This is a genomic window from Microbacterium sp. Y-01, from assembly GCF_003856715.1.
Classification (GTDB): Bacteria; Actinomycetota; Actinomycetes; order Actinomycetales; family Microbacteriaceae; genus Microbacterium; species Microbacterium algeriense.
The window spans coordinates 852,230-965,124 of record NZ_CP024170.1 but is presented as its reverse complement, the minus strand read 5'-3'; the positions used below and the strand labels follow the sequence as shown (position 1 = coordinate 965,124).

The window sequence follows — 112,895 nt, the reverse complement described above, 5'->3', positions numbered from 1 at the left end:
TCGCTGCCCGCGTCCCACTGTGCTCATCACTTCTCCTCTTCGAGATCGTGCCGCAGAACGGGCTTCCATGCTTGTTCGTGCGGTTTTAAGCCATGTTATGCAGTGATATGCGGGTCGTCAAGGCGAACTTTCCGCGAATGACTGGACCACACTCCGCAGAACCATGCGACCGGGGCCCGCAACGAACGCGATTCCTGCCGTTTCCTGCTGAAATGTGCTGGGTTCCTGTCTCGTCTGTGCTAGAGATGTGTGCATGGCAGCAGCAGAGACACCTCAGCGACGACGCCTCCCGGCCGGCCGCAAGGCGGACCTCGCCGCGTATGTCGAGCAGGCGGGTGAGGTCACCGTCGGCGATCTCGCGGAGCACTTCGGCGTATCGATCGACACCATCCGGCGAGACCTCGACCAGCTCGACCGCGAGGGCGTCGTGATCCGCACCCATGGTGGCGCCGTGAACGCCGTGAGCGGCCAGCTCAAGGACCGGGCGCTCGACGTTCGTCTGCGGATGCAGACCGAGGAGAAGGAGAAGATCGCCCGGCTCGCCGCGGCGCTCATCGACGACGGCTCGGTGGTGATGCTCAACGCGGGCACCACGACACTCGCGCTCGCCCGCGCCCTCCGCAATCACAAGGATCTGACCATCGCGACGAACAACCTCCGGATTCCGGCGGAGATCGCTCCGACGGCGTTCCGTGACCTGTACGTGTTCGGTGGAGCGGTGCGCGCCATCACTCAGGCGACCACCGGCCCCGTGGCGTTCACGATGACGCCGGGCGGTCCCGAGGTCGACATCCGCTGCGATCTCGCCCTGATCGCGGTCGGGGCCGTCGACGAAGGCGGCTATTCGACGTCGAACCTGGGCGACGCGGCCATGATGTCCGAGATGATCCACCGGGCGGAGCGCACCGCGATCCTGGCGGACTCCTCGAAACTCGGGCGCCGCCTGTTCGCGCAGGTGGCCCCGCTCGAACGGGCGGACGTGCTCGTGACCGATGCGGAGCCGCCCGCCGCGCTGGCGAGTGCTCTCGCGCAGGCGGACGTCGACGTGATCACACCGTAATCCCGCGCACGTCGCCGATCGATCAGGAATCGAGAAGCGCATCCGACCCGCACGCTCGTAGCGTCGTGGACATGAACACCACGATCGATTCCCTCACCCTCGACGTCCCCGACGTGGACGCCGCCCGCTCCTTCTACACGGAGGCGTTCGATCTCGGCGACCGCCTCCGATTCCGCACCGCGGATGCCGCGACCGCGGGCTTCCGCGGCTACACGCTGTCGCTCGTCGTATCGCAGCCCGCGAACGTGCGGGCCCTCGTCGACGCGGCCGTCGGCGCGGGTGCCACCGTGATCAAGCCCGTGGCGAAGTCCCTCTGGGGCGTCGGCGGCACGGTCCAGGCGCCGGACGGCGCGATCTGGAAGATCGCCACCTCGGCCAAGAAGGACTCGACTCCCCCCAGCCGCGCGGTCGACGAGATCGTGCTCCTGCTCGGCGCCGACGACGTGCTCGCCTCGAAGACCTTCTACGCCGAGCGCGGCATCCCGGTCGGGAAGAGCTTCGGCCGCAGCTACGTGCAGTTCGACACGGGAGCGAGCCCGATCGGGCTCGGGCTGTATCGGCACGCGTCGCTCGCGAAGGACGCGGGCGTCCCGGCCGAAGGTTCCGGATCGCACCGCATCACGATCAACGGCGTCCTCGGCGCGGCCGTGGACCCCGACGGTTTCGTCTGGGCTCCCGTCGCCGTCACCGCCTGACCAGGAGACGGAACGACGGAGGCCGCCGGGAGCGATCCCGGCGGCCTCCGCACGTGTCATCCGACGCTCAGGTCAGAACCAGCCGCTGATGAGATCCCACAGCCAGTCGATGATCGTGCCGATGATTCCGCCGGCGCGGTTGACCGTCACCGTCGCGGTTGCCGCATCGCCGTCGGCCTGCACCGCAGCCACCGTGTACTTGCCCGGCTGGGCGTTCTTCGGCACCGTGACCTGCGTGCTGAACGTGCCGTCGGCCTTCACCTGGACCGTGCCCACCTGCGCGGCACTGCCCTTCTTCGGACGCAGCTCGATCGTCACGGTCTCGCCCGGAACGTAGCCCTCACCGGTCACCTGGAGCTTCTTGCCCGCGGCGACCTTGGACGAGCCGAGGTCGATGGTGCCCGCGAACTCGGCTTCGCCGGCGATCGTGAAGGGCACCTGCACCGTGGTTCCGGTGCCGGCGACCGCCACGGTCAGGACCTGCTCGCCGAAGACTCCCGACGGAACCGTGAAGGTCAGGCTGGCGCGCCCGCCTTCGTCGGTGGTGTCGACGACCGCCGGGTCGACCGCGCCCTGAGCGAGCACGGTGTCCCCCAGCGACAGCGAGACCGCACCCGGTGCCGGCTCTCCCGCGCTGAACGCGAGCGAGGACAGCGCCACCGTGACCTGGTCACCGGCGCTGTAGCCGTCGGCGTCGGCCGGGCTGACCGCCACGCCGACCGCGCGCTGGGCGTAGTCGGGGCTCGCGGTCTTGTTGGCGTCGAACCAGTCGACCATGGACTGCAGGTCGATCTTGCCCGTGTCGCGCTTGCCCTCGATCCCCTTGAAGGTGGCGAAGTTGTCGCCGCCGCCCGCGAGGAACGAGTTCGCCGCCACCGTGTACGTACCCGCCGCGTCGAGCGGAGACCCGTTCACGGTGATGGACGTGATCCGGGATCCCTGAGCGGCCGTCGGGTCGTACGTGTAGACCAGGCCCTCGGACACCCCGAGCTTGAGGAACGGCCGCGCCGAACCCGCCGGCTGCCACTGCTCCTCCAGCACGCTCTTGAGCTGCGCGCCCGTGAGCGTCATCGTCACGAGCGTGTTGGCGAACGGCTGGACCGTCGCCGCCTCGCGGTAGGTGACGTTCCCGTCCGGGTCCGTCGCACCGCTCGACGCGTAGGTGAGGTTCGCGCGAATGCCTCCGGGGTTCATGAACGCGATGTCGGCGCCCGTAGACCACTTCTGCACATCGGCGACGAAGTTGCCGATCGTGGACTCGCCTCCACGGTTCTCCGACCCGTTCGACTGGCGCGCGCGGTTGAAGTCGGCCGTGATGTCTCCGACCTTGATCGCGCCGAGCACGTCGGCCTCGGCCTTGGCCTGATCGACGATCGCCTGCACCTCGGGCACCGCCGGGTACAGCGGCTTGCCGGCGGCGGTGAGGGGCTTGATCTCGTTGGTGATCGAGATCAGCTCCTTCGTCTTCGGGTCGACCTGGAGGTTCATCAGACCCAGGTTCTCGCCGTACTGCCCCGCGGAGACGACCGGGCGGCCGTCGATCACGTGGTTGTAGGCGAGGTGGGTGTGAGCCGACACGATCGCGTCCACGTCATCGTCCACGCCGTACACGATCTCCCCCAGCGGAGAGTCGGGGGTGATGGCGGAGAGTGCCGTGCTCTCGGCACCCTCGTGCACGAGCAGGATGACCACGTCCGCCTCGCCGTTGGACGCGTCGCCGTCGCGCAGGTCGTCGGCCACCGCATTCACGGAGTCGGCGATGCTGCGGACCTCGAGGTCCTTGATGCCCTCGGGAGAGACGAGCGAGTCGAGGTCTTCGGTCACGGCTCCGACGAACCCGACGCGGACGCCGTCGAGCTCCTTCACCCAGGCCGGTGCGAGCGCGGGCTCTCCGGTCTCGGTGACGAACACGTTCGACGAGATGTACTCCCAGTCCGCGCGGTCCTGCACGCGATCGCGCAGATCCTCCCAGCCCTGGTCGAACTCGTGGTTGCCCGCAGCGCTCACGTCCAGACCGGCCGCGTTGAGCGCGTCGATCGTCGGGTTGTCATCGTTGATGAACGAGGTGAACGTCGACGCCCCGATCAGGTCGCCGGCGCCGGCGAAGATCGTGTTCGGGTTCGCCTCGCGGAACTGCTTGACCGCACCGGCCAGCACTGCTGCGCCCGCAGCAGCGCCGTCCGCCTCGATCCGGCCGTGGAAGTCGTTGACCGTCACGACGTCGATGCTCACCGGCGGGATGTCCGAGGAGACGCCGACGATGATCGGGTCGTGGTCGCTCGAGCGGTAGGGCGTTCCCTCCTCCGTGGCGCCGAACGCGTAGCCGCGGTCGCTCCACTCCGGGGAGTTGATGCCCCACACGCCCGCGCCCGTGATGGACGAGGCGAGGGACGGCGACGCGATCACGTGGTCGAGCGAGCCGAGCTCGCCGTCGAACGTGTACGTGTACTGGCCGTCCGTCTTGTCCGCGACGAGGTCGCTCCACCCGTTCGAGGTGAACACGTCGATGGGGTCTTCCTTGCCGTAGGCGTTGAAGTCGCCGATCAGCAGCATGTCGCCGCTGCCGGTCGTCTCCTCCAGCTGCGCGGTGAAGGCGAGGATCGCGTTCGCCTGCTTGACGCGGTCGGCGTTGAAGAAACCCTGCCCGTCGGCGGGCTCGGCGCCGGCGCCCTCGGGCGGCGACTTCGACTTCAGGTGATTCGCCACGACCGTGACCACGCGACCGTCGATGTCGAACGCCTGAGCGATCGGCTCGCGGGCGTTTCCCCACACGGACTCGTCGATGACCGTGGCGCTGTCGCCGACCGTCGTGACCGCGTCCTTCTTGTAGATGATCGCGTTGGTGATGTAGTCGGTGGTGGCCGCGTTGTTCAGCGCGGCAGGGGTGGGCACATAAGCCCACACATCGCTGCCCGCGTCGGCGTTGAGTCCCGCGACGAGGTCCTTGAGGGCCGTGTCGATGGGCTTGCCCAGCTTGACCGAGTTCTCGATCTCCATGAGGGAGACGATCTCGGCGTCCAAGCCGTTGATCGCCGCCACGATCTTGGACTTCTGGATCGCGAACTGCGCCGCGTTCGCGGCTCCGCGTGCGTTGGAGTTCTCGCTCTTCAGCGTCGTGAAGTAGTTGTAGACGTTGAAGGACGCGACCTGGACGTCACCGCCGACCGCGGGGGCGGAGTCGGTGCGCGGGTTCGTCGCCGTGAATCCGACCTTGAGGTCGGCAGCCGACGAGTCGTCGATCGGCACGACCGGCTGCAGACGCCAGTCGTTGAAGCCCCACTGCAGCACGTAGCCGTTGTCGCCGAAGTCGACGGTGTCGCCGTTTCGGACGACCGTGTCCTTCGTGAAGTAGGGCTGCTCGCCGGGGTGTCCGCTGTTGGACACCTGGATCGACCAGCCGTCGTCGAGGAGGATGCGGTTGGCCCGGTTGGCCGCGGCGATCGCGGCGGCCTCGGCACCAGGGCGCGTCGTCTCCGTGCTCTTGACGGCGAGCTCGTCACCGGCGTTCAGCCAGAGCGTGCCGAAGTTGAACAGCTGGTGGCTGGATGCCAGGCGGTACGTCCCTTCCGGAGCGACGTACATGTTCTCGTACTGCTCGCGGTCGGCGCCCTGCACCGTGGTGGGCAGCGGGGTGACGGCGGGAACCCCGACGCCGGCGGTGACGACCGACACGTCGGCTGCCGCGGCGGGGTTGAGCTGCGTCTGGCCGAAGTACTCGCTCACCGAACCCGTGACCGAGACCAGATCGCCGATCGCGAGGTCTGGGTTCAGAGCGTTGAGGAAGACGAACACGCCGTCCGAGGCCCCCGGAGTCGCGTCCGTCGCACCGCCGGAGCCCTGCGTCTGGATGACGATGCCCTTGTAGCCGCCGGTGCGATAGTCGGCGGTGACGACACCCTCGACCTGCACGGTCTGGCCGTTCAGCGGCGAGACGTCGGTGGTTCCCTGGACCTCGGCGATGGTGGCCTTCGTCGGCTCTCCGCCGGGGTCGGTGCCGGGATCGGTGCCGCCGGAGTTCTGCGGGGTGATGGTCGCGGAGAGCGTGAAGTCCGCGCTGTTGTCGTCCGTGTCGACGCCGTCGGTCCGGTTGAGGGACTTCACGTCCGTGTTGCCGGTCGGGGGCGTCGCGGCCTTGGTCTCGAACGTGTTCGAGGTGCCGTACCCGAGGAGGTCGACGACGCCGTCCGCACCCACGACCGAGCCGGGGGTGAGGGTGACGGCCGCGGTGCCCTCGACGAGCGCCAGGGTCCCGTTCGTGCCGCTCGGCGTCAGAGTGGTGACGGCGTCCGGTGCCGGGAGGTCCGCGCCGTTCGTGCCGTTGCTGTTGCCCTGGACGAGGTAGTACCCGCCGGCGGGGATGACCCCGGTGAGCGGAGCGACGCCGTTGAACGCACCGGAGCCGGTCGCCGAACGGTACTGCAGCGACATGCCGTCGAGCGTGACCGGAGCCGAGGTCGGGTTGTACAGCTCGACGAACTTGTTCTTGAACGCCGCGCCGGCGCTGCCTCCGGAGAGGTAGGCCTCGTTGATCACCACCCCCGTCCCGGCGGTGTCGGCGACAGCGGGTGCGGCGGCGAGCGAGCCGAGGCTCAGGGCGGCCACGCAGGTCACGGCGAGAGCGCCGATGCGCCCCCGACTTCTACGGTTCGAGGCGGGAACCATGCGGTTCTCGCCGTCTGGAGCGGACATCATCGGTGCTGTCTCCTCGATCGGGTTCGACGCTTCTCAGGACTGACACGGCACACAGGAGGAACTCCCAGCGTGCTCACATGGTGCGAGCATACGGAGCGGTTCGGACATCCTCAACGGAGTTTTCCGATTCGTCATCCAGCGCTCACCGGATGGCCCGAACGACCCCTGACGAAGGTCGCTAAGCGCGTGGTCAGCCGCGCAGGTGCGCACGTCGAAGCGCGCGGATGCGCGGATCGATCAGGCGGCGTCGGTCGCTGCCGCGTCCTCGAACTCCTCGACCTCGCGCTCCCAGGCATCCTTCGCCAGGCGGTACCAGAGGTAGAACGCGAAGCCGGCGAAGATGGCCCACTCGACCGCGTAGAAGACGTTGAGCCAGTTCACCGGGGACATCTCCTCCGGCGCCGGCGAGGAGATGTCGACCAGGCCCGCCGAGGCGGTGGTCGCGGCCAGGTAGGGGCGGTACACGTCGAGCTGCTCGGTGTCGTGCCACCGGCTCAGGAGCGCGGCCGGGGACATGCGGTCCAGCTGGTACGGATCCGACCGCGGAGGCACGCGGGGACCCTCGTCGGAGATGATGCGGCCGGTGACAGCGACCTCGGAGCCGTCCGCGCCCGCTTCGAGCTCCTCCACCGCGGCATCCGCGGTCGCGCGATCGGGAGCCCAGCCGAGGGCGACGGCGATGGAGACGCCCTCATCGACCCGCAGCTGACCCGTCACCCAGTAGCCCTGCACGTCGTCGTTGAAGCGACTCCCCACGATGATGAAGTCTCCGGGGATCCACGATCCGGAGGTCTCGACGCGCTGCCCGACGAGCGGTTCCGGAAGGTACTCCGCCGGCTCGAGCACATCCGAGAGCTCCTGCACCTGCTCGGTGGCACCGGGCGCGGGCGGATCGGTCTCGATCGCGCGTTCCAGCTGCCACTGACCGAGCCAGGCGAAGACGCCGGCCACCAGGAGGCAGAGCAGGAGCATCCCGATCCAGCGTCCCCGGAGCATGACCTCGCGGAGAGTCGGGGGGAAGAGTGCAGGAGTGGTCACGGTGGAGCGCAGGACCCTCAGGCCTCGTAGGGCGCGAGCACGACCTCGACCCGCTGGAACTCCTTGAGGTCGGAGTATCCGGTGGTCGCCATCGACTTGCGCAGCGCGCCGATGAGGTTCGCCGTGCCGTCGGCGACGGGCGCCGGTCCGTACAGGATCTCCTCGAGCGTGCCGATGCCGCCCACCTCGACGCGGTGCCCGCGCGGGAGCTTCGGGTGGTGCGCCTCAGGCCCCCAGTGGAAGCCGCGTCCCGGTGCATCGGTGGCGCGGGCGAGTGCGACGCCGAGCATGACGGCGTCCGCACCCATGGCGAGCGCCTTGACGATGTCGCCGGACGTGCCGACGCCGCCGTCGGCGATCACGTGCACGTAGCGCCCACCGGACTCGTCGAGGTAGTCGCGGCGCGCGGCGGCGACATCGGAGACCGCGGTCGCCATCGGCGCATGGATGCCGAGCGTCGCCCGTGTCGTCGAGGCCGCTCCCCCGCCGAAGCCGACGAGCACGCCCGCCGCACCCGTGCGCATCAGGTGGAGGGCTGCGGTGTAGGTCGCCGCGCCGCCCACGATGACGGGAACGTCGAGGTCGTAGATGAACTTCTTGAGGTTGAGGGGCTCGGCGACGCTCGAGACGTGCTCGGCCGAGACCGTGGTGCCGCGGATCACGAAGAGGTCGACGCCCGCGGCGGCGACCGTGTCGTAGTACTCCTGCGTGCGCTGCGGGGTCAGGGAGCCGGCGACCGTGACCCCGGCCTCGCGGATCTCGGCGAGGCGGCGGGTGATCAGCTCGGGCTTGATCGGCTCGGAGTAGAGCTCCTGCATCCGCACGGTCGCCTTGCCCTCGTCGAGACCGGCGATCTCCGCGAGCAGCGGCTCGGGGTTCTCGTATCGCGTCCACAGCCCCTCGAGGTCGAGCACGCCGAGACCGCCCAGCTGACCGAGCATGATGGCCGTCTGCGGGCTCACGACGGAGTCCATCGGCGCCCCGAGCACGGGGATCTCGAAGCCGAAGGCGTCGATCGTCCACGCGGTCGACACGTCCTCCGGGTTGCGCGTGCGCCGGGACGGCACCACCGCGATGTCATCGAACGTGTACGCGCGACGCGCGCGCTTTCCTCGGCCGAGCTCGATCTCCATGGTCACCCCTCCAGCCTACCCGGCGGCTGCGCACCCCCGTGCTGGGAGACTGGATCCGAGAGCGGAGGCAGCATGAGGACCGAGACCGTGGACATCATCGTGGTCGGGGGCGGCGTGATGGGGCTGGCGACGGCATGGGAGCTGACGCGCCGCGGCCGCAGGCCCGTCGTGCTGGAGCGGTTCGCCCGCGGCCATCATGAGGGCGCATCGCACGGGGCGACCAGGAACTTCAACAACGCCTACGTCGAGGAGCACTACCTCGATCTGCTCATGCGCGCCCGCGCCGGATGGGAGGCCATCGGGGAGGTCGACGGCGCACCCCTCCTGCGCCTGCACGGACTCGTCACCCACGGCGACCTCGACATCGCGTCGATCCATGCGGGGCTCGCGGCGCGCCGCATCCCCTCTGCCGTCCTCTCGCCCGGCGAGGCTGCGCGGCGCTGGCCGGGGATGCGCTTCGCCGGCGACGTCCTGTGGTCGTCGGACGCCGGGGTCGTGCGCGCCGCCGACGCGCTGCGCGCATTCGAGCGGCGGATCGCGACGGGCGGAGGCGACGTGCGGTGGAGCACTCCGGTCGCGCACATCGGCGAGGATCCCGACGGCGTGGTGGTGGACCTGGGCGAGGGACGCCTGCTGCGTGCCGGGACGGCCGTCGTCACCGCCGGGGCTTGGACGCAGAAGCTCCTCGGACGCTTCGGCCTCCCGCAGCTCACCGTCACGGAGGAGACCCCCGCGCACTTCCGCCCGCGCATCGATGCACCATGGCCGTCGTTCAACCACCACGTCGACCCGGCGCGGTTCCCCGCCACCGTGTACGGGATGCCGACGCCGGGCGAAGGCGTGAAGGCCGGCTTCCACCGGGTCGGCGACGAGGTGGACCCCGATGCCCGCCCTCATGTGGCGACGCGGCAGCGGGCACTCGCCGAGTACGTCCGCGAGTGGCTCCCGGGCCTCGACCCCGAGACCGCCGTGCCGATCAGCTGCACCTACACCTCGACCCACGACGGCGCGTTCGTGCTCGACCGTCGTGGTCGGGTGGTGGTGGGCGCGGGCTTCTCGGGGCACGGCTTCAAGTTCGCGCCGGGCGTCGGCGGGGTCCTGGCCGATCTCGCGACCGACCCGGACGCGCGCGCCGCGGCCCCCTTCCGCCTGCCCTGATCGTCCTCGGAGCTCAGCGCGCTCTGGCCACCCGTCTCTCGTCCCACACCGGCTCGTCCGACTCGTAGACCTCGCCGTCCGCGCCGAACACGAGGAACCGGTCGAAGGACCGGGCGAACCACCGATCGTGCGTGACCGCGAGCACCGTCCCCTCGAAGCGGGCGAGCGCCAGCTCCAGCGCCTCGGCGGACTCCAGATCGAGGTTGTCGGTCGGCTCGTCCAGCAGCAGCAGCGTCGCGCCGGAGAGCTCCAGCAGCAGCACCTGGAACCGCGCCTGCTGGCCACCGGAGAGGGAGTCGAAGCTCTGCTGAGCCTGTCGGACGAGTCCGTAGCGGTCCAGCGCCGAGCTCGCCGCGTCCCGGGGCATCCCGGCGCGACGGTCATCGCCCCGGTGCAGGATCTCCAGCAGCGTGCGCCCGACGAACTCCGGATGCGCGTGCGTCTGCGCGAACAGTCCAGGTACGACGCGGGCTCCGAGCGTGGCCGGCCCGGTGTGCTCGACCGGGTCGAGCTGCTCCCCCGTCGACGTGACGTGGCCGAGCGACGGATCGGGATCGCTCCCGCCCCGCGCCAGCAGGCGGAGGAAATGCGACTTCCCCGACCCGTTCGAGCCGAGCACGGCCACCCGGTCGCCGTACCAGACCTCCGCGTCGAACGGACGCATGAGACCGGTCAGCTCGAGTCGGCGGGCGACGACCGCCCGCTTGCCGGTGCGGGCTCCGCGCAGGCGCATGTCGAAGTCCTGTGCCGGCGGCCGCTCCTCCGGCGGCCCGACCTCCTCGAACTTGCGCAGCCGCGTCTGGGCCGCCTGGTACCGCGATGCGAAGCCGTCATTGGCGGCCGCCTTCACCTTGAGGTTCGCGACGAGGGTGCGCAGCTTCTCGTGCTGCTCATCCCACCGGCGCCGCAGCTCGTCGAGCCGGTCCATCCGGTCGGCCCTCGCCTGCTGATAGGTCGCGAAACCGCCGCCGTGCACCCAGGCCGTCGATCCGGCGCCGCCGGGTTCCAGCGTGATGAGCCGGTCGACGGCGCGGGCGAGGAGCTCCCGGTCGTGCGAGACGAGCAGCACGGTCTTCGGGGTCTGGCGCAGCTGCTCTTCGAGCCAGCGCTTGGTGGGCACGTCGAGATAGTTGTCGGGCTCGTCGAGCAGCAGCACCTCGTCGGGCCCGCGCAGCAGGGCCTCGAGCGCGAGACGCTTCTGCTCGCCACCGGAGAGGGTGGTGAGCTCGCGGTACCGGGCGCGCTCGTAGGGCACTCCGAGCGCCGCGACCGTGCACTGGTCCCAGACCGTCTCGTGCTCGTAGCCGCCGGCGTCCGCATACTCGGCGATCGCCGAGGCGTAGGCCATCTGCGTGTCGTGCTCATCGCGTTCGATCAGCGTGTTCTCTGCCGCCTCGAGAGCTTCGGCGGCCTGGCGGATACGCGCGGGCGCCACGCGCACCAGGAGCTGCTGCACGGTCTCGCCGGCGCCGCCGTGACCGACGAACTGATCCATGACCCCGAGACCGCCGTCGATCGTCACGACGCCGTCGTCCGCAGCCTGGTCACCGCGGATGATGCGCAGGAGAGTGGTCTTGCCGGCACCGTTCGGGCCGATCAGCGCACTCGTCGAGCCCGCCCCGACCCGGAAGGTCGCCTCGTCCAGAAGCGGTCTGCCGTCGGGAAGCGTCAGAGAGACAGTGGAGACATCGATATAGCCCACGGTGCGTGGCCGTCCTTCCGCCCGCGCATGCCGAGCCGATCAGGCTATCAGCATCCGAAGGCCGTTCACCAACAGAGCTGCTCGATGCGCTCCGCCGGCGGCGCGGGGAGGTGCGGTTCAGTCCGTGCGGGTCACGCTCAGCGCCTCGGTCCGCGGGGCGGTGGGGATGACGAAGCGGAACTCCGTGCCCACCCCCTCCTGACTCGTGACGTCCATCGTCCCGCCGTGCGCCAGCACGATGGCGCGGGTGATCGTGAGTCCCAGCCCGACGCCGGGGACGGCATTCCTGGTGGCCGTGGACGCCCGGAAGAAGCGGGTGAACAGCATCCCCTGCTCGTCTTCCGGGATCCCGACGCCGGTGTCGGCGATCGAGAACTCCACGGCTCCATCGACCGGGCGCACCCGAGCGGTGACCGTGCCGCCACGGGCCGTGAACTTGATCGCGTTGGACAGCAGGTTGTCGATCGCCTGCCCCACGCGACCGGGGTCCACGACGACGGGAAGGGCCCCGTCTGGCACCTCGGCCACCAGCTCGATCCCCTCGCGCTGCGCGTGCGGACCCGCCGACTGCACGGCCGAGCGCACCAGGTGCGCGACGTCCGCCTCCTCGCGGTCGAGCGGGAAGCGCCCGGACTCGACCTGCGCCGTGAACAGCAGGTCGCCGACGAGGTTGAGCAGCCGTTGCGCGTTGCGCTCGATGATCCCGACGAACTCCTGCTGATCCTCGGTGAGCGGCTGACCCGGATCGTTCTGGAGCAGATCGAGGAACCCGATGATCGCGCTGAGCGGGGTGCGCAGCTCGTGGGAGATCATCCCGACGAACTCGTCCTTCATCCGGGCGACCTCGACGGCGCGCGTCTCGTCGGTGAGCACGAACAGGTAGCCCTGCTGCGCGCCCGCTCCGTCCTTGTGCGGACTGACCGTCACCCGGGCGGGGACGGTGGTCCCGCCGGCGGTCGTCACCTCGACATCGCCGTCGACGGGGAGTCCGGCATCGGCCTGCGCGAACAGCGCCTTGATCCCGGGGGAGAGCTCGGCGAAGCCCGTCGGCATCTCGTCGGCCGTGTGCGCGGGCTCCGTGCCCTCGGCCGCCAGCATCGAGAGGACCGCGGCGGAGAAGAAGCGGTCGATGCGCACACCGTCTCGGGCCTCCTCGGCCGACATCCCCAGCAGACGCACCGCACCGGGATTCCACGCCGTGATCGTGCCGCTGCAATCGGTGGCGACCACCGCCTGCGCGGTGATCGACGACCACAGGCTCTCGAACGAGTCGAGCAGCTCCCGATACTGCCGCTCCTTGTCGCGCAGCTGGACGATCATCGCCACGTTCTCCGAGAGCGCCTTCGTGCGCGCGGCCACCAGTTCCTCGGCCTGCTCGACGCGGACGCGCTGCTGCCGGGAGAGCTCGTTGATGACCGCGGCGAGCGCGGCGAACACGAGCGGACCGACGACGCCACGCAGCCACTCGGCGGAACTCCGGGGCGGGTCCGCGAGGTAGGGCATCAGCAGCGCGAAGGAGGTGAGACCGCCGACGACGAAGACCCAGCGGATCCCGGGCGCTGCCGCTATCCACACGACGGGCAGCAGCACGAGCGACCCGAAGACCGATGCGGCGCCCCCGGTGCCGGCGCGGAAGAGGCCCAACCCCACGATGTCGATCATCGGCACGAGCAGCACGGCCCAGCCGTCGTAGACGTGGCGGGCGCTGAGGATCGCCGCCTGCACCGTGGCGGCGAGCACCACGGCCAGTCCGATCAGCGCCACACCCAGGTGCGTGAACGGCAGCTGGGGCACCGTCCACGTTAGCAGCGCGGCGATCACGGCGGCTGTCAACGTCGGCGCCTGCTTGATCAGCGGGCTCGGGTTGTCGACCAGCCGGTACCAGCGGTTCTCCGCGCGCTCCAGCGGTGTGGCCCTCATCGGGGCACCCGCTCCACGATGGCGTGCAGGTCTGCTCCGGTGATGGGTTTGGGCAGCGCCGCGTCCGCTGGCGGGTAGTCCGCCGCGTCGAGCACCGAGCTGATCACGAGGAAGCAGGCCGGGAAGCGCTCCTGCACGAGCCGTGCGCATGCCTGTCCGGATATCCCGGGAAGGAGCAGGTCGAGCACGGCCAGAGCGGGGTCGATGTCGGAGAACGCCGCGATGGCCGACTCCGCATCGCGGGCGACGAACACGTCGAACCCCTCACGGTCCAGGTAGCGACGCAGCAGCGCCGCCTGATCGGGAGCGTCCTCGACGACCAGGGCCAACGGCCTCCCGGTCATCGAAGGAGCAGCTCTCGCACGATGACGATGACGACGACGACGGCGAGGGAGAGGAGGGCCTGCGGGACGAGGCGGCGTTCGCGGCGCGCATCCGCGGCGATCTCCTCCACTTCGGATTCGTGTGACGGGGCTGCGGTCATGAGTCGACGCGTCCGATCTTCTCGGTCTTGATCCAGGAGGCGTCGGCGCGACGCCACTCTTTGATGTACGAGTCCACGGTGATCGCGCAGAGCAGCGATCCGTACCCGCAGATGTAGAGCAGCAGCCCGGCGAAGAACCGTCCGCCGGGAAGGGGCTCCACCGCCCTGGCGAACCAGATCCCGAGCATCGAGATCGGCCCCCACAGGTAGAAGATCACCGCCCAGGTGATGCGCGCCTGATCCGTCACCGGCAGCCCGAGCGCGAGCAGAGCCGACTCGAACAGCCAGGGGAAGATCGCGATGGCCATCAGGATCAGGGCACCGAGACCGGGGAACATGATGGCCTCGCGCCAGGACTGCCTGCCGATGCGGGGATCCAGTTGCACGGAGTAGAGCATCGAGAAGATGTAGATGCACGCCGCGGCGATCCACATGAAGCGGAACACGAACTCGGCGATGTCGCTGTGCAGGAGCAGCAGGGCGAGCATTCCCGCGGCGGCAAGCAGCATGAACGCCGGGAGCAGGAGGATCGTGAACCACGCGAGGCCGAACGAGAAGCTGCCCAGGTTGTGATCAGGACTCGGACGGAACCAGAGCTTCTTGTAGATCGAGGTCAGCTGCACGTTGCCTCGAGCCCATCGCAGTCGCTGCTTCCACAGGCTGTCGATCGTCCGCGGCTCCTCGGCCAGCACCACCGCGTGCGGCTCGAACACCATCCGGCGCCCGTGCAGCTGCCCCTCGAAGGTCGTCATCGTGTCCTCGGCGAGAGTACCGGTCGGGATGCGTCCGCCGATGGCCTCCAGATTCGCCCGGGAGTGCAGCTGCGCGCCACCGGCCAGGCACGCGATCGCGCCGCCGACGTTCTGCACACGACGTGCGGACAGCTGCCCGATCACGTACTCGATCGCGATGAACCGCGTGAGGTAGTTGCGGTCGCGACTGCCCTCGGCGATGTAGGCCGTCACGGCCCCGACCTTCTCGTCGGCGAGGTGCCTGCTGAGCTTGCGGAGCGAATCCCGCGCGAAGATCACGTCGGCGTCCATGATGAGCACGGCCTCGGTCCAGGGGTCGGCGAGGACGACGTCGAGCCCGTGGTTGAGGGTGTGCGCCTTGCCCTCGCCGCCCTTCTCGCGACGCAGGTGCACGACGCGGCCGGGGTGGGCCGCCGACTTCGCGGCGACGACGGCGGGGGTGTCGTCGGTCGAGGCGTCGTCCACGACGAAGATCCGCAGGCGCTCGGCAGGGTACTCCAGCTGCAGCAGCCGCTCGATCGCCGGGCCGATCACCGCGCCTTCGTTCCAGGCGGGGATGATGACGGCCACGTTCGGGTGGTACGGGGCCGCCTTACCGTAGTGGTTGCGGAAGGCGTGCAGCGGCAGCGCGAGGAATTGCAGCCCGGTGTTCACCACGGGAAGCGTGCCGACGAGGACGCACAGCAGGAGGATGACGACCAGGACCGTCTGCAGCCAGGTGAGATCGGTCATGCGGAGGGCTCCAGGGCGTCGAGGATCGGGATGATGCGCGCGTAGCGGCCGACGTCGTCGGCTACGTGGCTGTCCGTGGAGGCGACGATCTCGGCGCCGGCCAGACGCAGGGCGCGCAGGAGCTCCGTTCCCGGGCAGCCCCACTTCTCGTTGACCTCGACGAGGGTGTCGGTCTCGGCCGCGGTGCGCGCCCACGCCTGGACCCGTTCCGCCCCCAGGTCGTCTTCGGCGAGGCCGATCTTGGGCAGGAGCGAGAAGCAGTGCGCGAGCTGGTTGCCCGGGTGTCGTCGCATCGCGGCGATCAGAGCGCCCACGAACTGATCGAGCACATCGTCGACCGCCCAGCCGCCGGCCATCCGCTCTCGGACGGCGGAGGGGCCGAGCGGACCGTCGGCGCCGGGGAACTGGTGATCCGCGATGAGGATCCGGTCGATGCCCTGCGGCAGCGCCGGGATGTCGAGCGCGCCGGTCGCGTCGAGGATCTTCGCCTCCACGCCGGTCAGCACCGTGAGCCCTTCCGGGCGGTCGAGGTCGCGGACCGCCGCGAGGTACTCGGGCACCCAGGTCGTGCTCTGACGCACATGGTCGACCAGACGCACCGTGGTCAGGCCCGCCGCCGTCGCCGCGGCCACGTTCTCCGCGAGCGTCGAGACGGCGTCGTCCGAGAACGTCGAATGGACGTGATGATCGCCGCGGAGGATCCCGTGGCTCACAGCTCCTCCTGGTGGCCGGCATGGTCCGAGACGAGCACCTCGTCGACCTCGACGATGATGTCCTCGAGGAATCGCACGGAGGCGACCTCGCGGAACGGCACGCTGACGGGGATCTCGCGGCCCAGGAACAGGTCGGCGACGAGCGAGGGGATGTCCACGCCGGCCGCGATGGTCAGCGGGAGCGCGCCGGGGAACCGCGGATTGACCTCGAGCAGCACGGCACGGCCTGCCCGATCGCGCCGCAGCTGCACATTCGCGACCCCGACGAGTCCGATGGCCCTGGCGATCGACGCGGCGGTCTCCTCGAGCTCATGGTCGCGGAGCGTGCGGCCGGCGATGGCGACACCCGAGTCGACCCGCGCTCTCGTGCGCGGCACGGCGGCGACGACGTTCCCCGTCGCGTCGGCGATCACGTCGACCGAGTACTCCTCCCCCGGGAGGAAGTCCTGCACGATGAGCCCTTCATCCGTGGGCAGCGCGAGCAGGGCGTCCCGGTCGGGGACGAGGCGCACGCCACGGCTGCCGGCACCCTGGCGTGGCTTGGCGAACACCGGGAACTCCCAGTCGATCGCCTCCGCGTCCGCTCCGGCGAGGACCGTGCGCGGTGTCCGGCCGGTCGGCGCGCATCGCTCGGAGAGGGCGAGCTTGTCGAGGGCGGTGTTCAGGGTGTCCGCGGACGGTGCGGCCAGCACGGCGGGTGCCAGCTCGTCGCGGCGGTCGGCCAGGGCGATCAGCTCGACGTCGACGGTCGAGATCACGAGGTCGAGCCGATCGTCCTCGACGAGTCGGGCGATCGTGGGCACGAAGTCCTCGTCCCGCCCTGGCGGCACCAGGCGGCGCTGCTCCGTCGGGACGAGGTAGATCCCGCTCGCCCACCCGTCCATGTCTGCCGCGAAGACGGTCAGGTCGGAGCGACGGAGGAGGGATCGGATCACGGCGACGCCCGCCGGTCCGCCGGCCCCGGTCACCAGTACGCGCTTGGTCATCAGCTCTCCCGTCGGGTCAGTTCGTGCGCGCCGACGAACTCGGCCGTCTCGCGCACCACTTCAAGCGGCTCCACCGCGATGCCGCCGCCGAAGCGCGACCAGTAGCGTGCCGTCGCCGTGACGAAATCCGGCTCGAGGTAGTCGCGTCTGGCCGTCTGCGAGCTGAACCGCTCGAGCAGCCGGAGCTTCTCGTCGAGGTACTGATCGATCCGGACGAACCGGGTCGGGCGGTAGTCGATCGTCGCCGAGGGACTCTGGTAGCACGCGACCGTCCCCACGCGGCGTGTCGCGACGATGGTCGCCTCGCTCACGGCTCGGTGGTCCTGGTGGCGGTCGTGGCTCGAGTGCGTGTAGACGATCGTGGGCTGGATCTCCTGCACGACCTCCTCGATCAGGCGCACGGTGGATCCCCCGCCCGAGATCTCGGTGTCGATGAGGTCCTTGAGGAAGAGACGCGCACCGAGCATCTCGGCGGAGGCCAGCGACTCGTCCTGACGGCTGTCCGCATCACCGCCGCGCGCGCCGCGCGACAGCGTGAGGATGGTGATCTCGTCGCCGGCCTTGGCGTGGGCGGCGAGCAGCCCGCCGACGCCGATCTCCACGTCGTCGGGGTGCGCGCCGATCGCGAGCACCCGCTCCGGGGTCCTCGCCTCGTCCCGGCGACGCCGCCCCTCGGCGACCAGCCGCGTGACCGCTTCGACGAGCTTGGCGTTGTCGAGCGGTTTCGTCAGGAACTCATCCGCCTGCGCCCGCAGCGCCGACACCGCGTACTCGACGGACACATGAGCGGTCATCACGATCACCGGCACGGTCGGGACGGTCCGGCGCAGCTCGGCGAGCAGCTCCAGTCCGTTCAGACCCGGCATCTCGATGTCGGTAACCACCACGTCGGGCCGGGACGCGGCCACGCGCTCGACCGCGACCTGACCGTCTTCCGCGACGTCGACGACGCAGCCGGCCCTCCGCTGGAGGACGGTCTTCACGAGCAGGGCGACATCGGGATCGTCGTCGACGACGAGAATCCGAGGAGCATCCTCAGGCATGTATGCAGCTCTCCTTGGGGAGATTCCCTGCCGATAGGGAGCGGCATCGCCGTCTCGGCGCCTTCACTCACCGGGACCGCTGGGAAAGTCGAGCGGGGTATGTCGATTCTGGCATAGGGAGGCGTCGCCGCCGCGATCCGCCGCTCAGACGCCGGCGCGCGCCGCGCGCTTCTCCTGCTGATAGACCCTGATCGCCTCGTAGCGCTCCGCGGATCGGGCTCGCCTCTTCGCCGCCTCCTCGTCGCGGTTCTTGGGCGGGGCGGATGTCACGAGCTCATCCAGGAGCCGACGGACGACCTCGGCGATGTCGTCGACCGCGCGGTCGAAGACCTCCCGGTTGGCGCGGGACGGCGCGGTGCTCCCGGAGATCTTGCGGACGAACTGCAGCGCGGCATCGTGGCACTCCTCCTCCGTCGCGGCGGGTTCGAGGTTGTTCAGCGGGACGATGTTTCGACACATACCGGCACGCTACGCCGCGGCTCCGACGGTGGGAAGACCTGCGGGGGCTCCGGTCGATCGGGGTGGTGCGCGCACGGCGACCCCTCTACGCTCGGGGCTACCGGAGCGGCCGCCGTGCCGCGATGCCCCACTCCTCAGCGACAGGACAGCCCATGACGAACCCCCCGTTCCCCGACTCCCCGACTCCGGACTCCCCCACGCCGGATTCCACGACGCCGAGCGCACCCCCGCCGGCTCCGCCCGCCTCCTCGGTCCCGCCGTCCTCGCCTCCGCAGGAATCGGCCCCGCCGTACTCGCCTCCCGGAGCCGCACCCTACGGCCAGCCGACCCCGACGCCGCCGGGTCGCGTGCTGTCGATCGTCGGACTGGTGCTCGCGGTCGTCGCAGCACCGATCGGCCTGGTGATCAGCATCGTCGCCGCCGTGAAGCTCGGCAGGGCCGGTCAGCCCAAGGGGCTCGCGATCGCCGGGATCATCGTGGGCGCGATCATCACGATCTTCTGGATCATCGCGATCATCTTCTTCGTCGCGGTGTTCGCCAACATCTTCGGCACGTGCGCCGAGCTCGGCCCCGGAGTGTGGAACATCGACGGCGTCACCTACCGGTGCGGCTGACATCGCTTCGGGCAGACATGCAGGGAGGGACCGGATGCGAGCATCCGGTCCCTCCCTCGCTGCGTGCGACTACTTCTTGTAGTTCGGGGCCTCGACGACGATCTGCACGTCGTGCGGGTGCGACTCCTTGAGTCCTGCCGAGGTGATGCGCACGAACTTGCCGCGCGTCTTGAGCTCCTCGATGGTGCGCGCTCCGACGTAGAACATCGACTGACGCAGACCGCCGACGAGCTGATAGGCCACGGCCGAGAGCGGGCCACGGTACGGCACCTGCCCCTCGATGCCCTCGGGGATCAGCTTGTCGTCGCTGGGGACATCCGCCTGGAAGTAGCGGTCCTTCGAGTACGAGGTCTGCTTGCCGCGCGTCTGCATCGCGCCGAGCGAGCCCATCCCCCGGTACTGCTTGAACTGCTTGCCGGACTGGAAGACGATCTCGCCCGGGGACTCGTCGGTTCCGGCCAGCAGGGAGCCGAGCATCACGGCGTCAGCGCCGGCGACGAGCGCCTTGGCGATGTCGCCGGAGTACTGCAGACCGCCGTCGGCGATCACCGGGACGCCGGCGGGGCGTGCGGCGAGCGAGGCCTCGTAGACCGCGGTCACCTGGGGGACGCCGACACCCGCGACGACGCGCGTGGTGCAGATGGAGCCGGGGCCGACGCCGACCTTGACCGCGTCGACTCCGGCGTCGATCAGGGCCTGCGCACCCTCACGGGTCGCGACGTTGCCGCCGATGATGTCGATGTGCTCGAACGAGGCGTCGGCCTTGAGTCGCTTGACGAGGTCGATCACGCCCTGCGACTGGCCGTTGGCCGTGTCGACGACGAGCACGTCCACTCCGGCGTCGCGCAGCGCCTCGGCCCGCTCCCAGGCGTCGCCGAAGAATCCGATCGCGGCGCCGACGCGCAGGCGGCCCTGGTCGTCCTTGGTGGCGAGGGGGTACTTCTCGCTCTTGTCGAAGTCCTTGATGGTGATGAGGCCGGCCAGCTTGCCGTCCTCATCGATGAGCGGGAGCTTCTCGACGCGGTGCTTCGCGAACAGGGCGATGACCTCGCCGGCTGCCACACCCACGGGAGCGGTGACGAGGTTCTCGCTCGTCATGACGTCCTTGACGAACGTGGTCTGGCGCTCGAAGCCCGAGACGAAGCGCATGTCGCGGTTGGTGATGATGCCGACCAGCTTGCCCTCGTCGTCGACCACCGGCAGACCCGAGATGCGGTACTTCGCGCACAGCGCGTCGACCTCCTCGACGGTCGCGTCCTGCGTCGTCGTGATCGGGTCGGTGATCATGCCCGACTCGCTGCGCTTGACCCGGTCGACGTGCGCGGCCTGGTCGGCGATCGACAGGTTGCGGTGCAGGATGCCGATGCCGCCCTCGCGCGCCATCGCGATCGCCATACGCGACTCGGTGACCGTGTCCATCGCGCTCGACAGCAGCGGAGTGGCGACCGAGATCCGACGCGTGATCCTCGAGGACGTGTCGGCCTCGCTCGGGATCACATCGGTGTGCCCGGGGAGCAGCAGCACGTCGTCATACGTCAGTCCAACGAAGCCGAAGGGGTCGTGCTGGTCCATGGATTGTCCTCCTGCGGGCGCGATCTGGGGGCGAGGGTGTACCAATTCTAAGCGTGAGGAGGCTGAGGAAATTCCCGGCGCGGGCTGGGGTCGCACGCCGGACGAGGGCGCGACGCGGCGAGCTTCCGCACCGTCGTGATGGGATCGTTCTCACCGTGAGCAGATCGTGCCTTGGTCGAAACAGAGCCGACACATTACGCTCATACCGTCGTACATCAAGGCCGATGCACAACTCCGTCATGGCCTGTGTACTGGGCTGGAGGTTCTGTGCGTCCGACGATCTCGGCGAATCGAAGCGGAAAGCGGTGGGTCATCATCCTGCTGGCGTCGCTCCTCGCCATCGCTTTCCTCTGGCTGCAGCCCCCGTCGTCGGCCTCCGCCGAAGAGACCGACGACGGCCAGGAGATCACAGACTTCTACTTCGCCGGCGTCATCACCTTCGACGACGCTCCCGTCGAGGGCGTGGTCATGACGATCGAGGGCAACGGCTTCGAGGGAGAGACCGAGACCGACGCCGACGGCAAGTGGCGACTGTACGTTCCCGAAAAGGAGACGTACACGCTCACCGTCGACGAGGACACCCTCCCCGACGGCGTGATCGTCGACGCCGCCCAGCTCCCCGAGGGAACACAGCCGATCGCGGGCACGACCGCCTCGTTCGAAGTCGAGTTCGGCTTGACGGGCACCAAGATCATGAACCTCTTCCTCGGCGAGGGAGAGCGCATGACCACATCCTTCTTCGATCAGCTCGCATCGCGTCTCGTCGGCGGGCTCAACTTCGGGCTCCTGCTGGCCCTGGCCTCGATGGGCGCCGCGCTCATCTACGGCACGACGCGCCTGTCGAACTTCGCGCACGCCGAGATGGTCACCTGGGGCGGTCTGGTCGCTCTCGTGACGACGTCGTTCTGGCACCTCCCGCTGTGGCTCGGCATCGTCGCCGCCGTGGTCGGCGGCGGTCTGTTCGGCTGGGCTCTGGACGCCGGCATCTGGCGCCCGCTGCGACGCCGGGGCCTCGGAGTCGTCCAACTGATGATCGTCAGCATCGGCCTCTCGCTCGCTCTGCGCTACGCCTTCCAGTACATGATCGGCGGCGGGACCCGCCAGCTCCCGGGCGCGAGCCCCGAGCCGTTCCGATTCGGGCCGATCTCGCTGTCGTACATCGACCTGATCGGCATGGGCGTGAGCATCGTGGTGATCATCGGGGTCGCGTTCTTCCTCACGCGCACCCGCATCGGCAAGGCCACCCGCGCCATCTCCGACAACCCGCAGCTGGCCGCCGCTTCCGGCATCGACGTCGACAGGGTGGTCCGCTACGTGTGGATCCTGGCCGGCACGCTGGCCGCGATCTCCGGCATCCTGTGGGCATACTTCCGCCCCGGCGTGAAGTGGGACATGGGCATGCAGATGCTGCTGCTCATCTTCGCCGCGATCACGCTCGGCGGCCTGGGCACCGCGTTCGGCGCCCTCGTCGGCTCGCTCATCGTCGGCATCGCGGTCGAGGTCTCGACTCTGTGGATCCCGTCCGACCTCAAGTACGCGAGCGCGCTCGTCGTGCTCATCGTGATCCTCCTGGTGCGGCCGCAGGGCCTGCTCGGACGCAAGGAAAGGTTGGGCTGACCGTGGACTTCGGAAGCATCCTCTCGAACACTGCCGTCTACCTGATCAGCCCGGTCACGATCGCCTATGCGCTGGCGGCGACCGGTCTGGCGGTGCACTTCGGCTACGCGGGACTCCTCAACTTCGGCATGGCCGCGTTCATGGCCATCGGCGGCTACGGCTACGCCATCTCGGTGCTGACCTTCGGGCTGCCCTGGTGGGTCGGCATGCTCATCGGCCTTCTGGGCGGCGCGCTCTTCGCGGTGATCCTCGGCATCCCGACGCTGCGGCTGCGCGCCGACTACCTCGCGATCGCCACCATCGCGGCCGGTGAGATCGTGCGACTGCTGTTCACCACGCAGATCTTCGACGAGTACACCAACTCGGCCGACGGACTCGCGCAGTTCAACGGCGGATTCCGCGACGCCAACCCGTTCCCCACCGGGACCTACGGGTTCGGTCCGTGGACTCTCAGCGCGAACGACCTGTGGAACCGCGTGTTCGGCATCATCCTCCTCGCCATCGCGATCCTCCTCGTGTGGTCGCTGATGCGCAGCCCGTGGGGCCGGGTGCTCAAGGGCATCCGCGAAGACGAGGATGCCGTGCGCTCGCTCGGCAAGAACGTCTTCGCCTACAAGATGCAGGCGCTCGTGGTCGGCGGCATCATCGGCGCGGCCGGCGGAATCGTGTTCGTCCTCCCGTCCGCCGTCGTCCCCGGCAGCTACACGACCTCGCTCACGTTCTTCCTGTGGACCGTGCTGCTGCTCGGAGGAGCGGCGACGGTCTTCGGGCCGACGCTGGGCGCGATCCTGTTCTGGGTCGTGTTCGCCTTCATGGCGAACCTGCTCCCCGCCCTGGCGAAGGCGGGCATCCTGCCGATGTCCGACAGCCAGGCCTCGACGCTCGTGTTCATCTTCGTCGGCATCGCCCTGATGCTGCTCGTGATCTTCCGTCCTCAGGGCATCCTCGGAGACAAGAGGGAGATGACCTTTGTCCACTGAACCCACCCCCGACGAGAACGTCGAGGCGGCGCCCACGACCGGGAGCATCCGTCGCCCCAAGACCACGGGGCTCGCGAAGGGTCCGGCCGCACCGGGCGTCCCGAAGGTCGATCCGATCCTCGTGGCCGACGGCGTGCAGCGTCACTTCGGCGGTCTGACCGCCGTCGACGTCGACCACGTCGAGATTCCTCGCGGCGCCATCACCGCCCTGATCGGGCCGAACGGAGCCGGCAAGACCACCCTGTTCAACCTGCTCTGCGGGTTCGACAAGCCCAACAGCGGCACCTGGTCGTTCGATGGGACGAACCTCGCCGGTGTCCCCTCGTTCAAGGTGGCGCGCATGGGGCAGGTGCGTACGTTCCAGCTGACCAAGTCGCTGTCGCTGCTCACGGTGCTCGAGAACATGAAGCTCGGTGCTCCCGGCCAGCGCGGCGAGGGATTCTGGTCGAGCCTCTTCCCGTTCCTGTGGCGCGCCCAGGACCGGGAGATCGAGGGGAAGGCGCGCGAGCTGCTCGCCCGCTTCAAGCTCGACGCCAAGGAGAAGGACTTCGCCGCCTCGCTCTCCGGAGGACAGCGCAAGCTGCTCGAGATGGCGAGGGCCCTCATGAGCGACCCGACCCTGGTGATGCTCGATGAGCCGATGGCAGGCGTCAACCCCGCGCTCACCCAGTCGCTCCTGGACCACATCCTCGATCTCAAGGAACTCGGGATGACGGTGCTGTTCGTCGAGCACGACATGCACATGGTCCGCCACATCGCCGACTGGGTCGTCGTGATGGCCGAGGGCCGTATCGTCGCGGAGGGACCGCCGGACGAGGTCATGGAGGACCCCGCGGTGGTCGACGCCTACCTCGGCGCTCACCAGGACCTCGACCTCGGTGCCGTCACCGGTCGCATCCCCGTGATCGAGAGCGACGCCGCGGCCCGGCTCCGCGAGCAGATCGAAGCAGAGGCCGAGGCGGAGCTCGAAGCGACGAGCACCGCCGATCCGGATCAGAAGGGCAACGCATGAGCGCCGAGAACCCCGCATCATCGTCCGCCGACGATGTCGTCGTCGAACTCAAGGACGTGCACGCCGGCTACCTGCCCGGGGTGAACATCCTCAACGGCGCCAACCTCATCGCACGCCAGGGCGAGCTGATCGGCATCATCGGTCCCAACGGTGCGGGGAAGTCGACGCTGTTGAAGTCGATCTTCGGCATGGTGAACGTCCGCAGCGGTGACATCACCGTGAACGGCGAGAGCATCGTCGGACTGAAGGCCGACAAGCTCGTCAAGCGCGGGGTCGCTTTCGTGCCTCAGACGAACAACGTCTTCCCGTCGCTGTCGATCGAGGAGAACCTGCAGATGGGGCTCTACCAGAACCCCAAGATCTACGCGGAGCGTCTCGAGTTCGTCACCGGCATCTTCGCCGAGCTGGGCAAGCGCCTCAAACAGCGCGCCGGTTCGCTCTCCGGTGGCGAGCGCCAGATGGTGGCGATGTCGCGGGCGCTCATGATGGATCCCTCGGTGCTGCTCCTCGACGAGCCCTCGGCCGGCCTCTCCCCCGTCCGTCAGGACGACGCGTTCATCCGCGTCTCCGACATCAACAAGGCGGGTGTCACGACGATCATGGTCGAGCAGAACGCGCGGCGCTGCCTGCAGATCTGCGACCGCGGGTACGTGCTCGATCAGGGCAAGGACGCGTATGAGGGCACCGGACGCGATCTGCTGAACGATCCCAAGGTCATCGGCCTCTACCTCGGCACGCTGGGCACGGACGCCGCCTGACGCGGCTGACCGGACGCTTCGACAGACACGATTGGGTCCCTGAGCCTGTCGAAGGGCCGGGCAGGATTGGGTCCCTGCGCCTGTCGAAGGGCCGGGCAGGATCGGGTCCCTGAGCTTGTCGAAGGGGCCGGACACGAAGAAGGCCCCGGATTCCGCATCCGGGGCCTTCTTCGTCGATCAGTTGGTGCGGGTGATCAGGTTGTCCGCGCCGTACACGTACGTGCCGATCGAGGCACCCTGCGGGTCGCCGTTCTCGTCGAACGTGATCTCGCCGGAGTAGCCGTCGTAGTCGGCGGTGCCTCCGTCGTTGATGATCTTCGCGCACTCGGCGAAGCTGGTGCACTTCTCGCCGTCACCGGAGCCGCCGGAGACCTCGGCCATCTTGGCCGCGATGTCCGCGCCCTCGGTCGATCCTGCGGCGAGAGAGGCGAGCGCGACGAGGACGACGGCGTCGTAGGCCTCGGCCGCGTAGGTGAAGTCGTTGACCTCGGGGTTGCCCTCACCCGTCCAGAACGTCTGCAGACGGTCGGTGAAGTCGTCCTCGAGCGCCGGTCCGGGCTTGGTGCCCTGGGCGCCCTCGAGCGAGAACGGGAAGTTGGTGTCGGGCGACGAGCCGTAGTCCGACAGGTTGCCGTCCACCAGGTAGAACTTGTCCGGCGAGATGCCGGCGTTGACCAGCAGCGGGGCGATGGTCTTGAACTGGTCGAACGACACGATCGCGACGGCGTCGGGGTTCTGCGCCTTGATGGTCTCGACCTGCGCGTCGAACTGACCGTCACCGACGTTGTACGACGCGTCGGCGACGACCTCGCCGCCAGCGCCCTCGAACGTCGACTTGATGTTGTCGAACAGACCCGTGCCGTAGGCGTCGTTCTGGTAGATGACGCCCAGCGTCTTGTGTCCGTCTTCGGCGATCAGGTTGCCGAGCACCTCGCCCTGCAGCAGGTCGCTGGGCGCGGTGCGGAAGTAGAGGCCGTTGTCGTCCCAGTCGGTGAAGTCGGGGCCGGTGTTCGAGGCGGAGATCTGCAGGATGCCTGCGGAGACGTTGCCGTCGAGGATCAGACGGGAGACGCCCGATGCCGCCGCGCCGACGATGGCGCTCACGCCAGCACTCTGGAGCTTGGTGATCGAGGTCTCGTACGCCTTCGTGTCGGTGTCGCCCTCGTCTTCCGCTGTCAGCTCGATCGTGACGCCGGCGTCGGCGTCGTTGACCTCCTTGACCGCGAGTCCGACGCCGGACTCCATCGGCGGGCCGAGGAACGACAGCGATCCGGTCTGCGGCAGCAGCGAACCCAGCTTGAGGGTGAGGTCGGCGGACGATCCGCCACCGTCCGACGGCTCGTCCGATGGCGTGCTGCTGCAACCTGCGATGACCATCGCCGAGGCGCTCAGCAGCGCGACTCCAGCGAGGATCTTGGCGCTGCGCGAGCGCGTGAATGCGGTCATGATGCTCCCTTGCGTGACTGGCCGTGGATTGTGACCACGGTCGGGTGCTCTAACACTAGGACCGAAAGGTCTCGCGTAGGGGTCACCGATGTTTCGGTGCGTTAACGATCCGACACCGGGTTCGTGGCGGGCTGAGCCGCCGGTTCAGACGAGTTCCGGCTGCGCGCTCCTCCGGCCCCGGCGTGCGGCCAGGAGCAGGTCGACGACGAAGACGCCGATCGCGATCCACACGATGATGAAGCCCGCCCATCTCTCCGGCGGCATCGGCTCGTGCAGCACGGCCACGCCGATGAGGAACTGCATGACGGGCGTGATGAACTGGATCATCCCGATCACGGTGAGGTTGATGCGCCGGGTCCCTGCGGCGAACAGCAGCAGCGGCACGGCCGTGGCGACGCCGGCGAAGGCGAGGAGCAGGGCGTGCGGCCATCCGTTCGCGCCCATCGTGATGCCGGTCGTCTGGGCGACGAGGACGAGCTGGACCACGGCGATCGGGATGAGCCAGAAGGACTCCAGAGTCAGACCGCTCACGGCGTCGACCGCCGGGCCGATCTTCTTCTTGATGAGTCCGTAGACGCCGAAGGACGCTGTCAGCGACAGTGCGATCCACGGGAACTGCCGGTAGGCGACGACGATCACGATGACGGCGACCGCCGCGATGGCGATGGCGGCCCACTGCAGCCGCCGGATGCGCTCCTTCAGCACGAAGACGCCCAGCAGCACGGTCGTGATCGGGTTGATGAAGTAGCCCAGGCTCGTCTCAACGACGTTGCCGCTGAGCGTCCCGATCAGGAACACCTGCCAGTTGACGTAGATCAGCAGACCGGCCAGCGCCGTCCAGCCCAGCAGCCTCGGCTGCCGCAGGATCACGCCGAACGCCGCCCAGCCGCGCGTGACCGTGAGCAGCAGCACGCAGAAGACGAACGACAGCAGCACCCGCCATGCGACCACCTCCCACGGACCGGTCGGGACGAGGAGCAGGAAGTAGAGAGGGAGCACACCCCAGAGCAGGTAGGCGGCTCCGGCATACGCGACGCCCGCGGTCTGCGTGGCGCGGGGAGACTCGAGGGGCACCGCACAACCCTATGCCCGAGTGGAGGTCCGCAAATCCCCGCGACGGGCTGGCCGGGAGAAGTTGGCAGGAAAGGGATGCCCGGTGGCGGAACGCGGAAGGGGGCCCGGATGCCATACGCATCCGGGCCCCCTTCGAGGACCTCGACCCGCCCCTCAGAGGAGACGGGAATCAGGTTCCGCAGATCAGCGGACGACGACCGCCAGGACGTCGCGAGCCGACAGGACGAGGAACTCGTCTGCGCCGAACTTCACCTCGGTGCCGCCGTACTTGCTGTAGAGCACGCGGTCGCCGACGGCGACGTCGAGCGGAACACGGTTGCCGTTGTCGTCGATGCGGCCGGGGCCGACCGCCACGACCTCGCCCTCCTGGGGCTTCTCCTTGGCGGTGTCGGGGATGACCAGGCCACTGGCGGTGGTCTGCTCGGCCTCGACCTGCTTGATGACGATGCGGTCCTCGAGCGGCTTGATGGAAACCGACACGGTCTACCTCTTCTTTCTTGACGCTGACACGAAAGACTTGTTCGCACTCTCAACCCGAGAGTGCTAATGCCAGTGTAGGCGGTCGGCTGGCACTCATGCAATGCGAGTGCCAGCGCACCGCGCAGGTCGGCTCCGCGCCGGGGAATTAGGCTGAGGATGTGGAGATGTCCGAGCTGCGCGCGCTGCTGACCCCCGTGGGCCTGGAACTGCTCGACAGCCTGGGGCCGATCGAGGCCGTCGCCGAGGTCGCACGCGCCGTCTCCCGACTGCGCGCCGACGGACACTCCCCCGACCTCGTCTCGGCCGTCGTCGGGCAGGCGCATCTGCGCGCGAAGGCCACCGCCAAGTTCGGCCCCTTCGCCGCGCGCATGCTCTTCACCCGCGCCGGCCTCGAGCAGGCGACGAGGCTCGCCGTGGCCGCGCGCCACGCGCAGCGCATCCGCCAGGCGGGCTTCACGGGCGTCGCCGACCTCGGCTGCGGCATCGGAGGCGACGCGCTCGCCTTCGCCGGCGCCGGCCTGGACGTGCTCGCCGTCGACGCCGACGAGGTCACCTCCGCCATCGCGGCCTACAACCTCGCGCCCTTCGGTGCCGCCGCGCAAGTGCGTCACGCCACCGCCGAAGAGGCACTCCCCGAAGCGGAGGCCTCGGGGGCACGCGCCATCTGGATGGACCCGGCTCGGCGCACGTCCGGCCACAGCGAGACCCGACGGGTGTCCTCCGACGGCTACTCGCCCTCCCTGGACTGGGCGTTCGACGTCGCAGCACGCGTGCCGACCGGGATCAAGCTCGGCCCAGGACACGACCGCGACGCGCTGCCCGCCGACGCCGAGGCGCAGTGGGTGAGCGCCGACGGCAGCGTGGTGGAGCTCGTCGTGTGGAGCGGAGCGCTCGCACGGGAAGGCGTCCGCCGCGCGGCGCTGGTGATCCGCGGTGACCGCTCGCACGAGATGACCGCTCCCGCGGACACCGTCGACGAGCCGGTACGGGAGCTGGGGGCGTTCCTGCACGAACCGGACGGCGCCGTCATCCGCGCCCGGCTGATCGGCGACGTGGCCCGCAGCCTCGACGCCGGAATGCTCGACCGGCACATCGCCTATCTGACCTCCGATGCCGCGGTGACCAGTCCATTCGTGCAGTCGTTCCGTGTGCGCGAGACGATGGCGGCGAATCCCAAGGCCATCAGCGCCGCGCTCAAGGCGCACGGGATCGGCCGTCTCGAGATCAAGAAGCGCGGCGTCGACATCGACCCCGCCGCGTTCCGCAGGAAGCTGGCCCTCCGAGGCGACCAGGAGGCGACGCTGATCCTCGCCCGCATCGGCGACCAGCGCCGCGCGATCCTCGCCGACCGCATCCCCTCCTGACCCCCCTCCCCCCTCCCCCCCTCCTCCTTCCGCCGAGTGCACGGGATGTCGCCGAATGCACGGGATCCTCGCGCGGCGAAGCCGTGCACTCGACGCGAAGCCGTGCACTCGACGACGGAGGAGGGGGGGAGGGAGGAGGGAGGGGGGGAGGGGGATGGGTCAGCGGTCGGGGGTGGAGACCTCGATGGGGTCGCCGGGAGGGGCCTGCACCACGACGGAGGCGGGGGGACCCGGAGGCGGGGCGGTGATGGTGAGGTAGGGAGTCTGCTGAGTCGTGAACTTCAGCTCGAGCACCGCCGCTTGGTCCGGATCGGTGTCCAGCACCTCGGTGCGGAGCCCGTTCGACACCGCCGTCTCCAGCGGCTCGCACTCCATCAGCCCCGCGTCGGCCGCATCCACGACGAGGCACCGCAGTGTGGACCCCTGCTCCGAGACCCGGTCGGCCACCCAGACCGGTGCGCCACGGAACGTGCCGACGATGGAGACCCCGAGCTGATAGCCCTGCGCGACGAGCGACTCCGCTCTGGCGAGCTCCTCCCCCTCGAACTGCCAGGAGAGCGTCGAGGTCGACGTCCACCGCTGGATGCCGACCATCGGCTCCCCCGTCGTGGACAGGAGCATCGTGGCGTAGAGGACGCCGCCCTCTTCGGCCTCGTCTCCGGGTGGCAGGGAGAGCGACGCGGTCAGACCGCGCTCGATCTCGTCGGAGGGCAGGCAGTCGGTCTGCGACTGCTCGTCGAGGTCCAGGATCAGGCAGTGGATGTCGCCGCCGTCCTGGGTGGCGTACCAGGCGAGCGCACCATCCCTCTCCGCGATCGCCCGCACGGATCCCTGGTCGAACGCGTCGGCAGACAGCTCCGCGCGTCGCTGCTGCTGATCCTCGGTCAGCGGGATGCCGTCGACCCGCGGGGCGAACAGCGCCCAGCCGGCACCCGTGCCCGCGGCGAGCAGCAGCGCCGCTGTGACGACTGCGGCCGCGTGCCGTCGCAGCGACCGCACCGGTGTCCCGGACTGCTCGTCGACGGAGGGTGCGCCCGGCTCGGCTTCGCGGAGGGGACCGGCGGCATCCGCACCGCCACCCGACGACCGTTCCTCCGCGACGGTCGACTGCGGCTCGGAGGTCGGTTCCGGCAGCGCCGGGGATGACGCGTCCTCCACCGGAGGGGTCGTCGATCGTCCGGCCTGCTCGAGCTCGCGAAGCCGCCGCGCCTCGATGTCGGTCAGGGCGCCGCCGTGCGGGCCGTACGCCTTCCGCTGCAGCGCACGGAGCTCTTCGGGCTCAGTCCCCGCCGGCACCGACGACGCCTTCCTCCCGCGTGATGACGAGATACGTCGGCCCCCGGTTCGACCGCATCTCGAGATGTGTCACGCCGCCGGTCTCGGCGTCGACGACGTTGAGGACGAGGCTCGAGGACTCCTCCTGCATCGTCTCCGGATCGGCGCAGGTCACGGGATCGTCCGGCGCGGAGCCGCCGTAGATCAGACACGGATTCTGCGTCTCGGTCTGGATCCCCGACCACACCGGCACGTCGTCGTCGTAGCCGACCACCCACAGCGAGTTCGCGTCGAAGCCGTCGTCGACCAGGCGCTCCGCGATCAGCGCCTCCTCGTCGTTCGCGTAGGTGATGCCGCTGATCCCGGTTTCGTAGTCGTACGCGCTCACGGCGACAGCGGGCTCGCCCGCCGCGGTCAGCAGCATCTGCACGGCGACCTGGCGCTGCCGGTCGTCGTCGGCGTCGACGGTGATCGAGCCGTAGATGCCCGTGGTGGCCACCGTCTCGGTCCGGTCGCAGCTCGGCTGGGTGACATCTCCCGTGCTCAGGATCAGGCACGTGCGGGATCGCTCGTCCTTGGTCGCGGTCCAGACCACCGTGCCCTCTTCGACGGCGACCGCGCGCACCGATCCGGAGTCGTAGTCGCCGCTGGCGAGCAGGTCGTTCTGCCACTCCTGCTGTTCGGCGGTCAGTGCGACCGGCGCTGGAGCGGACACCGCCGATGCCACCCATCCGATCCCCACGCCGGCGAGGAGCGATGCCGCAGCGATGAGCGCGGCCGGGCGCCAATGGCGCCGCAGCAGGGCCCGTGCGCTGCTGCGGGACGCCGTGTCAGGGAGCCCCGGGTCCGGAGCGATCGGCTGTCCACGGGAATCGGCCTGCTTCTCGGCGAGCGGAGCGGCATGACCCGCACCGGCCTCCCCCGTCTCCGCAGCCGTGATGCGCTCGGAGCCGACGGGCCCGCGCAGGGTCGCATCCGCGGCGTCCGTCGTCTCGGGCGGCCGGGAGAAGCGCCGCTCCTCGAGTTCGCGCAGTCGCTCCGCTTCCGCCGCCGTGAGACCGGCGTCTCGCCCGTAGGCCCGCTCCTGCAGCGAACGCAGCTCCTCGAGGTCGTCCGGGCTCAGCACGGCTCAGCCCAACTTCTCGAACTGCATTCCGGCCCAGACCAGCCAGCCCAGACTGTAGACGGTCGCGCACAGTCCGAGGACCAGCGCCCAGCGCGCGATCGCCCTGCTCTCGACGGGCCGCCGCAGCGACATGATCGCCGCGATCACCGCGACGACCGCGACCGGGATGCCCCAGCCGACGAAGAACGAGGCGCCGAGCGCGACGATGGCAGCGAGCAGAGCCCAGGGCGCGAGCCGCGTCTCGTCGACGTCGATGGTTCCGGTCGTCGGCTCCCACTCCGCCTCTTCGGGCGCATCGATGTCGGGGCCGCTCACCACGACCGGCTCGATGCCGACCGGACCGGTGGGCAGCTTCGTGTAGCCGTCGCGTGGTGCTCCTGGCAGTCGTGCGGACCGGGCGGGGTGCTCGACCTCCTCGCTGGGCTGCTCGATCCGAGCAGGCGGAGAGGACGGGCCGCGGGGACCGGAGATGTCGCTCATGCCGGAACCGCCTCGGCGATCTGGATCTCGGTCACGGGAAGGGTCGAATCCGCCCCGAACGCGAGCGTCGACGGATGCCGTCCGGAGGAGATGAGCTCGGCGGCGAGAGCCGCGATCATCGCGCCGTTGTCGGTGCACAGCGACAGCGGAGGGATGCGCACGGTCACGCCTGCTGCCTCGGCCCGCGAGAGTGCGACCTCCCGCAGCCGCCGGTTGGCGATCACCCCGCCGCCGAGGAGCAGCCGGGGAACGCCGAGGTCCGCGCACGCGGCGAGCGCTTTCGTCACGAGCACGTCGACGACCGCTTCACGGAAGCTCGCGGCGACATCGGCGAGCGGCACCTCGACGCCGTCCGCCTCGCAGCGCTCCACCCACCGCGCGACAGCCGTCTTCAAGCCCGAGAAGGAGAAGTCGTAGCGATGCGCGGCCAGATCGGACGCGCGGGACAGGCCCCGGGGGAAGCGGATCGCGTCGGGGTCGCCGTCGACGGCGGCGCGGTCGATCTCCGGCCCGCCGGGATAAGGGAGCGACAGCAGCCGTGCCACCTTGTCGAAGGCCTCCCCGGCGGCGTCGTCCATCGTCTCGCCGAGCAGCTCGACATCGGTGGTGAGGTCGCGGACATGCAGCAGCGAGGTGTGCCCTCCGGAGACGAGCAGCGCGATGGTCGGGTACTCCAGGGGGGCGGAGTCGGCGGTGAGGATGTCGGCGGCGATGTGCCCGACCAGGTGGTTGACCGCGTACAGCGGCTTGTCGAGCGAGACGGCGAGGCCCTTCGCGGCGCCGACTCCCACCATCAGGGCACCGGCGAGTCCCGGACCGCTCGTGACGGCGACGGCGTCGAGCTCGTGCAGCCCCACCCCGGCTTCCGCGAGCGCGGCGTCGATGGCCGGCTGCAGCGCTTCGAGGTGTGCGCGCGCCGCGACCTCCGGCACGACGCCGCCGTACCTGGCGTGCTCGTCCATGCTCGAGGCGATCGTGTTCGACAGCAGCGTCCGTCCGCGGACGATGCCGATGCCGGTCTCGTCGCAGCTCGTCTCGATGCCGAGCACCAGGGGTCCGCTCATGCCTTCGCCTCCTCGACGGTCTCGGCGGAGGCCGCGTGGCGCGGCAGCTCCCGGCGCATCACGATCGCATCCACGTCATCGGGCTGGTAGTAGCGGGGCCGACGGCCGATCTCCCGGAACCCCTCGGCGATGTACAGCCCTTCCGCGACGGGGTTGTCCGCCCGGACCTCCAGGAAGACCTCCCTGGCGCCCCGCTCGGTCGCAGCGGCCAGCAGCGCACGCAGGAGGGCACGACCCCTGCCCTGGCCGCGATGCTCGGCGAGGAGCGCGATGGTCTGGATGTCGGCGTCCGCGCTGCCGCGGAGCGCACGCACCCCGCCGTAGCCGATGACCGCGCCGTCCTGATCGTCGACGAGGTACCGGCCGTGCGGACTCGACAACTCCGCCGCCATGGTCTCACGGCTCCACGCATCCGTGGGGAAGGATCGGTTCTCGATCGCCATGATCGCGTCGAGGTCTGCCGGTGTCGCGTCGCGCAGCGTCATGTCCCCACCTTCTTCGGCGCACCGGGCAGGGTCACGTTGGGGTGTCGCATGTAGAGCGGCTCCTCCCCCGCGAGGGTGCGGCCGGCGGCCAGAGCGCGCGCACCCACCCTCGCCAGGTCGAGCGCGGAGAGCGCGGCCACGTCGACGCGGTGGATGCCGTCGAGGTGCGCATCGGCGTCCGCCGCCTTGACCAGGACGGTGTCGGCGACGATCTGCGGGATCCCGTCCTCATCCACGCCGTCGAAGACCGTGATCGCGACCTCGCGGCGGCGGGCGTCGGTCACGATCGCGAACGGCTGCGTCTCGGTCTGGAGGGCGGTGAGCGCCGCCGCGAGATGACTCGGGACGGGGATCACCGGGATGCCCCGGCCCAGGGCGAACGCCCTCGCCGCGGCGATGCCGATGCGCAGACCCGTGAACGGTCCCGGTCCCATGCCGGCGACGACGTGCGTGATCTCCCCGTCACCCGCCTCCCGCAGAGCTTCGACGAGGAGGTCGCCGATGACCTCGGCATGGCCGAGAGGGTCGGCGGCTGCGGCCTCGGCGCGTCGGGCACCGTCCGCATCGGCGAGGGCGACAGCCGTGCCCAGTGAGGTGTCGACGGCAAGGATCACGACTCCAGATTAGTCGCCGTTCTCCCGGGAGGGCGGTGGGCGAACCGCGGACCGCACCCGCGAGAGCCCCTCTCAGCCGAGGGGAGCCCGCAGCGGGTAGTCCTGGTCCTCGAGGATGACCTGCGACGCCGCTCCCGTGGTGCGGTTGACGATCACCGGAGCCAGCAGGTTCACGCTCACGCCCTCCGACGACGGGTGCGCGACCACCAGGATCAGCGCGTCGTCCGGCGAGCCGAGCGCGAGGCCGTCCGCCTGCTCGTCGGTGAGGATGGGGGCGTACTCGTCCAACACCGTGCGCGGGTCGACGAGGTAGAGCCGCAGGTCGGCGTCCCGGGCCGCTCGCATCGCGAACAGGCCGTCCGCGCCGTCGACCGGCGCGAGGTCGAAGTCGACGTGCGGCGCGAGTCCGGGCGGAGGGGCGAGGAAGGTCAGTGCCGCGCTCATCGCAGGAAGTCCATGAGCGACGGCTGCAGGACGCGCGCGTTGACGGCGAGCGCGGAGCGGTACACGAGCTCCTGGGCTTGCAGGCGGACGAGCACCTCGACCGAATCGACGTCCTCCACCGCCGTCCGGCGGGATTCGAGGGACACGGAATTCTGCACTGCCGCCTCCTTGGCGCGTTCGATCTGAGACTGCCGGGTGCCCACGGAGCCCTGCACGCCGAGCATGGCCGTGCGGCGGGTGTCGATCTCCGCCAGCCGGGGGCCCACGTTGGCTCCCGAACGCAGGTCGGCGACGATCCGATCGACCAGCGCGAACACGGAGTCGTCGCCGGTGCCGAAGACGGCGGCGCCGTCGGTGTCGACACGGACGGAGGCCGCGTCGGACACGCGCCGCGTGACCTCTGCTCCCGGCACCCCGCTGTGGCTGTAGTCGGCGGCGAAGGCGGCCGTGTCCGAGGTGCCGGCGAACACCGAGCGCCCGAGGAGCCGGGTGTTGGCCTGGGCGAAGAGCTCCTTGCGGATGCCCTCGAGCTCCACCGCCAGCGCCTCCTTGGCCGTCGCGTCGAGGGCTCCGTCGTTCGCCCCCTGCGCGGTGAGGTCGCGCACGCGGCTGAGCAGGGAGGTGCTGGCGGTGATGGCGGAGTCGGCGGCGGTGACCCAGGCGAGTCCGTCGTCGATGTTCCGCGCATACTGCTCGTTGCGGCGCTGTTCGGCATGCAGCGCCATCGCGGTCGCGGCCGCCGCCGGGTCGTCGGAGGGCGCTGCGAAGGCCCGCTGGGAGGTGGCCTGCTCCTGCAGACGGGCGAGCTCGGAGAGATTGGACTGCAGCTGGCGCATGGCCGTCTGGGTCATGGACGAGGACGTCACACGAGAGATCACGATGCTCCTTCGATCAGCGTCCGACGACGCCCGTGCGGTTGATGAGGACGTCGAGGGCCTCGTCGACGGCCGTCATGACTCTCGCCGCGGCCTGATAGGCGGTCTGATAGGTGAGGAGGTTGATGGTCTCCTCGTCGCCGTCGACGGCGGCCACCGACTGCTGCGCTCCCGCTGCGGCGACCGCGGCGGAGTCGGACACCTTGGCGCGCTGCACGTCGGCGGCGGTCGCGACCCCGAAGCGGGTGACGTGGTCGGACCAGAGCGCGTCCGGGGAGTCCGCTCGGCGGCCGATCTGCGAGATGAGGTCGGCGTTGGTCGCGTCCTTGGCGCCCGCGCCGGGCGCGGCGAGCGCGAGGTCGGACGCGGAGGTGACGGCCACGCGCAGTCCGAGGGCCGCGGATCCGGTGGCGGGCAGGGTGAAGAAGTCGCCGCCGGGCAGCCCCGAGGCGGTGACGCCCGCGCGGTGCTGGGCGTTCAGCGCGTCGGCCAGTGCGGTCGCCACCGCATCGTACGTCGCGGCGAGTCCGGCGAGCATCCCGCCCTCCGACGCCGGCGCGAGCACGGAGAGCGCGCCCCCCAGCTCGCCGCCGTCGATGGACACCGGCAGGTCGGGCGCGGAGTCCCAGGCGAGGCTGAAGCGTTGTCCGGCGTCGATGGCGGCCGGTCCCGTGAGCACGAGATGGCGCGCGTCGGAGCCGGAGACGAGGGCGTTGCCGCCCAGACGGACGGTCATCGTCCCGTCGCTCTCGACCGTGGACGCGGCTCCGGACATCCGGGCGACGCCCTGCGCGAGGAGGTCGCGCTGGTCCATGAGCTCGTTCGCGGAGCGTCCGGAGGCGAGCGCGTCGCGGATCTCGCCGTTGAGCACCGCGATCTGATCGGCGGCGGCGTTGACCTGCGATACCGTGCGCTCGGCCCCGGCGCGTGCCTCGCTCCACTGCGTCGCCACGGTGCGGTAGCCGCCTGCGATGTGGGAGGCCAGCTCCTTCGCCGATTCCAGCACGCTGGCCGCGGCTGCCCCGGAATCAGGGGTGTTCGCGAGGTCCTGCCATCCCGACCAGAACTTGGACAGGCGGGTGGCCAGTCCGTTCTCGGTCGGTTCGGCGAGCGACGCCTCGATCGCCGTGGCGGTCACGGCCCGCGCCGACCAGAATCCGGACGCGCCGAGCGTGTCCCGCACGCGCGCGTCGAGCAGGGCGTCGCCGAGCCGGGCGACACCGTCGATCGAGACGCCGTGGCCGGGGACGGCTCCGACGCTGAAGCGCCCGGACTGCGCGACGGCGGCGACCGCCGAAGTCAGCACGCGCTGCCGCGAGTACCCCTCTGTCTTCTGGTTCGCGATGTTCTGCCCGACGACGTCCATGCCGCGGCGCGCTGCCGCGAGTCCGCTGGCGGCGGTGGTCAATCCACTGAAGGTCGACATGAATCCCTCTCGGTCACATCTCGGTGTCGACGATGCGCGCTGCGTCGTCGCGGGCGCGGTCGCCGGTGGTCGTGTACTCGCCGGTGTCGTGTCCGAGCGCGGCGATGGTCTCCTGGGTGGCGCGGAGCACGCCGGCGAGCTGTTCGGCGTTCGCATCACGCATCTGCTCGACCTCCGCGGCGAGGCGGGTGAGCGCGCGCATGTGATCCGCGAAGACCTCCTGCCACGCCCCCTCGGGCGCGTGCTCGATCAGCTCGCGGATCGTCGCGGCCTCGGGAGCCCCCCACTCCTCGGCGACGGCGGCGACCTCCACGGTCCTCGAAAGCGCTGCCCCCCGCAGCCGATCGAGAACCTGATCGATCTCCCGTGCGGCAAACTGGATCCATTGGGATCGCCCCGCGGCGAGCAGAAGCTGCTGCTCGTCGAGCTTGAAGAGCAGCATCTCGAGCAGTTCGCGCTCGCGCCACAGCTGAATCGATAGTTCGTTGGCTCCCATGATCCCCTTTTCCCCAGTGATCGCCCCGCCTGACGACGCGGCCAAAGGTCACTATCGGCCAGCGCGTCTCTAACGTTACTATGTGGAACGGCGATGGATAGTTCTCCCCATGTACAAATCACGACAAGTGTGATATGCGCATCTATTCATCTCCTTGGATCTTTTGGAGTGCATCCAGAGAGGTGGATCATCCCCCATGCCGTCGCGCGCTGAGCGCAATGCGCTCATCGAGAGCAACCTCCCCCTGGTCGGATACCTCGCCGCCGAGACCCACGCCCGTGCCACCCACATCCCCCGCGACGAACTCGCCGCCGTCGGAGCGCTCGCGCTCGTGACGGCCGCCGAGGCCTTCGACGCGGACCTCGGCGTCCCCTTCGGCGCCTACGCCCGCCGACGCATCCTCGGTGCGTTCGCCGATGAGATGCGCTCGATGGACTGGGCCTCCCGCGGCATCCGCAAGCGCATCAAGGAGACGGTCGCCGTGCGCGAGACGCTCACCTCCGCGCTCGGCAGGACCGCGACCGCCGCCGAGGTCGCCACGGCGATGGGCGTGGCGAAGGAGGTCGTCGTGGAAGCGCTCGGCGATGCCGCACGCACCGTGACGACGATCGAGGACCCCTCCGCCCGCGACGTGACCGCGGACGTCCCCCTGCCCGAGGAGTCGGCGCTCGTCGGCGAGCGGCGCGAGGTGCTCGAGCAGGCCGTCCTCGCGCTCCCGGAGCGCATGCGCCGCATCGTGCAGGCCGTCTACTTCGACGAGCGCCCGGTCAAGGAGATCGCCGAGGAGCTGGGCGTGACCCACTCGGCGGTGTCGCAGCAGCGATCCGAGGCCATCCGGCTGCTGCGGGACGCGCTGGACAGGTACTTCGCCGAAGGATCCGCACCGGTCACCACGACACGCGTCTCCGCCGGTGCACGCGATGCCTACTTCTCGAGGATCGCCGATGCCGCGAGCGCGCGCATCGCCGACGTCTTCCGAGACCCCGCACCGGCCTGACCCGATCCGCTCGCCCCTAACGGGCGCGACACCTCCGCCGATAGGTGAGGACGGGAGACCACGGATGGTCCCCCGTTCCACAACATTCACGGAGGAAACCCTCATGGGTATGCAGATCAACACCAACGTGTCGGCGCTCAACGCCTACCGCAACCTGTCCAACACGCAGAACGACCTGTCGAAGTCGCTCGAGAAGCTCTCGAGCGGTCTGCGCATCAACCGTGCAGCGGACGACGCGGCCGGTCTGGCGATCTCCGAGGGCCTGCGCTCGCAGGTCAACGGCCTGAACGTCGCCGCCCGCAACGCCCAGGACGGCATCTCGGTCATCCAGACCGCGGAAGGCGCCCTGACCGAGGTCCACTCGATCCTGCAGCGCGTTCGCGACCTGACCAACCAGGGTGCGAACGACTCGAACAACGCGAAGTCGCGCGACGCGATCCAGAAGGAGATCAACACCCTCGGTGACGAGCTCACCCGGATCGCCGACAGCACGAACTTCAACGGCATCAAGCTGCTCTCGGGCGGCACGACGCTGACGTTCCAGGTCGGTGCGGGCGCCGTCGCCGCCGAGGACCAGATCTCGGTCGCCCTGACCGACTTCGACACCCTCGGTGCCGACATCAAGACGCTCGCGGCGACCATGACCGACGCGGCGAGCTACGGTGCGGCCCTGGCCGGAATCGACACGCAGATCCAGGCGGTCTCGACCGCACGTGCCGGCTACGGTGCGCTGCAGAACCGCTTCGAGTCGACCATCAACAGCCTCAACGTGTCGGCGGAGAACCTCTCGGCCGCCGAGAGCCGCATCCGCGACACCGACATGGCGTCCGAGATGGTCAAGTTCACGTCGGCGAACATCCTGTCGCAGGCGGGAACGGCGATGCTCGCCCAGGCCAACCAGGCCAACCAGGGCGTGCTGCAGCTGCTGCGCTGAACCACCTCGTGAGGTCCGGGCGGCGGTCTCCGCCGTCGCCCGGGCCCCATCCGCCCCCGAACCGGAAAGGCGCCCATGTCGCTCTCCCTCGACGGCCTCGTCTCCGGCCTGAAGACCACAGAGGTCATCAAGGCGCTGATGGACGTGCACGCCATCCCCCGGTCGCTGCTCAAGGCGAAGATGGATGACAAGAACAGCATCGTCTCGCAGCTGCAGACGCTGAACACGTCGATCCAGAACCTCGCCACCGCGGCCGAGAAGGCAGCATCGCGCGACGGGCTGGCACGGTTCACGACCTCCTCGTCCTCGCCCACCGTCACGGTCGCGACGCGCACGGGCGCCGCCCCCCTCTCGGCCGACATCGTCGTCGACCGCGTGGCGAAGAACCACACCATCGTCTCGGCCGCCTCCGCCGGATGGCCGGTCGACCCGCCCGTCCTCACGCTGGAGAATGCGAAGGGCGAGCGCGTGCAGGTCACGGCCGACTCCGCCTCGATGCAGGACGTCGCACAGGCCATCAACGACTCCGGCGCCGGCATCATCGCCACGGCCGTTCCCGCCGGGGTGGACGCCGACGGCAAGGCGATGCACCGCCTGCAGCTGCGTGCCGCCGACCCTGGTCAGCAAGGCCAGTTCCGCGCTTACCGCGGCGACATCGCCGCCGTCGAGGCCGGCACGGCCGCGGACATCGCCGCCGAGCCGGGCGCGGCCGTCATCGCGGTCGGCACCGACGCGCAGGTCCGGCTGTGGGCGGGCACCAGCGCCGAACAGGTCATCACGTCGTCGAGCAAGACGTTCACCGATCTGTTCGACGGTGTGGATGTGACCGTGACGACGGCGTCGGCCGACCCCGTCACGATCGGCGTCTCCGTCGACTCTGAGGCCAGGACGAAGGCCTCCGGCGAGTTCATCGCCCTCATCAAGGACATCCTGACCCGCATCGACAACGGCTCGAAGGCGACCGTCGCGGCAGGTCAGGGACAGAAGACGACGCTCGGCGTGTTCACCGGCGACAGCACGGTGCGCGGACTGCGGACCGCCCTCGCCGACGCCGTGCAGCACCCCGTGGACGGCGTCTCCCCCTCCTCCATCGGCATCTCGACCGACATGTACGGCGTGCTGAGCTTCGACGAGGAGAAGTTCGCCGAGGCGCTGGCGAAGGATCCGGACGCGGTCGCCGGACTCTTCTCGGGCATCGCCTCGCGCGTGCAGGACACCGCGAAGGTCTACTCCGACAAGTACGACGGGCTGCTGACCTCCCGCATCACGGGTCAGGAGAGCGAGGTGAAGAGCCTCGGCGAGCAGATGGAGCGCTGGGACGTGCGCCTCGCACAGCGGAAGGCGAGCCTCGAGCGCACCTATGCGCGACTGGAGGTCATGCTGTCGCAGATGCAGTCGCAGTCGTCGTACCTGGCGTCGCAGATCGCCTCGCTGCCCGGCTCGAGCTCGGGATCGGGGAAGTGAGCATGAACGCCGCTCTGCGTGCCCAGCAGCGCTACCGCGAGGACGCCGTGCTGTCCGCACCGCCGGAGCGCCTCGTCACGATGCTCTACGATCGCCTGCTGCTCGACATCGAGCGCGGAGAGAAGGCGCAGCGCGCCGAGGACTGGGCCGAGGCCAACACGCAGCTCCAGCATGCCCAGGCGATCATCTCGGAGCTCTCCTCGTCTCTCACGGACGACTGGAACGGCAGCGCCGGCCTGCGCTCGCTGTATGTCTTCCTGTCCCAGACGCTCATCGGCGCGAACATCGGCCGTGACCCGGAGCGCACCCGCGCGTGCCACGAGATCATCGCGCCCCTGCGGGACGCGTGGCACGAGGCGGCCCGAACGGTGGCCGAGGCGCGCGCGTGAGCACGGACGAATGGACCGCGCTGCTCGATCGGCTCGAGGAGGATGCGAGGCGAGTGCTCGCCGCCGCACCGGGCGCGGCCGAGATCGTGGACCTCGCGCCCTGGACCCCGCCGTCGACGCCGCTGCCTCCCGGCATGGTCGACCGCGCGCGAGCGGTGATCGAGCTTCAGCGCTCTGCGATGGACCGTGCGCGGGGAGATCTCGACGACGTTCGTCAGCACCTCGGCGCCCTGACCCGGATCCCCGGCACGCGATCGGCCGACGCACCCGCGTACCTCGACGTCGACGGCTGAGACGCCCCCGCTAACATCCTCCGCGAACCTGCCGATAGAACACGAAGAGCAGGGATGGCTCGCAAGACTCGGCCATGGATCGGCCACACCAGCCACACACGGGGAGCCGGTTCGTGTTCGATTCTGTGACCATCAACGCGCTGACGAGTGCGCTCGACGGACTCGCGCTGCGTCAGCGCGCGATCTCGGACAACATCGCCAACATCAACACCCCGGACTATCACGCCAAGCGCGTGCGGTTCGAGGAGGCCCTCGCCCGCTCGGTCGACGCGGGAGACGGCCGGGTCGCCGCCACGGTCGGCACCTCGCTCGAGCCGACGCGCTTGAACGGCAACAACGTCAACCTCGACACCGAGACCCTCTCCAGCATCGACACGATGCTGCGCTATCAGTTCGCGACGCAGGCCGTGAACGGATCGTTCTCGTCGATGCGCACCGCGATGAGGACGTCATGACCTTCGACGCGATCGGCATCGCCGGCACCGGCCTGACCGTGCACCGCAAGTGGCTCGACGCCATCAGCGACAACATCGCCAACATCAACACCGCGAGCCGCACCGATGACGCCGCGTTCCGCGCGAGGTACATCCTGGCGCAGACGAGCGACCAGTCGCCCGGCGTCTACGTCGCCGGGACCGCGCAGGGCAGCGCGGAGGGGCGGCTCGTGCACCAGCCGGACCATCCGCTCGCCGATGCGGACGGCTACGTGCGCTACCCGGACATCGACCTGGGCGACCAGATGAGTCAGCTCATCCTCGCGCAGCGCGGCTACCAGGCCAGCGCGGCGATCGTCGACCGTGCCCGCAACTCCTACGAAGCGGCCCTGCAGATCGGACGCAGCTGATGACACCTCTCTCCGGCATCGAGGGCATCTCCTCCTCGTTCACGCTCGCACCGCCCGCCGCGCCGGCGAAGGCGACGGACGACACCGCCTTCGCGAACAGCGTCACCGGCGCGATCGACGAGCTGCGTTCGCTGCAGTCGGAATCCGACGCGCTCAAGGTCTCCGCTGTGACCGGCGACCTCGATGACATCCACTCCGCCATGATCGCCTCCTCCCGCGCGGCGGTCACGCTCGAACTCGTCGCCGCCGTCCGCAACAAGGGCGTCGACGCGTTCAACGAGATCATGCGGATGCAAGCCTGATGCCGCAGGCCGTCACGAACGTGTTCCAGCGCATCGGGCGCGTGATCGCGGGCTTCACGCTCGCGCAGCGCACGATCGCGATCATCGGCGTCGCCGTGCTCGCTCTCGGCATCGTCGCGCTGTCGAGCTGGCTCAGCCGCCCGACGTACACACCGCTGTTCTCCGGCATGAGCGCCTCCGACGCGAACGCCGTCGTCGAGCAGCTGCGATCCTCCGCGGTGCCCTACGAGCTGGCGGACGGCGGAGCGACCGTGCTGGTGCCGGAGAAGGACGTGTACGACCAGCGCCTCGCGGCCGCGTCCGCCGGCCTGCCCAGCGCCAGCTCCGGCGGATACTCGCTGCTGGACGACATGGGCGTGACGACCTCCGAGTTCCAGCAGTCCGTGACATACAAGCGCGCCATCGAGGGCGAGCTCGCCGCCACGATCTCCTCGATCGAAGGCGTCACGGCGGCGTCGGTGCAGCTCGCGATCCCCGAGGAGAGCGTCTTCGTCTCCGAGACCGTCGACGCCACCGCCTCGGTGTTCGTCGAGACCTCGGGGAGCTCGACCCTGTCGGCCAAGCAGGTCGAGGCGATCGTGCACCTGACCTCGGCGGCGGTCAGCGGCATGAAGCCCGAGAACGTCGCCGTCGTCGATCAGAGCGGCCGGACCCTGTCCGCCGTCGGCGTCGGCTCCACCGGAGGCATCGACCAGCAGGCCGGCGACTACGAGGCGCGCGTGACCGCGAGCGTGCAGCAGCTGCTCGACACCGTGGTCGGCGTCGGCAACGCGACCGTGACCGTGGTCGCCGACATCGACCGCTCGGTCAACGAACGCGTCGAGGAGACCTACACGCCCGCCGAGGGCGCCCCGCCGCTGTCGGAGCAGACCCGCAGCGAGACCCAGAACGGCTCGAGCACGAACGCCGGCGTGCTCGGGCCCGACAACATCGCCGTCCCCTCGGCCGACGGCGACGGCACGTTCGAGTCGACCGAGGAGTCGAAGACCAACGCGGTGAACAAGAGCACGCAGAGCACCTCGACCCCCGCGGGATCGGTGCTGCGCCAGTCGGTGTCGGTGGCCGTCGATGCGGAGGCAGCGGGCAACCTCAGCACGGCGCAGCTGAGCGATCTGGTGGAGACGGCGGCCGGCATCGACGCCGACCGCGGCGATGCCATCACGGTCGAGCTCGTGAACTTCAGCCAGACCGACACCGAGGCGGCCCAGGCTGCGCTCCAGGCCGCGAAGGACGCTGAGGCCGCCGAGCGCCAGGCCGTGCTGTTGAACACGATCATCATCGCCGCGGCGATCGCCATCCCCCTGCTGGCGGCTCTCATCGCACTCATCCTCCGCGCCCGGCGCCGCAGCAGCCCCGACAGCGAGTTCGACCAGCTGTTCGGCGAGCGCCCGCCCGCGATCTCGACGCTCAGCGCCGGCGCGCCGACGGCCGCGATCGACCAGGCGCCGACGACCCCGCTCGCCTTCCTGGAGACGACACCCGATCCGGAGCCGGAGCCCGACCCGGAGCCCGCGCAGGTCAGCCTCGAGCGCCGCCGCGCCGAGATCGACTCGCTCACCCGGCAGGACCCGAAGCGGACCGCCGAGCTGCTGCGGACCCTCATCGACGACAGGCAGCCGGTATGACCGGGCTGACCGATCGGCAGACGGCCGCCGTCGTGCTGATGAACCTCGATCGCGCGCAGGCGATCGAGGTCATGAAGCACCTCTCGGAGGCGGAGGCGGAGGCCGTCGCCGCCGAGATCATCGACCTGCAGAACCTCGACGCGGCGACCACCGCCGAGGCCCTCGGCCAGTTCCACCGCATCGCCTCGGGGCACCTGCCGCCGGCACGCGGAGGACGCGACATCGCCGCCGGCCTGCTGGAGGCGACCTTCGGCGCGGAACGGGCAGCCGCCGTGCTGGGCAGGGTCGGCTCCGCATCCCTGAACTCGTCCTTCGAGTTCCTCGGATCCGCCGACCCGGCACAGCTGGCGACCCTGCTCGACGGCGAGCTTCCGCAGACCGTCGCCCTGGTGCTCGCGCACCTGCCGACCGACAAGGCGGCCGCCGTGCTGGCCGCGCTCCCCGATCCGACCCGCACGGATGTCGCGCACGGGATCGCGACGATGGGCACGGCTTCGCAGGAGGCCATCGCGATCGTCGCCGACGTGCTCAAGTCCCGAACGGGCACGTTCGCCGCGCGGGACACCCCCGAGGTGCTCGGCGGAGTGGAACCGCTCGTGGAGATGATCGCCCGGTCCGGTGCGACCGTCGAGAAGGCCCTGCTGGCGAGCATCGAAGACCGCGACAGCGCCCTCGCGGAGGACATCCGCTCGCGCATGTTCACGTTCGCCGACATCGTCAAGCTCGACGACCGCGACACCCAGCGCGTTCTGCGCGGCATGGACATCCGCTCGCTCGCGCTCGCGCTCAAGGGCGCGCACCAGCCGATCGTGGACCTCATCCGCCGCAACGTCTCCGAGCGCAACAGGGAGAACCTCGACGAGGAGGCCCGCACCCTCGGACCCGTGCGCGTGTCGCAGGTCGAGGAGGCCAGGGCCGAGATCGTGCGCACGATCCGCGCGCTCGAAGCGGCAGGCGACATCACGGTGCAGCGGGCGGACGAGGACGAGTATGTCTACTGAGTCCTTCTCCCCCGTGCTGTTCCCGCGTCTGGACGGACGCGAGAGCGGCGCGGAGCACGCGCGGGCGCGCATGCGCGGGTACGCGGACGGGCACGCGGAGGGCTTCCGCGCCGGAGTCGAGGAGGCCGCCGCCGCGCAACGGGCCGCCGCGGAGGAGCGCGCCGCCCGCGATGCCGCAGCGGCGCGCGAGGTCGACGCGGCGATCACCGCCCTGCACGCGGCAGCCCGCTCGCTCGCCGTGCGGGAGCGGGAGCTGACCGAGGCCGCGGAGGAGCAGGTGCTGCGGTGCGCCGTCGAGCTCGCCGAGCAGATCGTCCTGGGCGAGCTCTCGGACAGCGGCGCCGCGGCGGCCGCAGCCGCTCGGCGGGCCCTCGCCTCCGCGGAGCCGGCCGAGATCCGCGAGGTGCGCCTGCATCCCGACGACCTCCGCACGATCCAGGACGCAGGCACCGAGCTGACGGAGTTCGTGCTCATCGCCGATGACGCCCTCGACCGCGGCGACGCCATCGCGACCCTGGACCACGGCCACATCGACGCCCGGATCGGCCGCGCCTTCGAACGCGCTCGTTCCGCCCTCGCCGAGGCGCGCGCGTGAGCGCCTGGTCCGCGGTGCTCGACGCCGCCCGACCGGAGCGCGTGGGCGAGGTCGCGCAGGTGCGCGGACTGAGCGTGCAGGTGCGCGGTCTGGACGGGGCCGTCGGCGACGTGGTGACCCTCGACGACGTGGATGCGGAGGTCGTCGCGATCAGCGAGAGCGGCCTGCGGTGCATGCCGCTCGGACCGGTCGCCGGCCTCACCGTCGGCGCGCCGGTGCGCGGTCGAGGTGGTCCGCTGCGGGTGCCGACCGGCCGGGCCCTGCTCGGACGGGTGCTCGACGGCCTCGGTCGGCCGATCGACGGGAAGGGCCCGCTCACCGGTGCCGTCGCGGTGAGTCTCGACCACGCTCCGCCGTCGATCATGGGACGCGACCGGATCGACTCGCCGCTCCCCCTCGGAGTGCGGGCGCTCGACACCCTCGTCAGCGTCGGTCGGGGGCAGCGGGTCGGTCTCTTCGCCGGCTCCGGCGTCGGCAAGTCCTCGCTGCTGTCGATGATCGCGCGGGGAACGGAGGCGGAGGTCACCGTGATCGCCCTCGTCGGCGAGCGCGGCCGCGAGGTCCGGGAGTTCATCGAGGACGACCTCGGGCCGGACGGGCTCGCGCGCTCGGTGGTCGTCGTCTCGACCTCCGATCAGCCCGCGATGGCGCGCATCCGCGCCGCCTACACCGCGACGAGGATCGCCGAGGCCTTCCGCGACGACGGCGCGCACGCGATCCTCATGATGGACTCGCTCACCCGCGTCGCGATGGCGCAGCGCGAGATCGGCCTGTCGGCGGGCGAGCCGCCGGCCACGCGGGGCTATCCGCCCTCGACGTTCTCGCTGCTCGCCGGCCTGCTCGAACGCGCCGGCACCGACGAGCGCGGATCGATCACCGGCATCTACACGGTGCTCGTCGACGGCGACGACCACAACGAGCCCATCGCCGACACCGTGCGCTCGATCCTCGACGGCCACGTCGTGCTCGACCGCGCGCTCGCGCTGTCCGGCCACCACCCCGCGATCGACGTCCTCGGCTCCGTCTCCCGCGTTGCCGGCAAGATCACCGCCCCCGAACGCCGCAGCCGCGCCGCCACGCTCCGCGCCGTGCTCGCCGCGAGACGTCGCGCGAACGACCTCATCGACATCGGCGCGTACCAGGCGGGAGCCGATGCGCGCATCGACGCCGCGATCCTGCACGAGAGGGAGATCAGCGCGTTCCTCACCCAGCCCCTCGACGAGACGAGCCCCATCGAGGAATCGTGGCGTCGGCTCGAGGGCCTCGTCTCGTCGTTCGGAGGACTCCCATGACGCGATCCTTCTCCCTGGCAGGACTGCTGCGCGTCCGCGAGATCCAGGAGCGTGCGGCGGCGCAGCGCCTGTCGCGCGCGGTGATCGACGCCCAGCACACGGAGGCCCGAGACCGCTCGCTCCGCGCGCACCTCGCCGGTGCGGGCAGCGAAGCCGTCGACGTCCGGTCGCTCGCCGCGCTCGCCGCCGCCCGCGTCGCCGGCCGCACTCTGCTCGCCGATCTGACCGCGCTCTCCGAGCTGCAGGAGCAGACGGTCGACCACGCCAGAGCCGAGCATGCCGAGGCGCGGCGGGCGATGCGCGGGCTCGACAGGCTCGCCGAGGCCCATGCCGCTCGGATGCGCGCCGCAGAACTCCACGCCGAGCAGTCCGAACTCGACGAGATCGGCTCGCGCACCAGCACGGAGGGCCGCTCATGACCGCTCTCGGCATCGTCGACCTGCTCGACGCGCGCCTCCACCGGGCCGCGGCCGCCGGCTCGTCCCGGCAAGCCACGCCCGGTGCCACGGCGTTCGCCGAGGTGATCCAGGACGCCACGCGCGCCTCCGAGCACCGGGCCGACGTCGACGCCGGGGATGCAGCGCCGGAGGATGCGCCCCTCGACCCGGCGGGTCTGCCGACGACGGGTCTGCCGACGACGATGCTCAGCGCGACAGCCCCCACTCCCCTTCCGGCCGGCGAACCGGTGCCGGCGACATCCGGAGAAGCGGCGCCGACGACACCCTCCGTCGTGGCGAACCCGACGGCCGACGGCTCGGAGTCCGCCGACGCCTCCCTCCCGCTCCCGGCAGCGACCGGCGACCGGGCGGGCCTGGCCGGGTCCGCGCTCTCCGCATCCGCGGCAGCTCCCGTGGCCGCCGCGGAAGCGCCTCCCGCCCCGGGCACCGCCGAAGACAGTGCCGGCGATCGCGCGACCGCCCTCTGGACCACCGCCGTCCCCGTGGCCGGCGCGGCCGCCGCCCCCGCCGGCAGCGTCTCCTCTGCTTCCGATGCGGCGTCCGGCGATGCCGCCGCGCCCCACCCCGGCTCCGCTTCTCGCGACGCCGCCCGCTCCGACTCCGCGGCGAGCCCGCGCATCAGCCCTGCGGCGCCCTCGACGATCGGCGCACCGACCTCGACGGGGCCGACGGCTGCGACCACGGCCCTGGCCGCGGCGCCGGACGCTGGGGCCGCCCACGGCGATGCCGTGGCAGCACCGGCGCAGTCGGGCCAGGGATCCGCCCTCGCGGCGAGCGGTTCCCCGTCCGCCCCTGCCCCCGACGCACTCGTGTCGACGCCGCCGGTCGTCACCGCCGCCTCCGCCCCGAGCGCCGCTCCTGCCGCGATGCCGTCCGCCGTCGCCGCCCCTCGGGCCGTACTGCTGCCCCAGCTCACGGCTCCCGTGGTCTCGCTCGCGCAGGCCGCGGACGGCGAGCACAGCCTCACCCTCACGGTGTCGCCGGAGAACCTGGGCCCCGTCACGGTGCGCGCGCACATCTCCGGCGGCGCGATCCACATCGAGCTGCACGCTCCGAACGACCTCGGGCGGGACGCGCTGCGCGCGATCCTCGGCGACCTGCGACGGGACCTCGCCGCCGCGGCCCCGCACGCTTCCCTCGGACTCGCCACCTCCGGCGACGGACCCGGTCCCTCGTCGCAGCACCCCGGCGCCGGCAACGGCTCCCCGAACGGCACGGCCCCCGGTGCGGGCAGCGGACAGCACGGAGGCGGAGCACCCACGGGCCGCGCCCCCTCCGATCCCCGCCCCGCAGCGGAGGGCCGTCCGGCCGCTCCCGACCCGGCATCCCCCGCACCCCTCGACGCGCCGCCCGGCGGCATCGACATCTTCGCCTGATCCGAGAGGACCCCCATGACCACGGTCGACCCCATCTCCGGCACGATCCCCGGCACCGTGCCCGGCACCGTGCCCACCTCCGGAATGCAGACGGGCAGCACGACCCCGGCCACCGAGCGGAAGAAGACGCTCGACTCCGAGGTGTTCCTGAAGCTGCTCGTGACGCAGCTCACCAACCAGGACCCCAGCTCGCCCATGAACACGAACGAGATGATCTCGCAGACCACGCAGCTGGCGTCCATGGAGCAGCTCACCGCGCTGTCCGCGACCTCGACCGAGAGCTTCGCGCTCAGCATGCGCCAGACCGCTGCGGCGCTCATCGGCCACGAGGCGCAGTACGTCGACGCCGACGGCGCGACGCAGAAGGGCATCGTCACCTCGGTCTCCTACGCCGGCGCCGTCCCCCTCGTGACCATCGGCGAGAAATCCATCCCGCTCGATGCCGTGTCCGGCATCAACCTCGTCTCCCGTCCGCAGTCCTGACCAGTCCCTTCCAGAAAGGCATCACCATGCTCCGCTCTCTGTTCGCCGGAATCTCGGGTCTGCGTTCGCACCAGACCATGCTCGACGTCACCGGCAACAACATCGCCAACGTCAACACCACCGGTTTCAAGGCCTCGGCCGTGCAGTTCCAGGACTCGCTCTCGCAGCTCCTGCGCAACTCGATGATGCCGCAGCAGGCCGTGGGCGGTCAGAACCCCGCCCAGGTCGGTCTCGGCGTGCAGGTCGCCGGGATCAGCACCAACTTCGCCTCCGGAGCGCCCCAGCCCACCGGCGTGCCGACCGACCTCATGATCGCCGGCGACGGCTTCTTCGTCGTCCGCTCCGGCGGGGAGACGCTGTACACCCGCAACGGCGGGTTCTCCTTCGACGCGAGCGGCAAGCTCGTGTCTGCCGACGGCGCGCTCGTCCAGGGATGGACGGCCCAGGGCGGCACGATCGTCCCCGGCCAGGGCATCGGCGACATCACCCTGCCCGTCGGCGCCCTCAGCCCCGCGGCCGCGACGACCACCGCGCGCGTGACCGGCAACCTGCCCTCGGGGGCGGCCGTCGGCGACACGCTCGTACGGGACGTCAAGACGTACGACGCGGAGGGCACGGCGACCTCGCTGCGCCTGACGTTCACGCGCACCGCGACCGGATGGGATGTGACCGACCCGGCCGGAACGCGCACCTCGCTCGCCTTCACCGACGGCAAGCAGGCGGGCCCCTCCTCGATCGTCTCCGGCGGCATCACGGTCGACCTCTCCGCTGTCACCGGATTCGCCGACGTCAGCGACGTCGCCATCAAGGAGCAGAACGGCAAGCCGGCCGGCACGCTGAGCTCGTACGCCCTCACCAACGACGGCAGCCTCGTCGGCACGTTCAGCAACGGCGACACCGAGGTGCTCGCCCGCGTCGCGCTCGCCGGCTTCGTCAACCCCGGCGGTCTGGAGAAGGCCGGCTCGTCGCAGTACCGTCCGAGCGGCAACTCCGGGCAGCCCACGCTCGGTCAGGCCGGAGCGGACGGACTGGGCGGCATCATCAGCGGCGCGCTCGAGATGTCGAACGTCGACCTGTCGCAGGAGTTCACGAACCTGATCGTCGCCCAGCGCGGCTTCCAGGCGAACGCCCGCATCATCACGACCAGCGACGAGGTGCTCCAGGAGCTGACGAACCTCAAGCGCTGAGGCTGATCCGCGCAGGGCCCGTCGGGATCCCCGGCGGGCCCTGTCGCCGGAGTGGCCGCTAACGCGCGAAGCCGTCCGGCCGACAGTCCCCTTCGACAGCCCAGGATGGGCCGTCAGTCCGCGATCCCCGGAACGCGGACGGAATTTCCAGGATGGAGCCCATGATCGTCCTCACGCGCCTGAACCGCACCCGGTTCGCGGTGAACCCCGACCTGATCGAACGTGTCCAGGCCACGCCCGACACGACGCTCATCATGGTCGACGGCGCCACGTTCGTCGTCACGGAGTCGATGGACGACGTCATCGCGCAGATCACCGGGTTCCGGGCCGGCGTGCTGGCCGCCGCCGCGACGCTGATCGCCACCGGCGAGGCGGACACCGTCCGCGACTCCGAGGCGGGGTTCTGATGGACCCGTCACTGATCCTCGGCCTGATCCTCGCCTTCGGCGCCCTCGTCGCCATGATCAACATCGAGGGCGCGACCGTCGGCTCCCTGCTGCTGCCCGCCCCCATGGTGCTGGTGTTCGGCGCGACGATCGCCGTCGGGCTCGCGAGCGGGACCCTGCGCGACGCGCTGCACGCTCTCAAGTCCCTGCCCCGGGCATTCCGCGGCGAGCGCCGCACCGCCCAGAGCATGATCGACACGGTCGTCGGCTACGCGGAGAAGGCACGCGCGGAGGGCCTGCTCGCGCTGGAGCAGGGCCTGGAGGACGAGAAGGATCCATTCCTGCGTCAGGCCCTGCAGAGCATCGCCGACGGCACGGATGCGGAGGATCTGCGCACGCTGCTCGAGGACGAGCTCACCTCGACCGCGGCCCGCAACCGCACCGCCTCGCGGTTCTACATGACCCTCGGCGGCTTCGCCCCGACGGTCGGCATCATCGGCACGGTCGTCTCCCTGACGCACGTGCTGGAGAAGCTCGACAAGCCCGACACGCTCGGGCCCATGATCGCCGCGGCTTTCGTGGCGACGCTGTGGGGTCTGCTGTCGGCCAACTTCATCTGGCTGCCGATCGGCGGCCGGCTGCAGCGGCTCGGCGAGCTCGAACTGGAGCGCATGACCGTGCTCATGGAGGGCATGCTCGCGATCCAGGCCGGCGCTCCGCCGCAGTTCGTCGGCGAGCGTCTGCGCGCCCTCGTCTCCGACCGCTCCTCGACCCGTGCCAAGGGCCGCTCCCGCACCCCGGCCGCCGAGGAGACGGAGCAGGGCTCATGAGCGTGCGCTCCCGGCGTCGGGTCCCGCAGGAGGAGCACAGCGGACCCGACGAGCGCTGGATGGCGTCGTACCTCGACATGGTGACCGTGCTGATGTGCATGTTCATCGTGCTGTTCGCCATGTCCACGGTCGACCAGGAGAAGTTCGAGGCCCTCAGCGCCTCGCTCGCGACCGGCTTCGGCCAGGAGCCCTCCGACGACATCGACGCCACCACCGGGGTCGTCGTGCCGCCGGAGCTCGTCGACGACGAGGGCGAGGACTTCGCCGACCTCGATCTGGCCGCCGCGCAGACCGAGTTCACCGAGCTCTCCGCCCTGCGCGAGCGTCTGCGCCAGGTGCTCGCCGACAACGGGCTCGAAGCCGACGTCACCTTCACGATCGACGAGCGGGGACTCACGATCGGACTGGTCAGCGCCGAGACGTTCTTCACCACCAACAGCGCCTCGCTCAGCCCCACCGCGATCGCCGTGCTCGACGCCCTCGGCTCCGTGCTGGTCACCACCCCCAACGAGATCTCGGTCGAGGGCCATGCGGACGTGCGCGGTTCGGTGGCGCCCTACCCGACCAACTGGGAGCTCTCGGCCGGCCGCTCGACACAGGTGCTGCGCCATCTCGTCGACGCCTCCGGCATCCCGCCGACGCACCTGAAGTCGGTGGGTTTCGGCGACACCCGTCCGGTCGCCGCGGGCGACAGCTCCGAGGCCCTGGCCCAGAACAGGCGGGTCGACATCGTGGTCCTGTCCGACGCGAAAGAGGAGGTGCGAGCGCTCATCCCCCAGGCGCAGGCGGCGCAGCCGTCTTCCTGACTCTCCCTCTTCCGTCTAACGCACGCCGATCACCGCCCGATAGTCGGGTTCGTGGTGATCGAGGACAGCGTGCGCTCCGAAGCGCGCTCGGGGACGGCGACGAAGACCGCCGATGTCGAGGTGTACGACTTCGGCCGTTCGGCGACCCTGTCGCGCGAGCACACCCGGGCGCTGGAGCTCGCGTTCGAGACGTTCTCCCGGCAGTGGTCCGCACAGCTGTCCGCGAAGATCCACGTGCGCGCCACCATCGCGGTCGAGCACGTCGGGATGCTGACGTACGGCGAGTATGCGCAGTCGCTGCCGACCACCACCACGATGATCGTGTGCGCCCTGCCCGACTCCGAGGAACGCCTCATCGTGCAGCTGCCGACCTCGGCAGCCACCTCCTGGATCGTGCAGATGGTCGGCGGTCGCGCCACCGCCACCGCCGCCTCGGAGGACCGCACGTTCACGCCGATCGAGCAGGCCCTGATCCGCTCGCTGGTCGACGACGCGATCGATCACCTGACGGGGGCCCTGGACGGTCTCCTCCCCGCCGGCGTGACCATGAGCGGGATCCAGTACAGTTCCCAGTTCGCGCAGGTCGCCGCCGCCGGTGAACCCGTCATCGTGGCGCGGTTCTCCATGCGCCTGGCCGGTCGGACCGTGCCGCTCAGCGTGATGCTCCCCGCGTCGATCCTGGCGGGCTTCACGGTGCGCCCCTCGGACAGCGAGCGGTCTGCCGCCCCCTCTCTCGTCCGGCGTCAGGTCGAGGTGGCACCGGTCGAGCTGTCCCTGCGGCTCGCCCCCCGGTCCGTCCTGCCCCGCGAGGTGCTCGACCTCTCCGTGGGCGACGTCCTCACCTTCCCGCACTCCGCCGACCGCCCCCTGGTGCTCGCCGTCGGCGATCAGACCGTGGCGACAGCCGCGGTCGGCAGCTCCGGCGCGCGGCTCGCGTGCGTCGTCGCCACCATCGTCCCCGATCCCGCCTTCGCCGAGGAGCCCGCGTGACCAGCACCACCACCTACGAATCCGCCGTCGCCGCCGCCTTCGCGGCCCGGCTCCCGACGGCCGCTCCCGTGACCGCTCGACCCTCCCAGGTGTCCGGCGACACGGGAGAGGCCCTGATCGTGCCGTTCGTCGGCGAGGCGAGTGCCCGGCTCGCGGTGCAGCTGTTCGACGCCGACGCCCTGATCGACGGGCTCGCGTCCGCCCCGCTCGCCGAACGGCTGCGTGACGCGCTCGAATCCGCGACGAGCGCCCTGGGCTCCGGAGCGCTCGGCGACGCCCACCTCGGCGACGCCTCCACGCTCTTCGCCGATCCGCTGGCGCAGCTGTTCGACCTGCAGGACGACACCGACCGCACGATCGGACGCCTGGCCGTCATCGTCACGCGCGCGCCGGAGGCCACCGCGAACTCCTCCCGGCGGCTGCACCGCATCGCCGGTGTCGAGATGGAGCTGACGGTCGAGATCGGACGCACCAGGATGGCCGTGCGCGACGTGCTCGACCTCGAGCCGGGCCGCGTCGTCGAGCTCGACCGCTCGGCGGGCGCTCCGGCCGACATCAAGCTCAACGGCCGGATCATCGCGCACGGCGAGGTCGTCGTCGTCGACCAGGACTACGCGGTGCGGATCACTCGCATCCTCGAGAACGTCGAGGCCTGACCCTGGACGAGCTCCTGCTCGGCCTGCGGGTCGTGCTCTCGCTCGCCGCAGTGCTCGGGGCGCTGTGGTTCCTGCAGCGCCGCGTCGCGCGCACGCAGGCGCGTCGTCGCGACAGCGAGGCGATCACGGTGCTCGGACGGCAGGGGGTCGGCCCGAAGGCACAGGTCGTCATGATCCAGACGGAGGACGCCCGCTACGTCCTCGGGGTGACGGAACACGGCGTGAGCGTCGTCGATCGGCTCCCCCTGAAGCCGCCGACCGCGCACCACGACACCGCGCTCCCGGTGTGGTCGGGGACCTCCTCCGCGACCTCGGATGCCGCGGAGTTCGATCGCATCCTCGCCGCGACCGCGCTGACCGAGACGGCGGGCGCGGCGCCCACGGCCACCGCATCCGGCGAGCAGATGCTGCGGCGGCGCGTGCGGCACCGCAACGACCCGCTGCGCGGCTCCATCCTCTCCCCCGAAACCTGGCGGCAGACCGCCGAGGCCATCCGGCGCACCCGATGAGCGTCGCGCGGGGGGTCGTCGACCGGCGAGCGCTGCGACGGTTCATGCTGATCCTGGTCGGCGTGCTCGCCCTCGTCGTCGTGCTGACCCTCGTCACGGGCACCGCCGCCCACGCCCAGGTCCCCCCGGACGATCAGGGCGAGGGTGTGACCATCGACATCAACGGGGCCGACGGCGGCCCGTCCGGGTCGATCCTCACCCTGTTGGGGATCACCCTGCTGTCGGTTGCGCCCGCGCTGCTGCTGATGATGTCGTCGTTCACGAAGATCTTCGTGGTGCTGGCCATGACGAGGAACGCGCTCTCGCTGCCGACCATCCCACCGAACCAGGTGCTCGCGGGGCTGTCGCTCTTCCTGTCGCTGTTCATCATGTGGCCGGTGCTGACCGAGATCAACACGGTCGCCGTGCAGCCGTACATCGACGGCAGCCTCACGTTCGCGCAGGCCATCGACGTCGGCCAGCTCCCGCTGCAGGAGTGGATGCTGCGCTTCACGCGCGAGGAGGACCTCGCCCTGATGACGCGGATGGCGGACCAGCCCAACCCCGAGGACCCGTCCAGCGTCCCGATGTACACGCTCATCCCCGCATTCATGATCTCGGAGCTGCGGGCGGCCTTCATCATCGGCTTCGTCATCTTCGTCCCGTTCCTCGTGATCGACCTGGTCGTGGCCGCGGCGCTGATGTCGATGGGCATGATGATGCTCCCGCCGGTGATGATCTCCCTGCCGTTCAAGATCCTGCTGTTCATCCTGGTCGACGGGTGGGGACTCATCATCCGCGCCCTCCTGGAGAGTTACGGAGGGGTCGGATGAGCCCGGAAGCCGTCCTCGACATCGGGACCCAGGGGCTCCTCGTCGCAGCCAAGCTCGCGGCGCCCGTGCTGGTCACCGCTCTCGTTGTCGGCTTCGCGATCTCGCTGCTGCAGTCGATCACGCAGGTGCAGGAGGTGACGCTGTCGTTCGTGCCCAAGATCGTCGCGGTCGGCATCGCCCTGCTCATCGCCGGCAACTGGATGATCGCCGAGATGATCGCGTTCACGAACGAGATGTTCGCACGCATCCCCACCCTGCTGAGCGGATGACCCCGTGTACATCCCCATCGACTTCGCGTGGCTGGAGGCGACCATGCTCGCCGCGGTCCGCATCACGGCGTTCATCATGATCGCCCCGCCCTTCTCGTACGGGGCCATCCCGGCCAGGGTGAAGGCGACGCTCGCGATCGGCCTCTCCCTCGCGGTCGGCACCGCCGTCTCCCCCGGGTACGAGAGCCTCGACACGGGTCCGTTCCTCGGAGCGCTCGTGCTGCAGCTGATCACGGGCGCCCTGCTGGGCTTCCTCGTGCTGCTGTGCTTCTCCGCGCTCCAGGCCGCCGGCAGCCTGATCGACGTCTTCGGCGGATTCCAGCTCGCTCAGGCCTTCGATCCGCACTCGCTCGTCAACGGCGCGCAGTTCACGCGCCTGTTCCACCTGACGGCGCTCACGCTCCTGTTCGCCTCCGGCGGGTATCAGCTGATCCTGGCCGGGCTGGCGCGGAGCTTCGAGGCCGTCCCCGTCGACGGGGTGTTCTCCGTCGCGGGTCCCGCCGAGCTGCTCGTCGACGGGGTGTCGCAGATGGTGCTCGCGGCCGTGCAGATCGCCGGTCCCCTCGTTCTCGTCCTGTTCCTCGCCGACGTCGGCCTCGGACTCATCACCCGCGTGGCCCCCGCGCTGAACGCGTTCGCGATGGGCTTCCCCGTGAAGATCCTCCTGACGCTGCTGCTGGCCGGCGCGGTGTACGCCGTGCTGCCCGGCATCGTCGACTCCCTCGCCTCGCAGGCGCTGCGGATGATGCAGGGGGTGACACCGTGAGCGGCACCGACAGCGGCGAGCGCAGCGAGAAGGCGACGGACAAGCACCTGCGGGAGGCCAGGCAGAAGGGACGCATCGCACGCAGCCAGGATCTGACCGCCTGGCTCGGCATCGGCGCCGCGGCCATCACGACACCGGCGGCCATCGCCCTGGGTGCCTCCGCCGGCACGGAGCAGCTGCTGACGCTCACGTCCCTGACCCTGGCGCCCACCCCGCAGGCCGCGCTCGGCGCCCTCGCGCTCGGCCTCGGTTCCGTCCTCCCGACGCTCGCGGTGATGCTGGCGGCCGTGGCCGCCGTCACCCTGATCGGCGCGGTGATCCAGGGCGGGGTGCACCTGCGCAAGCTGAGCGGCCGTTTCGAGCAGTTCAACATCGTCACGGGGCTGCGCCGCGTGTTCGGGATGCAGGCGCTGTGGGAGGGCGCGAAGGCGCTGCTGAAGACCGCGGCGATCGGGATCGCGCTGTGGCTGGTCATCGCCGGTCTGATGCCTGTGCTCACCGCGAGCGGTGCGCACTCGATCACGCGACTGCTCGGCACCGCGACCGAGGGCACGACCGCCCTGCTCCAGACCGCGATCGCCGTCGGACTCGGTCTCGCCGCGATCGACATGTTCGTGGTCATGCGGCGCAACCGCAAGCACACCCGCATGACCAAGCGCGAGATCCGCGACGAGAACAAGAACTCCGAGGGCGACCCGCTCATCCGCCAGCAGCGGCGCTCGCGTCAGCTCGCCGTCAGCCGCAACCGGATGATCGCCGCGGTCGCCGGCTCCGATGTCGTCCTCGTCAACCCGACGCACGTCGCCGTCGCGCTGCGGTACGAGGCCGGTCGCTCCGCGCCGAAGGTCGTCGCCAAGGGCAGCGGCGTGATCGCCGAACGCATCCGCGACGAGGCGGCGCGTGCCGGTGTCCCGATGGTGCGCGAGATCACCCTCGCCCGCGCCCTGCACGCCGCGTGCGAGCTGGGGCAGGAGATCCCCGAAGACCTGTACAACGCCGTCGCGCGGGTGCTGGTGTTCGTCGACGCGCTGCGTCGGCGCGGCGCCGCGCGCGGCATCCACTCCCTTCCCTACCGGAGGACCGCATGAGACAGCTGTTCGTCAAGCTCATGGTGCCCATCGGGGTCGTCGGCATCATCATGCTGCTCGTCGTCCCGGTACCGCCGTTCCTGCTCGACATCCTCATCATCCTGAACATCATGTTCGCGCTGGTGATCCTGCTCACGTCGATGTTCGTGAAGAAGCCGCTGGACTTCTCGGTGTTCCCCTCGCTGCTGCTGGTGGCCACGCTGTTCCGACTCGGCCTCAACGTCGCGTCCACCCGCCTCGTGCTCGGCGAGGCGTATGCCGGGCAGGTCATCGAGGCGTTCGGCGCGATCGCGGTGGGCGGATCCCTCATCATCGGCGCCGTCGTCTTCCTGATCCTCGTCGTGATCCAGTTCGTGGTCGTGACGAAGGGCGCGGAGCGCGTCGCCGAGGTGGGCGCCCGGTTCACCCTCGACGCCATGCCGGGCAAGCAGATGGCGATCGACGCCGACCTCAACGCCGGACTCATCACCGATGCGGAGGCCCGCGAGCGGCGTGCGGAGGTCGCCGCCGAGGCCGACTTCTACGGCGCGATGGACGGCGCCTCCAAGTTCGTCAAGGGCGACGCGATCGCCGGACTCGTGATCATCATCATCAACCTCGTCGGCGGCATCGCGATCGGTCTCGTCCAGCACGGGATGTCGATCGACGAGGCCGTCAGCACCTACAGCCTCCTGACCATCGGCGACGGGCTGGTCACGCAGATCCCCGCTCTGCTGATGGCCGTGTCCACCGGCATGATCGTGACCCGTTCCACCGCCGAGGCGGAGATGGGGACGGCAGCCTCGGCGCAGCTCGGCCAATCCCGCAACGCGCTCATCATCGCCGGGTGCGCTGCCATCGTCATGTCGCTGATCCCGCACATGCCGATGCTGCCGTTCGTGGCCATCGGCGCGGTGCTGCTCCTGATCGCCCAGCGCATCAAGGCCACGCAGAAGCGCGAGGAGGCGACAGCGGCGAGGACCGCGGATCCGGTGCCGGCCGATCAGCCGGAGGAGCTGATCGAGAAGATGCGCGTGCACCCGCTGGAGATCCTGCTCGCGCCCGATATCGTCGACCTCGTCACGGGCGGACCGGACGACCTGCTGGCCCGGGTCAAGGCGCTGCGGCGCCGGATCGCCCTGGACCTGGGTCTGATCACGCCACCCGTGCGGACCCGCGACAGCATCGAGCTCGCCCAGTCCGCGTACGTCATCCGCATCGCCGGCGTGGAGACCGGCAGGGGCACGGCGCCTGTGGGGTCGGTGCTCGCGCTCGGGCAGGGGCTGGACGCGCTTCCCGGCACCGCCACGCTCGATCCCGTGTTCGGCCTCGAGGGCAAGTGGATCCCGATGGAGATGCGCCACAGCGCGGAGTTCGCCGGAGCCACGGTGATCGATCGGGCCAGCGTCATCATCACGCATCTGAGCAGCGTGATCCACGCCCACGCCGCCCGCCTGCTCAGCCGCGAGGATGTGCGCCAGCTCACGGATGCGCTCAAGCAGGCCTCTCCGGCGGCGGTCGAGGAGCTCACTCCTGCACTGCTGTCGCTCGCCGAGATCCAGCGCGTGCTGCAGGGCCTGCTCGCCGAGCGCGTCCCGATCAACGACCTGAGTCGCATCTACGAGGCGCTGGCCCTGCGCGCCAGGACCTCCACGGACCCCGAGGGATTGATCGAGGCGGCCAGGGCCGCACTCGGGCCGGCGATCGCCGCGCGATTCGCCGACGGCGGGACACTGCGCGTGGTCATGATCAATCCGCTGCTGGAGCAGGCGATGCTCGAGAGCCTGCGCCCCGGAGACGACGGCACGCAGATCGTCTTCGACCCGCAGCGCATGGAAGCGGTCGTGGAGTCCGTCAAGCAGGCGGTCTCCGCGGTGCGGGACGGCGGGGAGCCGGTCCTGGTGTGCGCGCCCTCGTTGCGCCCGGCGGTGCGACGTCTGGTCTCGGCGCAGACCGACGGCCTGCCGGTGCTCTCCTACACCGAGGCGACCGCCGCCTCGCTCACGATCGAGACCGTCGGCGTCGTCCGCGACGCACCGTCTCCCGCGGTCGGCGCGGTCCCTGCGGCACTAGGCTGAACGAATGCTGGTGTTGACGAGGCGAATCGGTGAGAGCGTGCGCATCGACGGCGACATCGAGGTCACGCTGCTCGAGATCAAGGGCGACAGCGTGCGGATCGGCGTCAAAGCACCCCGCGAGACGCGCATCCAGCGCACGGAGATCGTCGAGGCCGTCGTCGCCGAGAACGTCTCCGCGGCCGCCGAGACCGGTGCCGGCGCGGAGAGCGCCATCGCCGCAGCGCTCGCTCGCGGCCGGGAGTCCCGCACGTCCTGACCCCGCGACGTCAGAGGCGGCGTCAGACTCCGGACAGGTCCATCGACGTGGCGCGCTTCCACTGGTCGCCGCCGGCCGCACGTGCACGGGCGCACGCCTGCGCGGCGGCCGCGACGAGCGCGTCGTAGTCGTAGCCGACGACCGATGCGGTGGCCCAACCGATGCTCGCGGACGATCGGATCCCGGTGATCGTCTCGTCCCGCTCCATCACGGCGATCCGACCGAGGATCGCGCGCAGGTGGTGCCGCACCGACTCGTCACCGCCGCGGAGCAGGACGATCGCACGACCGTCCTCGACCCGCTCCGCATCCGCCGATGCCGGAAGCGCCTCCTCGATGTCGTCGTGGAACCGGTCGACGAGGCGCGCGAACGCCGCCCCGGTGGACGCCTCCCGGAGGTCGACGGGGTCGTCGAGCCGGATGTCCAGCACGGACCACGCCTGATCGTGCTGCGCCTCGGCCTTGCGGAGCCGTCGACGAGCCCGTTCAGCCGCGTCGTCGTGAGCCGGGCCGGCCGCTCGCGCCTCCGTCCGCACCAGCAGCACGAGCGTGAACGCCGCGCACGTGCTCACCACGAGCGTCCCGACCGCGTTCATGCCCCGGAGGGCGCTGAGCTGTTCGTCGGACCCGATCCGACCGGAGACGAGCGCGGACGCGGCGCTCACGATCGCCACCACCACGAAGCCCGAGGAGGCGAGCGCCAGCGGCAGCACGATGTCGCGGACGGTGGGCCGGTCGCGCAGCAGCTCGTACGCGACGAGGCCGGCGAACGCGGAGCTGGCGAGGAAGGCGAGGTGGAAGGACGGCAGATACCAGCGGGTGTCCGCCGTGGCCGCCAGGAGCGCGGGCACGGCCACCAGGAACGCGACGACCGGCCACCAGGACGCCCGGCGACCGAAGTGCAGGCGCAGCCCCACCCAGACCAGAGGCTCGAAGCAGAGCATGAGCGCCGACGCGATCGACCGCAGCATCTGCTCCTGCGTCTGCTGGCCGGCCAGCCACAGGTAGGCCCCCAGCACGCCGAGTCCGAAGGCGGCGCCCCAGATCACGGTGGCCCTGCTCGGTCTCGCCAGGGTGCCGAGTCCGACGACGAGGGCGGTGAGCACGGTGACCACGGCCACCATGCTCGTGGTGATGTCGACGCTGACGGGCACGAGCGGCGTCATGCCTGGACCTCCTTGACTCGGCGCTGGGGGAACCGCAGCGTCACGCGGGTGCCGACGCCGAGCTCGCTGGCGACATCGATGATGCCCTCGTGCGCGACGACGATCTCTCGGGCGATGCCCATTCCGAGCCCGGTGCCTCCGATGCCGGCCCGCACCGCGCTCTCCGTGCGGAAGTACGGCTCGAACACGCGCGACAGGTCGTCCGGCCCCATTCCCGCCCCGTTGTCGGAGATCGCGAGCTCGGCCTGCCCGTCGGCTGCCGCGCCGAGACTGACCTCGATGCGCCCTCCCGCGGGGGTGTACTTGACGGCGTTGCTGAGCAGGTTGTCGAGCACCTGCCGCAGACGAAACGCGTCACCGTAGATGACCAGACCGTCCGCCCCCTCGACCGTGAGCTCCTGTCGGTTCCCGGAGATGAGCGGGGCGTACGACGCCGCCGACGCCTCCACGACCTCGCGCAGATCGACCGGCTCGAACGGCTCCTGCGCCGTGCCGCCGTTCTGGTCGAGGATGCTGGTGACGAGGTCCTGCATGCGGTCGCCCGCGTTGGCGATGATCTCGAGCTGCGCTGGCACCCGCCCCGGCAGGTCGTCGCGCTCGCGGAGCAGGTCCACGTGACCGATGATCGCCGTCAGCGGGTTGCGCAGCTCGTGGGAGACGACCGCGGTGAGGGCGCGCCGCTCCTCCTCGGCCTCGAGGAGGGCGGTGACGTCATCGATCACGACCAGGGTGATGCGGTCGCCCTCGCGCGCGCTGGCCATGGGCTGCGTGCTGACCTCCAGGGCACGCCAGCGCCCCTCGCCGTCGAACAGCCACACCCGCTCGGACTGCAGGCTCTCGCCGCGAGCGGCACGCGAGAGCGTCGTCTGCTCCGGCGGCACGGCCGTCCCCTTCCTGGCGTCGTACTCGACGGCGGCCGAGGGCAGCGCCGCTCCGAAGCGATCACGACCGTACAGAGCGCGGTAGGCGTCGTTCATCTGGAGGATGCGCCCCTCCGCCGTGACCACGACCAGCGCCACCCCGAGGGCGTCGACGACCTGCGTGACGCGGTGCTGGTTCGTCTCGGCCCGTTCCGCGGCGCGGTTCACCTGCTCCGAACGACGCTGCAGGAGCCGTCGGGCGGCTCGGGAGCGCTGAGCGCCGATCCGCACGGTCACACCGAGGAAACCCAGCGTGATCACCAGGGTGAGCAGGCGCAGCAGCACGTCCGCCGGTGTGCCGTTCTGATCCGCGAACACGACGAGCGTTCCGCTGATGAACACGATCCCGCCGAGCACCCAGGGCAGGGTGAAGTACGTCGCCAGCCACACGACGGGGAACACCCAGAGGAAGCCGAGGCGAAGATCCGGCGCATTGGTGGTGAAGCCCACCGCCAGCGCATCGAGCAGGGGGATCGCGGCCGCAGCGGTCCGCGGAAGCCGGTGCCACGGCACCGCCAGCGTGCCCAGCGTGGTGACCATGATGAGGGCGATGCCGGCCACCACGAGCGGGTTGGCGAAGGTCTGCGGCTTGAACGCCGTGATCATGACGACGATCGCGACGATGCTACCCGTGAACACCAACTGCCAGCGCCAGATCGACACGGTGCGGATCATGTGTCGCCCGCCCTCCGGTCGATCCTCAGCATTCCCGCAAGATTACTCAAAGATCGGGCCCGCGCGCTCTTCGGGGGCCTTCACCGCCATAGCATTCTGAGTGGGGCCGACACTGCGACTGGGGATACTCGCAGAAGCTGGGGCCGCGAGTGGGGATTCGCAGGCAACCGGGGCCGCGGCTGGGGAGCCGCGGTCCCGCCCCGGTCAGCTCGGTTCGTCTGCGGTCGGCGTGAGACGGTAGCCGACGCCACGGACGGTCTCGATGTAGCGCGGCTGCGCCGACCGGTCTCCGAGCTTGCGGCGCAGATTGGCGATGTGCGTCTCGATCGCGCGCTTGTCCGGTTCGCTCACGTAGTCGTTCGCGCCGACCGGCGAACCGCGGAGACCGCGCGCCAGCTCCGCTTTGCTGCACACCCTCTGCTTCGCCTCGAGGAGGGCCGCGAGCAGGTCGAACTCGGTGGGTGTGAGGTCGACCCGCTTCTGCGCGACCAGCACCAGGCGCGTGTCGAGGTCGAGACTGAGGTCCCGATGGACTCTGCCCCGCCAGGTCAGCACGGTCGCCCCGTCCGTCGCCGTCGGCGCCTCCACCTCTGCGGCGGGGCGTGCCGGCGCGGAGGTCCGGGCGTCCGGGAGACGCGGACGCCGCAGCAGCGCCTCGATGCGGGCTCGCAGCTCCCGCGGGCGGAACGGCTTGACGAGGTACTCGTCCGCCCCGGAGGTGAGACCGAGGACCACATCCGATTCCTCGGCGAGGGCGGAGAGCATGATGACGAACGTGTCGCTGATCCGGCGGATGCGCCGGGCGACCTCGAAGCCGTCGATGCCGGGAAGGTTGATGTCGAGTGTCGTGATGATCGGGCGGTGGGCTGTGATCGCCGCAAGCCCCTCCGGGCCGGAGCCGGCGAGGTGCACCTCGAACCCCGCCGCGAGGAACACCTCCTCCAGCAGCGAACGCACGCCGGCGTCGTCCTCGATGATCACCGCGACCAGGGGGCGGGGACGGGGGCGCTCACGAGATCCGCTCGTTCGCGATCGTCACGATCCGGGGGGCGTCCGCGTCGAGTTCGGACGGGTCGTCGTCCGTGACTCCGACCGGGCGTTCGAGCTCGATGTCCCACCACGAGTCCGCCAGCTCCTCCGCCATGCCTCGCCCCCATTCGATCACGACGACCGACCGCTCGAGGTCGAGGTCGAGGTCGTCCAGCTCCGCCGCGGAGCCGAGCCGGTACGCGTCGACGTGCACCAGCGGCGCGCGGCCGACGAGGGACGGGTGGGTGCGGGCGATCACGAACGTCGGGCTCTGCACGGGTCCGCGCACACCGAGTCCTTCCGCGAGGCCGCGGGTGAAGGTCGTCTTCCCCGCGCCGAGGGGTCCGGTGAGGATGAGCAGGTCTCCGGGCTCCAGCTGCTCGCCGATCCGGAAGCCGAGCTGCTCCATCGCCTCCGCGGTCGCGACCTCCCGGCGACCGAGGAATGCCGGGTCGACGCTCATGACGTCCGCCGCGGCACGCGCGGTCCGATGCGCGTGACGATCTCGTAGTCGATGGTGCCGGCGGCAGTCGCCCAGTCCGCGGCCGAGGGCACTCCCAGCGTCGGGTCCCCGAACAGCACCACCTCGTCGCCGATGGAGACGGGGGCGTCGCCGACGTCGACGACGAACTGGTCCATCGCGATCCGCCCGACGTTGGCATACCGCCGCCCGCCGATCGACACGGGGAGCCGCCCGGAGGCGTTCCGGGGGATCCCGTCGGCGTACCCGAGGGGAACCAGCGCCAGCGTCGTGTCGCGCTCCGTGCGGTGGTCGTAGCCGTAGGAGACGCCCGTCCCCGCGGGCACCCTCCGGACGGCCGCGACGGCACCGCGGAGCGTCATCGCCGGTCGCAGGCCCAGGTCGGACGAGGTGCGGTCTTCGAACGGCGACAGTCCGTAGAGGCCGATGCCGATCCGGACGGCGTCGAGGCGCATCTCCGGCAGGTCGATCGCGGCCGCCGTGGCCGCGATGTGGCGGATCTCCGGACGGATTCCGAACGTGGCGGCGGTCGCCACCGCTTCGTCGAACTTCGCCAGCGCCGCACGGTCGTCCTCCGCGGAGGTGTTCGAGAGGTGGCTGAACAGGCCGACGACGCGGAGACGTCCGATGCGCTCGAGTCGCGCGGCCTCGGCCAGCACACGACCCCAGTCCTCCGGGGCGAGGCCGTTCCGCGAGAGCCCGGTCTCGAATTTGAGGTGCACGGCGACGGGACGATCGACGGAGGCCGCCGCCGCAGCCGCCGCGAGCTGGTCGAAGGAGGAGATCCCGACCTCGATGTCCTGCGCTGCCGCCTGTTCGAACCGTTCCCCCGGCGCATGCAGCCAGGCCATGATGGGCGCGTGCACGCCCTGGCGGCGCAGTTCCAGCGCCTCGGGGATCTCGGCCACCCCGAGTCGCGTCGCACCGCCGGAGAGCGCCGCCACCGCGGCAGCCGCCGCGCCGTGACCGTAGGCGTTCGCCTTCACGACGGCGATGACCTCGACGCCGGTGAGCCGACGGAAGTGGCGCACGTTGTCGGCGATGGCATCGAGGTCGATGGTCGCCTCGCGGAACGGGACGGTCACAGGGGGTCTCCTTCGGCGACGACGAACGCAGCGGCCAGGCCGGCATCGTGGGTGAGGGTCAGGTGCAGCGTGCGGATCCCGCGCTCTTCGACGACCGCGGCCGTCGATCCGGACAGCACGAAGTGCGGTCGACCCGAGGCTTCGGAGGCGATCTCGATCTCGATCCAGTGCACTCCGTCGGAGCCGCCCAGCGCCTTGATCAGCGCTTCCTTGGCGGCGTAGCGTGCCGCGAGCGAGGGAAGACGCAGCTCGCGTTCCGCCGGGGCGAAGAGCCGCTCGCGCAGGCGAGGAGTCCTGGCCATCGTGCGCTCGAACCGCGGGATGTCCACGAGGTCGATGCCGGTGCCGATGATCACCCGCCCAGCCTACCCGCGGCCCCTTCTCCCCCGCCCGTGCCCCCGCCCGCGCGCGCCCGCCCTTCGTCCGCGGGGAGCGCGCGCGGAGCGCGGTTACTCGACCGTGACGGACTTCGCGAGGTTGCGCGGCTGATCGACGTCGAGGCCCTTCGCCGTGGCGAGCGCCATCGCGAAGATCTGCAGCGGCACGACCGCGAGCAGCGGCTCGAACATCGCGCCGGCGAGCGGGATGTGGATGACCTCGTCGGCGAACGGCAGCACGGCGGCGTCTCCGACCTCGGCGATCACGATCACGCGGGCACCGCGTGCGCGGATCTCCTGGATGTTGGAGACGACCTTGGAGTGCACCAGTGCGGAGTGGCGCGGCGACGGGACCAGCACGAACACCGGCTGGCCCGGCTCGATCAGGGCGATCGGTCCGTGCTTGAGCTCGCCCGCGGCGAAGCCCTCGGCGTGGATGTAGGAGATCTCCTTGAGCTTGAGCGCACCCTCGAGCGCGATCGGGTAGCCGACGTGACGGCCGAGGAACAGCACGGACCGGGTGTCCGCCATCCATCCAGCGAGCTGCGTCACGTGCTCCTGCTCACCCTCGAGCACCGACGCGATCTTCTCCGGAAGCGCGGCGAGTTCGGCCACGTCGACCGACGCATCGGCGACGGCACCGCGCACACGGCCCATGTGGAGGCCGAGCAGCAGCAGCGCGGTGATCTGCGCCGAGAAGGCCTTCGTCGATGCGACGGCGACCTCGGGTCCGGCGTGCGTGTAGACCACGGCGTCCGATTCGCGCGGGATGGTCGCGCCCTGGGTGTTGCAGATCGAGAGGGTGCGCGCGCCGCGCTCCCTGGCGTACTTCACGGCCATGAGCGTGTCCATGGTCTCGCCGGACTGGCTGATCGACACGACGAGGGTGTCGGCGCCGATCACCGGGTCGCGGTAGCGGAACTCGTGCGCGAGCTCGACATCCACCGCGACACGCGCCCACTGCTCGATGGCGTACTTGCCGACCAGGGCTGCATACGACGCGGTGCCGCACGCGGTGATGATCACGCGGTTGATGCCGAGGAACAGCTCATCGAGGCCGTCCAGCTCGGGGATGACCACCTGGCCGTCCTGGATGCGTCCGCGGATCGTGTTGGCGACGGCCTCGGGCTGCTCGGCGACCTCCTTGGCCATGAAGCTCGACCAGCCGCCCTTCTCTGCGGCGGCGGCATCCCAGGACACGTCGAACGGCTCGGGCTGGACCGGCGTGCCGGCGAAGTCGACGACCGTGACCGCGTCGGGAGTGATCGAGACGATCTGGTCCTGACCGATCGCGAGCGCCTTGCGGGTGTGCTCGATGAAGGCGGCGACGTCGGAGCCGAGGAAGTTCTCCCCTTCGCCGAGGCCGATCACGAGCGGGGAGTTGCGGCGCGCGCCGACGACGAGTCCTGGGTGGTCCTGGTGCATGGCGAGCAGGGTGAATGCCCCCTCGAGGCGGTTCACGACCGAGCGGAACGCGAGCTCGAGGTCGCCTCCGTTGCCGGCGTACTCGCGACCGAGCAGGGCCGCGGCGACCTCGGTGTCGGTCTCGCTGCGGAACACGACGCCGTCGGCGAGCAGCTCCTCGCGCAGCGCCGAGAAGTTCTCGATGATGCCGTTGTGGATGAGGGCGAGCTTGTCGTCGTCGGCGAGGTGCGGGTGCGCGTTGACGTCGGTGGGGCCGCCGTGGGTCGCCCAGCGGGTGTGGCCGATGCCGGTGGAGCCGTCGGGGAGGGGGGCGTCGGCGAGGGAGTCGCGCAGCACGGCGAGCTTTCCGGCTTTCTTCCGCATGCCGAGCGAGCCGTCGCCGTCGATGACCGCGACGCCCGCGGAGTCGTATCCGCGGTATTCGAGGCGGGCGAGCCCCGCGAGAAGGATGTCCTGGCTGGGGCGCGGGCCCACGTATCCGACGATTCCACACATGGGAACAAGAGTAAGACGGGATTTTTGCGAGTCGTCCGTACATTCACCCCGGCCGGACGGTCAGAGCTTGCGGAGCAGCACGCTCTCGACGTCGTGGTCCGGCCCCTTGCGCAGGACGAGCCGTGCACGATGCCGTGTCGGCATCACGTTCTCGACGAGGTTGGGCATGTTGATCTCGTTCCAGTACCCGAGGGCCGTGGTGATCGCCTCCTCATCCGTCAGGTGGGCGAACACGTTGAAGTACGACGACGGGTTGCTGAAGGCCGCCTGGCGGAGAGCGAGGAATCGGTCGACGTACCACTTCTCGATGTGGGCGGTCTCGGCATCCACGAAGATCGAGAAGTCGAACAGGTCGCTCACGGCGACGTCGTTCGGCGCGGGCGGCGGCTGCAGGACGTTCAGCCCCTCGACGATCACGACGTCGGGGCGACGCACGACGACGTTCGCATCGGGGACGATGTCATAGCGCATGTGGGAGTAGAACGGCGCACGCACCTCGGTCGCGCCGCTCTTGACCTCGGTGAGGAACTCGATCAGCGCGCGCCGGTCGTACGACTCGGGGAAGCCCTTGCGGTCCATGATCCCGCGACGCTCGAGCTCGGCATTGGGGTAGAGGAAGCCGTCGGTGGTGACGAGCTCGACCCGGGGCGTCCCGGGCCAGCGGCTCATGAGCTCGCGCAGCAGGCGGGCGATGGTCGACTTGCCCACAGCCACGGAGCCGGCGACGCCGACCACGAACGGCGTGGTGGTGTCGTCCTCCTGCAGGAACGCCGAGGTCGCGGCGCCGAGGCGCTTGGTCGCGGTCGCGTAGAGGCTGAGCAGGCGGCTGAGCGGGAGGTACACCTCGCGCACCTCGGTCAGATCGAGGCGGTCGCCGATGCCGCGCAGCTCGACCACCTCGGTCTCGGTCAGCGGCTGATCGAGCCCTGCCGCGAGCCTGGCCCACTCCGCCCGCCCGATCTCGCGGTACGGCGACAGCGGCAGCGTGGGGTCGGCGGTGGTCACGGGATACATCGTATCCGGGCGCGAGTAGTCTCTTCCCGTGCGCCTGGGAGTTCTCGACATCGGATCCAACACCGTCCACATGCTGGCAGCCGACGTCCGCCCCGGCGGGAGGCCCCTGGCGACGACGAGCGACCGGTCGGTGCTGCGCCTGATGCGCTACCTCACGCCGGACGGCGCGATCTCGGAGGAGGGCGTGGTCGCACTCGAGGCTGCGGTCGTCCAGGCGCGTCGCGTGGCCGAGAGCGAGCGCGTGGATGCGCTGCTGGCCACCGCGACGAGCGCCGTCCGTGACGCGCGAAACGGCGCCGAGGTCATCGCGCGCATCGAAGCCGCTCTCGGGCAGCCGCTGCAGGTCCTCGACGGCGAGACCGAGGCGGAGCTGACCTTCCTGGCGGTGCGCCGCTGGTTCGGCTGGTCGGCGGGGCAGATCCTGCTCCTGGACATCGGCGGCGGCTCTCTGGAGATCGCGGCCGGAGCCGAGGAGCTGCCGGACGCCGCGGCCTCGGTCCCGCTGGGCGCTGGGCGCATGACCGTGCAGTTCCTGCCGGACGATCCGCCGGGCGAGGAGGGGGTGGAGCGGCTGCGCGCGCACGCGGAGCAGACGCTCGCACCGGTGCTGCCGCAGTTCCTGGCCCTCCCCCGGCCCGACCATGTCGTGGGGTCGTCCAAGGCCATCCGATCCCTCGCTCGACTGGTGGGCTATCCCGCGCCCGGGTGGTCGGGAAGCGAGCGGATGCTGCTCCCCCGCGCCTCGCTCGGCTCCTGGATCCCCCGGCTGGCGCGCCTGCCCGCCACGGCCAGGCAGGAGCTCCCCGGGATCACTCCGGACCGGACGTTCCAGATCGTGGCCGCGGCCGTCTCCCTGCACGCCGCGATGACCGCGCTCCGACTCGACGAGCTGGAGGTCTCGCCGTGGGCGCTGCGCGAGGGCGTGCTGCTGCGGTACATCGAGCAGCTGAGTTGGAGCGACACGGCGCGCTGAACCGCGCGACACCGACGCGGATGCCCTGTTGCCCGCTGGTGCGGACTCGGTATCCTCTGACGAAGCGCGCACCTCCCCTCGCGGTCGGCGGCGGGGAGGCACGAGCTCGGCGAGCACCGGCCTCACGGTCGGCGCCGTCCCACGGTCATCGGCGTCGGGGGGTGCTGTGAGTCCAGGCGAGGTACGGCGGATCGGCGCGGAGGAGTTGATCTCGCACGGTGTCCGCACGATCGACGACCGGGCACCGCTGCGGGCGACGGAGCGCACGCCCGGTCCGGTGATCCTGCTGTCGATGCAGGGCCGTTCCACCGAGTTCGCCATCGACACCGCCAGCGCCCACCCCGATCACTCCGTCTTCGCGTTCGTCGACACCGCCGAACTGTCGATGAAGCCCTCGGACGGACCCTGGATGCCGGTGGAGAGCGGGCTCGTGGTCGCGCCGCCCGGCGTCACCCATCACGTGCGGTGCGAGGGGCCGTGGCACATCACCGCGGCGTACGTCCCGCGGCCGGCTCTCGGCGCGTTCGTGACGGGGGTGCCGGACGACGCGAGGAGTCTGGGCGAGCGACGACCGCTCGACCTGGCCATGCAGGCGTTCATCGAGCAGATCCTCGCCACCGACGAGGAGGCGACGGCGATCGAGCGGTACGCGATCGAGCATCTGATCGTGGAGATGAGCGGCGCCATCCTCCTCGACAGGGTCGGCGCCGAGTCCTCTCAGCGCTCTCCGCGGGCCACGCTGCGCGACAGGGCGGTCGCGGTCATCGCCCAGCAGTGCGGCGATCCGGGGCTCACGCCGGCGGTGGTCGCTCGTGAGGTGCAGTGCTCTCTGCGGCAGCTGCAGCTCGTGTTCGCCGAGGTGGAGAACAGCGTCGCCGGAGAGATCCGCCATCAGCGGGCGCGGCTCGCCCGCTCGCTGCTGCTCGACAGCGCTCACGACCAGTTGAGCATCGAGCAGATCTCGCAGCGCGCGGGTTTCCACTCGCCGATGAGCCTCCGCCGCGCACTCGACGAGGACTACGGCACGACGCCGCGGGCGCTGCGCACGCAGCGGGATACCGGTCAGCACGCCGCACGCGAGACGGCCGGCCGCTGAGGTCAGCGGCCGGCCGTCTGCGAAAGCACTGTGGTCAGAGCGAGAGCCGCTCCTGGACGACCTCGGCGAGGCGTCCCGCGTAGGCGTGCACCGACTCCGCGTCGGCGGCTTCCACCATGACGCGCACCAGCGGCTCCGTCCCGGACTTGCGCAGCAGCACGCGCCCGGTGTCGCCGAGCTCGGTCTCGATGTCGCGCACGGCCTGCTGGACGACCTCGTCGTCCGAGACGCGGTCCTTGTCGACGTCGCGCACGTTGATGAGGACCTGCGGATAGACGGTCATGATCGAGGCCAGTTCGGCGATCGACTTGTTCTGCCGTGCCATCTCGGCCACCAGGTGCAGACCGGTGAGGATGCCGTCGCCCGTGGTCGCGTATTCGCTCATGATCACGTGGCCGGACTGCTCACCGCCCAGCGCGTAGCCGCCCTCGTTCATGTCCTCGAGCACGTAGCGGTCGCCCACGGCGGTCTGCCGGACGGTGATGCCGTGCTCGCGCATCGCGACGTGCAGGCCGAGGTTGCTCATCACGGTCGCGACGAGGGTGTCGTCCGTGAGGCGACCGCGCTCCTTCATCGACACCGCGAGGATCGCCATGATCTGATCGCCGTCGATGACGTTGCCCTGCGCGTCCACCGCGAGGCAGCGGTCAGCGTCGCCGTCATGGGCGATGCCGATGTCTGCGCCCAGGCGGACGACGGCTTCGGCGAGGTTGTCGAGGTGGGTCGAGCCGACGCCGTCGTTGATGTTCCAGCCGTCGGGGTCGGCACCGATCACGGTGACCTCGGCCCCGGCGTCGCGGAACGTCTCGGGCGAGACACCGGATGCGGCACCGTGCGCGCAGTCGAGCACCACGTGGATGCCCTCGAGACGGTTCGGCAGCGAGCCGAGCAGGTGGACGACGTAGCGGTCCTCCGCGTCGGAGAAGCGGTCGATGCGGCCGACCCCGGCGCCGGTGGGGCGCAGCATCTCGCCGTTCATGGCCTCTTCGATGCGCTGCTCGACCACGTCGGGCAGCTTGCGGCCTCCGCGGGCGAAGATCTTGATGCCGTTGTCGGGCGCCGCGTTATGCGACGCGGAGATCATCACGCCGAAGTCGGCGTCGCGGTCGGCGACGAGGAATGCGAGCGCGGGCGTCGGGATGACACCGGCCTCGAGCACATCGACACCCGAGGACGCGAGTCCCGCGGCGACGGCAGCGGTGAGGAAGTGTCCCGAGACCCGGGGGTCGCGGGCGACAACTGCGGTGAGTCGCTTGCCTTCGGCCTTGCGAGCCTCCGCAGTACGGCCCTGGCCCAGGACGACAGCTGTCGCCTGGGCCAGGGTGAGCGCCAGGTCGGCGGTGAGGATGCCATTGGCGAGTCCTCGCACGCCGTCCGTGCCAAAGATCGGCATCGGAGCAGTGGACCTTAACGCTTCGAGTACTGAGGCGCCTTACGTGCCTTCTTGAGTCCGGCCTTCTTGCGCTCCTTGACGCGAGCGTCACGGGAGAGGAAGCCGGCCTTCTTGAGGGTCGGACGGTTGTTCTCCGCGTCGATCTCGTTCAGCGCACGAGCGATGCCGAGACGCAGCGCACCGGCCTGGCCGGAGTCGCCGCCGCCCGAGATGCGGGCGATGACGTCGTACGCGCCGGCGAGGTTCAGCGCCGTGAACGGGTCGTTGATCAGCTGCTGGTGCAGCTTGTTCGGGAAGTAGTCCTCGAGCGTACGGCCGTTGACCGTGATGGTGCCCGAGCCGGGGATGAGGCGCACGCGGGCGATGGCCTGCTTGCGACGTCCCACAGCGGCACCGGGGACGCTCAGCACGGGGCGGGGAGCCGCCTCGACCGTTTCGGTCTCCGGAGTCGAGGTCGAGAAGCTCTGGGGGGTTTCGGTGGTGTCCTGGATGTCAGCCACGAGTATGTCCTTAGTCTTTACGGCGCTTACTGGGCGACCTGGTCGAGGGTGTACGGCTGGGGCTGCTGCGCGGCGTGCGGGTGCTCTCCACCGACGTACACCTTGAGCTTGGACAGCTGCTGGCGGCCGAGGCTGTTCTTGGGGAGCATGCCACGGATGGCCTTCTCGACAGCGCGGACCGGGTTCTTCTCGAGAAGCTCGGCGTAGGTGACCGACTTCAGGCCGCCCGGGTAACCGGAGTGGCGGTAGGCCAGCTTCTTCTGGAGCTTCTGACCGGTGAGCGCGACCTTGTCGGCGTTCACGATGATGACGAAGTCACCCGAGTCGATGTGGTTGGCGAAGGTCGGCTTGTGCTTGCCACGCAGGAGCGTAGCGGCGTGCGAAGCCAGACGGCCGAGAACGACGTCGGTGGCGTCGATGACGACCCAATCGCGCTGGACTTCGCCAGCCTTGGGGGTGTAAGTGCGCGTCACGATAGTGCTGCTTTCTTGTGTCGAACGGAGAGGTTCGTGAATCCCACTCCGGGGTGGTTCGTCATCTCTGGCTCATCGAGCCTGTCGAGATGGGAACACGCCAGTGGAGGGCTCACGTTCGGACGATGCCCCTTCTCCGCGGACGGGGAAAGGCACCAAAGGGAAATCATACGCCACGCGGGCCGTATGCCCAAACCCACCGCCGAACGGGGTCAGTCGGGCTTGACCGTCACGAGGATCGGGCGGTGGTCGCTCAATCCCTGCGGAAGGGTCGTGATGCGCTCGATCTCGAAGCCGGAGGAGGTCGCGAAGTCGTAGTGGCCGCGGAACACCCGGTACCGCGTGTACGTGTGGTCGTCGCTGAGGGACAGCGCGTAGCCGTGGTCGCGCACCGCCTGCCCGAGGCTCTCCTTGAACACCGGGTAGTTGTAGTCGCCGACCATGAGCTGCGGCAGCCCGTCGCCGAGCGTCGCGAGCTCCGTGAGAGCGGCGCGGATCTGGTGGCGGCGCAGCGAGTTCAGGGCCGTGAGCGGGGCAGCGTGGAAGGACGCGACGATGAAGTCCTGACCGTCATCGATGTCGCGGAGCCTCGCCCCCAGCACGCGCTCGTGCGCCGGCTTCGCGATGCGGTCATGCAGCGACTTCTTCAGCCCCAGTGTGCGGATGGCCTGGAGATGGAAGGTGCTCGCCCGATAGAACAGCGCCAGTCCCAGACGGTTGCCCTGGGTCGCATCCGCGAGCACCAGGTCGCCGATCTCCGGGGGCAGCGCCGGGACGTCGCACTCCTGCAGGCAGAGGATGTCCGGATCATGCTCGCCGACGAGGGCCGCGAGCTCGCTCGCCGCGCGGTGCTTCTGGAGGTTGTAGGAGATGACCTTCATGACCGTGCCCACGCTACTCGCCTCGGCTGTGGCAGGGCTCCGTATCGGCGCGCGCGCCGCAGGCTCAGTCGCCCGCGGCGGCGTCGCGCCTGGCTCGGGTCTGCTCGGCTCGTGCCGACAGCAGATCGTCAGTCGGATAGCCGACCTCGGTGAGGGTCAGGCCCCGCGCCGGCAGCACCTTGAACTCGCTCGTCCGCGTCAGGGCGTCCCGCAGCACGGCGAGGTCGTCGACGTCGAGGCGCCCCTCGCCGACGGCCGCACAGGCGCCGACGAGCGCGCGCACCATGCTGTGACAGAAGGCGTCGGCCTTGACCTCGGCGACGAGCACCCCGTCGGCATCGCGTGCCCAGCGGTAGTCGAGCAGCGTGCGGATCGTCGTCGCCTCCGGGCGCGGCTTGCAGTAGGCGGCGAAGTCATGCAGACCGATGAGCGTGCGGGCGGCGGCGTCCATCGCCGCATCGTCCAGGCGTCCGCGGATGCTGGTCGTGTCGAGCCGGCGCAGCGGGTCGTAGCCGGACTGCTCGTCGGCCAGGCGGTAGCGGTAGCGCCGCCACACCGCCGAGAACCGGGCGTCGAATCCGTCGGGGGCGATCGACGAGCGGAGGACGGTCACATCGGAGTACGCGCCGAGCACGCCGCGCAGGCGTCCGGCGATCGTGCCGGCCGGGTCCTGTGGGGCGCGTCCGTGCCTGGCCTCGATCCGCGACCACTGCCTCTCGTCGAGGTCGACGTGCGCCACCTGGCCGCTGGCATGCACGCCGGCGTCCGTGCGACCGGCCACCACGAACTGCACGTCGGAGCCGACGATGCGAGCCAGCGCGGCCTCGAGGGTCCCCTGGACCGTGCGGAGCGTCGGCTGCTTCGCCCACCCGCGGAAGTGGGTGCCGTCGTAGGCGATGTCGAGCCGGATGCGCACGAATCAAGCCTAGGACAACGCCCTCTGCCGTCCGGTCGGGTCAGATCCCGCCGTCGATCGAGCGGATCGTCACGGCGGGCTCGTCCGGCACCATCACCTCGGTGTCGCGGTTCAGGCTCTCGCCGCGGAAGAACCGCTTCGACCGCGGGAAGAGGTACCAGAGGAACATCAGCACGAGACCGAACGCCAGCGAGCCGACGCCGATCACGAACGTGCCGCCGATGCCGAACAGCACCGTGTAGCCGTAGTCCACATCCCACATGTCGATCGCGGACTGGATGAAGGCTCCGGTGAGCATGAGTCCGCCCAGCAGCGGGAACAGCCCCTTGAAGAAGAAGTCGCGCGCCGAGGACGTGAGGTCCCTGCGGAAGTACCAGACGCACGCGAAACCGGTGATGGCGTAGTAGAAGGCGATCGCGAGACCGAGAGACAGGATCGAGTCCTGCAGGATGTTGTCGCTGATGAGGGTCATGCCGACGTAGTACGCGGAGGCGACCACGCCCATCACGATCGTGGAGAACGACGGCGTCTTGTAGACCGGGTGCACATCCTTGAACTTCGCCGGGAGCGCCCGGTAGACGCCCATCGCCAGGGTTCCCCGGGCCGTGGGCAGGATGGTCGTCTGGGTCGACGAGATCGCGGAGATGATGACGGAGACCACGAGCACCCAGCCGAACGGGCCGAGCAGGCCGTCCTTGATCGCGAGGAAGAAGTCGTCGGCGTTGGCCTCGTTGCCCAGCCCCGTGCCGTCCTCGCCCAGCCCGGCGTACATCATCGCGGCGATCGTCACGGCGACGTAGGTGACCAGCAGGATGACCGTGGTCAGCAGCGCAGCGCGTCCAGGGATCCGCTTGGGGTCCTTGGTCTCCTCGTTCAGCGCGAGGCAGGTGTCCCAGCCCCAGTAGATGAAGAGGGCGAGGAGGATCGCCTCCGTGAAGCCGGACCAGTCCGTGAAAGCGAACGGGTTCATCCACTCCCAGTCGAACGCGGTGGCGCCGGGGGCCGTGCCGGCGAAGAACTGCCACAGCGCCGCGACGATGAAGATCGCCAGCGCGAGGTACTGGATCGCGAGCAGGACGTTCTGGATGCGTTCGCCGATCTCGACGCCTCGCCAGCTGACCCAGGTCATGGCAGCGATGAAGATCACGGCGACCACGACGACGCGCCAGTCGTTGTTCTCCAGGTCCTGGCCGATCAGCGACCAGAAGTAGACGGACGCGATCTGGGCGAGGTTCGCGAGGACGACCATCCCCGCGACGGCAACGCCCCACCCGCCCATCCAGCCGACCCAGGGCCCGAACGCCTTGGTGCCCCACGTGAAGGTGGTGCCGCAGTCGGGGACGGCGTTGTTGAGCTCGCGATACGCGAACGCGATCAGGAGCATCGGGACGAAAGCGATGATGAAGGCGATGGGCGCCTGCGCACCCACGGCCAGCACCACGAAGCCGAGCGTCGCGACGAGCGAATAGACCGGAGCGGTCGAAGCGAGACCGATGACGGTGGATCCCCACAGACCGAGGGTTCCTGCCGCCAGTCCCTTGCCGTCGGGTCGTTCAAGGTGAATGGGCGTCGTAGCCATGTCTCAGACAGTAGGGGTGCCACCGTTATCGCGTCAAGACTTTCTTTCTGCGACGAATTGCGTAGGTCCTTGCGCGAGTTCGCAAAGGAATCCGCACTTTCAGGACCGCTCGAGCATCCCGTCGGCGTGATCGGCGACCCACTGCATCAACGGCAGCATGCGCTCCATCAGATCGCGACCCAGCGGCGTCAGGCTGTACTCCACGTGCGGGGGCACGGTCGGCAGGGATTCCCGGTGCACCAATCCGTCGTCGGCGAGGGTGCGCAGCGTCGAGGCCAGCATCTTCTCGCTGATGCCGTCGACCTCCCGCCGCAGCTCTCCCCAGCGACGGGTGCCGTCGGAGAGGCACGACAGCACGAGCACGCCCCACTTGCTCATGATGTGGTCGAGCACCACCCGGGTGCCGCAGTTCTTGTCGAACGCGAACGGCGTGGTCTCTTTGATCTGCGCAAAACTCACCGACATGTAGGTACCTTACGTCAAAGTGGGTACCCCGCAGACGGAATGTTCATCAGGGCGAGAGCGGTTGTCGAGGAGGTCACCTACGAAAGGACCCCTCATGACCATCCTCGTCACCGGCGCGACCGGCAACCTCGGCCGTCTCATCATCGCCGCCCTGCAGGAGCGCGGTGCGGACCCGCAGTCGATCGTCGCGGGCGCCCGCGACACCGCGAAGGCTGCGGAGCTGGGTGTCCGCGCCGTCCACCTCGACTACACCGATCCCGCCTCGATCGCGACCGCGCTCGACGGCATCGACACCGTCGTGCTCGTCTCCGGCTCCGAGGTCGGCCAGCGCGTCGCGCAGCACAGGGCGGTCATCGAGGCGGCGAAGGACGCCGGTGTCGCGAAGTTCATCTACACCAGCGCCCCCAAGGCCACCACCAGCGATCTCGTCCTGGCTCCCGAGCACAAGGCGACCGAGGAGCTCATCGCCGCGGCCGGGCTCCCCGCGGTGATCCTCCGCAACAACTGGTACACCGAGAACTACGCCGCCGACCTCGCCCGCGCAGCCGAGACGGGTGTGCTCGCCGCGGGTGCCGGCGAGGGACGGGTCGCCTCGGCGAGCCGCAAGGACTTCGCCGAGGCGGCAGCGGTCGTTGCACTCGAAGACGGGCACATCGGCCAGGTCTACGAGCTGGGCGGCGACGTGGCGTGGACCTACAGCGACCTCGCCGCCGCGTTCTCGGAGATCACCGGACGCCCCGTCTCGTACCGAGCCCTCAGCGTGGACGAGCAGCTGGCCGCCCTGCGCGAGGCCGGCCTGGACGAGGGGACGGCGGGCTTCGTGGCCGCCTTGGACGCGGGCATCCGCGACGGCGCGCTCGCCGACACCGACGGCACCCTGTCGCGTCTGATCGGCCGCCCGACCACGCCGCTCGTCGACGGCCTGCGCGCGGCGCTCTGACCGGCGAGCGGAGCGAGTGCCGTCCGCTGCACGGACGACACGCGCTCCGCGCCGGTCAGACCACCGGTTCCGGCGCCGCCGCGTGGACGTGCACGACCGTGAGCGTCAGGCTCTCCCGCCGCACGCCCTGCCTCTCGAGCACGGCATCGACGGCCGCGCGCACGGCGCGAAGCGTGTCCCCGGACCTGGTGTTCGACTCGACGCCGATCGAGGCCTCCACCACGACGCCGTCCTCCGTCTCGGCCACCGACACGAGCGGCTCGTCCTCCGGACGGACGCCCAGCGCGGCAGCACCGGCTCGCAGCAGATGCGAGATCACGGAGGCGGAGCGGTACACGGCGCTGACACCGGCGGTCGCCCGCACCGCGCCCTCGATCTCGGCGGCGAGCACCGCCTGCTCCGTGGTGGTCATGGCTTCTCCTCCGTCCACGTCGGCACCTCCCGGATATCGCGGATCGCGATGTCGATGGCGGTCACGTTCAGCTCCGTGTGCGTGCGCAGGGCGCGATCGACCTCGTCCCGCAGACGGTCGGCCACCGCCGGGATCGACTGGCCGTGCAGGGCACTCGCATCGATCTCGATGCGGATCGGAGCGCCGGCCGCCGTCACATCGCCGGTGAGTCGGCAGCGCCCGATCAGCAGCCCGGGCACGGCGGCCTCGGCCGCGCGGATCAGGCCGCGCACCGCACCCTCGGTGATCCCGAGGTCCGTGTCCGGCTCCTCCGACGCGAAGGGGATGCGCCGTCCCGCCCTGGCGTCCATCGCGATGCCGCTGAGGACGCGCTCGACCCAGGTCGGATCGACCTCGGGTTCCGCCGCCGTTTCGGCGTCCAGCAGCTCCGAGCCGAGGCCGTGCAGCCTCTGCAGCGCGTCCAGGGCGAGCTGGCACCCCGGCGACTCCTCGATCGAGCGGTCGCGCGGCGTCCTCCCCGCATCCAGATAGTCGGCGAGCTCCTCGATCGTGTGCCCGTCCAGATCGGTGGGTTCCAGTCCGAGCCGGCGGATCTCCGGGACCTCCCTGTCGTCGGTCATCGCCACTCCTCCATCCGTACGATCATGTATTTCCGGGCCCGAGCGAGCAGTCCTCGCGCGGTCGAGACCGGGATGTCGAGCTCTTCCGCGATCTCCTCATAGGAGTAGCCGCCGATCTCCCGCAGGACCCAGCATTCGCGCTGGGCGTCCGGGAGTTCGCGCAGGGCCGCGCCCAGCGCAGCCACTCCCGCCCGCATCTCGACGACGGCCGACGGGGACGTGTGCAGCGGGGCGGGGCGGTCGATGGAATCGATGTCCACCGCGGGGCGGAGGGCGCGGATCCGGTCCACCGCCTTGCGGCTCACGATCCGCATCAGCCAACTCTTGACCTTCGAGAGGTCCTCGAGCTCGCCGAACCTCTGCCAGGCGGTGACGAACGACTCCTGCACGATGTCGTCCACATCCGCTGAGGAGTTGAGCATCCGCTGCGTGTACGCGCGCATCATGGGCGTGTACCTGCGCACGAGGACGGCGAACGCCTCGACGTCCCCGTCCGCCGCCCGCCCGGCGACGATGCGATCATCCGCGTGCTCGAGCGCTCTGCGAAAGCGTTCGTCTTCCATCTACCCCACTCCCCACTCGGATCCCCCACGAGATTCGGAACGCGAACGTCACCGGATCGGATCCTCTCCCACGGACCTTGGAAGGGGCGGGGAGAGACCCTTTCGGGCCTCTCCCCGCCGCCGTCACTTCTTGAACACGTCCTTGACGTTCTCGGCCGCGTCACGGACGTTCCCCTTGGCCTGCTCGGACTTGCCTTCGGCGACGAGCCGGTCGTCGCCGGTGACCTTGCCGACGGTCTCCTTCGCCTTGCCGGCGACCTTCTCCGCCGCAGCCTTGATCTTGTCTTCCGCACTCATGGCGTCTCCTTTCCTCTCCGACCACCGGATCTCGGGGCCGAGTCTTCTCGCACGATCACGCGTTCGTCCATCGGGATCACCCTTCACTCGACTCGCGTCGCCGTGCGGAACGAGTCCCGCCAACCTCGATCGGCGAGGTGCAGCAGGATCGGAACGCGGGATCCCAGAAGCTGATCCCACTCGCGGACAGCCGCCTGCGCCGCGGCGACCACCGCACCGAGCGGTGCTCCCGGCCGCACCGTCACCGCGAGTTCGATCGCGGGTGCGCGCCGGACGCGGTAGGCGCCTGCGCGCGCCGCGAGGACGTCCGGTCGGCGGCTCAAGGGCTCGGCGAGCACGGCGTCGGCCACGCTCCTGTCGACAGCGGTCCGTCCGCCGACTCCGTCGACCTCGAGGACCTCTCTGGTCCGTCCTCTCCCCCGGGTGCCGAGGAAGACCAGCAGCAGCACCGTGAGCAGGAGCGCCGTCCCCACGGCGATCAGCAGCAGCACGGACACCGGTCCGACCCCGGCGACGTCGACCGTCCACCGCGCGAGCGACGACCACACGTCGGTGATCACCCGCAGGGGCTCTCGCGTCCACGCCGGCGGATCCCCACCCGCCAGGATGCCCGCCGCGAGCGCGACGATGCCCGCCGCGAGGAGGACGACGCCGGCCAGGAACAGCAGCACGCGATTCATCACCCGGTTCGTGGCGTTCATGCGACGACTCCCTCCGTCGAGACGACCACGCGCGTCGCCGACGAGAAGCCGACCTCCGCGAGGGTGTCGTGGACGGCCGACTCGGCCGCGGCCGGATCGACGGCCACACCGCTCGTCGGGACGATCCGCACGGTGACCGTGCGCCGCCCCATGGTGACGGACACCCGCCCGCGCTCAGCGCCGGTGCGCCGCGCGACCGCAGCAGCGACCGCGTCCGCGATCACGCCGTCGTCCACGAGCAGAGCCGTGCGATCGGCGATGCGGGCGCGGCGGGACCGCCGCCCCGGAAGCACGGCGAGTGCCAGGAGCAGGACCGCGAGGAGCACGAGCACCGCACCGACGGCGATCGCGGCAGCCGGCTGGGCCGCGAGCGCGGAAGCGCCGTCGAACCACCGGGCCGCCGATGCGCGGAATGCGGGATCCACCAGCCACCACACTCCTCCTGCGAGCCCGGCGAGCAGCACGACCGCGCCGACGGCGGCCACAGCCACGGCAGGCGCGGTGCGCGGAGAATGCGTCTCACGGTGGAGGACGCGACGGTAGGTCGCCTGCTCGTTCGTCATCTCACCCTCTTCTCTGTGTTCCGGCGGACGCCGGAGTATCGGACGTTCACGGTGCGGACCTCGCGGTCGGCGAGCCGTCGCATCCGGTCGATGAGCTCGGACCGCAGGGCGTCGCCCGTCTCGATCACGGTGGTACCTCGCGAGGACGCCATCGCGACCGGAACCGTGACGTCGATGCGCAGGGCGCCTCCGTCATCCGAGAGCTGCACGCGCACGTCTCTGGTCGACACCCGGGCGGCGTCGCGGGCGATGCCGAGGGCGAGCTGCTGCAGCGCGCGAGCGGTGAAGATCGTCGCCCCCACGACGACCTCCGCTGAGCGCTCACCCTCGGTCCCCCCGGTCATGACGACGAGCGCCGGCCGCGGAAGACCTCGGCGAGCGCCCGGACGTCGAGACGGCCGTCGATGATGCGGCCGACGACCGCGCCGATCAGCATGGCCAGCGCCACGAGCAGGAATGCCCAGAAACCCAGGGCGACCCAGGTCAACGCCAGAACCGCCGCGGCCGCCGCTCCGATCACCGACGCGTTCACTGGACTCGCGCCTCCTGTGCGCCGTCGCCCTCGTCGTCCGAGGGGATGTGCACGTCGTTGACGGTCACGTTGACCTCGGCGACGTCCATGCCGACGAGCTCGACCATCGCGCGGTGGATCGCCGTGCGCACGTCGCCGGCGACTTTCTGCAGCGAGACCGGGTACTCGGCGACGATGGTCACGTCGACCGCGACCTGCGTCTCTCCGACCTCGACGCTGATGCCCTGTGACAGGTCGGTCGTGTTGAGCGCGTCCCGGATCGCCCCGACCATGCGCGCGGCTCCCCCGCCGAGCGCGTAGACGCCGCTGACCTCACGGGCGGCGATGCCGGCGATCTTCGCCACCACCGCGTCCTCGATCGTGGTCTTGCCCGCAGCAGTCCCCGGCTGCGATGCGACGACCTGAGCCTTGGGCTGGGTGCCACCAGTCACGTTCGCCATCATGTGCTCCTTCATCCGTGTGTCCGCCTCCCGTGCGGAGAGCGGGTCGCGGTCCAGCGACACTCCTAGGACGGATGCCGGGTGGAGATCGTCACAGATTCGTCTGAACTTCTTCGCCGGTCGCCCCGTACAGGCCTCACAGTGCACTCCAAGGTTAAGAGTGCAATATTGCACTCTATGAGCGACAGTGCAGAGTCCTTGCGGGAGCAGCGGAAGCGGGAGACGTCGCGGGCGCTGACCGACTCCGCCCGTCGACTGACCACGGAGCGAGGGTTCGCCGGGTTCACGATCGAGGAGCTGTGCGCGGAGGTCGGCGTCTCGCGGCGCACCTTCTTCAACTACTTCGAGAGCAAGGAGAACGCGGTCTTCGGATTCGCGACGGTCGATTCCCGCCAGGAGGAGCTCGAAGAGGAGTTCGCCGCGGCGCACGGAGACATCATCGAGGACTTCGTCCGGTTGACGGTGCGTCGCTTCGAGCTGTTCAACCCGGTCGACGACGCCCCGGCCCTGTTCGCCGTGATCGAGCACGAGCCGCGCCTGCTCAAGGCCGCGTTCGAGCAGATCGCGAAGAACGAACAGCGCGACAGAGACCTCATCCTCCGGCGCCTCGACGACGACGACGCCTCCCTCCGTGCGGAGGTCATCGTGCACACCGTCGGCGCCCTGGTGCGGATGAGCATGGATCAGCTCGTGCACCACCAGTCGACCGCATCCTTCGCCGACCACATGACGAGGCGCCTCGTCCTCGTCCGCTCGCTCTACTCACCGTCACAGAAAGCCGACTGATGTCCACCACCGTCCACCAGGATGCGCCGTTCCTGCTCACGAAGCGCCGCATCTGGATCATCTTCAGCGCCCTCATCGCAGGCATGCTGCTGTCCAGCCTCGATCAGACCATCGTGTCGACCGCGATGCCGACGATCGTCGGCCAGCTGGGCGGCGTCGATCACCAGGTCTGGATCACCACCGCCTACCTGCTCGCCACGACCATCGTGATGCCCATCTACGGCAAGTTCGGCGACGTCCTGGGTCGGCGCAACCTCTTCCTGGTCGCGATCGCCCTGTTCACCCTGGCCTCGGTCGGCTGCGCGTTCGCCACCGACTTCTGGATGTTCGTGGTCTTCCGTGCCCTGCAGGGACTCGGCGGCGGTGGCCTGATGATCCTCTCGCAGGCGATCATCGCCGACATCGTCCCCGCCAACGAGCGCGGCAAGTACATGGGGCCGCTGGGCGCGGTCTTCGGTCTCTCCGCGGTCGCCGGCCCGCTGCTCGGCGGGTTCTTCGTCGATCACATGACCTGGCAGTGGGCGTTCTACATCAACATCCCCGTCGGGATCGCGGCGTTCATCATCGCGCTCGTCGCGCTGAAACTGCCCAGCAAGAAGGCCGAGAAGCCGATCGACATCTTCGGCGTCATCTTCCTCTCGATCGCCACGACCTGTCTGATCTTCTTCACCGACTTCGGCGGCGACGCCGAGTTCGGCTGGGACTCCCTCGCCACGTGGGCGTGGGGCGCAGGTCTCGTGGTCGCCGCGACGGCGTTCGTCATCACGGAGTCGCGCGTGCAGGATCCGATCATCCCGCTGAGCCTGTTCCGCAATCCGATCTTCGTCAACGCCACCGCCATCGGGCTCGTGCTCGGCATCGGGATGTTCGCCGCGATCGGGTTCGTGCCGACCTTCCTGCAGATGTCCTCCGGCACCTCCGCCGCCGCATCCGGACTTCTGATGATCCCGATGATGGTCGGTCTGATGGGAACGTCGATCTTCTCGGGCATCGCGATCTCGAAGACCGGCAGGTACAAGATCTACCCGATCCTCGGCACGATCATCACCGGCATCGCGATGGTGTCGATGACCACGCTGTCCGCCTCGACGCCGATCTGGCTGATCTGCACCTTCCTGTTCGTCTTCGGTGCAGGCCTCGGCCTCATCATGCAGGTGGTCGTCCTCGTCGTGCAGAACGCCGTCCCGGCGGGCGAGCTCGGCACCGCGACCAGCACGAACAACTACTTCCGCGAGGTGGGAGCATCGCTCGGAACCGCCGTCTTCGGCACGATCTTCACCACCCGGCTCACCGAGAACCTGCGGGGTGTCTTTGCGGGCGCGGGAGCCTCTCCGGAGGACGCATCGGACGCGGCCTCCCGGATCGATCCGTCCACCCTGAGCGGGTTGCCGGATGAGGTGCGCGACGGCATCGTCACGGCCTATGCCGATGCCCTGGCGCCCGTGTTCTGGTACCTCGTGCCGTTCATCGTGCTCGCGCTCGTGCTCTCGCTCTTCCTGAAGCAGATCCCGCTGTCGGATCAGGCGGGGTTGGTCGCCCGCGGCGAGGCGATCAGCGGCGAGGAAGCCGAGCGCCTGGAGGCTGAGCAGCGCGGAACGGCGCGCGCCGGGCTCCCGCACGCAGACGCCGCACCGGAGGACCCGGCACGGCGCCTGTGACGCGATGACGCCCGCCTAGGGCAGGTCCGACACCTCGACGTCCTCGTCGTCCTCCTCGGCCGGAGACGACGAGGACTCGTCGACGTCGGGATCGGGGTCGGTCGTCGGGAAGTCGGGGTCGGCCCCGAGCGCTTCGACTTCGCCCCGGTCGTCCTGGTCTGCACTGGTGTCCGACATGTCAGCTCCGTTCTCTCGAGTGGGAGATCCAGTGTCCCCACTGCGGTGAACCGGCGGCATCCCCTTGACACCGCCCCGGATGTCCGCGGCGGTGTCAAGGGGATGTCGCTCCGTCCGCGCATCGCGCATCCTGCACTGTGGGGACAGTCAGGAGAATCATGGAGCCGATTGCAGACCCGCGGTTCGCCCTCGAACAGGTCAGCGCCACGGATTGGGCGGTCGTCGACCGGCATTATCCGGAGGGCGACCACCGACGAGTGGTGTGCCAGGTCTACGAAGACGCCCCCACCGAGGTCGAGGTGCTCTGGCGCCGTGACCTCCCGCTCGCGCTCCGATACTCCTCGGTGTCGGAGGTTCTCAGTGCGGTGCAGCGCTTCCACGACACGTCGCGCGCCACGCGTCCTATCCCGATCCCGCGGCTGCCCCCACCGGCTCGACGCGGCGGCGGGGGACGCGGGGCGCGCTGAACACACACCGGTGGACGCGACGGGCTCGGTGCGTCACACTGACCGAGAACGTGTCCCTCACTTCAGGAGTCACCATGACCACATCCCGCGCCGAGCACGCCTGGAAGCGCTTCTGGGAGAAGGGCGGGTGGTGGCGGGCCCTGGTCCTCGTCGTCGTGTACTTCGTGCTCTATCAGGCGCTCTCTCTCGCGTTCACGCCGCTCGCCACGCAGATCGACGATCCGAGCAGCGCCGCTGGCGTGCTGGTGTTCTACGTGCTCCCGATCCTCGTCGGCTGCCTGCTGGTCATCGGCTTCGCCGCATCCGTCGGCTGGCTCGGTGAACTCTTCTCGCGGCAGCCGATCACCGGGCGAGGGTGGATGTGGATCGCGGTCGCGGTCGTCCTCGTCTTCAACATCCTCCGCTTCGCATCGACCGACTACGCGGACATCGGGTTCGACGTCGTGGCGACCTGGCTGCTCGCCGGACTCCTCATCGGCTTCGCGGAGGAGGTCCTCACGCGCGGGCTCGTCGTCACGCTGCTTCGGAAGGCCGGCTACCGCGAGCTGATCGTGGCCGTCATCTCCGCCGCGGTGTTCGCCGGACTCCACGCGGGCAACCTGCTGAGCGGGCAGAACCTCGTCGCCACGCTGTTCCAGCTGGTGTACACCTTCGCCTTCGGCATCTGCATGTACCTCGCGATGCGCGTCACGGGAACGATCATCGCGCCGATCCTGCTGCACGCCAGCACGGATCCGAGTATCTTCCTCCAGGTGGCGTATCCCGTCGAGGGACCCATCGCCGCGTTCGCCGCGTTCGGCAATCCGGCGGTGATCGTCACCGGCCTCGTGCTGCTCGTGTTCATCCGGGGGCGTGTCGGCGAACCGGCTCCGGAGGCTGCCGCCGTGTACCGCTGACGCTGGAACGACAAAACCCCCGGCTTCACCGGGGGTTTTCGTCTGTAGCAGGAGCGGGGCTTGAACCCGCGACCCCACGATCATGAGTCGTGTGCCGTGGGACAGCGGACACTCGTCGGGTCACGTCCGAGCTGCGCTCTACGGTGGAGAAGTGACCTTCCGCCCCGCTGACCGCGTCTACGTCGACGAGTCGAAGGCCCGTGGGTACTACGTCGTTGCGACCGCGACCACAGTCGGTGACGTCCAGGCGTCCGAACGGGCGCTCCGTGATCTCCTCAAGCCGGGACAGCGACGCATCCACTTCAAGAGTGAGAGCGACAGTCGACGCCGCCAGATCCTCTCGCGCATGTGCGCTCTCGAGGTTCGGGTACTCGTGTGGGCTGTCAAACAGCGACCAGACAAGGAAGCGCGACCGCTGTCACTCGACGCCCTCGCCGAAGCGGCCGTCCGCGCCGGTGTGGCGCAACTGATCATCGAACGCGATGAGTCCCTCGAACGCGCCGACCGCCGTCTGATCGCGGACACAATCCGCCGCGCTGGATCTTCGGAGATGCAGTACCGGCATGTCGCTCCGCACGAGCATCCGCTGCTCTGGGTGAGTGATGCCGTCGCCTGGTGTTACTCGAACGGGGGCGACTGGATCCGTCGCGTCGAAGCGCTCGTCGAATCCCGGGTCACTCGGCTGTAGAAACACGTGAGCCTGGCTCGTCATACCGTCCGGAAGACTGCCAGGCTCCGAGGGCTACTGCCCGCCGTGCTACGAGCATACCTCGGCTGGGTCGCGACAGGCCAGCAGCCGGAAGGACTGAAGCGGCGTCGGCACAAAACCCGCACGACCCTCGGCACGACATCTCCGATCAGCCGTCCAGATACGACAAAACCCCCGGAATCCCGGGGGTTTTCGTCTGTAGCAGGAGCGGGGCTTGAACCCGCGACCTCACGATTATGAGTCGTGCGCTCTAACCAGCTGAGCTACCCTGCCGCGAGGCATCCGTCCGCGTGAGAAGAATGCTGCGAGCCCCGAGTCAGGATTGAACTGACGACCCCTTCCTTACCATGGAAGTGCTCTGCCACTGAGCTATCGGGGCGTGCTGCCCCTCGCGGGGCAACCGTACGAGAATACCATCACTGTGGCGTCCTCATGAAATCAGTCGGACAACGAACTCCGTCCGGCGTTCTCGCGCAGCCACGGCATCGGGTCGATGGTCGTGCCGTTGACGATGAGCTCGAAGTGCAGGTGCGCACCGTAGGAGCGTCCGGTGTTGCCGGTCTTGCCCACGATGTCGCCGACCTTGACCGTGTCGCCGGCCTTGACCTGCAGCGAGCCGTACTGCATGTGCGAGTAGTGGCTCGTGATGACCGACCCGTCGATGACGTGGTCGATGTACACGGTGACGCCGAACGCACCACCCTGCTCGGTCGCGATGCGGACCGTGCCGTCGGCGATCGCCTGGATGGGCGCGCCGTTGCCGGGCACGAAGTCGATGCCCTCGTGCAGGCGGCCGCTGCGCATGCCGTATCCGTAGCTCATGCCAACGCCGACGAGGAAGGGCCACTGGATCGCGGCGTCGGGGTCGTTCGTGAAGAGCTCGCCCGAGTAGTTGATCCCCTGCTCGGCGGCGACCTGGACCAGCGAGACCGTGCTGAAGTCGCCGGCACGCGCCAGCGACTCGTTCTCGACGCCCGACGGAGCGACGAAGGCCTGGATCTCCTCGGTGTCGCCCCCTTCGGCGTCCGCGGCGGCGGCGGAGACCAGAGAGGTCGAGGCGATGCCGCTGCCCTGAACCGCGGCGACGGCCTCTGCGGGCAGCGTCATCCCGACGGCGAGGAGTCCGGCGAGGCTCATCACGCCGACGGATGCACCGACGGTCACGAGCTTGCGGATACGACGAGGGCGACGGAAGGCGGCCTGCGCGGATGCCTCGGCCGCGGCAGCGGAGTCAGTCGGCTCCGCCTTCGGCACGCGCGCGGAGGCGGAGACGGTGGGAACGGTTCCGGTGTTCCGGAAGGCGCGGGATGCGCGCTCGAATGCGTCGCCCTCCGGCTCGACGGACGGCGCGGAAACGGGCTCCGCCTGCGAAAGGAGCGCGTCGACCGTCTCGGCGACCTCGGGCTCGCTGACGTCGGCAGCGGCCTCGAGGATCTCCACGACCTCGGTCAGATCACTGGGAGCCACGGGCGAGGCGGGGACGTCCGCGATGATCGGCTCCGGAACCTCCGCGATGAAGGGCTCGACGGGCGCTGCAGCGACAGCCTCGGACGTCTGGCGCTGGCGCGCGGCACGGCGCGAGAGCGGGATGACTGCGGCGAGCGCGACGGCGGACTCTGCGATGGAGATGGGGTCCGTCGTTCCCGACGCGGGGGCCTCGGCGGCCGCAGTGCGGTGCCGGCTGGACCGTCGCGTGGGCGCGGGGGCAGCCTGGGAATTCTCGAAGGGCAAAGCGTTTCTCTCGGTCGTGCGTCAAGCTCGGGGGCGCTAACTCCACGGTCACCTTCGGGTGGTGAAAGTGGTAACGATCGGATAAACCCTACCGTGCTGACTCTGGGAATGCCATGAATCGTTCAGTCTTTTTCGTCGAGGATCGCGAGCAGCTGCGCGTGCACCGCGCCGCCACCGGCGAGGGTCATCGGGCGCGCGGAGTCGGCGTCGAGACGGGAGAAGAGACCGCCGGCCTCCGTGACCAGGAGTGACCCGGCCGCGAAGTCCCACGGCCGCAGCCCCCGCTCGAAGTACCCGTCGAGCCGCCCTGCCGCCACGTACGCGAGGTCGAGCGCGGCCGACCCCATGCGCCGCACGTCACGGGCCATCGGCATCACGCGGGCCACGGTTGCGAGGTCGCCTTCATGCGTGGCCGGGTCGTAGCCGAACCCCGTCGCGAGGAGCGCCCCTGCCGGCGTCTCGGCCGTGACCGAGAGGCGCTGGCCGTCGGACCAGGCCCCATGGCCGAGAGCCGCCGTGAAGGTCTCGCCGAGGGCCGGGGCGTGGACGGCTCCCGCGAGCACCTCCCAGGTGGCCGGATCGGGCTCTCCGCTGACCGCGGCGATGCTGACGTTGTATGCCGGGATGCCGTAGGCGTAGTTGACCGTGCCGTCGATCGGATCCACCACCCACGTGATGCCGCTGGCTCCGGTCTCGGCACCGGTCTCCTCGCCCAGGAAGCCGTCGTCGCCGCGGGCGGCGCGGAGGCGGTCCCGGATCAGCGCCTCCACCTCGCGGTCGGCATCGGTCACGATGTCGGCGAGCGTCGACTTGGTCGCGGCGAGGCGGACGCCCTCGACGCGTCGCGTGCGGGCGAGCTCCCCCGCTTCCCGGGAGATCTCGGTGGCGAGTTCGCTGAGTTCGAGAGCGAGCGTCACTGCTGCGGGTCCTGCGGCGCCTGCTGCGGCGCGGGCGGCGGCGGCGGGAAGGACGCCGGCGCATCCTGCGGAGCGGGAGGCGGCACGCTTCCCGGCTGGGGCGGAACCGCGTGCTCGCCGGGCGCCGAGGACGACGCGGGCTGCGGAGCCGGGGGCTGGGGCGGTGCGGGCTGGGACGGCGCGGACGGCGACGGCGCGGGCGGCTGCGTCGCGACGGGGAACGACGAAGCGGGCGCGGCGACGAGAGCCTGCTGCGAGGGCGCGACCGTCGGATACCCCGTGTAGTAGGCGTTCCAGTCGGGCGAGGAATCGGGGAGTGCCGGCAGCGGCGTGATGCCGTCCGCATACGTGGGCCAGGACGGCGGTGCCGTCAGCGCGCGGGCCGCCGGTGTCTTCTTCTTGGGCGCGAAGAGCGCGTTCAGCAGCGGGATGAGGGTCGTCCCCACCGCGACGAGGATCGTGAGCGCGACGACGATCCGCCAGTACAGCTCGCCATAGAAGAAGGTGTTCGGGAACGCGAGGTAGAACACGAGCATCCCTACCAGCCCGGCGAGGAACGTGATGGTCACGATGTAGATCACTCGCGTGAACGTCGTGACGTAACGCTGGGCAGCGGGCGTGAACAGTCGCACATGCAGGAGCGCGAGCTGCAGGATCCCGATCACGAGCAGCAGCTGGAAGAAGCGCTCCGCACCGAAGTAGAGGCCGTCTTCGGGCAGCCAGATCTTCACGGCGCCGACGAGGAGGGCGATGATCCAGCTCACCATGCTCGCGAGCTGGAGCCAGTCGGGCCGGTTCGGCGCCAGGCCTGCCTCCAGGATCGCGATGCCGGCGAAGGCCGCCAGCAGCAGGATCGTCAGGAACGCCCGCCCGATCAGGCCGTCCTGGTCGCCGATGAGGACCCAGACGACGCACACGAGAGCTGCGGCGATGAGCGCACCGATGGCGATCCAGAGAGACCCTCGGATCAGGAGCGACAGATTCCTCTTCTCACCCTGCGGATCCTGCGCGATGGTGTCCGGCTGGGACATGGCGTTCCTCTCGTCGAGCGGCGATGCCTTCATCCTGCCACGCCGACCGGCCGAAGCCACGGCTGTCGCCCGGACTGGGGACGAACGGTCGCGAATCGCCGCGTGGGGAGGACTGCTCAGCCGGCCTTCTTCGCCGAGGCTGCGGCGAAGGCGGCGACCCTGGCCTGCGCATCCTCTGTCTCGAGAGCCGCGCCGATCGAACGCGCCTCTTCGCTCAGCTGCTCGACGAACGTGCGCTCGGGCTGCGAGCGCACCAGCCGCTTCGCCTGGCCGTAGGCGCCGGCGGCTCCCGCCAGCCAGAAGCGGGCGACCTCCTCCGCGCGGGCGCGGACGAGTGCGGACTCGTCCGCGGAGCTCTCCCCCTCGACCGCCTCGGCGACGAGTCCCCACTCCACGGCCTCCGTCGCCGACAGCAGACGGTCCTGGAGCACGAGCTGCAGCGCCCTGCGCTGGCCCACCGCACGGGCGAGCTGCGCCGACACCGACAGATCCGGCGTCAGGCCGATGTTCGCATACAGGCTGCCGAGCTGGGAGCGGGACCCGACCACCGCGTAGTCGCTGGACAGGAGGATGCCCAGCCCTCCCCCGGCCGTGGTCCCGTGCGCGGCCGCGACGACCGGGATGGCGGACTCGGTCAGGGAGCGGATCCCGGCGTTGATCACCTCGGCCAGCGCGGTGATCTCGGCGCCGGACGCGCCCATGGTCGTCGCCATGTCGATGACGTCGCCGCCAGCGCAGAACGCCGGTCCTGAGGCGTCGATGAGGATCGCCTTGACGTCCTCCCGCGACGTCGCCTCCGCCGTCGCATCCCGCCAGGCATAGGCCAGATCGGCATTGAAGGCGTTGAGGCGGGTGGGCCGGTTCAGCGTGAGCCTGGCCATCCCCTCTTCGACGGCGAACAGGATGGCATCGCTCATGGCTTCTCCTTCGAGCACAGGATGTGTGGGTCCAGCGTAACCGCGATCAGGAGTGCTCCCACACGCGCGAGACGAAGCCCTCCATCCGACGGCGGGTGCTGTCGAGACGGAAGTCGGCCTGCCCCGCGGCGCGGATCTCGTTCGGAGCGAGCGGATGCGCCAGACGCACGTTCTCGTGGCAGGACAGGTCAGCGCAGATGTAGGCGCCGAAGGAGTCTCCCCGGCGACCGGCTTCGCCCGCGCGGCGAGCGGAGAAGAGCGCGACCTGATTTCCCGGCTGCATCGTGTGGCAGATGTCGCACATGCCCGAGCGCATCCGCCCGGGCTCGGTCGCGCGCAGCACGATGCCGATGATCTCGCCCTCGTGCGGGATCAGGACGTATCCGCGTCGGCTCGCTCCGGGGTCGCGCCAGGCGAAGAAGTCGAGGTAGTCCCAGTCCACGAGCAGGAAGTCGTGCGGCATCTCCATGACGCGCAGTTCATCCTCATCCGCGTTGACGAATGAGGCTCTGACGTCGGCTTCGGTGAGCGGTCGCATCGCCCCAGTCTATGAACCGCAGACGCTGCATCGGCCCAGCTGCGGATCTCGTCTTCCAGGAGCCGGGTGGTGCTGGCGCTGCGCTCCGGAGATGAGAGAAGGCCCTCGCGACGAGCGCTCGGGCCTTCGGATCCGCTCTTGTCTGCGGAGCGGTGGTGGCGAGTGAGGGATTCGAACCCCCGAATGCAGAGCAGTCTGATTTACAGTCAGATCCCTTTGGCCGCTTGGGTAACTCGCCAGAGCGCACCCGTCCGACTTGAACAGCCAACCGGGGGCACGAGAGACAAGCATACCTGCCAGGGGCAGGTGCAGGAAATCGGACCGTCAGCTGCCGTGGACGCCGCGCTCGGCTTCGGCCAGCGATTCGGGCGTCCGCAGCAGGCCGCCCTCTGCGCGGCAGGTCGCCGCAGCGACGTCCATGGCGCGGAGCAGCAGCGCTCGCCACTCCTCGAGCTCCTGCGGCGCGGCCGAGACGAGACCCTCGGAGACGGCGGCGAGCGTCGCATCCCCGGCTCCGACGGTGTCGATCACAGCGCCGGGAAGCTCGGCGATGGGAGCGGACACGACGCCGGCGTGTGCCTCGATGGTGGCGCCGTCAGCTCCAGCGGTCGCCAGCACCGCTGCCGCGCCGAGGTCTCGCAGCCGGGCGCGCAGGGCATCGAGGTCGCCGTCGTAGAGGATCGCCGCGTCATCCGCGCCGACCTTGACGAGGGCGGCGGACGTGGCGAGCCGCTCGAATCCGCGGACGAACTCGTCGCGATCGCTCAGCATCCCGGTGCGGGGGTTGGGATCGACCGCGACCCGCGCTTCAGCCAGCGCATCGATCAGCGCCTCGACCTCCGCCGGCACGTCGAAGGGGAAGCAGCTGATCGCGACGAGCCCGGCATCCGCGATCGCCTGGCGCGCTTCGTCCGAGTACCGGATGCTGCGCCTCTGTGCCGCCTCGTTGAAGACGTACTGCGGCTCTCCGTCGGCTCCGCGCTGCACGATCGCCCGCGAGGAACCGAGAGGTGCCGCGCTCGCGATCAGCCGCACGCCGTGATCCGACAGGTACTCGCGGATGTGCGCGCCCGCCTCATCCTCCCCCACCATCGCGATCAGGGTCGTGGCGACGCCAAGGCGCCGCAGGCCGACCGCGACGTTCAGCGCCGCCCCTCCGACCAGCTCCCGCACTCCCGCCCGGTCGCGGATCTCATCGATCAGGGCATCGCCGATCACGACGACGGAACCGGCGGATGACGTCTCATTGCTCACCCGCCGACACTATCGCGGCACGGGGAGGCTGCGGCAAGGCAGCGATCCTCTCCGGCTGGCCGACCGACGGGGAGTACCGTGTGGCCATGAACCCCCGACTCATCGGTGCCACCGCGGCTGTCGTCCTCCTCCTCGCCCTGACGGCGTGCGCCCCGCAGGCGGGCGGCGCCGGGAGTCCTTCGCCGAGTTCGTCGCAGAATGACGCGGCCGGTGATGAGGAGACGGGCACGCCGTCGCCCAGCCCGACGCCGACCGCCGCGCCCGTCGCGCTCCCGACAGACTGCCGCGCGATCCTGTCGGAGGCCGTGTTGACGGAGCTCGCCGACACTCCGCTCAACCACGCGGCGTTCGGTCCCTCCGGCGTGGGCGAAGACGGCGCCCTCACCTGCATCTGGGGCGACCCCGGCGCCGACACGACCCGACTCACGACGACCATCTCCGGGATGAACCGCGGACCCGCTCTCGACCTGCTCAACAAGCTGGCAGATGACGAGGGATTCTCCTGCTTCACCCCGGACGGCGGGACGCGCTGCGAGAAGACCTGGCCCAACGAGCAGTACCCCGTGACGGACGGCCGCACCTTGTTCTGGCGCGACGACGTCCTGATCGACACCCGCTACTCGAACCTCGCCCCCGCGGGGTACACCTCGAGCATCGTGGACCACCTCTTCGACTGAGCGACCCCGCACCCGCTCCTCCCTCGAGTGCACGGCTTCGCGTCGACTGCACGGCGTATGGACGCAGACTTCCCGTGCACTCGGCGACTTCCCGTGCACTCGGCGACCGCGAACACCGCGGGGACGACGAAGGCCCCGGGGCGAACCCCGGGGCCTTCGTTCACTCAGTCACACCTCAGTTGTGCCTCAATCAGTTGTAGGTACCGGGGGTGATGTCGTCCGTCGAGAACGCGTCGAAGTCGACGTAGCCGAAGTCGCCGTCCGCGTACGCACCGTCGGATGCGAAGATCCGGTTCGGGTAGCGCTCGCTCTTGGCTTCCTCGGTGGCCTCGACCGTGACGTCGCGGTACTTCGAGAGACCGGTTCCGGCGGGGATGAGCTTTCCGATGATGACGTTCTCCTTGAGACCGACCAGCGGGTCGCGCTTGCCCTGCATCGCAGCCTCGGTGAGCACGCGGGTCGTCTCCTGGAAGGAGGCGGCCGACAGCCACGACTCGGTCGCGAGCGACGCCTTCGTGATACCCATCAGCTCCGGACGACCGGACGCGGGGCGCTTGCCCTCGGCCACGGCCTCGCGGTTGATCGACTGGTAGCGCTTGAGGTCGACCATCTCACCCGGGAGCAGGGTCGTGTCGGCGTGATCGACGACGGTGACCTTGCGGAGCATCTGACGGACGATGACCTCGATGTGCTTGTCGTGGATCGGCACACCCTGCGAGCGGTACACACCCTGGACGCCGCCGACGAGATAACGCTGCACCTCGCGAGCGCCCATGACGCGCATGATCTCCTTGGGGTCGAGCGTTCCGACCTGCAGGGGCTGTCCGACCGTGACGTGCTGGCCGTCCTCGACGAGAAGCGTCGCACGCTTCAGCACCGGGTAGATGACCGGCTCGTCGCCGCTGTCGGGCGTCAGGATGACCTTCTTGCCCTTGTCGGTCTCGTCGATCGTGATGCGGCCATCGGCCTCGGCGATCGGCGACGCGCCCTTGGGGGTACGCGCCTCGAAGAGCTCCTGCACACGGGGAAGACCCTGCGTGATGTCATCCGCCGACGCCGAACCACCCGTGTGGAAGGTACGCATCGTCAGCTGGGTACCGGGCTCACCGATCGACTGGGCGGCGATGATGCCGACGGCCTCGCCGATGTCGACGGTCTTGCCCGTCGCCAGCGAACGGCCGTAGCACTGCGCGCAGACACCGACGGCGGAGTCGCAGGTCAGGACGGAGCGGACCTTGATGGTCTCGACACCCGCAGCGACCAGCTTGTCGATCAGCACGTCGCCCACGTCGTCACCGGCAGCGGCGAGGACCTCGCCCTTGCTGTCGACCACGTCGGAGGCCAGCGTCCGAGCGAACACCGAGTTCTCGACGTTCGCGTCGCGCACGAGCTCGCCCTGCGAGTTCGGAGCGGCGATCGGGAGCTCGAGGCCCTTCGACGTGCCACAGTCCTCTTCGCGGATGATGACGTCCTGCGAGACGTCCACCAGACGACGGGTCAGGTAACCCGAGTCGGCGGTACGCAGAGCGGTGTCGGCCAGACCCTTACGGGTACCGTGCGTCGCGATGAAGTACTCCGCCACCGACAGACCCTCGCGGTACGAGGAGATGATCGGACGCGGGATGATCTCACCCTTGGGGTTGTTCACCAGACCACGCATACCCGCGATGTTGCGGATCTGCAGCCAGTTACCACGGGCACCCGAGGACACCATGCGGTTGATGGTGTTGTCCTCCGGGAAGTGCGCCTTCATCGCGGCCTGCACCTCGTCGGTCGCCTCGGTCCAGATCTTGATGAGCTCCTGACGACGCTCGGCGTCGGTCGTGAGGCCCTTCTCGTACTGGGACTGGACCTTCGCGGCCTGCTTCTCGTAGCCGGCGACGATCTCCGCCTTGTTCGGCGGGGTGAGGATGTCGCTCAGGGCGACGGTCACACCCGAGCGCGTGGCCCAGTAGAAACCGGCGTCCTTGATGCGGTCCAGCGACGCAGCCGTCTCGACCTTCGGGTACTCCTCGGCCAGCTTGTTGACGATCTGCGACAGCTTGCCCTTGTCGGCCTGCTCGCGGACGAAGGGGTAGCCCTTCGGCAGCGCGTCGTTGAAGATCGCCTGACCCAGCGAGGCGTCCACGAGACCGTGGCGCTCGTAGCCCTCGGGAGCTTCGCCCTCGAGGAACGTCAGACCCGGGATGCGGATGCGGATCTTGGCCTGCAGGTCGAGGGTTCCCTCGTCCTTGGCCAGGATCGCCTCGCCGACCGAGCCGAATGCACGACCCTCACCGGCTGCGCCCTCCTTGACCGTGGTCAGGTGGTGCAGACCGATGATCATGTCCTGCGAGGGCAGGGTCACCGGGCGGCCGTCGGACGGCTTCAGGATGTTGTTCGACGCGAGCATCAGCACGCGGGCCTCGGCCTGAGCCTCGACCGACAGCGGCAGGTGCACGGCCATCTGGTCACCGTCGAAGTCGGCGTTGAACGCCGCGCAGACGAGCGGGTGCAGCTGGATGGCCTTGCCCTCGACGAGCTGCGGCTCGAACGCCTGGATGCCCAGACGGTGCAGGGTGGGTGCACGGTTGAGCAGCACCGGACGCTCGCGGATGATCTCCTCGAGCACGTCCCAGACCTCGGGACGGGTGCGCTCGACGGCGCGCTTGGCCGCCTTGATGTTCTGCGAGTGACCGAGGTCGATCAGGCGCTTGATGACGAACGGCTTGAAGAGCTCCAGCGCCATCTGCTTGGGCAGACCGCACTGGTGCAGCTTCAGCTGCGGCCCGACGATGATGACCGAACGGCCGGAGTAGTCGACGCGCTTGCCGAGCAGGTTCTGGCGGAAACGACCCTGCTTGCCCTTCAGCATGTCGCTGAGGGACTTCAGGGCGCGGTTGCCGGTACCGGTGACGGGACGACCGCGGCGGCCGTTGTCGAACAGGGCGTCGACGGCCTCCTGCAGCATGCGCTTCTCGTTGTTGACGATGATCTCGGGGGCACCGAGGTCGATCAGACGACGAAGACGGTTGTTGCGGTTGATCACGCGGCGGTACAGGTCGTTCAGGTCGCTGGTCGCGAAGCGGCCACCGTCGAGCTGCACCATCGGGCGGAGCTCCGGCGGGATGACCGGGACGACGTCCAGGACCATCGCGGCGGGGCTCATGCCGGTCTCGAGGAACGAGCTGACGACCTTGAGGCGCTTGATCGCACGGATCTTGCGCTGGCCCTTGCCCTCCGAGATCTGCAGACGCAGGTTCTCGGCCTCGGCCTCGAGGTCGAACGCCGCGAGGCGACGCTGGATCGACTCGGCGCCCATGTAGGCCTCGAAGTACTGACCGAAGCGGTCCTGCAGCTCGTGGAAGACGTCGTCCTCCGGACGGAGCGCGCCGACCTCGAGCGTGCGGAAGTCCTCCCACACGCGCTCGAGCTTGGCGATCTGCTCGTCGGCACCCTTGCGGATGAGGGACATCTCCTTCTCGGCGGCGTCCTTCACCTTCTTCTTGGCGTCGGCCTTGGCACCCTCGGCCTCGAGAGCCGCGAGCTCCTCCTCCAGCTTGGCCAGGCGCTCCGCGATCTTCGAGTCGCGGCGGTCGCCGAGCGTCTTCAGCTCGAGACGGATGTTGTTCTCCTGCGTGCCCAGGTCGCGGTGACGAGCTTCCTCGTCGACCGAGATGACCATGTAGGCGGCGAAGTAGATGACCTTCTCGAGGTCCTTCGGCGCCATGTCGAGCAGGTAGCCCAGACGCGAGGGAACACCCTTGAAGTACCAGATGTGGGTGACGGGAGCGGCGAGCTCGATGTGACCCATGCGCTCACGACGGACGGAGCTCTTGGTGACCTCCACGCCGCAGCGCTCGCAGACGATGCCCTTGAAGCGGACGCGCTTGTACTTGCCGCAGGCGCACTCCCAGTCGCGGGACGGTCCGAAGATCTGCTCTCCGAAGAGGCCGTCCTTCTCGGGCTTCAGGGTGCGGTAGTTGATGGTTTCGGGCTTCTTGACCTCACCGTACGACCAAGCGCGGATGTGGTCCGCGGTGGCCAGGCCGATGCGAAGCTCGTCGAAAGTTGTGGACTCGAGCACTAGTTCTCCTGTGTCGGAAATTCTGTTTGAGAAGTCTGGGCTTCGACAGGCTCAGCGACCCGGTGGGTCCTGGTGTCAGGAACCTGGGTCCCTGAGCCTGTCGAAGGGTTAGATCTCGTCGATCGAGGCGGCCTCGAAGCGGCTGGAGATGTTGATACCGAGTTCCTCTGCGGCGCGGAACGCCTCGTCGTCGGTGTCGCGGAGGTTGACCAGCGTGCCGTCGGCCGAGAGGACCTCGACGTTCAGGCAGAGCGACTGCATCTCCTTCATGAGCACCTTGAACGACTCGGGGATGCCCGGCTCCTGGATGTTCTCGCCCTTGACGATCGCCTCGTACACCTTGACGCGGCCGAGGATGTCGTCGGACTTGATCGTGAGGAGCTCCTGGAGCGCGTATGCGGCACCGTAGGCCTCGAGGGCCCACACCTCCATCTCACCGAAGCGCTGTCCACCGAACTGCGCCTTACCACCGAGCGGCTGCTGGGTGATCATCGAGTACGGACCCGTGGAACGTGCGTGGATCTTGTCGTCGACCAGGTGGTGCAGCTTCAGGATGTACATGTAGCCCACGGAGATCGGCGCCGGGAACGGCTCGCCGGAGCGGCCGTCGAACAGCTGCGTCTTTCCGCTCGAGTCGATCAGACGGATGCCGTCGCGGGTCGGGAGCGTCGAGTCGAGGAGACCGGAGATCTCCTCCTCGCTCGCACCGTCGAACACCGGCGTGGCGACCTTCGTGCCGGGAGCGGCCTCGAACGCCTCCTGCGGGAGCTTCACAGCCCACTCCGGAGTGCCCTCGACCTTCCAGCCCTGCTTGGCGATCCACCCGAGGTGGGTCTCCAGCACCTGACCGAAGTTCATTCGTCCAGGGATGCCGAGCGGGTTCAGCACGATGTCGACCGGCGTGCCGTCCGACAGGAACGGCATGTCCTCGATGGGGAGGATCTTCGCGATGACACCCTTGTTGCCGTGACGGCCGGCGAGCTTGTCGCCCTCGGTGATCTTGCGCTTCTGGGCGATGTAGACCACGACGCGGCGGTTCACGCCGGAGCCGAGCTCGTCGTCGCCGTCCTCGGCGTTGAACTCCTTGACCGCGATGATCGTGCCCTGCTCGCCGTGAGGCACCTTCAGGGACGTGTCGCGGACCTCGCGGCTCTTCTCGTTGAAGATCGCGCGGAGCAGACGCTCCTCGGCCGACAGCTCGGTCTCACCCTTCGGCGTGACCTTGCCGACGAGGATGTCGCCGGGGCGGACCTCGGCGCCGATGCGGATGATGCCGCGCTCGTCGAGGTCCTTCAGCAGCTCCGGGCTGACGTTGGGGAGGTCACGGGTGATCTCCTCCTTGCCGAGCTTGGTGTCGCGGGCGTCGACCTCGTACTCCTCGATGTGGATCGAGGAGAGGGTGTCGTCCTTCACCAGGTCCTGGCTCAGGATGATCGCGTCCTCGAAGTTGTAGCCCTCCCACGTCATGAACGCGACGAGGAGGTTCTTTCCGAGGGCCAGCTCGCCGTTCTCGGTGGCGGGGCCATCGGCGATGACCTCTCCGACCTCGACGCGCTCGCCGGCGTTGACGACGACCTTCTGGTTGTAGGAGGTGCCCTGGTTCGAGCGGTCGAACTTGCGCAGGTGGTACTCCTGCGTTCCCCCCTCGTCGAGCATGACGACGACGCGGTCAGCGGAGACCTCGGAGACGACACCGGCCTTCTCGGCGGTGATCACGTCGCCGGCGTCGATGGCGGTGTAGCCCTCCATACCGGTTCCGACGAGCGGCGAGTCGCTGCGCAGCAGCGGCACGGCCTGACGCTGCATGTTGGCACCCATGAGGGCGCGCTGTGCGTCGTCGTGCTCGAGGAACGGCACGAGCGAGGTCGCGACCGACACCATCTGGCGCGGGGAGACGTCGATGTAGCCGATCTCCTCGGGGACGAACAGGTCGACCTCGCCGCTGCCGCCCTTGGGGCGGGCCAGGACGTGGCTCTCGCGGAAGCGACCCTTCGCATCGAGCGGCGCGTTGGCCTGCGCGATGTTGAAGTCGACCTCCTCCGAAGCGGTGAGGTAGTCGATCTGGTCGGTCACGACCCCGTCGACGACCTTGCGGTACGGCGTCTCGATGAATCCGAAGGAGTTGATGCGCGCGAAGGTCGCGAGCGCACCGATCAGACCGATGTTCGGGCCTTCCGGCGTCTCGATCGGGCACATGCGGCCGTAGTGCGAGGGGTGGACGTCACGGACCTCGACGCCGGCACGGTCGCGCGAGAGACCACCGGGGCCGAGCGCGGACAGACGACGCTTGTTCGTCAGACCCGCGAGCGGGTTGTTCTGGTCCATGAACTGCGACAGCTGCGACGTTCCGAAGAACTCCTTGATCGCGGCGACGACGGGGCGCACGTTGATCAGGGTCTGCGGCGTGATGGCCTCGATGTCCTGCGTGGTCATGCGCTCGCGGACGACGCGCTCCATGCGGGACAGACCCGTGCGGACCTGGTTCTGGATCAGCTCGCCGACCGCGCGGATGCGACGGTTGCCGAAGTTGTCGATGTCGTCGGTCGCGAGACGGATCTCGGCCTTCTTGCCGCCGCGGATGCCCTCGAAGGTCTCCTCGGTGCCGGCGTGCAGGCGCACCAGGTACTTGATCGTGGCCACGATGTCCTCGACGGTCAGCACCGACGAGGTCAGCGGCTGGTCGAGACCCAGCTTGTGGTTGATCTTGTAGCGGCCGACCTTCGCGAGGTCGTAGCGCTTCGGGTTGAAGTAGAAGTTGTCCAGCAGCGCGCGGGCAGCCTCGGCGGCGACCTGCTCGCCCGGACGCAGCTTGCGGTAGATGTCGCGGAGCGCGTCTTCCTTGGTGACGATCGTGTCCTTCGCGAGCGTCTCCTCGATCGAGGTGTAGCCGGCGAACTCGGCGAGGATCTCCTCGCTGGTCATGCCCAGCGCCTTGAGGAAGACCGTGACCGACTGCTTGCGCTTGCGGTCGACGCGCACGCCGACCTGGTCGCGCTTGTCGATCTCGAACTCGAGCCAGGCACCACGGCTCGGGATGACGCGAGCCGACACGATGTCCTTGTCAGACGTCTTGTCGGGGGTCTTGTCGAAGTAGACACCGGGGGAACGGACGAGCTGCGACACGACGACGCGCTCGGAGCCGTTGATGATGAACGTGCCCTTGTCGGTCTGCAGCGGGAAGTCGCCCATGAAGACCGTCTGGGTCTTGATCTCACCCGTGAGGTGGTTCATGAACTCGGCCTCGACGTACAGCGGAGCGGCGTAGGTCTTGCCCCGCTCCTTGCACTCCTCGATCGAGTACTTCTCCGGCTCGAGGTAGGGGTTCGTGAACGAGAGCTGCATCGTCTCGCCGAGGTCCTCGATCGGAGAGATCTCCTCGAAGATCTCGCCCAGACCGCTGTTCTCGTTGACGTCGGTGCGACCAGCAGCCTTGGCCTCGGCCACGCGCGCCTTCCAGGCGTCGTTGCCGACCAGCCAACCGAAGGACTCGGTCTGCAGGGCGAGAAGGTCTGGGACCGTCAGCGTGTCGGAGATCTTGGCGAACGAAAGACGGGAAGCTCCGCGTCCGTTCTTGGTGGTGGTGGATGTGGATGCGTTGCGAGCAGCAGCCAAGGGAATAACCTCCGTGAGCCCCGCAGGGCTTCTCGATTCCTTTGTCGTCAGGTGGAGTGTGCGCTCAGAAGCTCACGAGATGCCGACCACCATATGAGGGCAGGGAGAAGCGAGCGCAACTACCAACTATACGCACGATTCCACGACATGGCAAGCGCAATCCTTGACCAATCTTCGACGCTGCGGTAATGGGACCGCCGAGACCCCGCCTCGTCGCCGAAACCCCGCCCTCGCCGCGGTGGCAGGGCGGGGTTTCGACGCGAAACCGGGGTCTCGGGCGGGACGGGGCGGGACGGGGTCAGGACGCTATGTTGAGCTCGTTGCCGGGGATCGAGGCGAGGAGACGACGCGTGTAGGGGTCTCGCGGGTTCGTGAAGATCTCCTCCGAGGAGGCCGCCTCCACGAGCCTGCCGTCCTTCATGACGCACACGTAGTCGCTGATCAGCCGCACCACCGCGAGGTCGTGCGAGATGAACAGGTAGCTCAGGCCGTACTCGCGCTGCAGGTCGCCCAGCAGCGTCAGGATCTGGTCCTGCACCAGCACGTCCAGCGCCGACACCGGCTCGTCGCACACGATCAGCGCGGGCGACAGCGCGAGCGCCCGGGCGATCGCGACCCGCTGCCGCTGACCGCCGGACAGCTCGGACGGGTACCGCCGCAGCATCGACTGCGGAAGGGCCACGTCGTCGAGCAGCTGACGCACGCGCTTGCGGCGGTCGGCACTGCTCCCCCGCTTGTAGAACTCCAGCGGCTCCGCGATCAGACGCTCGATCGTGAACATGGGGTTCAGACTTGAATACGGGTCCTGGAAGATCGGCTGCACCTGCTGACGGAAGTCCTTCGTCTCCGCTCGGGTGAGCGAGGAGATGTCCTTGCCCTCGTAGCGGATCAGCCCGCTCGTCGGCTCGATCACCTTGAGTAGCATCCGCGCCGTCGTGGTCTTGCCCGAGCCCGACTCCCCCACGATCGCGACGGTCTCGCCGCGCGGGATCGCCAGGGAGACGTCGTCGACCGCGACGAAGTCCTCGCCGCGACCGCGGACCGGGTAGACCTTGGTGAGGTGCTCGATCTCGACGATGTTCCCCTTCGACGAACTCAGGGACCCAGGCTCACGGTGGGTCGCTGAGCCTGTCGAAGCGTCCTCGCCCTGGGTCGCTGAGCCTGTCGAAGCGTCCTTCACGAACGCCTCCGGCCGCAGCCGCGCCGCCGCGACGGAGGGAGCCGCCTTCACGAGCGACTGCGTGTAGGGGTGCTGCGGATCCTCCAGGATCTGTCGCGCGTCGCCCTGCTCCACGACCTTGCCGCGATGCATCACGATCACCCGCTCGGCCCGCTCGGCGGCGAGACCGAGGTCGTGCGTGATGAGCAGCACGGCCGTTCCCAGCTCGCGCGTCATCTGTCCGATCTGGTCGAGGATGGTCTGCTGCACCGTGACATCGAGGGCACTCGTGGGCTCGTCGGCGATCAGCAGGCGCGGCTTGCACGCCAGACCGATCGCGATGAGCGCACGCTGACGCATGCCGCCGGAGAACTCGTGCGGGTACTGCTTCGCCCGTCGCTCCGGATCGGGGAGGCCGGCAGCGCTGAGCGCCTCGACCACCTTCGCCTGGACGTTCTGCCTGGTGGCGAGGCCGTGGGCGAGCAGGGTCTCCGCGACCTGGGTGCCGATCTTCGCGACCGGGTTCAGGTTCGACATCGGGTCCTGCGGCACGAGGCCGATGTCGCGGCCGCGGATCGTGCGCAGCTCGTGCTCCGGCGCGTGGGCGATCTCCTTCCCGTCGAGGCGGATGCTCCCGGAGGCCACCCGGCCTCCTCCGGCGAGCAGACCGATGATGGCCATCGCGGTCGTCGACTTGCCGGAGCCGGACTCCCCCACGATGGCCACGGTCTCGCCCGGTCGGATCTCGAGGTCGACCCCTTCGACCGCGTGCACGACGCCGTCCATGGTGGCGAAGTCCACGGCGAGGCCCTGGACGGACAGCAGGGGCTCGGTCGACATGTGCTTCTCCTTCACGGCGCGCATCGCGCCATCGTCCCTGGCGTTCATCGTGCCCTCGTCCGCGGGTCCATCGCCTCGCGCAGCGCCTCACCCAGCAGGGTGAAGCCGAGCGCGGTGACGGCGATGCAGATACCGGGGAGGAACGCCAGCCACGGCGCGATGGCGAGTTCCGCCTGCGCATAGGTGAGCATGCGACCCCACTCGGCCGTCGCCGGACCCCCGCCGCCGAGACCGAGGAACGACAGCGCCGCCGCATCGATCACGGCCGTCGCGAGGGTCAGGGTCCCCTGCACGATCACCGGCCCGATCGCGTTCGGCAGGACGTGCGACATCGTGATCCTGCCCCGGCCCAGGCCGAGCGTCTGCGCGGAGAGGACGTAGTCGCTGGATCGCTGCTGCAGCATCGACGCCCGCAGCAGGCGCGCGAAGATCGGCACCTGCGACGCTCCGATCGCGATCATCACCGCGAACGGCGTCTGCCCCAGGATCGCCGCGATCGACACCGCGAGCAGCAGGTTCGGCACCGAGAGGATGATGTCGACGACCCGCATGATCACCGTGTCGACCCAGCCGCCGAAGGTACCGGCGAGCAGACCCAGGATCATGCCGCCGACGAGTCCCATCGCGGTGGAGATGACACCGATCAGCAGAGACGCCTGCGCGCCCCAGATGAGCTTGGACAGCACGTCGCCGCCGAACCGATCGAGGCCGAGGGGGAACTCCGGCAGCTCGCCGGGACCGGGGATGTGCGTCGGCGTGATGTACTTCGCGCCAGGCAGAGCCGTCTCCGGATACGGGGCGAGGAGGGGCGCGAGCGCGGCGACGAGCAGGAACAGCAGCACGATGACCGCGCCGATCCACGCCGTGGGGTTGCGACGGAGCCGACGGAAGACGTCGCTCCAGAACCCTCCGGAGCCGTTCTTCAGATCGGCCTGGGCGATCGCGACGGTGTCGATGCTGCCGCCGCTCTCCGCCGAAGGCCCCTGTGCGGGCGGGAGTGCGATGCTCATGCGACCGCCTCCTTTCGGACGATGGGGAGGGACATCACTGCACCCTCACTCTCGGGTCGATGAAGCTGTAGGACACGTCGACCGCCAGGTTGATCAGCGCGTACGCGATCGCGATGAAGATGATGAATCCCTGAAGGACGGGGAAGTCCCTGGTGAAGATCGCCCTCGCGAGGAACGATCCGATGCCGGGGAAGGCGAACACCGTCTCGGTGAGCACGGCGCCCGAGATCAGCAGACCGGTCTGGAGACCGATCGTCGTGATCACCGGCAGCATCGCGTTGCGGAGGATGAAGCGGTTGCGGAGCGTCGGGGTCCCGACGCCCTTCGCACGCCCCGTGCGCACATAGTCCGCATTCTGCACTTCCAGCACGCTGGCTCTGGTGATGCGGACGATGATCGCGAGCGGGATGGTGCCGAGCGCGAGCGCGGGAAGGATGAGGTGCAGGATCGCATCCCATGCCGCGTCGAACTCCCCCGTGATGATGCCGTCCCAGACGTAGAAGCCGGTGGGATGCGTCGCGTCTATGCGCGGATCCTGCCGCCCGTCCGAGGGCAGCCAGCCCAACTGGACGGCGAAGACGTACTTCAGGATGAACGCGAGGAAGAACACCGGGATCGTGATGCCGATCAGGCTCAGCACCACGGACGCGTGGTCGGTGAGCTTGCCGTGACGGCGCGCCGCCCAGTAGCCGAGCGGGATGCCGATGCCGACGGCGAAGATGAGCGCCATGACGCTCAGCTCGAGCGTCGCGGGGAAGCGGCGGAGGAACTCCTCCGTCACCGGCCGATTGGTCTGGATGGACGTGCCGAAGTCGCCCTGGAGCAGGCGCGTCACCCAGATGAAGTACTGCTCGATGAGGGGCTTGTTGAAGCCGTACAGCTCGTTGACCCTGGCGATGGCCTCCGGTGTGGCCTTCTCGCCGAGGAGGGCGACCGCGGGGCCGCCGGGAAGGGCCCTGACCCAGGCGAACAGCAGGATGCTGAGCCCGAACAGGGTGGGGATGAGGAACAGCAGTCGCCTGCCGATGGTGCGCAGCACAGAGTTCTCCGTCGATCAGAAGGTACGCCGTGCCCCGGTCCCGCCGAGGGCGGAACCGGGGCTCGACGTATCAAATGGTCAGGCCTACTTGGTGAGGACGATGTCCGTGAAGACCTCGTCGTTCACCGGGCTGGCGGGGTAGCTCTCCACGCGCGGGTCGAACGCGAGTGTCGGCGCCGGGTGCGCGAGCGGGACGCCGGGGATGAACTCGGCGACCATCTCGTTGATGTCCTCGTACAGCGCCGTCTGCTCGTCGAGGTTGGACACCCCGCGCGCCTCGGTCAGCTTCTGGAACAGCTCCGGGTTGTCGAAGCCCCACTCCGAGCTCTTCTGGCCGAAGAAGACGCCGACGAAGTTGTCGGTGTCGTTGTAGTCACCGGTCCACCCGAGCAGGTGGATGCCGTGGTCCGACGTGCCGGTCGTGCGGTCGAGGTACTCGACCCACTCCTCGGAGACCGGGGTGGTCTCCACGCCGACCTCGGTGAGCTGCGACGACAGCACCGTGTAGATCTGCTCGGGGTCCGGCATGTACGGACGCGAGACGTTGACCGGGTAGTTGAAGGTCAGCTTCAACGGGTTGGACTCGTCGTAGCCGGCCTCGGCCAGCAGGGACTTCGCCTTCTCGGGGTCGTAGTCGTAGGTCTTGACGTCGGGGTTGTAGCCGTTGACGACCTCGGGGACGAACTGCGTCGCCTTCTCGGTGCCCTCCGGGAGCACCTGGCTGATCAGCGCGTCCTTGTCGACCGCGTAGGAGAGAGCCTCGCGGACCTTGGGGTCCTGGAGCTCCGGCACGGCCTGGTTGAACGCGAGGTAGAGGATCGTGAACGGAGGGCGCGACACCATCGTGAAGTCGTCGTCCGCGAGGGCCTTCGTGTCGGCCGGGCCGACGAGGTCGTAGCCGTCGATCGATCCGGACTCGAGCGCCTGACGGCGAGCGGTCGGGTCGTCGATCGTGCGGAAGATGATCTCGTCGATCTGACCGGCTTCACCCCAGTACCCGTCATAGGCCTTCAGGGTGACCTGCTCCCCCGGCGCCCATTCGTCGAACTGGTAGGGGCCGGTGCCGACGGGGTGTCCCATCGCGTACTCGGACAGCTGCGGGGCCTCGGCGGATCCGCCGACCTCGTCCGCGCCGAACTCCTGCATCGCGGACGGGCTCTGCATGGCGAAGGCGGGCAGCGACAGCGAGGCGATGAACCCCGCGAACGGCTTGTTCAGCTCGATCGTGACGGAGTTGTCGCCGTCCGGAGTGCACGACTTGTACACGGCGTCCGCGGGGTTGGAGGCGTAGCCCTTGAAGAGCTTGTTGTAGTAGTAGCCGAAGGCCTCGGAGGCGGCCAGGCCGGTCCAGTTGTACCAGCGGTCGAAGTTGACGCAGACGGCCTCGGCGTTGAACGGGGTGCCGTCCTGGAACGTGACGTCCTCCTTCAAGGCGAAGGTGTACGACATGCCGTCCTCGGACGGCTCCCACGACTCAGCCAGCAGCGGCGCCGGATCGGCGGTGCCCGGCTCGGTGCCGACGAGACCCTCGAAGATCTGCCGGGAGACGCGGAACGTCTCGCCGTCCTGGGCGAATGCCGGGTCGAGGCTCGCCGGATCGGACGAGGCGGCGAAGACGAACGTGCCGTCCACGTCTCCGGAGCCCTCCCCACCCCCGTCGCCGCGCTCGCTGGCGACGCAGCCTGCCAGCGCGATCGCCGCGATCGTTGCTCCGGTGACGGCGATGAGTCCTCGCCGACGCGTGACTGATTGGTGCATTGTATGACCTTCCCTGTCGGGCGCTTCGTTGCGCGACACCGAGGCGTTGTCGCCTCGGTGACGGTGATCCCTCGAACGTACCCAGCGGACTCCCAGATGCCAACCGCCTCGAGGTTGCAATCCGGTATCGGCGCGAGACGGGCGGATCCGGTAGTGTCCAGAACGTGTCCGACACCGCCCCGCTCGCCGTCTGCTTCGGAGAGGGCATGGTCGCCCTCGTCGCCGCGGCCGCCGGTCCCCTCGAGGACTGTCGCACGTTCCACCGCTCCCTCGCCGGCGCCGAATGGAACACGGCCATCGCCCTGGCCTCCGCCGGCATCCGCGCCGCCGTGATCTCCCGCGTCGGCGACGACGGCTTCGGCCGCTTCCTGACGGCCGAGCTGCGCGCGCATGGGGTGGACGACACCGCCGTGGAGACCGACGCCGATGCGCCCACCGGCCTGTACGTCAAGGAGCTCACGGCACTGTCGGACGGCACCGTCGGCGGCACCATGCACTACTACCGTGCAGGGTCGGCGGCTGCCGCACTGTCCCCGCAGACGCTCACGGCACCGGCGGCGGCGGCCCTCCTCGCCGACGCCGCGCTCGTGCACACCTCCGGCATCACGCCCGCGCTGTCGCCCTCGGCCCTCGCCGCGCAGGAGTCGCTGTACGCCGAACCGCACCCCGACCGGCTGCTCAGCTTCGACGTGAACTGGCGCCCCGCGCTCTGGCGGGGCCGCGAGGAGGAAGGCCGCCGGATCGTGTCGGACTTCGTCCGGCGCGCCGACATCGTGTTCTGCACCCGCCCCGACGCCGAAGCGGTCTTCGGCACCAGCGATCCTCGGGAGCTGCGTGCCCTCTTCCCGCAGCCGCGCCACCTGCTGGTCACCGACGCCCGCGGCGCCGTGGCCTTCGACGGCGCGGAGATGGCCGAGAGCGACGCCATCGACACTCCGGTCGTGGAGACCATCGGAGCCGGAGACGCCTTCGCCGCCGGCTTCCTGGCCGGCGTCCTCGCCGGCCTCTCGCTGACCGGGAGCCTCGCACGCGGTCACCGCATCGCGACCAGGGCGCTGGTCAGCACCCGAGACCACGTCGACTGACGCACGCGGACGGGCCACGCACCGCGATCAGCTGCGGCGCCGCGCCGGGACCGCGTCGTGGGTCCGCTGCAGCGAGACGGCGACCGGCTCGCCGCGGTGCTGCACCACGCGCACGAAGAGCACGTCGACGAGGGCGAGCTGCGCGATACGGCTCGACATCGCCGCCATCCGGAACGGCGACTCGTGCGCGTGGGTGAGCAGCACGACGTCTGCGACGAGCGCCAACGGCGAATCCGCGGCGCTCGTGACGGCGACCGTGAGCGCGCCGGCATCTCGGGACACCTCGAGTGCACGGATCGTCTCCGCGGTCTCCCCGCCGTGGGAGAACGCGATCGCGACATCGCCCGAGGTGCGCAGCGCCGCCGTCGTCACCGCGAGGTGCGGATCGGCCGAGTGCGAGACGGAGCATCCGATGCGCGCGAGCTTGAGCTGCAGATCCTGCGCGGTCAGCGACGACGCGGCCTGGCCGAACAGGTCGATGTGCCGGGCGGCGACGATCGCACGGGCCACCTGGTCGAGCGCCGGTGCGTCGAGGGCGAGCGCCGTCTTCTCGATCGCGTCGATCTCCTGTGCCGCGAGCTTCGCGGCGATCGCCGACGGCCCGTCGTCCGGGTCGATCGCCGTGGTGTCCAGGCCGAACCGGGCCTGCTGCGCCTGCTCCAGCGTGATGGCCCTGGCCACGGCGACGCGCAGCTCCCGGTAGCCGCTGTAGCCGAGCGACTGCGCGTAGCGGGCCACCGTCGACAGCGAGGTGCGGCACAGCTGGGCGAGGTCGTTGATCGCGAGGTCGACGACGAGTGTCGGGTCTCCGAGGATCGTCTCCGCGACGCGCGCCTCGGCGGCGCTCACCTTCGGAAGCGAGCGCCGCACCAACGCGAGAACGTCATCGTCCATGGATGGATCCTGTCTCAGCCGGCCCTGGGCGTCCTCTGCGACACGGGGAAGCGACCCAGAAGCGCCTCGCGCGCGAGCTGCGCACCGAGCCGGCTCGCCGCGGCCACCTCGACGACCGGCAGCGGCAGCGGGCGGACGGCCGGAAGCCCGACGTTGACCACGACGGCACCGGCATCGCGCACCGCCGCTCGTTCGACGAGAGCCCGCTGCGCATCATCGGTGTCCGGCCGGTCGATCAACAGCACCGTGGTGCCGGCAGCCGCGCGCATCTCGTCCAGCACGCGGTCCTGATCGTCGATCGGCGCGGCAGCCACATCCAGCCGCACGCGCACGCCGTCACCGGCGAGCGCCGCGGCGACGTACGACCCCGCGCTGTCCACGGCCAGCGTCGAACGGCGTCGCGCGTCGATCACGGCGAGGTCGGAAGCACGGGGAGCCTCCCCGGAGACCGTCAGGACCCGACGCACGATGTCGGCCGCGTCGAAGGCCTCCTCGGCCTCCTCGGCCTCCTCGGCGCCCGCGGCGGCGACGCGCAGTTTGGCGGCCAGCGTCGCGACCCGAGCCGCCGCCTCCTCCACGCGCTCCCGCGGAAGGGATCCGTCCCGGAGCGCCGCGACGATGCCGTCCCGTGCGGCACGGAAGTCCCGCTCGTCCTGGTCCGGCAGCGCGGCGTCGCCCGGGTTGGTCGGGTTGCCGATGCAGAGCAGGTCGGCTCCGGCGGCGAGGGCCAGCGCCGCACCGCCGCCGAGCCCGACGGTCTCGCGGATCGCCGCCATGTCGAGCGCATCGGTGATGATCACGCCGTCGTAGCCCCAGTCGCGCAGCATGCCGAGCACGCGCGGGTTCAGGGTGGCCGGCTGCTCGCCCCACGCCGGAACGACGATGTGCGCCGTCATCACGGCGTCCACGCCCGCTTCGACGGCGGCGCGGAAGGGCGCGAGGTGCACGCGCTCGATGTCGTTGACGTCGAGGGTGATCTCGGGGAGCGCATGATGCGAGTCGAGGTGGGTGTCGCCGTGCCCGGGGAAATGCTTGACGCACGCGGCGACCGCCGCATCCTGCAGACCGTCGATCGTCGCCACGACGTGACGGGAGACCAGGTCGGGGTCGTCGCCGAACGCCCGGACGCCGATCACCGGGTTGCGGGGGTCGGTGTTCACGTCCGCGACGGGACCGAGCACCACGTTCGCGCCGACCGCTCGCACGCGGCGGGCGAGTTCCGCCCCCGTGCGCTCCGAGGCCACGAGGTCGTCGAGGAGTCCGAGCTGCGCGGCTCCCGGAACCGTCGACCCGGAGGCGGACTCGAGGCGGGTGACGCTGCCGCCCTCCTCATCGATGCCGATCAGGGCGTCCGGGTTCGCGGCGAGGATATCGGCGCTGAGCGCGGACAGCTCGTCGCTCACGTTCTGACCGAAGTACACGACCCCGGCCAGACCGTCGCTCAGCTCGTCGCGCAGCCACTGCGGAGCGGTCGTGCCGAAGAAGCCCGGCCACAGCACGCCGTTCGCGAGGCGCTCCAGGTCGTCGGTCATCCCTTCACGGCTCCTGCCACCATGCCGGAGGCGAGCTTGCGCTGCACCAGCACGAAGAAGATCATGACGGGCACGGTGATGATGGTCGACGCGGCCATGATGCTGCCCCAGTCGTTCGAGTGCAGACCGAAGAACGACTTCAGACCGATCGAGACCGTGTACTGGTCGGTCTGGGCCCCGAGGATCGTCATCGCGAAGATGAACTCGTTCCACGCCGTGATGAAGCTGAAGATGCTGGTCGCGACGAGGCCCGGCATGACCAGCGGCAGCAGCACCGAGCGGAACATCCGCCACCAGCTCGCGCCGTCGATGTACGCGGCCTCCTCGAGCTCGACCGGCACGGCGGCGACGAAGCCGCGCAGCATCCAGATGCCGAACGCGAGCGACAGGGCGACGTACACGACCATCAGTCCGAGGATGCTGTTGAGCAGGCCCAGGCTCTTGACCTGCAGGAACAGCGGGATGACGAGCGCCTCGAGCGGCACCATCTGCACCACCAGGATCATCATCAGGATCGTGGTGCGGAACTTGAACTTGAAGCGGGCCACCGCGACCGCGGCGAGCAGGCAGACCAGAGCGCTCACGAGGACCGTGACGAGCGCCACGATCGCGGAGTTGCGCAGGTAGGTGCCGAAGCCGCCGTCGGTGAGGACGAAGGCGAAGTTGTCCCACGTGAACTCCTGCGGCAGGAGCGACTGCCCGCCGCTGGACGCCTTGCCGTCGAAGGCGCTGGACACCATCCAGTAGACCGGGAACAGGGTGAAGATCAGGACGGCGGCTACCGCGATGCCGAGTCCGATGCGCGAGCGGAGCCGAGGGCGCGGGTTCACAGCTCGTCCTCCTTCATGAGGGAGCGGATGTAGACGATCGTGATGCCGATGAGCACGAGCGTGAGCAGCACGGCGAGGGCCGCGCCGAAGCCGTAGCGGTTCTGCCCGAAGGACTCCACGTACGACCAGACGCCGAGGTTGAGCACCTGTCGGTTGCCTCCTCCGCCGCCGGGCATCAGGTACACCTGGGCGAAGACCTTGAAGTCCCAGATGGTCGACAGGATGATGACGACCGAGAAGACGGGGCGGAGCGTCGGGAAGATGATCTTCCAGAATCGGCGCCAGGCGCCGGCGCCGTCGAGGGCTGCAGCTTCGAGCATCTCCTTCGAGACGCCGAGCAGTCCGGCGAGCACCGTGATGGCGACGAACGGGAAGCCGTGGTGCACGACGTTCAGCAGCACGATCGCGTAGAACGACCACTGGTTCGTGAACCAGTTGACCGGGTCGTCCATGAGGCCGAGGTCGCGGAGGACGGTGTTGAAGATGCCGCGGTCGGCATCGAAGATGAAGGTCCAGACGTAGGTGCCGGTCACAGCGGGCATCGCCCAGGCGACCATGATGCAGCTGGAGACGATGACCCGCCAGGTGGTGCCGAGGCGGGCGAGCAGCAGGGCGACGAGCGTGCCCACGGCGACGGTGGTGAAGACCGCCACGGCAGCGAAGCCGACGGTGTTGGGGAGCACCACCGTCCAGAGCGTCGGGTTGGTGAGCGCCTCGACGTAGTTGCCGAGGCCGATCCAGTTGCTCTCCCCGGTGTTGATCTCACGCAGGCCGTAGTCCTGCAGCGAGTAGATGAACACCTGGACGAGCGGCCAGAGCATGAGCACCGCGAGGATGGCCAGCCCGGGCGCGAGAAGAAGCCAGGGGC

The 112,895-nt window shown here is 69.7% G+C and carries 115 protein-coding genes and 4 tRNA genes (2 of these 119 running past the window's edge); 47 read left to right on the top strand and 72 right to left on the bottom strand.

The window, feature by feature from the left end:
• A protein-coding gene (locus tag CSX12_RS04540; protein WP_124894984.1) for a sugar ABC transporter substrate-binding protein crosses the window boundary here: on the bottom strand, positions 1–27 show its 5' end (the start). The gene continues 1,272 nt to the left of window position 1, outside the view; the window shows 27 of its 1,299 coding nt (coding positions 1–27); it begins with the start codon at positions 25–27; the stop codon falls past the left edge of the window.
• Positions 28–253: 226 nt separating this feature from the next.
• Here CSX12_RS04540 and CSX12_RS04535 point away from each other — a divergent pair, with 226 nt between their 5' ends.
• Together CSX12_RS04535 and CSX12_RS04530 are read left to right on the top strand one after the other, a co-directional pair.
• Positions 254–1,060, top strand: a complete 807-nt coding sequence (locus tag CSX12_RS04535; protein ID WP_124894983.1) for a DeoR/GlpR family DNA-binding transcription regulator — start codon at positions 254–256, stop codon at positions 1,058–1,060.
• Between the two features lie 71 nt (positions 1,061–1,131).
• Positions 1,132–1,755 carry a glyoxalase gene (locus CSX12_RS04530; protein ID WP_040568732.1) on the top strand — a complete coding sequence of 208 codons (624 nt, stop codon included), beginning with the start codon at positions 1,132–1,134 and terminating at the stop codon, positions 1,753–1,755.
• Between the two features lie 72 nt (positions 1,756–1,827).
• On the opposite strand, the gene CSX12_RS04525 is transcribed toward CSX12_RS04530, so the two are convergent.
• The 3 genes from CSX12_RS04525 to CSX12_RS04515 form a co-directional block, all read right to left on the bottom strand.
• A complete protein-coding gene (locus CSX12_RS04525; RefSeq protein WP_124894982.1) occupies positions 1,828–6,447 on the bottom strand; it encodes an ExeM/NucH family extracellular endonuclease in 4,620 nt (1,539 codons plus the stop codon).
• Positions 6,448–6,684: 237 nt separating this feature from the next.
• Entirely contained in the window at positions 6,685–7,443 is a 759-nt protein-coding gene (locus CSX12_RS04520; protein WP_017203635.1) for an SURF1 family cytochrome oxidase biogenesis protein, read from the bottom strand.
• A 59-nt stretch (positions 7,444–7,502) separates the two neighbouring features.
• Positions 7,503–8,618, bottom strand: coding sequence for a GuaB3 family IMP dehydrogenase-related protein (locus CSX12_RS04515; protein WP_017203636.1), 1,116 nt, complete (start codon positions 8,616–8,618; stop codon positions 7,503–7,505).
• 72 nt (positions 8,619–8,690) lie between these two features.
• Here CSX12_RS04515 and CSX12_RS04510 point away from each other — a divergent pair, with 72 nt between their 5' ends.
• Positions 8,691–9,776, top strand: coding sequence for an FAD-dependent oxidoreductase (locus CSX12_RS04510; protein ID WP_124894981.1), 1,086 nt, complete (start codon positions 8,691–8,693; stop codon positions 9,774–9,776).
• A 13-nt stretch (positions 9,777–9,789) separates the two neighbouring features.
• On the opposite strand, the gene CSX12_RS04505 is transcribed toward CSX12_RS04510, so the two are convergent.
• The 9 genes from CSX12_RS04505 to CSX12_RS04470 form a co-directional block, all read right to left on the bottom strand.
• Positions 9,790–11,478: an ATP-binding cassette domain-containing protein gene (locus tag CSX12_RS04505; RefSeq protein ID WP_124894980.1), complete on the bottom strand. Its 1,689-nt coding sequence runs from the start codon at positions 11,476–11,478 to the stop codon at positions 9,790–9,792.
• A gap of 117 nt (positions 11,479–11,595) precedes the next feature.
• The gene (locus tag CSX12_RS04500) at positions 11,596–13,398 is read right to left on the bottom strand and encodes a PAS domain-containing sensor histidine kinase (protein ID WP_017203639.1); all 1,803 of its coding nucleotides are present in this window, start codon (positions 13,396–13,398) and stop codon (positions 11,596–11,598) included.
• On the bottom strand, positions 13,395–13,742 hold the full coding sequence (locus CSX12_RS04495) for a response regulator (protein ID WP_040568721.1): 348 nt from the start codon (positions 13,740–13,742) through the stop codon (positions 13,395–13,397). Before CSX12_RS04495 ends, CSX12_RS04500 begins: the two co-directional genes overlap by 4 nt.
• Positions 13,739–13,882, bottom strand: a complete 144-nt coding sequence (locus CSX12_RS18465; protein WP_164479534.1) for a hypothetical protein — start codon at positions 13,880–13,882, stop codon at positions 13,739–13,741. The genes CSX12_RS04495 and CSX12_RS18465 overlap by 4 nt, the downstream gene beginning before the upstream one ends.
• On the bottom strand, positions 13,879–15,366 hold the full coding sequence (locus CSX12_RS04490) for a glycosyltransferase (protein ID WP_124894979.1): 1,488 nt from the start codon (positions 15,364–15,366) through the stop codon (positions 13,879–13,881). The genes CSX12_RS18465 and CSX12_RS04490 overlap by 4 nt, the downstream gene beginning before the upstream one ends.
• On the bottom strand, positions 15,363–16,079 hold the full coding sequence (locus CSX12_RS04485) for a PHP domain-containing protein (RefSeq protein WP_124894978.1): 717 nt from the start codon (positions 16,077–16,079) through the stop codon (positions 15,363–15,365). The genes CSX12_RS04490 and CSX12_RS04485 overlap by 4 nt, the downstream gene beginning before the upstream one ends.
• On the bottom strand, positions 16,076–17,065 hold the full coding sequence (locus tag CSX12_RS04480) for an ATP-grasp domain-containing protein (protein WP_124894977.1): 990 nt from the start codon (positions 17,063–17,065) through the stop codon (positions 16,076–16,078). Before CSX12_RS04480 ends, CSX12_RS04485 begins: the two co-directional genes overlap by 4 nt.
• Entirely contained in the window at positions 17,065–18,108 is a 1,044-nt protein-coding gene (locus tag CSX12_RS04475; protein WP_124894976.1) for a response regulator, read from the bottom strand. Before CSX12_RS04475 ends, CSX12_RS04480 begins: the two co-directional genes overlap by 1 nt.
• A gap of 144 nt (positions 18,109–18,252) precedes the next feature.
• Complete coding sequence (locus tag CSX12_RS04470; RefSeq protein ID WP_017203646.1) at positions 18,253–18,567, bottom strand: DUF2277 domain-containing protein; 315 nt, start codon at positions 18,565–18,567, stop codon at positions 18,253–18,255.
• A 152-nt stretch (positions 18,568–18,719) separates the two neighbouring features.
• On the opposite strand from CSX12_RS04470, the gene CSX12_RS18460 reads away from it, so the two are divergent.
• Positions 18,720–19,181, top strand: coding sequence for a DUF4190 domain-containing protein (locus CSX12_RS18460; RefSeq protein ID WP_164479533.1), 462 nt, complete (start codon positions 18,720–18,722; stop codon positions 19,179–19,181).
• Positions 19,182–19,250: 69 nt separating this feature from the next.
• On the opposite strand, the gene guaB is transcribed toward CSX12_RS18460, so the two are convergent.
• On the bottom strand, positions 19,251–20,753 hold the full coding sequence (gene guaB, locus CSX12_RS04455) for an IMP dehydrogenase (protein ID WP_017203648.1): 1,503 nt from the start codon (positions 20,751–20,753) through the stop codon (positions 19,251–19,253).
• Between the two features lie 267 nt (positions 20,754–21,020).
• On the opposite strand from guaB, the gene CSX12_RS04450 reads away from it, so the two are divergent.
• Genes CSX12_RS04450 through CSX12_RS04435 form a run of 4 tightly spaced genes read left to right on the top strand, consistent with a single transcriptional unit; the run spans position 21,021 to position 25,120 of the window.
• Entirely contained in the window at positions 21,021–22,370 is a 1,350-nt protein-coding gene (locus CSX12_RS04450; protein ID WP_017203649.1) for a hypothetical protein, read from the top strand.
• A gap of 2 nt (positions 22,371–22,372) precedes the next feature.
• Positions 22,373–23,350, top strand: coding sequence for a branched-chain amino acid ABC transporter permease (locus tag CSX12_RS04445; RefSeq protein WP_017203650.1), 978 nt, complete (start codon positions 22,373–22,375; stop codon positions 23,348–23,350).
• Between the two features lie 46 nt (positions 23,351–23,396).
• Positions 23,397–24,362 carry an ABC transporter ATP-binding protein gene (locus CSX12_RS04440; protein WP_051000907.1) on the top strand — a complete coding sequence of 322 codons (966 nt, stop codon included), beginning with the start codon at positions 23,397–23,399 and terminating at the stop codon, positions 24,360–24,362.
• Positions 24,359–25,120 carry an ABC transporter ATP-binding protein gene (locus CSX12_RS04435; protein WP_124894974.1) on the top strand — a complete coding sequence of 254 codons (762 nt, stop codon included), beginning with the start codon at positions 24,359–24,361 and terminating at the stop codon, positions 25,118–25,120. The genes CSX12_RS04440 and CSX12_RS04435 overlap by 4 nt, the downstream gene beginning before the upstream one ends.
• 177 nt (positions 25,121–25,297) lie before the next feature.
• Here CSX12_RS04435 and CSX12_RS04430 read toward each other — a convergent pair whose 3' ends face one another.
• The 3 genes from CSX12_RS04430 to groES form a co-directional block, all read right to left on the bottom strand.
• Positions 25,298–26,566: an ABC transporter substrate-binding protein gene (locus tag CSX12_RS04430; RefSeq protein WP_017203653.1), complete on the bottom strand. Its 1,269-nt coding sequence runs from the start codon at positions 26,564–26,566 to the stop codon at positions 25,298–25,300.
• Positions 26,567–26,710: 144 nt separating this feature from the next.
• Positions 26,711–27,640: an EamA family transporter RarD gene (rarD, locus tag CSX12_RS04425; RefSeq protein WP_124894973.1), complete on the bottom strand. Its 930-nt coding sequence runs from the start codon at positions 27,638–27,640 to the stop codon at positions 26,711–26,713.
• Positions 27,641–27,823: 183 nt separating this feature from the next.
• Entirely contained in the window at positions 27,824–28,120 is a 297-nt protein-coding gene (gene groES, locus CSX12_RS04420) for a co-chaperone GroES (RefSeq protein ID WP_017203655.1), read from the bottom strand.
• 164 nt (positions 28,121–28,284) lie between these two features.
• Between groES and CSX12_RS04415 the strand changes: the two genes are divergently transcribed.
• Positions 28,285–29,484 (top strand): SAM-dependent methyltransferase, encoded by a 1,200-nt coding sequence (locus tag CSX12_RS04415; protein WP_206427135.1) that lies wholly within the window; start codon positions 28,285–28,287, stop codon positions 29,482–29,484.
• 159 nt (positions 29,485–29,643) lie between these two features.
• On the opposite strand, the gene CSX12_RS04410 is transcribed toward CSX12_RS04415, so the two are convergent.
• The 10 genes from CSX12_RS04410 to CSX12_RS04365 form a co-directional block, all read right to left on the bottom strand.
• A complete protein-coding gene (locus tag CSX12_RS04410) occupies positions 29,644–30,780 on the bottom strand; it encodes a hypothetical protein (protein WP_124894971.1) in 1,137 nt (378 codons plus the stop codon).
• Positions 30,764–31,885, bottom strand: coding sequence for a hypothetical protein (locus tag CSX12_RS04405; protein ID WP_124894970.1), 1,122 nt, complete (start codon positions 31,883–31,885; stop codon positions 30,764–30,766). The genes CSX12_RS04410 and CSX12_RS04405 overlap by 17 nt, the downstream gene beginning before the upstream one ends.
• Before the next feature lie 3 nt (positions 31,886–31,888).
• The gene (locus CSX12_RS04400; protein ID WP_124894969.1) at positions 31,889–32,365 is read right to left on the bottom strand and encodes a hypothetical protein; all 477 of its coding nucleotides are present in this window, start codon (positions 32,363–32,365) and stop codon (positions 31,889–31,891) included.
• A complete protein-coding gene (gene tsaD, locus CSX12_RS04395; protein ID WP_017203659.1) occupies positions 32,362–33,429 on the bottom strand; it encodes a tRNA (adenosine(37)-N6)-threonylcarbamoyltransferase complex transferase subunit TsaD in 1,068 nt (355 codons plus the stop codon). The genes CSX12_RS04400 and tsaD overlap by 4 nt, the downstream gene beginning before the upstream one ends.
• Complete coding sequence (rimI, locus tag CSX12_RS04390; RefSeq protein ID WP_017203660.1) at positions 33,426–33,914, bottom strand: ribosomal protein S18-alanine N-acetyltransferase; 489 nt, start codon at positions 33,912–33,914, stop codon at positions 33,426–33,428. Before rimI ends, tsaD begins: the two co-directional genes overlap by 4 nt.
• Complete coding sequence (gene tsaB, locus CSX12_RS04385; RefSeq protein ID WP_124894968.1) at positions 33,911–34,528, bottom strand: tRNA (adenosine(37)-N6)-threonylcarbamoyltransferase complex dimerization subunit type 1 TsaB; 618 nt, start codon at positions 34,526–34,528, stop codon at positions 33,911–33,913. Before tsaB ends, rimI begins: the two co-directional genes overlap by 4 nt.
• Positions 34,529–34,600: 72 nt before the next feature.
• A complete protein-coding gene (locus tag CSX12_RS04380) occupies positions 34,601–34,972 on the bottom strand; it encodes a flagellar assembly protein FliW (RefSeq protein ID WP_017203662.1) in 372 nt (123 codons plus the stop codon).
• Positions 34,969–35,850: a flagellar hook-associated protein FlgL gene (flgL, locus tag CSX12_RS04375; RefSeq protein ID WP_026049911.1), complete on the bottom strand. Its 882-nt coding sequence runs from the start codon at positions 35,848–35,850 to the stop codon at positions 34,969–34,971. Before flgL ends, CSX12_RS04380 begins: the two co-directional genes overlap by 4 nt.
• A 13-nt stretch (positions 35,851–35,863) precedes the next feature.
• Complete coding sequence (gene flgK / locus CSX12_RS04370; protein WP_124894967.1) at positions 35,864–37,273, bottom strand: flagellar hook-associated protein FlgK; 1,410 nt, start codon at positions 37,271–37,273, stop codon at positions 35,864–35,866.
• A gap of 13 nt (positions 37,274–37,286) precedes the next feature.
• Entirely contained in the window at positions 37,287–37,769 is a 483-nt protein-coding gene (locus CSX12_RS04365; RefSeq protein WP_017203665.1) for a flagellar protein FlgN, read from the bottom strand.
• Between the two features lie 196 nt (positions 37,770–37,965).
• Between CSX12_RS04365 and CSX12_RS04360 the strand changes: the two genes are divergently transcribed.
• The 28 genes from CSX12_RS04360 (at position 37,966) to csrA (ending at position 60,434) form a co-directional block, all read left to right on the top strand.
• Positions 37,966–38,766, top strand: coding sequence for a sigma-70 family RNA polymerase sigma factor (locus CSX12_RS04360; protein ID WP_017203666.1), 801 nt, complete (start codon positions 37,966–37,968; stop codon positions 38,764–38,766).
• Between the two features lie 103 nt (positions 38,767–38,869).
• Positions 38,870–39,700 carry a flagellin gene (locus CSX12_RS04355; protein WP_124894966.1) on the top strand — a complete coding sequence of 277 codons (831 nt, stop codon included), beginning with the start codon at positions 38,870–38,872 and terminating at the stop codon, positions 39,698–39,700.
• Between the two features lie 75 nt (positions 39,701–39,775).
• Complete coding sequence (gene fliD / locus CSX12_RS04350; protein WP_124894965.1) at positions 39,776–41,164, top strand: flagellar filament capping protein FliD; 1,389 nt, start codon at positions 39,776–39,778, stop codon at positions 41,162–41,164.
• A gap of 2 nt (positions 41,165–41,166) precedes the next feature.
• Positions 41,167–41,553, top strand: a complete 387-nt coding sequence (gene fliS, locus CSX12_RS04345; protein ID WP_017203669.1) for a flagellar export chaperone FliS — start codon at positions 41,167–41,169, stop codon at positions 41,551–41,553.
• Positions 41,550–41,846 carry a hypothetical protein gene (locus tag CSX12_RS04340; RefSeq protein ID WP_017203670.1) on the top strand — a complete coding sequence of 99 codons (297 nt, stop codon included), beginning with the start codon at positions 41,550–41,552 and terminating at the stop codon, positions 41,844–41,846. Before fliS ends, CSX12_RS04340 begins: the two co-directional genes overlap by 4 nt.
• Before the next feature lie 113 nt (positions 41,847–41,959).
• The gene (locus tag CSX12_RS04335) at positions 41,960–42,301 is read left to right on the top strand and encodes a flagellar basal body protein (RefSeq protein WP_017203671.1); all 342 of its coding nucleotides are present in this window, start codon (positions 41,960–41,962) and stop codon (positions 42,299–42,301) included.
• Positions 42,298–42,690 (top strand): flagellar basal body rod C-terminal domain-containing protein, encoded by a 393-nt coding sequence (locus CSX12_RS04330; RefSeq protein ID WP_017203672.1) that lies wholly within the window; start codon positions 42,298–42,300, stop codon positions 42,688–42,690. Before CSX12_RS04335 ends, CSX12_RS04330 begins: the two co-directional genes overlap by 4 nt.
• On the top strand, positions 42,690–42,992 hold the full coding sequence (fliE, locus tag CSX12_RS04325) for a flagellar hook-basal body complex protein FliE (RefSeq protein WP_017203673.1): 303 nt from the start codon (positions 42,690–42,692) through the stop codon (positions 42,990–42,992). The genes CSX12_RS04330 and fliE overlap by 1 nt, the downstream gene beginning before the upstream one ends.
• Positions 42,992–44,617: a flagellar basal-body MS-ring/collar protein FliF gene (gene fliF / locus CSX12_RS04320; RefSeq protein WP_017203674.1), complete on the top strand. Its 1,626-nt coding sequence runs from the start codon at positions 42,992–42,994 to the stop codon at positions 44,615–44,617. The genes fliE and fliF overlap by 1 nt, the downstream gene beginning before the upstream one ends.
• Positions 44,614–45,618, top strand: coding sequence for a flagellar motor switch protein FliG (gene fliG, locus CSX12_RS04315; RefSeq protein WP_017203675.1), 1,005 nt, complete (start codon positions 44,614–44,616; stop codon positions 45,616–45,618). Before fliF ends, fliG begins: the two co-directional genes overlap by 4 nt.
• A complete protein-coding gene (locus CSX12_RS04310; RefSeq protein ID WP_124894964.1) occupies positions 45,608–46,213 on the top strand; it encodes a FliH/SctL family protein in 606 nt (201 codons plus the stop codon). The genes fliG and CSX12_RS04310 overlap by 11 nt, the downstream gene beginning before the upstream one ends.
• Positions 46,210–47,505: a FliI/YscN family ATPase gene (locus CSX12_RS04305; protein ID WP_124894963.1), complete on the top strand. Its 1,296-nt coding sequence runs from the start codon at positions 46,210–46,212 to the stop codon at positions 47,503–47,505. Before CSX12_RS04310 ends, CSX12_RS04305 begins: the two co-directional genes overlap by 4 nt.
• Positions 47,502–47,924 (top strand): flagellar FliJ family protein, encoded by a 423-nt coding sequence (locus CSX12_RS04300; protein ID WP_124894962.1) that lies wholly within the window; start codon positions 47,502–47,504, stop codon positions 47,922–47,924. The genes CSX12_RS04305 and CSX12_RS04300 overlap by 4 nt, the downstream gene beginning before the upstream one ends.
• On the top strand, positions 47,921–49,339 hold the full coding sequence (locus CSX12_RS04295) for a flagellar hook-length control protein FliK (RefSeq protein ID WP_124894961.1): 1,419 nt from the start codon (positions 47,921–47,923) through the stop codon (positions 49,337–49,339). Before CSX12_RS04300 ends, CSX12_RS04295 begins: the two co-directional genes overlap by 4 nt.
• A gap of 15 nt (positions 49,340–49,354) precedes the next feature.
• A complete protein-coding gene (locus CSX12_RS04290; RefSeq protein ID WP_017203676.1) occupies positions 49,355–49,822 on the top strand; it encodes a flagellar hook capping FlgD N-terminal domain-containing protein in 468 nt (155 codons plus the stop codon).
• Between the two features lie 26 nt (positions 49,823–49,848).
• Entirely contained in the window at positions 49,849–51,009 is a 1,161-nt protein-coding gene (locus CSX12_RS04285; RefSeq protein ID WP_017203677.1) for a flagellar hook protein FlgE, read from the top strand.
• Between the two features lie 161 nt (positions 51,010–51,170).
• Entirely contained in the window at positions 51,171–51,416 is a 246-nt protein-coding gene (locus tag CSX12_RS04280) for a flagellar FlbD family protein (protein WP_124894960.1), read from the top strand.
• The gene (locus tag CSX12_RS04275) at positions 51,416–52,225 is read left to right on the top strand and encodes a MotA/TolQ/ExbB proton channel family protein (RefSeq protein WP_017203679.1); all 810 of its coding nucleotides are present in this window, start codon (positions 51,416–51,418) and stop codon (positions 52,223–52,225) included. Before CSX12_RS04280 ends, CSX12_RS04275 begins: the two co-directional genes overlap by 1 nt.
• Complete coding sequence (locus CSX12_RS04270; RefSeq protein WP_017203680.1) at positions 52,222–53,031, top strand: flagellar motor protein MotB; 810 nt, start codon at positions 52,222–52,224, stop codon at positions 53,029–53,031. Before CSX12_RS04275 ends, CSX12_RS04270 begins: the two co-directional genes overlap by 4 nt.
• 51 nt (positions 53,032–53,082) lie before the next feature.
• Positions 53,083–54,021, top strand: coding sequence for a flagellar motor switch protein FliM (locus CSX12_RS04265; protein ID WP_017203681.1), 939 nt, complete (start codon positions 53,083–53,085; stop codon positions 54,019–54,021).
• Entirely contained in the window at positions 54,018–54,677 is a 660-nt protein-coding gene (gene fliN / locus CSX12_RS04260) for a flagellar motor switch protein FliN (protein ID WP_017203682.1), read from the top strand. The genes CSX12_RS04265 and fliN overlap by 4 nt, the downstream gene beginning before the upstream one ends.
• A 32-nt stretch (positions 54,678–54,709) precedes the next feature.
• Positions 54,710–55,186 (top strand): flagellar biosynthetic protein FliO, encoded by a 477-nt coding sequence (locus tag CSX12_RS04255; protein WP_017203683.1) that lies wholly within the window; start codon positions 54,710–54,712, stop codon positions 55,184–55,186.
• On the top strand, positions 55,183–55,998 hold the full coding sequence (gene fliP / locus CSX12_RS04250; protein ID WP_124894959.1) for a flagellar type III secretion system pore protein FliP: 816 nt from the start codon (positions 55,183–55,185) through the stop codon (positions 55,996–55,998). The genes CSX12_RS04255 and fliP overlap by 4 nt, the downstream gene beginning before the upstream one ends.
• Positions 55,995–56,267, top strand: coding sequence for a flagellar biosynthesis protein FliQ (gene fliQ, locus CSX12_RS04245; RefSeq protein ID WP_124894958.1), 273 nt, complete (start codon positions 55,995–55,997; stop codon positions 56,265–56,267). Before fliP ends, fliQ begins: the two co-directional genes overlap by 4 nt.
• Positions 56,268–56,271: 4 nt before the next feature.
• The gene (locus CSX12_RS04240) at positions 56,272–57,033 is read left to right on the top strand and encodes a flagellar biosynthetic protein FliR (RefSeq protein WP_124894957.1); all 762 of its coding nucleotides are present in this window, start codon (positions 56,272–56,274) and stop codon (positions 57,031–57,033) included.
• Complete coding sequence (locus tag CSX12_RS04235; RefSeq protein ID WP_124894956.1) at positions 57,030–58,121, top strand: EscU/YscU/HrcU family type III secretion system export apparatus switch protein; 1,092 nt, start codon at positions 57,030–57,032, stop codon at positions 58,119–58,121. The genes CSX12_RS04240 and CSX12_RS04235 overlap by 4 nt, the downstream gene beginning before the upstream one ends.
• Positions 58,118–60,178, top strand: coding sequence for a flagellar biosynthesis protein FlhA (locus CSX12_RS04230; RefSeq protein ID WP_124894955.1), 2,061 nt, complete (start codon positions 58,118–58,120; stop codon positions 60,176–60,178). The genes CSX12_RS04235 and CSX12_RS04230 overlap by 4 nt, the downstream gene beginning before the upstream one ends.
• 4 nt (positions 60,179–60,182) lie before the next feature.
• Complete coding sequence (gene csrA, locus CSX12_RS18835; protein WP_017203689.1) at positions 60,183–60,434, top strand: carbon storage regulator CsrA; 252 nt, start codon at positions 60,183–60,185, stop codon at positions 60,432–60,434.
• Positions 60,435–60,456: 22 nt separating this feature from the next.
• Here csrA and CSX12_RS04220 read toward each other — a convergent pair whose 3' ends face one another.
• The 8 genes from CSX12_RS04220 to coaA form a co-directional block, all read right to left on the bottom strand.
• Positions 60,457–61,599, bottom strand: coding sequence for a hypothetical protein (locus CSX12_RS04220; RefSeq protein WP_124894954.1), 1,143 nt, complete (start codon positions 61,597–61,599; stop codon positions 60,457–60,459).
• Positions 61,596–63,194, bottom strand: coding sequence for a PAS domain-containing sensor histidine kinase (locus CSX12_RS04215; RefSeq protein WP_124894953.1), 1,599 nt, complete (start codon positions 63,192–63,194; stop codon positions 61,596–61,598). The genes CSX12_RS04220 and CSX12_RS04215 overlap by 4 nt, the downstream gene beginning before the upstream one ends.
• Positions 63,195–63,398: 204 nt before the next feature.
• A complete protein-coding gene (locus CSX12_RS04210; protein ID WP_124894952.1) occupies positions 63,399–64,184 on the bottom strand; it encodes a response regulator transcription factor in 786 nt (261 codons plus the stop codon).
• Between the two features lie 19 nt (positions 64,185–64,203).
• Positions 64,204–64,686, bottom strand: a complete 483-nt coding sequence (gene tsaE, locus CSX12_RS04205) for a tRNA (adenosine(37)-N6)-threonylcarbamoyltransferase complex ATPase subunit type 1 TsaE (protein WP_124894951.1) — start codon at positions 64,684–64,686, stop codon at positions 64,204–64,206.
• A complete protein-coding gene (alr, locus tag CSX12_RS04200; protein ID WP_017203694.1) occupies positions 64,683–65,789 on the bottom strand; it encodes an alanine racemase in 1,107 nt (368 codons plus the stop codon). The genes tsaE and alr overlap by 4 nt, the downstream gene beginning before the upstream one ends.
• The gene (locus CSX12_RS04195) at positions 65,786–66,145 is read right to left on the bottom strand and encodes a holo-ACP synthase (RefSeq protein ID WP_017203695.1); all 360 of its coding nucleotides are present in this window, start codon (positions 66,143–66,145) and stop codon (positions 65,786–65,788) included. The genes alr and CSX12_RS04195 overlap by 4 nt, the downstream gene beginning before the upstream one ends.
• A gap of 93 nt (positions 66,146–66,238) precedes the next feature.
• On the bottom strand, positions 66,239–68,086 hold the full coding sequence (gene glmS / locus CSX12_RS04190) for a glutamine--fructose-6-phosphate transaminase (isomerizing) (RefSeq protein ID WP_026049914.1): 1,848 nt from the start codon (positions 68,084–68,086) through the stop codon (positions 66,239–66,241).
• A 60-nt stretch (positions 68,087–68,146) separates the two neighbouring features.
• A complete protein-coding gene (gene coaA, locus CSX12_RS04185) occupies positions 68,147–69,100 on the bottom strand; it encodes a type I pantothenate kinase (RefSeq protein WP_017203697.1) in 954 nt (317 codons plus the stop codon).
• Positions 69,101–69,128: 28 nt separating this feature from the next.
• Here coaA and CSX12_RS04180 point away from each other — a divergent pair, with 28 nt between their 5' ends.
• Together CSX12_RS04180 and CSX12_RS04175 are read left to right on the top strand one after the other, a co-directional pair.
• Positions 69,129–70,073 (top strand): Ppx/GppA family phosphatase, encoded by a 945-nt coding sequence (locus CSX12_RS04180; protein ID WP_124894950.1) that lies wholly within the window; start codon positions 69,129–69,131, stop codon positions 70,071–70,073.
• A gap of 166 nt (positions 70,074–70,239) precedes the next feature.
• Positions 70,240–71,169, top strand: coding sequence for a helix-turn-helix domain-containing protein (locus tag CSX12_RS04175; RefSeq protein ID WP_124894949.1), 930 nt, complete (start codon positions 70,240–70,242; stop codon positions 71,167–71,169).
• A gap of 34 nt (positions 71,170–71,203) precedes the next feature.
• Here the strand turns inward: CSX12_RS04175 and glmM are convergent, their stop codons facing one another.
• From glmM to CSX12_RS04140, 7 genes are all read right to left on the bottom strand, one after another.
• Positions 71,204–72,562 carry a phosphoglucosamine mutase gene (gene glmM, locus CSX12_RS04170; RefSeq protein WP_017203700.1) on the bottom strand — a complete coding sequence of 453 codons (1,359 nt, stop codon included), beginning with the start codon at positions 72,560–72,562 and terminating at the stop codon, positions 71,204–71,206.
• 14 nt (positions 72,563–72,576) lie between these two features.
• On the bottom strand, positions 72,577–73,062 hold the full coding sequence (rpsI, locus tag CSX12_RS04165; protein WP_017203701.1) for a 30S ribosomal protein S9: 486 nt from the start codon (positions 73,060–73,062) through the stop codon (positions 72,577–72,579).
• Positions 73,063–73,088: 26 nt separating this feature from the next.
• Positions 73,089–73,535 (bottom strand): 50S ribosomal protein L13, encoded by a 447-nt coding sequence (gene rplM, locus CSX12_RS04160; RefSeq protein ID WP_017203702.1) that lies wholly within the window; start codon positions 73,533–73,535, stop codon positions 73,089–73,091.
• Between the two features lie 212 nt (positions 73,536–73,747).
• The gene (locus tag CSX12_RS04155; protein WP_124896804.1) at positions 73,748–74,416 is read right to left on the bottom strand and encodes an endonuclease/exonuclease/phosphatase family protein; all 669 of its coding nucleotides are present in this window, start codon (positions 74,414–74,416) and stop codon (positions 73,748–73,750) included.
• A 64-nt stretch (positions 74,417–74,480) separates the two neighbouring features.
• Positions 74,481–75,332 carry a tRNA pseudouridine(38-40) synthase TruA gene (gene truA / locus CSX12_RS04150; protein WP_124894948.1) on the bottom strand — a complete coding sequence of 284 codons (852 nt, stop codon included), beginning with the start codon at positions 75,330–75,332 and terminating at the stop codon, positions 74,481–74,483.
• Positions 75,333–75,372: 40 nt separating this feature from the next.
• Positions 75,373–76,911, bottom strand: a complete 1,539-nt coding sequence (locus tag CSX12_RS04145) for an APC family permease (protein WP_017203704.1) — start codon at positions 76,909–76,911, stop codon at positions 75,373–75,375.
• A gap of 99 nt (positions 76,912–77,010) precedes the next feature.
• Positions 77,011–77,376 (bottom strand): helix-turn-helix domain-containing protein, encoded by a 366-nt coding sequence (locus CSX12_RS04140; protein ID WP_017203705.1) that lies wholly within the window; start codon positions 77,374–77,376, stop codon positions 77,011–77,013.
• 94 nt (positions 77,377–77,470) lie between these two features.
• Here CSX12_RS04140 and CSX12_RS04135 point away from each other — a divergent pair, with 94 nt between their 5' ends.
• On the top strand, positions 77,471–78,316 hold the full coding sequence (locus CSX12_RS04135) for an SDR family oxidoreductase (RefSeq protein ID WP_124894947.1): 846 nt from the start codon (positions 77,471–77,473) through the stop codon (positions 78,314–78,316).
• Positions 78,317–78,371: 55 nt separating this feature from the next.
• Here the strand turns inward: CSX12_RS04135 and CSX12_RS04130 are convergent, their stop codons facing one another.
• The 9 genes from CSX12_RS04130 to CSX12_RS04090 all read right to left on the bottom strand — a co-directional run bounded on the left by CSX12_RS04130 (position 78,372) and on the right by CSX12_RS04090 (position 82,444).
• Positions 78,372–78,728, bottom strand: a complete 357-nt coding sequence (locus tag CSX12_RS04130; RefSeq protein WP_124894946.1) for a hypothetical protein — start codon at positions 78,726–78,728, stop codon at positions 78,372–78,374.
• Positions 78,725–79,348 carry an Asp23/Gls24 family envelope stress response protein gene (locus tag CSX12_RS04125; protein ID WP_124894945.1) on the bottom strand — a complete coding sequence of 208 codons (624 nt, stop codon included), beginning with the start codon at positions 79,346–79,348 and terminating at the stop codon, positions 78,725–78,727. Before CSX12_RS04125 ends, CSX12_RS04130 begins: the two co-directional genes overlap by 4 nt.
• Positions 79,345–79,911: an RNA polymerase sigma factor gene (locus CSX12_RS04120; protein WP_017203708.1), complete on the bottom strand. Its 567-nt coding sequence runs from the start codon at positions 79,909–79,911 to the stop codon at positions 79,345–79,347. The genes CSX12_RS04125 and CSX12_RS04120 overlap by 4 nt, the downstream gene beginning before the upstream one ends.
• Positions 79,912–80,034: 123 nt before the next feature.
• Positions 80,035–80,208 (bottom strand): CsbD family protein, encoded by a 174-nt coding sequence (locus CSX12_RS04115; RefSeq protein WP_017203709.1) that lies wholly within the window; start codon positions 80,206–80,208, stop codon positions 80,035–80,037.
• An 83-nt stretch (positions 80,209–80,291) separates the two neighbouring features.
• Positions 80,292–80,909, bottom strand: a complete 618-nt coding sequence (locus tag CSX12_RS04110; RefSeq protein WP_124894944.1) for a hypothetical protein — start codon at positions 80,907–80,909, stop codon at positions 80,292–80,294.
• Entirely contained in the window at positions 80,906–81,472 is a 567-nt protein-coding gene (locus CSX12_RS04105; RefSeq protein ID WP_124894943.1) for a hypothetical protein, read from the bottom strand. The genes CSX12_RS04110 and CSX12_RS04105 overlap by 4 nt, the downstream gene beginning before the upstream one ends.
• The gene (locus CSX12_RS04100; RefSeq protein ID WP_124894942.1) at positions 81,469–81,816 is read right to left on the bottom strand and encodes a hypothetical protein; all 348 of its coding nucleotides are present in this window, start codon (positions 81,814–81,816) and stop codon (positions 81,469–81,471) included. The genes CSX12_RS04105 and CSX12_RS04100 overlap by 4 nt, the downstream gene beginning before the upstream one ends.
• Entirely contained in the window at positions 81,813–82,004 is a 192-nt protein-coding gene (locus tag CSX12_RS04095; protein WP_017203713.1) for a DUF2273 domain-containing protein, read from the bottom strand. Before CSX12_RS04095 ends, CSX12_RS04100 begins: the two co-directional genes overlap by 4 nt.
• Positions 82,001–82,444 carry an Asp23/Gls24 family envelope stress response protein gene (locus CSX12_RS04090; protein WP_241160560.1) on the bottom strand — a complete coding sequence of 148 codons (444 nt, stop codon included), beginning with the start codon at positions 82,442–82,444 and terminating at the stop codon, positions 82,001–82,003. Before CSX12_RS04090 ends, CSX12_RS04095 begins: the two co-directional genes overlap by 4 nt.
• A 177-nt stretch (positions 82,445–82,621) precedes the next feature.
• On the opposite strand from CSX12_RS04090, the gene CSX12_RS04085 reads away from it, so the two are divergent.
• Both CSX12_RS04085 and CSX12_RS04080 read left to right on the top strand, forming a co-directional pair.
• Complete coding sequence (locus CSX12_RS04085) at positions 82,622–83,230, top strand: TetR/AcrR family transcriptional regulator (RefSeq protein WP_124894940.1); 609 nt, start codon at positions 82,622–82,624, stop codon at positions 83,228–83,230.
• Positions 83,230–84,888 (top strand): MDR family MFS transporter, encoded by a 1,659-nt coding sequence (locus tag CSX12_RS04080; protein ID WP_124894939.1) that lies wholly within the window; start codon positions 83,230–83,232, stop codon positions 84,886–84,888. Before CSX12_RS04085 ends, CSX12_RS04080 begins: the two co-directional genes overlap by 1 nt.
• 15 nt (positions 84,889–84,903) lie before the next feature.
• Here the strand turns inward: CSX12_RS04080 and CSX12_RS18455 are convergent, their stop codons facing one another.
• The gene (locus CSX12_RS18455) at positions 84,904–85,065 is read right to left on the bottom strand and encodes a hypothetical protein (protein ID WP_017203718.1); all 162 of its coding nucleotides are present in this window, start codon (positions 85,063–85,065) and stop codon (positions 84,904–84,906) included.
• Between the two features lie 158 nt (positions 85,066–85,223).
• Here CSX12_RS18455 and CSX12_RS04075 point away from each other — a divergent pair, with 158 nt between their 5' ends.
• Positions 85,224–85,532: a hypothetical protein gene (locus CSX12_RS04075; protein WP_017203719.1), complete on the top strand. Its 309-nt coding sequence runs from the start codon at positions 85,224–85,226 to the stop codon at positions 85,530–85,532.
• 74 nt (positions 85,533–85,606) lie between these two features.
• Positions 85,607–86,428 carry a CPBP family intramembrane glutamic endopeptidase gene (locus CSX12_RS04070; RefSeq protein WP_124894938.1) on the top strand — a complete coding sequence of 274 codons (822 nt, stop codon included), beginning with the start codon at positions 85,607–85,609 and terminating at the stop codon, positions 86,426–86,428.
• A 43-nt stretch (positions 86,429–86,471) separates the two neighbouring features.
• On the opposite strand, the gene CSX12_RS18450 is transcribed toward CSX12_RS04070, so the two are convergent.
• Positions 86,472–86,570: transfer RNA gene (locus tag CSX12_RS18450), tRNA-Met, on the bottom strand.
• Between the two features lie 9 nt (positions 86,571–86,579).
• Between CSX12_RS18450 and CSX12_RS04065 the strand changes: the two genes are divergently transcribed.
• Entirely contained in the window at positions 86,580–87,116 is a 537-nt protein-coding gene (locus tag CSX12_RS04065; protein WP_124894937.1) for a hypothetical protein, read from the top strand.
• A 220-nt stretch (positions 87,117–87,336) separates the two neighbouring features.
• On the opposite strand, the gene CSX12_RS04060 is transcribed toward CSX12_RS04065, so the two are convergent.
• The 9 genes from CSX12_RS04060 to CSX12_RS04020 all read right to left on the bottom strand — a co-directional run bounded on the left by CSX12_RS04060 (position 87,337) and on the right by CSX12_RS04020 (position 93,525).
• Positions 87,337–87,410: transfer RNA gene (locus tag CSX12_RS04060), tRNA-Met, on the bottom strand.
• A 34-nt stretch (positions 87,411–87,444) separates the two neighbouring features.
• Positions 87,445–87,516 (bottom strand) — tRNA-Thr (locus CSX12_RS04055).
• Positions 87,517–87,575: 59 nt separating this feature from the next.
• On the bottom strand, positions 87,576–88,868 hold the full coding sequence (locus CSX12_RS04050) for a M23 family metallopeptidase (RefSeq protein ID WP_017203721.1): 1,293 nt from the start codon (positions 88,866–88,868) through the stop codon (positions 87,576–87,578).
• A gap of 122 nt (positions 88,869–88,990) precedes the next feature.
• Complete coding sequence (locus tag CSX12_RS04045) at positions 88,991–89,785, bottom strand: inositol monophosphatase family protein (protein WP_124894936.1); 795 nt, start codon at positions 89,783–89,785, stop codon at positions 88,991–88,993.
• The gene (locus CSX12_RS04040) at positions 89,782–90,816 is read right to left on the bottom strand and encodes a hypothetical protein (protein ID WP_124894935.1); all 1,035 of its coding nucleotides are present in this window, start codon (positions 90,814–90,816) and stop codon (positions 89,782–89,784) included. Before CSX12_RS04040 ends, CSX12_RS04045 begins: the two co-directional genes overlap by 4 nt.
• A 116-nt stretch (positions 90,817–90,932) precedes the next feature.
• Positions 90,933–91,733 carry an enoyl-CoA hydratase/isomerase family protein gene (locus CSX12_RS04035; RefSeq protein ID WP_124894934.1) on the bottom strand — a complete coding sequence of 267 codons (801 nt, stop codon included), beginning with the start codon at positions 91,731–91,733 and terminating at the stop codon, positions 90,933–90,935.
• 46 nt (positions 91,734–91,779) lie between these two features.
• Entirely contained in the window at positions 91,780–92,271 is a 492-nt protein-coding gene (locus CSX12_RS04030) for an FBP domain-containing protein (RefSeq protein ID WP_124894933.1), read from the bottom strand.
• Positions 92,272–92,424: 153 nt separating this feature from the next.
• A tRNA-Tyr gene (locus tag CSX12_RS04025) sits at positions 92,425–92,509 on the bottom strand.
• An 86-nt stretch (positions 92,510–92,595) separates the two neighbouring features.
• On the bottom strand, positions 92,596–93,525 hold the full coding sequence (locus CSX12_RS04020; protein WP_124894932.1) for a PfkB family carbohydrate kinase: 930 nt from the start codon (positions 93,523–93,525) through the stop codon (positions 92,596–92,598).
• Positions 93,526–93,611: 86 nt separating this feature from the next.
• Between CSX12_RS04020 and CSX12_RS04015 the strand changes: the two genes are divergently transcribed.
• On the top strand, positions 93,612–94,202 hold the full coding sequence (locus tag CSX12_RS04015) for a hypothetical protein (RefSeq protein WP_164479532.1): 591 nt from the start codon (positions 93,612–93,614) through the stop codon (positions 94,200–94,202).
• A 190-nt stretch (positions 94,203–94,392) separates the two neighbouring features.
• On the opposite strand, the gene rpoC is transcribed toward CSX12_RS04015, so the two are convergent.
• From rpoC to CSX12_RS03985, 6 genes are all read right to left on the bottom strand, one after another.
• Complete coding sequence (gene rpoC, locus CSX12_RS04010; protein WP_017203727.1) at positions 94,393–98,268, bottom strand: DNA-directed RNA polymerase subunit beta'; 3,876 nt, start codon at positions 98,266–98,268, stop codon at positions 94,393–94,395.
• Positions 98,269–98,376: 108 nt separating this feature from the next.
• Entirely contained in the window at positions 98,377–101,880 is a 3,504-nt protein-coding gene (locus tag CSX12_RS04005; protein WP_017203728.1) for a DNA-directed RNA polymerase subunit beta, read from the bottom strand.
• A gap of 298 nt (positions 101,881–102,178) precedes the next feature.
• On the bottom strand, positions 102,179–103,927 hold the full coding sequence (locus tag CSX12_RS04000; RefSeq protein ID WP_124894930.1) for an ABC transporter ATP-binding protein: 1,749 nt from the start codon (positions 103,925–103,927) through the stop codon (positions 102,179–102,181).
• Positions 103,924–104,889 (bottom strand): ABC transporter permease, encoded by a 966-nt coding sequence (locus CSX12_RS03995; protein ID WP_124894929.1) that lies wholly within the window; start codon positions 104,887–104,889, stop codon positions 103,924–103,926. The genes CSX12_RS04000 and CSX12_RS03995 overlap by 4 nt, the downstream gene beginning before the upstream one ends.
• A gap of 34 nt (positions 104,890–104,923) precedes the next feature.
• Positions 104,924–105,928 (bottom strand): ABC transporter permease, encoded by a 1,005-nt coding sequence (locus tag CSX12_RS03990; protein ID WP_017203731.1) that lies wholly within the window; start codon positions 105,926–105,928, stop codon positions 104,924–104,926.
• Positions 105,929–106,012: 84 nt separating this feature from the next.
• Positions 106,013–107,686: an ABC transporter substrate-binding protein gene (locus CSX12_RS03985; RefSeq protein WP_124894928.1), complete on the bottom strand. Its 1,674-nt coding sequence runs from the start codon at positions 107,684–107,686 to the stop codon at positions 106,013–106,015.
• 164 nt (positions 107,687–107,850) lie between these two features.
• Here CSX12_RS03985 and CSX12_RS03980 point away from each other — a divergent pair, with 164 nt between their 5' ends.
• Positions 107,851–108,771 (top strand): sugar kinase, encoded by a 921-nt coding sequence (locus tag CSX12_RS03980; protein ID WP_124894927.1) that lies wholly within the window; start codon positions 107,851–107,853, stop codon positions 108,769–108,771.
• Between the two features lie 27 nt (positions 108,772–108,798).
• On the opposite strand, the gene CSX12_RS03975 is transcribed toward CSX12_RS03980, so the two are convergent.
• The 4 genes in view from CSX12_RS03975 to CSX12_RS03960 are tightly spaced (at most 14 nt apart) and all read right to left on the bottom strand, a layout consistent with a single transcriptional unit that may run on beyond the window.
• A complete protein-coding gene (locus CSX12_RS03975) occupies positions 108,799–109,665 on the bottom strand; it encodes a MurR/RpiR family transcriptional regulator (RefSeq protein ID WP_124894926.1) in 867 nt (288 codons plus the stop codon).
• A 14-nt stretch (positions 109,666–109,679) separates the two neighbouring features.
• Positions 109,680–111,197, bottom strand: a complete 1,518-nt coding sequence (locus CSX12_RS03970; RefSeq protein ID WP_124894925.1) for a glycoside hydrolase family 3 N-terminal domain-containing protein — start codon at positions 111,195–111,197, stop codon at positions 109,680–109,682.
• Entirely contained in the window at positions 111,194–112,027 is an 834-nt protein-coding gene (locus CSX12_RS03965; RefSeq protein WP_017203736.1) for a carbohydrate ABC transporter permease, read from the bottom strand. The genes CSX12_RS03970 and CSX12_RS03965 overlap by 4 nt, the downstream gene beginning before the upstream one ends.
• Positions 112,024–112,895 carry the 3' portion of a sugar ABC transporter permease gene (locus CSX12_RS03960; protein ID WP_124894924.1) on the bottom strand. It continues 103 nt past the right edge of the window, so the window shows 872 of its 975 coding nt (coding positions 104–975); the start codon falls outside the window, past its right edge — the gene reads right to left on this strand; the stop codon is at positions 112,024–112,026. The genes CSX12_RS03965 and CSX12_RS03960 overlap by 4 nt, the downstream gene beginning before the upstream one ends.

Bases quoted from the DNA above. Each gene is read 5' to 3' on its own strand.
- CSX12_RS04535 (WP_124894983.1), top strand. From the start codon at position 254: ATGGCAGCAGCAGAGACACCTCAGCGACGACGCCTCCCGGCCGGCCGC.
- CSX12_RS04530 (WP_040568732.1), top strand. From the start codon at position 1,132: ATGAACACCACGATCGATTCCCTCACCCTCGACGTCCCCGACGTGGAC.
- CSX12_RS04525 (WP_124894982.1), bottom strand. From the start codon at position 6,447: ATGATGTCCGCTCCAGACGGCGAGAACCGCATGGTTCCCGCCTCGAAC.
- CSX12_RS04520 (WP_017203635.1), bottom strand. From the start codon at position 7,443: ATGCTCCGGGGACGCTGGATCGGGATGCTCCTGCTCTGCCTCCTGGTG.
- CSX12_RS04515 (WP_017203636.1), bottom strand. From the start codon at position 8,618: ATGGAGATCGAGCTCGGCCGAGGAAAGCGCGCGCGTCGCGCGTACACG.
- CSX12_RS04510 (WP_124894981.1), top strand. From the start codon at position 8,691: ATGAGGACCGAGACCGTGGACATCATCGTGGTCGGGGGCGGCGTGATG.
- CSX12_RS04500 (WP_017203639.1), bottom strand. From the start codon at position 13,398: ATGAGGGCCACACCGCTGGAGCGCGCGGAGAACCGCTGGTACCGGCTG.
- CSX12_RS04495 (WP_040568721.1), bottom strand. From the start codon at position 13,742: ATGACCGGGAGGCCGTTGGCCCTGGTCGTCGAGGACGCTCCCGATCAG.
- CSX12_RS18465 (WP_164479534.1), bottom strand. From the start codon at position 13,882: ATGACCGCAGCCCCGTCACACGAATCCGAAGTGGAGGAGATCGCCGCG.
- CSX12_RS04490 (WP_124894979.1), bottom strand. From the start codon at position 15,366: ATGACCGATCTCACCTGGCTGCAGACGGTCCTGGTCGTCATCCTCCTG.
- CSX12_RS04480 (WP_124894977.1), bottom strand. From the start codon at position 17,065: ATGACCAAGCGCGTACTGGTGACCGGGGCCGGCGGACCGGCGGGCGTC.
- CSX12_RS04475 (WP_124894976.1), bottom strand. From the start codon at position 18,108: ATGCCTGAGGATGCTCCTCGGATTCTCGTCGTCGACGACGATCCCGAT.
- CSX12_RS04470 (WP_017203646.1), bottom strand. From the start codon at position 18,567: ATGTGTCGAAACATCGTCCCGCTGAACAACCTCGAACCCGCCGCGACG.
- CSX12_RS18460 (WP_164479533.1), top strand. From the start codon at position 18,720: ATGACGAACCCCCCGTTCCCCGACTCCCCGACTCCGGACTCCCCCACG.
- guaB (WP_017203648.1), bottom strand. From the start codon at position 20,753: ATGGACCAGCACGACCCCTTCGGCTTCGTTGGACTGACGTATGACGAC.
- CSX12_RS04435 (WP_124894974.1), top strand. From the start codon at position 24,359: ATGAGCGCCGAGAACCCCGCATCATCGTCCGCCGACGATGTCGTCGTC.
- CSX12_RS04430 (WP_017203653.1), bottom strand. From the start codon at position 26,566: ATGACCGCATTCACGCGCTCGCGCAGCGCCAAGATCCTCGCTGGAGTC.
- CSX12_RS04415 (WP_206427135.1), top strand. From the start codon at position 28,285: ATGTCCGAGCTGCGCGCGCTGCTGACCCCCGTGGGCCTGGAACTGCTC.
- CSX12_RS04400 (WP_124894969.1), bottom strand. From the start codon at position 32,365: ATGAGCGACATCTCCGGTCCCCGCGGCCCGTCCTCTCCGCCTGCTCGG.
- tsaD (WP_017203659.1), bottom strand. From the start codon at position 33,429: ATGAGCGGACCCCTGGTGCTCGGCATCGAGACGAGCTGCGACGAGACC.
- rimI (WP_017203660.1), bottom strand. From the start codon at position 33,914: ATGACGCTGCGCGACGCGACACCGGCAGACCTCGACGCGATCATGGCG.
- CSX12_RS04380 (WP_017203662.1), bottom strand. From the start codon at position 34,972: ATGAGCGCGGCACTGACCTTCCTCGCCCCTCCGCCCGGACTCGCGCCG.
- flgK (WP_124894967.1), bottom strand. From the start codon at position 37,273: ATGTCGACCTTCAGTGGATTGACCACCGCCGCCAGCGGACTCGCGGCA.
- CSX12_RS04365 (WP_017203665.1), bottom strand. From the start codon at position 37,769: ATGGGAGCCAACGAACTATCGATTCAGCTGTGGCGCGAGCGCGAACTG.
- CSX12_RS04360 (WP_017203666.1), top strand. From the start codon at position 37,966: ATGCCGTCGCGCGCTGAGCGCAATGCGCTCATCGAGAGCAACCTCCCC.
- CSX12_RS04355 (WP_124894966.1), top strand. From the start codon at position 38,870: ATGGGTATGCAGATCAACACCAACGTGTCGGCGCTCAACGCCTACCGC.
- fliD (WP_124894965.1), top strand. From the start codon at position 39,776: ATGTCGCTCTCCCTCGACGGCCTCGTCTCCGGCCTGAAGACCACAGAG.
- fliS (WP_017203669.1), top strand. From the start codon at position 41,167: ATGAACGCCGCTCTGCGTGCCCAGCAGCGCTACCGCGAGGACGCCGTG.
- CSX12_RS04330 (WP_017203672.1), top strand. From the start codon at position 42,298: ATGACCTTCGACGCGATCGGCATCGCCGGCACCGGCCTGACCGTGCAC.
- fliE (WP_017203673.1), top strand. From the start codon at position 42,690: ATGACACCTCTCTCCGGCATCGAGGGCATCTCCTCCTCGTTCACGCTC.
- fliF (WP_017203674.1), top strand. From the start codon at position 42,992: ATGCCGCAGGCCGTCACGAACGTGTTCCAGCGCATCGGGCGCGTGATC.
- fliG (WP_017203675.1), top strand. From the start codon at position 44,614: ATGACCGGGCTGACCGATCGGCAGACGGCCGCCGTCGTGCTGATGAAC.
- CSX12_RS04310 (WP_124894964.1), top strand. From the start codon at position 45,608: ATGTCTACTGAGTCCTTCTCCCCCGTGCTGTTCCCGCGTCTGGACGGA.
- CSX12_RS04300 (WP_124894962.1), top strand. From the start codon at position 47,502: ATGACGCGATCCTTCTCCCTGGCAGGACTGCTGCGCGTCCGCGAGATC.
- CSX12_RS04295 (WP_124894961.1), top strand. From the start codon at position 47,921: ATGACCGCTCTCGGCATCGTCGACCTGCTCGACGCGCGCCTCCACCGG.
- CSX12_RS04290 (WP_017203676.1), top strand. From the start codon at position 49,355: ATGACCACGGTCGACCCCATCTCCGGCACGATCCCCGGCACCGTGCCC.
- CSX12_RS04285 (WP_017203677.1), top strand. From the start codon at position 49,849: ATGCTCCGCTCTCTGTTCGCCGGAATCTCGGGTCTGCGTTCGCACCAG.
- CSX12_RS04280 (WP_124894960.1), top strand. From the start codon at position 51,171: ATGATCGTCCTCACGCGCCTGAACCGCACCCGGTTCGCGGTGAACCCC.
- CSX12_RS04275 (WP_017203679.1), top strand. From the start codon at position 51,416: ATGGACCCGTCACTGATCCTCGGCCTGATCCTCGCCTTCGGCGCCCTC.
- CSX12_RS04270 (WP_017203680.1), top strand. From the start codon at position 52,222: ATGAGCGTGCGCTCCCGGCGTCGGGTCCCGCAGGAGGAGCACAGCGGA.
- fliP (WP_124894959.1), top strand. From the start codon at position 55,183: ATGAGCGTCGCGCGGGGGGTCGTCGACCGGCGAGCGCTGCGACGGTTC.
- fliQ (WP_124894958.1), top strand. From the start codon at position 55,995: ATGAGCCCGGAAGCCGTCCTCGACATCGGGACCCAGGGGCTCCTCGTC.
- CSX12_RS04230 (WP_124894955.1), top strand. From the start codon at position 58,118: ATGAGACAGCTGTTCGTCAAGCTCATGGTGCCCATCGGGGTCGTCGGC.
- csrA (WP_017203689.1), top strand. From the start codon at position 60,183: ATGCTGGTGTTGACGAGGCGAATCGGTGAGAGCGTGCGCATCGACGGC.
- CSX12_RS04220 (WP_124894954.1), bottom strand. From the start codon at position 61,599: ATGACGCCGCTCGTGCCCGTCAGCGTCGACATCACCACGAGCATGGTG.
- CSX12_RS04215 (WP_124894953.1), bottom strand. From the start codon at position 63,194: ATGATCCGCACCGTGTCGATCTGGCGCTGGCAGTTGGTGTTCACGGGT.
- tsaE (WP_124894951.1), bottom strand. From the start codon at position 64,686: ATGAGCGTCGACCCGGCATTCCTCGGTCGCCGGGAGGTCGCGACCGCG.
- glmS (WP_026049914.1), bottom strand. From the start codon at position 68,086: ATGTGTGGAATCGTCGGATACGTGGGCCCGCGCCCCAGCCAGGACATC.
- coaA (WP_017203697.1), bottom strand. From the start codon at position 69,100: ATGTATCCCGTGACCACCGCCGACCCCACGCTGCCGCTGTCGCCGTAC.
- glmM (WP_017203700.1), bottom strand. From the start codon at position 72,562: ATGCCGATCTTTGGCACGGACGGCGTGCGAGGACTCGCCAATGGCATC.
- CSX12_RS04155 (WP_124896804.1), bottom strand. From the start codon at position 74,416: ATGAAGGTCATCTCCTACAACCTCCAGAAGCACCGCGCGGCGAGCGAG.
- CSX12_RS04145 (WP_017203704.1), bottom strand. From the start codon at position 76,911: ATGGCTACGACGCCCATTCACCTTGAACGACCCGACGGCAAGGGACTG.
- CSX12_RS04140 (WP_017203705.1), bottom strand. From the start codon at position 77,376: ATGTCGGTGAGTTTTGCGCAGATCAAAGAGACCACGCCGTTCGCGTTC.
- CSX12_RS04135 (WP_124894947.1), top strand. From the start codon at position 77,471: ATGACCATCCTCGTCACCGGCGCGACCGGCAACCTCGGCCGTCTCATC.
- CSX12_RS04130 (WP_124894946.1), bottom strand. From the start codon at position 78,728: ATGACCACCACGGAGCAGGCGGTGCTCGCCGCCGAGATCGAGGGCGCG.
- CSX12_RS04125 (WP_124894945.1), bottom strand. From the start codon at position 79,348: ATGACCGACGACAGGGAGGTCCCGGAGATCCGCCGGCTCGGACTGGAA.
- CSX12_RS04120 (WP_017203708.1), bottom strand. From the start codon at position 79,911: ATGGAAGACGAACGCTTTCGCAGAGCGCTCGAGCACGCGGATGATCGC.
- CSX12_RS04115 (WP_017203709.1), bottom strand. From the start codon at position 80,208: ATGAGTGCGGAAGACAAGATCAAGGCTGCGGCGGAGAAGGTCGCCGGC.
- CSX12_RS04110 (WP_124894944.1), bottom strand. From the start codon at position 80,909: ATGAACGCCACGAACCGGGTGATGAATCGCGTGCTGCTGTTCCTGGCC.
- CSX12_RS04105 (WP_124894943.1), bottom strand. From the start codon at position 81,472: ATGACGAACGAGCAGGCGACCTACCGTCGCGTCCTCCACCGTGAGACG.
- CSX12_RS04100 (WP_124894942.1), bottom strand. From the start codon at position 81,816: ATGACCGGGGGGACCGAGGGTGAGCGCTCAGCGGAGGTCGTCGTGGGG.
- CSX12_RS04090 (WP_241160560.1), bottom strand. From the start codon at position 82,444: ATGGCGAACGTGACTGGTGGCACCCAGCCCAAGGCTCAGGTCGTCGCA.
- CSX12_RS04085 (WP_124894940.1), top strand. From the start codon at position 82,622: ATGAGCGACAGTGCAGAGTCCTTGCGGGAGCAGCGGAAGCGGGAGACG.
- CSX12_RS04080 (WP_124894939.1), top strand. From the start codon at position 83,230: ATGTCCACCACCGTCCACCAGGATGCGCCGTTCCTGCTCACGAAGCGC.
- CSX12_RS18455 (WP_017203718.1), bottom strand. From the start codon at position 85,065: ATGTCGGACACCAGTGCAGACCAGGACGACCGGGGCGAAGTCGAAGCG.
- CSX12_RS04075 (WP_017203719.1), top strand. From the start codon at position 85,224: ATGGAGCCGATTGCAGACCCGCGGTTCGCCCTCGAACAGGTCAGCGCC.
- CSX12_RS04070 (WP_124894938.1), top strand. From the start codon at position 85,607: ATGACCACATCCCGCGCCGAGCACGCCTGGAAGCGCTTCTGGGAGAAG.
- CSX12_RS04040 (WP_124894935.1), bottom strand. From the start codon at position 90,816: ATGTCCCAGCCGGACACCATCGCGCAGGATCCGCAGGGTGAGAAGAGG.
- CSX12_RS04035 (WP_124894934.1), bottom strand. From the start codon at position 91,733: ATGAGCGATGCCATCCTGTTCGCCGTCGAAGAGGGGATGGCCAGGCTC.
- CSX12_RS04030 (WP_124894933.1), bottom strand. From the start codon at position 92,271: ATGCGACCGCTCACCGAAGCCGACGTCAGAGCCTCATTCGTCAACGCG.
- CSX12_RS04015 (WP_164479532.1), top strand. From the start codon at position 93,612: ATGAACCCCCGACTCATCGGTGCCACCGCGGCTGTCGTCCTCCTCCTC.
- CSX12_RS04000 (WP_124894930.1), bottom strand. From the start codon at position 103,927: ATGAACGCCAGGGACGATGGCGCGATGCGCGCCGTGAAGGAGAAGCAC.
- CSX12_RS03995 (WP_124894929.1), bottom strand. From the start codon at position 104,889: ATGAGCATCGCACTCCCGCCCGCACAGGGGCCTTCGGCGGAGAGCGGC.
- CSX12_RS03985 (WP_124894928.1), bottom strand. From the start codon at position 107,686: ATGCACCAATCAGTCACGCGTCGGCGAGGACTCATCGCCGTCACCGGA.
- CSX12_RS03975 (WP_124894926.1), bottom strand. From the start codon at position 109,665: ATGGACGATGACGTTCTCGCGTTGGTGCGGCGCTCGCTTCCGAAGGTG.
- CSX12_RS03970 (WP_124894925.1), bottom strand. From the start codon at position 111,197: ATGACCGACGACCTGGAGCGCCTCGCGAACGGCGTGCTGTGGCCGGGC.